The organism is Nonomuraea sp. MTCD27, assembly GCF_041950495.1.
In the GTDB taxonomy this organism is placed as follows: Bacteria; Actinomycetota; Actinomycetes; order Streptosporangiales; family Streptosporangiaceae; genus Nonomuraea.
The window spans coordinates 617,016-729,440 of record NZ_JBGNUW010000002.1 but is presented as its reverse complement, the minus strand read 5'-3'; the positions used below and the strand labels follow the sequence as shown (position 1 = coordinate 729,440).

Annotated in this window: 104 protein-coding genes and 1 tRNA gene (2 of these 105 running past the window's edge); 58 read left to right on the top strand and 47 right to left on the bottom strand. The window is 72.4% G+C overall.

From position 1 onward, the window contains the following. From ACBJ59_RS07875 to ACBJ59_RS07860, 4 genes are all read right to left on the bottom strand, one after another. On the bottom strand, positions 1 to 1,519 hold the 5' portion of the coding sequence (locus tag ACBJ59_RS07875) for a methylmalonyl-CoA mutase family protein (protein WP_375109469.1). It extends 350 nt beyond the left edge of the window; 1,519 of the gene's 1,869 nt are visible here — the first part of the coding sequence; its start codon is at positions 1,517 to 1,519; its stop codon lies off the left edge, out of view. A gap of 51 nt (positions 1,520 to 1,570) precedes the next feature. Beyond that, positions 1,571 to 2,341: an N-acetylmuramoyl-L-alanine amidase gene (locus ACBJ59_RS07870; protein ID WP_375109468.1), complete on the bottom strand. Its 771-nt coding sequence runs from the start codon at positions 2,339 to 2,341 to the stop codon at positions 1,571 to 1,573. 81 nt (positions 2,342 to 2,422) lie between these two features. Then, positions 2,423 to 3,361, bottom strand: coding sequence for an S-methyl-5-thioribose-1-phosphate isomerase (mtnA, locus tag ACBJ59_RS07865; RefSeq protein WP_375109467.1), 939 nt, complete (start codon positions 3,359 to 3,361; stop codon positions 2,423 to 2,425). A gap of 118 nt (positions 3,362 to 3,479) precedes the next feature. Next, a complete protein-coding gene (locus ACBJ59_RS07860; RefSeq protein ID WP_375109466.1) occupies positions 3,480 to 5,345 on the bottom strand; it encodes a TrkA C-terminal domain-containing protein in 1,866 nt (621 codons plus the stop codon). Positions 5,346 to 5,440: 95 nt separating this feature from the next. Here ACBJ59_RS07860 and ACBJ59_RS07855 point away from each other — a divergent pair, with 95 nt between their 5' ends. Then, positions 5,441 to 6,916: a serine/threonine-protein kinase gene (locus ACBJ59_RS07855; protein ID WP_375109465.1), complete on the top strand. Its 1,476-nt coding sequence runs from the start codon at positions 5,441 to 5,443 to the stop codon at positions 6,914 to 6,916. Positions 6,917 to 6,974: 58 nt separating this feature from the next. Beyond that, positions 6,975 to 8,084, top strand: coding sequence for a DUF5925 domain-containing protein (locus tag ACBJ59_RS07850; protein ID WP_375109464.1), 1,110 nt, complete (start codon positions 6,975 to 6,977; stop codon positions 8,082 to 8,084). A 332-nt stretch (positions 8,085 to 8,416) separates the two neighbouring features. Here the strand turns inward: ACBJ59_RS07850 and ACBJ59_RS07845 are convergent, their stop codons facing one another. Together ACBJ59_RS07845 and ACBJ59_RS07840 are read right to left on the bottom strand one after the other, a co-directional pair. Then, positions 8,417 to 11,353: a DUF6493 family protein gene (locus ACBJ59_RS07845; RefSeq protein ID WP_375109463.1), complete on the bottom strand. Its 2,937-nt coding sequence runs from the start codon at positions 11,351 to 11,353 to the stop codon at positions 8,417 to 8,419. An 89-nt stretch (positions 11,354 to 11,442) separates the two neighbouring features. Beyond that, entirely contained in the window at positions 11,443 to 12,774 is a 1,332-nt protein-coding gene (locus ACBJ59_RS07840) for an SWIM zinc finger family protein (RefSeq protein ID WP_375109462.1), read from the bottom strand. A gap of 83 nt (positions 12,775 to 12,857) precedes the next feature. Between ACBJ59_RS07840 and ACBJ59_RS07835 the strand changes: the two genes are divergently transcribed. The 3 genes from ACBJ59_RS07835 to ACBJ59_RS07825 are packed head-to-tail and all read left to right on the top strand — an operon-like array spanning position 12,858 to position 17,045. Further along, positions 12,858 to 13,925: a C39 family peptidase gene (locus tag ACBJ59_RS07835; protein ID WP_375109533.1), complete on the top strand. Its 1,068-nt coding sequence runs from the start codon at positions 12,858 to 12,860 to the stop codon at positions 13,923 to 13,925. Positions 13,926 to 13,929: 4 nt separating this feature from the next. Next, entirely contained in the window at positions 13,930 to 15,786 is a 1,857-nt protein-coding gene (locus tag ACBJ59_RS07830) for a prolyl oligopeptidase family serine peptidase (RefSeq protein WP_375109461.1), read from the top strand. Beyond that, positions 15,783 to 17,045, top strand: coding sequence for a M20/M25/M40 family metallo-hydrolase (locus ACBJ59_RS07825; RefSeq protein WP_375109460.1), 1,263 nt, complete (start codon positions 15,783 to 15,785; stop codon positions 17,043 to 17,045). Before ACBJ59_RS07830 ends, ACBJ59_RS07825 begins: the two co-directional genes overlap by 4 nt. Before the next feature lie 51 nt (positions 17,046 to 17,096). On the opposite strand, the gene ACBJ59_RS07820 is transcribed toward ACBJ59_RS07825, so the two are convergent. Beyond that, positions 17,097 to 18,611 (bottom strand): FAD-dependent monooxygenase, encoded by a 1,515-nt coding sequence (locus ACBJ59_RS07820; RefSeq protein ID WP_375109459.1) that lies wholly within the window; start codon positions 18,609 to 18,611, stop codon positions 17,097 to 17,099. Positions 18,612 to 18,709: 98 nt separating this feature from the next. Here ACBJ59_RS07820 and ACBJ59_RS07815 point away from each other — a divergent pair, with 98 nt between their 5' ends. Together ACBJ59_RS07815 and ACBJ59_RS07810 are read left to right on the top strand one after the other, a co-directional pair. Continuing rightward, positions 18,710 to 19,363 (top strand): TetR/AcrR family transcriptional regulator C-terminal domain-containing protein, encoded by a 654-nt coding sequence (locus tag ACBJ59_RS07815; RefSeq protein ID WP_375109458.1) that lies wholly within the window; start codon positions 18,710 to 18,712, stop codon positions 19,361 to 19,363. Positions 19,364 to 19,422: 59 nt separating this feature from the next. Continuing rightward, positions 19,423 to 20,025 carry a TIGR03086 family metal-binding protein gene (locus ACBJ59_RS07810; RefSeq protein WP_375109457.1) on the top strand — a complete coding sequence of 201 codons (603 nt, stop codon included), beginning with the start codon at positions 19,423 to 19,425 and terminating at the stop codon, positions 20,023 to 20,025. A gap of 62 nt (positions 20,026 to 20,087) precedes the next feature. Here ACBJ59_RS07810 and ACBJ59_RS07805 read toward each other — a convergent pair whose 3' ends face one another. The 3 genes from ACBJ59_RS07805 to ACBJ59_RS07795 form a co-directional block, all read right to left on the bottom strand. After that, a complete protein-coding gene (locus tag ACBJ59_RS07805) occupies positions 20,088 to 20,831 on the bottom strand; it encodes a DUF427 domain-containing protein (RefSeq protein WP_375109456.1) in 744 nt (247 codons plus the stop codon). A gap of 56 nt (positions 20,832 to 20,887) precedes the next feature. Further along, on the bottom strand, positions 20,888 to 21,475 hold the full coding sequence (locus tag ACBJ59_RS07800) for a hypothetical protein (protein ID WP_375109455.1): 588 nt from the start codon (positions 21,473 to 21,475) through the stop codon (positions 20,888 to 20,890). A gap of 114 nt (positions 21,476 to 21,589) precedes the next feature. Next, positions 21,590 to 22,057, bottom strand: coding sequence for an adenylyltransferase/cytidyltransferase family protein (locus ACBJ59_RS07795; RefSeq protein ID WP_375109454.1), 468 nt, complete (start codon positions 22,055 to 22,057; stop codon positions 21,590 to 21,592). Between the two features lie 171 nt (positions 22,058 to 22,228). On the opposite strand from ACBJ59_RS07795, the gene ACBJ59_RS07790 reads away from it, so the two are divergent. Together ACBJ59_RS07790 and ACBJ59_RS07785 are read left to right on the top strand one after the other, a co-directional pair. Further along, positions 22,229 to 22,681: an ATP-binding protein gene (locus tag ACBJ59_RS07790; RefSeq protein WP_375109453.1), complete on the top strand. Its 453-nt coding sequence runs from the start codon at positions 22,229 to 22,231 to the stop codon at positions 22,679 to 22,681. Between the two features lie 83 nt (positions 22,682 to 22,764). Next, entirely contained in the window at positions 22,765 to 23,997 is a 1,233-nt protein-coding gene (locus tag ACBJ59_RS07785) for a cytochrome P450 (RefSeq protein ID WP_375109452.1), read from the top strand. A gap of 26 nt (positions 23,998 to 24,023) precedes the next feature. On the opposite strand, the gene ACBJ59_RS07780 is transcribed toward ACBJ59_RS07785, so the two are convergent. From ACBJ59_RS07780 to ACBJ59_RS07770, 3 genes are all read right to left on the bottom strand, one after another. Then, on the bottom strand, positions 24,024 to 25,334 hold the full coding sequence (locus tag ACBJ59_RS07780) for an RNA polymerase sigma factor (protein ID WP_375109451.1): 1,311 nt from the start codon (positions 25,332 to 25,334) through the stop codon (positions 24,024 to 24,026). Between the two features lie 132 nt (positions 25,335 to 25,466). Continuing rightward, positions 25,467 to 25,832: a YciI family protein gene (locus tag ACBJ59_RS07775; RefSeq protein ID WP_375109450.1), complete on the bottom strand. Its 366-nt coding sequence runs from the start codon at positions 25,830 to 25,832 to the stop codon at positions 25,467 to 25,469. Positions 25,833 to 25,954: 122 nt separating this feature from the next. Further along, on the bottom strand, positions 25,955 to 27,034 hold the full coding sequence (locus ACBJ59_RS07770; protein ID WP_375109449.1) for a hypothetical protein: 1,080 nt from the start codon (positions 27,032 to 27,034) through the stop codon (positions 25,955 to 25,957). A gap of 138 nt (positions 27,035 to 27,172) precedes the next feature. Here ACBJ59_RS07770 and ACBJ59_RS07765 point away from each other — a divergent pair, with 138 nt between their 5' ends. Together ACBJ59_RS07765 and ACBJ59_RS07760 are read left to right on the top strand one after the other, a co-directional pair. Beyond that, positions 27,173 to 29,728, top strand: a complete 2,556-nt coding sequence (locus ACBJ59_RS07765; protein ID WP_375109448.1) for a LuxR C-terminal-related transcriptional regulator — start codon at positions 27,173 to 27,175, stop codon at positions 29,726 to 29,728. Between the two features lie 123 nt (positions 29,729 to 29,851). Then, positions 29,852 to 30,526, top strand: a complete 675-nt coding sequence (locus ACBJ59_RS07760; protein WP_375109447.1) for a DUF4142 domain-containing protein — start codon at positions 29,852 to 29,854, stop codon at positions 30,524 to 30,526. On the opposite strand, the gene ACBJ59_RS07755 is transcribed toward ACBJ59_RS07760, so the two are convergent. The 3 genes from ACBJ59_RS07755 to ACBJ59_RS07745 form a co-directional block, all read right to left on the bottom strand. Continuing rightward, positions 30,456 to 30,923, bottom strand: coding sequence for an STAS domain-containing protein (locus ACBJ59_RS07755; RefSeq protein ID WP_375109446.1), 468 nt, complete (start codon positions 30,921 to 30,923; stop codon positions 30,456 to 30,458). The two genes, ACBJ59_RS07760 and ACBJ59_RS07755, sit on opposite strands and share 71 nt — an antisense overlap. Before the next feature lie 152 nt (positions 30,924 to 31,075). Next, on the bottom strand, positions 31,076 to 31,564 hold the full coding sequence (locus ACBJ59_RS07750) for a MarR family transcriptional regulator (RefSeq protein ID WP_375109445.1): 489 nt from the start codon (positions 31,562 to 31,564) through the stop codon (positions 31,076 to 31,078). Positions 31,565 to 31,684: 120 nt separating this feature from the next. Then, on the bottom strand, positions 31,685 to 32,656 hold the full coding sequence (locus ACBJ59_RS07745; RefSeq protein WP_375109444.1) for a response regulator transcription factor: 972 nt from the start codon (positions 32,654 to 32,656) through the stop codon (positions 31,685 to 31,687). A gap of 70 nt (positions 32,657 to 32,726) precedes the next feature. Here ACBJ59_RS07745 and thrS point away from each other — a divergent pair, with 70 nt between their 5' ends. The 4 genes from thrS (at position 32,727) to ACBJ59_RS07725 (ending at position 37,612) form a co-directional block, all read left to right on the top strand. Continuing rightward, positions 32,727 to 34,028, top strand: coding sequence for a threonine--tRNA ligase (thrS, locus tag ACBJ59_RS07740; RefSeq protein ID WP_375109443.1), 1,302 nt, complete (start codon positions 32,727 to 32,729; stop codon positions 34,026 to 34,028). A gap of 97 nt (positions 34,029 to 34,125) precedes the next feature. Then, complete coding sequence (locus ACBJ59_RS07735; RefSeq protein ID WP_375109442.1) at positions 34,126 to 36,108, top strand: TRAP transporter permease; 1,983 nt, start codon at positions 34,126 to 34,128, stop codon at positions 36,106 to 36,108. Beyond that, a complete protein-coding gene (locus tag ACBJ59_RS07730) occupies positions 36,105 to 37,055 on the top strand; it encodes a TAXI family TRAP transporter solute-binding subunit (RefSeq protein ID WP_375109441.1) in 951 nt (316 codons plus the stop codon). Before ACBJ59_RS07735 ends, ACBJ59_RS07730 begins: the two co-directional genes overlap by 4 nt. A gap of 20 nt (positions 37,056 to 37,075) precedes the next feature. After that, positions 37,076 to 37,612, top strand: coding sequence for a hypothetical protein (locus ACBJ59_RS07725; RefSeq protein ID WP_375109440.1), 537 nt, complete (start codon positions 37,076 to 37,078; stop codon positions 37,610 to 37,612). Here ACBJ59_RS07725 and ACBJ59_RS07720 read toward each other — a convergent pair. Both ACBJ59_RS07720 and ACBJ59_RS07715 read right to left on the bottom strand, forming a co-directional pair. Beyond that, complete coding sequence (locus ACBJ59_RS07720; protein ID WP_375109439.1) at positions 37,507 to 38,475, bottom strand: magnesium transporter CorA family protein; 969 nt, start codon at positions 38,473 to 38,475, stop codon at positions 37,507 to 37,509. The two genes, ACBJ59_RS07725 and ACBJ59_RS07720, sit on opposite strands and share 106 nt — an antisense overlap. Next, the gene (locus tag ACBJ59_RS07715) at positions 38,475 to 39,182 is read right to left on the bottom strand and encodes a DUF72 domain-containing protein (RefSeq protein ID WP_375109438.1); all 708 of its coding nucleotides are present in this window, start codon (positions 39,180 to 39,182) and stop codon (positions 38,475 to 38,477) included. The genes ACBJ59_RS07720 and ACBJ59_RS07715 overlap by 1 nt, the downstream gene beginning before the upstream one ends. A gap of 74 nt (positions 39,183 to 39,256) precedes the next feature. On the opposite strand from ACBJ59_RS07715, the gene ACBJ59_RS07710 reads away from it, so the two are divergent. Continuing rightward, complete coding sequence (locus ACBJ59_RS07710; RefSeq protein ID WP_375109437.1) at positions 39,257 to 40,756, top strand: YibE/F family protein; 1,500 nt, start codon at positions 39,257 to 39,259, stop codon at positions 40,754 to 40,756. A gap of 241 nt (positions 40,757 to 40,997) precedes the next feature. Here ACBJ59_RS07710 and ACBJ59_RS07705 read toward each other — a convergent pair whose 3' ends face one another. Further along, complete coding sequence (locus ACBJ59_RS07705; RefSeq protein WP_375109436.1) at positions 40,998 to 41,855, bottom strand: NAD(+)/NADH kinase; 858 nt, start codon at positions 41,853 to 41,855, stop codon at positions 40,998 to 41,000. A gap of 189 nt (positions 41,856 to 42,044) precedes the next feature. Here ACBJ59_RS07705 and ACBJ59_RS07700 point away from each other — a divergent pair, with 189 nt between their 5' ends. Together ACBJ59_RS07700 and ACBJ59_RS07695 are read left to right on the top strand one after the other, a co-directional pair. Beyond that, positions 42,045 to 45,557, top strand: coding sequence for a S8 family serine peptidase (locus tag ACBJ59_RS07700; RefSeq protein ID WP_375109435.1), 3,513 nt, complete (start codon positions 42,045 to 42,047; stop codon positions 45,555 to 45,557). A 67-nt stretch (positions 45,558 to 45,624) separates the two neighbouring features. Beyond that, entirely contained in the window at positions 45,625 to 46,476 is an 852-nt protein-coding gene (locus ACBJ59_RS07695; RefSeq protein ID WP_375109434.1) for a DUF72 domain-containing protein, read from the top strand. A gap of 25 nt (positions 46,477 to 46,501) precedes the next feature. Here ACBJ59_RS07695 and ACBJ59_RS07690 read toward each other — a convergent pair whose 3' ends face one another. The 3 genes from ACBJ59_RS07690 to ACBJ59_RS07680 form a co-directional block, all read right to left on the bottom strand. Further along, a complete protein-coding gene (locus tag ACBJ59_RS07690; RefSeq protein ID WP_375109433.1) occupies positions 46,502 to 47,824 on the bottom strand; it encodes an enolase C-terminal domain-like protein in 1,323 nt (440 codons plus the stop codon). A gap of 8 nt (positions 47,825 to 47,832) precedes the next feature. After that, complete coding sequence (gene kdgD, locus ACBJ59_RS07685; protein ID WP_375109432.1) at positions 47,833 to 48,747, bottom strand: 5-dehydro-4-deoxyglucarate dehydratase; 915 nt, start codon at positions 48,745 to 48,747, stop codon at positions 47,833 to 47,835. 147 nt (positions 48,748 to 48,894) lie between these two features. After that, the gene (locus ACBJ59_RS07680) at positions 48,895 to 49,809 is read right to left on the bottom strand and encodes a LysR substrate-binding domain-containing protein (RefSeq protein WP_375109431.1); all 915 of its coding nucleotides are present in this window, start codon (positions 49,807 to 49,809) and stop codon (positions 48,895 to 48,897) included. 169 nt (positions 49,810 to 49,978) lie between these two features. Here ACBJ59_RS07680 and ACBJ59_RS07675 point away from each other — a divergent pair, with 169 nt between their 5' ends. From ACBJ59_RS07675 to ACBJ59_RS07655, 5 genes are read left to right on the top strand one after another with little or no spacing between them, the layout of a single operon-like run. After that, on the top strand, positions 49,979 to 50,986 hold the full coding sequence (locus ACBJ59_RS07675) for a Bug family tripartite tricarboxylate transporter substrate binding protein (protein WP_375109430.1): 1,008 nt from the start codon (positions 49,979 to 49,981) through the stop codon (positions 50,984 to 50,986). Between the two features lie 57 nt (positions 50,987 to 51,043). After that, positions 51,044 to 51,592, top strand: a complete 549-nt coding sequence (locus ACBJ59_RS07670) for a tripartite tricarboxylate transporter TctB family protein (RefSeq protein ID WP_375109429.1) — start codon at positions 51,044 to 51,046, stop codon at positions 51,590 to 51,592. Positions 51,593 to 51,601: 9 nt separating this feature from the next. Beyond that, entirely contained in the window at positions 51,602 to 53,110 is a 1,509-nt protein-coding gene (locus tag ACBJ59_RS07665) for a tripartite tricarboxylate transporter permease (protein WP_375109428.1), read from the top strand. Next, a complete protein-coding gene (locus tag ACBJ59_RS07660; RefSeq protein WP_375109427.1) occupies positions 53,107 to 53,502 on the top strand; it encodes a universal stress protein in 396 nt (131 codons plus the stop codon). Before ACBJ59_RS07665 ends, ACBJ59_RS07660 begins: the two co-directional genes overlap by 4 nt. Further along, positions 53,499 to 54,761, top strand: coding sequence for a glucarate dehydratase family protein (locus ACBJ59_RS07655; protein WP_375109426.1), 1,263 nt, complete (start codon positions 53,499 to 53,501; stop codon positions 54,759 to 54,761). The genes ACBJ59_RS07660 and ACBJ59_RS07655 overlap by 4 nt, the downstream gene beginning before the upstream one ends. Positions 54,762 to 54,812: 51 nt before the next feature. Here ACBJ59_RS07655 and ACBJ59_RS07650 read toward each other — a convergent pair whose 3' ends face one another. From ACBJ59_RS07650 to ACBJ59_RS07615, 8 genes are all read right to left on the bottom strand, one after another. Continuing rightward, a complete protein-coding gene (locus ACBJ59_RS07650) occupies positions 54,813 to 55,529 on the bottom strand; it encodes a FadR/GntR family transcriptional regulator (protein WP_375109425.1) in 717 nt (238 codons plus the stop codon). A gap of 10 nt (positions 55,530 to 55,539) precedes the next feature. Continuing rightward, positions 55,540 to 56,661, bottom strand: coding sequence for a mandelate racemase/muconate lactonizing enzyme family protein (locus tag ACBJ59_RS07645; RefSeq protein WP_375109424.1), 1,122 nt, complete (start codon positions 56,659 to 56,661; stop codon positions 55,540 to 55,542). A gap of 3 nt (positions 56,662 to 56,664) precedes the next feature. Then, positions 56,665 to 57,792 (bottom strand): mandelate racemase/muconate lactonizing enzyme family protein, encoded by a 1,128-nt coding sequence (locus ACBJ59_RS07640; RefSeq protein ID WP_375109423.1) that lies wholly within the window; start codon positions 57,790 to 57,792, stop codon positions 56,665 to 56,667. Positions 57,793 to 57,886: 94 nt separating this feature from the next. Continuing rightward, a complete protein-coding gene (locus ACBJ59_RS07635) occupies positions 57,887 to 58,657 on the bottom strand; it encodes an alpha/beta fold hydrolase (protein WP_375109422.1) in 771 nt (256 codons plus the stop codon). A 432-nt stretch (positions 58,658 to 59,089) separates the two neighbouring features. Next, the gene (locus ACBJ59_RS07630; protein ID WP_375109421.1) at positions 59,090 to 59,809 is read right to left on the bottom strand and encodes a glycoside hydrolase family 16 protein; all 720 of its coding nucleotides are present in this window, start codon (positions 59,807 to 59,809) and stop codon (positions 59,090 to 59,092) included. A 22-nt stretch (positions 59,810 to 59,831) separates the two neighbouring features. Beyond that, a complete protein-coding gene (locus ACBJ59_RS07625) occupies positions 59,832 to 61,265 on the bottom strand; it encodes an AAA family ATPase (RefSeq protein ID WP_375109420.1) in 1,434 nt (477 codons plus the stop codon). 85 nt (positions 61,266 to 61,350) lie between these two features. Continuing rightward, complete coding sequence (locus tag ACBJ59_RS07620) at positions 61,351 to 62,454, bottom strand: glycosyltransferase (protein WP_375109419.1); 1,104 nt, start codon at positions 62,452 to 62,454, stop codon at positions 61,351 to 61,353. A 106-nt stretch (positions 62,455 to 62,560) separates the two neighbouring features. Beyond that, positions 62,561 to 64,393, bottom strand: coding sequence for a SpoIIE family protein phosphatase (locus ACBJ59_RS07615; RefSeq protein ID WP_375109418.1), 1,833 nt, complete (start codon positions 64,391 to 64,393; stop codon positions 62,561 to 62,563). A gap of 59 nt (positions 64,394 to 64,452) precedes the next feature. Here ACBJ59_RS07615 and ACBJ59_RS07610 point away from each other — a divergent pair, with 59 nt between their 5' ends. After that, positions 64,453 to 65,169 carry a GAF and ANTAR domain-containing protein gene (locus ACBJ59_RS07610; RefSeq protein WP_364111909.1) on the top strand — a complete coding sequence of 239 codons (717 nt, stop codon included), beginning with the start codon at positions 64,453 to 64,455 and terminating at the stop codon, positions 65,167 to 65,169. 82 nt (positions 65,170 to 65,251) lie between these two features. On the opposite strand, the gene ACBJ59_RS07605 is transcribed toward ACBJ59_RS07610, so the two are convergent. Beyond that, positions 65,252 to 65,608, bottom strand: a complete 357-nt coding sequence (locus ACBJ59_RS07605) for an STAS domain-containing protein (protein ID WP_364112428.1) — start codon at positions 65,606 to 65,608, stop codon at positions 65,252 to 65,254. 173 nt (positions 65,609 to 65,781) lie between these two features. Here ACBJ59_RS07605 and ACBJ59_RS07600 point away from each other — a divergent pair, with 173 nt between their 5' ends. Further along, a complete protein-coding gene (locus ACBJ59_RS07600; protein ID WP_364111907.1) occupies positions 65,782 to 66,552 on the top strand; it encodes a SigB/SigF/SigG family RNA polymerase sigma factor in 771 nt (256 codons plus the stop codon). A gap of 16 nt (positions 66,553 to 66,568) precedes the next feature. After that, positions 66,569 to 66,982: an ATP-binding protein gene (locus ACBJ59_RS07595; protein WP_375109417.1), complete on the top strand. Its 414-nt coding sequence runs from the start codon at positions 66,569 to 66,571 to the stop codon at positions 66,980 to 66,982. Positions 66,983 to 67,080: 98 nt separating this feature from the next. Here the strand turns inward: ACBJ59_RS07595 and ACBJ59_RS07590 are convergent, their stop codons facing one another. The 4 genes from ACBJ59_RS07590 to ACBJ59_RS07575 form a co-directional block, all read right to left on the bottom strand. Next, positions 67,081 to 67,281 (bottom strand): hypothetical protein, encoded by a 201-nt coding sequence (locus ACBJ59_RS07590; RefSeq protein ID WP_357866276.1) that lies wholly within the window; start codon positions 67,279 to 67,281, stop codon positions 67,081 to 67,083. Positions 67,282 to 67,287: 6 nt separating this feature from the next. Next, complete coding sequence (locus ACBJ59_RS07585; protein WP_375109416.1) at positions 67,288 to 68,166, bottom strand: hypothetical protein; 879 nt, start codon at positions 68,164 to 68,166, stop codon at positions 67,288 to 67,290. Between the two features lie 5 nt (positions 68,167 to 68,171). After that, positions 68,172 to 68,723, bottom strand: a complete 552-nt coding sequence (locus ACBJ59_RS07580; RefSeq protein WP_375109415.1) for a hypothetical protein — start codon at positions 68,721 to 68,723, stop codon at positions 68,172 to 68,174. A 70-nt stretch (positions 68,724 to 68,793) separates the two neighbouring features. Then, the gene (locus tag ACBJ59_RS07575; protein ID WP_375109414.1) at positions 68,794 to 69,186 is read right to left on the bottom strand and encodes a hypothetical protein; all 393 of its coding nucleotides are present in this window, start codon (positions 69,184 to 69,186) and stop codon (positions 68,794 to 68,796) included. A 127-nt stretch (positions 69,187 to 69,313) separates the two neighbouring features. On the opposite strand from ACBJ59_RS07575, the gene ACBJ59_RS07570 reads away from it, so the two are divergent. Beyond that, positions 69,314 to 69,390 (top strand) — tRNA-Pro (locus tag ACBJ59_RS07570). Positions 69,391 to 69,729: 339 nt separating this feature from the next. Here ACBJ59_RS07570 and ACBJ59_RS07565 read toward each other — a convergent pair. After that, positions 69,730 to 70,026, bottom strand: coding sequence for a hypothetical protein (locus ACBJ59_RS07565; protein ID WP_375109413.1), 297 nt, complete (start codon positions 70,024 to 70,026; stop codon positions 69,730 to 69,732). A 217-nt stretch (positions 70,027 to 70,243) separates the two neighbouring features. Here ACBJ59_RS07565 and ACBJ59_RS07560 point away from each other — a divergent pair, with 217 nt between their 5' ends. The 6 genes from ACBJ59_RS07560 to ACBJ59_RS07535 all read left to right on the top strand — a co-directional run bounded on the left by ACBJ59_RS07560 (position 70,244) and on the right by ACBJ59_RS07535 (position 77,527). Then, positions 70,244 to 71,308, top strand: a complete 1,065-nt coding sequence (locus ACBJ59_RS07560; protein WP_375109412.1) for a hypothetical protein — start codon at positions 70,244 to 70,246, stop codon at positions 71,306 to 71,308. A 335-nt stretch (positions 71,309 to 71,643) separates the two neighbouring features. Further along, complete coding sequence (locus ACBJ59_RS07555; protein WP_375109411.1) at positions 71,644 to 72,078, top strand: hypothetical protein; 435 nt, start codon at positions 71,644 to 71,646, stop codon at positions 72,076 to 72,078. Positions 72,079 to 72,137: 59 nt separating this feature from the next. Further along, the gene (locus tag ACBJ59_RS07550; protein WP_375109410.1) at positions 72,138 to 72,908 is read left to right on the top strand and encodes an IclR family transcriptional regulator; all 771 of its coding nucleotides are present in this window, start codon (positions 72,138 to 72,140) and stop codon (positions 72,906 to 72,908) included. Further along, on the top strand, positions 72,902 to 73,762 hold the full coding sequence (locus tag ACBJ59_RS07545) for an SMP-30/gluconolactonase/LRE family protein (protein WP_375109409.1): 861 nt from the start codon (positions 72,902 to 72,904) through the stop codon (positions 73,760 to 73,762). The genes ACBJ59_RS07550 and ACBJ59_RS07545 overlap by 7 nt, the downstream gene beginning before the upstream one ends. Positions 73,763 to 73,775: 13 nt before the next feature. Then, positions 73,776 to 74,624: a fumarylacetoacetate hydrolase family protein gene (locus tag ACBJ59_RS07540; RefSeq protein WP_375109408.1), complete on the top strand. Its 849-nt coding sequence runs from the start codon at positions 73,776 to 73,778 to the stop codon at positions 74,622 to 74,624. 35 nt (positions 74,625 to 74,659) lie between these two features. Further along, positions 74,660 to 77,527 (top strand): FAD-binding and (Fe-S)-binding domain-containing protein, encoded by a 2,868-nt coding sequence (locus ACBJ59_RS07535; RefSeq protein ID WP_375109407.1) that lies wholly within the window; start codon positions 74,660 to 74,662, stop codon positions 77,525 to 77,527. A 77-nt stretch (positions 77,528 to 77,604) separates the two neighbouring features. Here the strand turns inward: ACBJ59_RS07535 and ACBJ59_RS07530 are convergent, their stop codons facing one another. Next, on the bottom strand, positions 77,605 to 78,669 hold the full coding sequence (locus ACBJ59_RS07530) for a PucR family transcriptional regulator (protein WP_375109406.1): 1,065 nt from the start codon (positions 78,667 to 78,669) through the stop codon (positions 77,605 to 77,607). A 76-nt stretch (positions 78,670 to 78,745) separates the two neighbouring features. On the opposite strand from ACBJ59_RS07530, the gene ACBJ59_RS07525 reads away from it, so the two are divergent. From ACBJ59_RS07525 to ACBJ59_RS07510, 4 genes are all read left to right on the top strand, one after another. Beyond that, positions 78,746 to 79,663: a proline dehydrogenase family protein gene (locus ACBJ59_RS07525; RefSeq protein WP_364137852.1), complete on the top strand. Its 918-nt coding sequence runs from the start codon at positions 78,746 to 78,748 to the stop codon at positions 79,661 to 79,663. Next, on the top strand, positions 79,664 to 81,289 hold the full coding sequence (gene pruA / locus ACBJ59_RS07520; protein WP_375109405.1) for an L-glutamate gamma-semialdehyde dehydrogenase: 1,626 nt from the start codon (positions 79,664 to 79,666) through the stop codon (positions 81,287 to 81,289). It begins immediately after the preceding gene. Positions 81,290 to 81,552: 263 nt separating this feature from the next. Beyond that, entirely contained in the window at positions 81,553 to 82,515 is a 963-nt protein-coding gene (locus ACBJ59_RS07515) for a GlxA family transcriptional regulator (RefSeq protein WP_375109404.1), read from the top strand. Between the two features lie 4 nt (positions 82,516 to 82,519). Continuing rightward, complete coding sequence (locus ACBJ59_RS07510; protein ID WP_375109403.1) at positions 82,520 to 83,143, top strand: DJ-1/PfpI family protein; 624 nt, start codon at positions 82,520 to 82,522, stop codon at positions 83,141 to 83,143. A gap of 413 nt (positions 83,144 to 83,556) precedes the next feature. Here ACBJ59_RS07510 and ACBJ59_RS07505 read toward each other — a convergent pair whose 3' ends face one another. Further along, positions 83,557 to 84,144: an ArsR/SmtB family transcription factor gene (locus tag ACBJ59_RS07505; protein WP_375109402.1), complete on the bottom strand. Its 588-nt coding sequence runs from the start codon at positions 84,142 to 84,144 to the stop codon at positions 83,557 to 83,559. 68 nt (positions 84,145 to 84,212) lie between these two features. Here ACBJ59_RS07505 and ACBJ59_RS07500 point away from each other — a divergent pair, with 68 nt between their 5' ends. From ACBJ59_RS07500 to ACBJ59_RS07490, 3 genes are all read left to right on the top strand, one after another. Further along, complete coding sequence (locus ACBJ59_RS07500; RefSeq protein WP_375109401.1) at positions 84,213 to 85,460, top strand: MFS transporter; 1,248 nt, start codon at positions 84,213 to 84,215, stop codon at positions 85,458 to 85,460. 58 nt (positions 85,461 to 85,518) lie between these two features. Further along, entirely contained in the window at positions 85,519 to 86,325 is an 807-nt protein-coding gene (locus tag ACBJ59_RS07495; RefSeq protein ID WP_364137865.1) for a serine/threonine-protein kinase, read from the top strand. A 500-nt stretch (positions 86,326 to 86,825) separates the two neighbouring features. Beyond that, positions 86,826 to 87,713 carry a hypothetical protein gene (locus ACBJ59_RS07490; protein WP_375109400.1) on the top strand — a complete coding sequence of 296 codons (888 nt, stop codon included), beginning with the start codon at positions 86,826 to 86,828 and terminating at the stop codon, positions 87,711 to 87,713. Between the two features lie 881 nt (positions 87,714 to 88,594). Here the strand turns inward: ACBJ59_RS07490 and ACBJ59_RS07485 are convergent. Further along, the gene (locus ACBJ59_RS07485; protein ID WP_375109399.1) at positions 88,595 to 89,521 is read right to left on the bottom strand and encodes a hypothetical protein; all 927 of its coding nucleotides are present in this window, start codon (positions 89,519 to 89,521) and stop codon (positions 88,595 to 88,597) included. A gap of 6 nt (positions 89,522 to 89,527) precedes the next feature. Beyond that, positions 89,528 to 89,977: a hypothetical protein gene (locus ACBJ59_RS07480; RefSeq protein WP_364134797.1), complete on the bottom strand. Its 450-nt coding sequence runs from the start codon at positions 89,975 to 89,977 to the stop codon at positions 89,528 to 89,530. Positions 89,978 to 90,154: 177 nt separating this feature from the next. Between ACBJ59_RS07480 and ACBJ59_RS07475 the strand changes: the two genes are divergently transcribed. Beyond that, positions 90,155 to 90,895 (top strand): thiamine pyrophosphate-binding protein, encoded by a 741-nt coding sequence (locus ACBJ59_RS07475; RefSeq protein WP_375109398.1) that lies wholly within the window; start codon positions 90,155 to 90,157, stop codon positions 90,893 to 90,895. A gap of 134 nt (positions 90,896 to 91,029) precedes the next feature. Here the strand turns inward: ACBJ59_RS07475 and ACBJ59_RS07470 are convergent, their stop codons facing one another. Both ACBJ59_RS07470 and ACBJ59_RS07465 read right to left on the bottom strand, forming a co-directional pair. Further along, entirely contained in the window at positions 91,030 to 91,779 is a 750-nt protein-coding gene (locus ACBJ59_RS07470; protein ID WP_375109397.1) for a lysophospholipid acyltransferase family protein, read from the bottom strand. A gap of 18 nt (positions 91,780 to 91,797) precedes the next feature. Beyond that, the gene (locus ACBJ59_RS07465; RefSeq protein ID WP_375109396.1) at positions 91,798 to 92,964 is read right to left on the bottom strand and encodes a cytochrome P450; all 1,167 of its coding nucleotides are present in this window, start codon (positions 92,962 to 92,964) and stop codon (positions 91,798 to 91,800) included. 54 nt (positions 92,965 to 93,018) lie between these two features. Here ACBJ59_RS07465 and dhaK point away from each other — a divergent pair, with 54 nt between their 5' ends. From dhaK to ACBJ59_RS07450, 3 genes are read left to right on the top strand one after another with little or no spacing between them, the layout of a single operon-like run. Next, positions 93,019 to 93,999 carry a dihydroxyacetone kinase subunit DhaK gene (gene dhaK, locus ACBJ59_RS07460; RefSeq protein WP_375109395.1) on the top strand — a complete coding sequence of 327 codons (981 nt, stop codon included), beginning with the start codon at positions 93,019 to 93,021 and terminating at the stop codon, positions 93,997 to 93,999. Next, entirely contained in the window at positions 93,999 to 94,616 is a 618-nt protein-coding gene (gene dhaL / locus ACBJ59_RS07455) for a dihydroxyacetone kinase subunit DhaL (RefSeq protein WP_375109394.1), read from the top strand. The genes dhaK and dhaL overlap by 1 nt, the downstream gene beginning before the upstream one ends. A gap of 2 nt (positions 94,617 to 94,618) precedes the next feature. Further along, a complete protein-coding gene (locus ACBJ59_RS07450) occupies positions 94,619 to 94,993 on the top strand; it encodes a PTS-dependent dihydroxyacetone kinase phosphotransferase subunit DhaM (RefSeq protein ID WP_375109393.1) in 375 nt (124 codons plus the stop codon). A gap of 58 nt (positions 94,994 to 95,051) precedes the next feature. Here the strand turns inward: ACBJ59_RS07450 and ACBJ59_RS07445 are convergent, their stop codons facing one another. The 4 genes from ACBJ59_RS07445 to ACBJ59_RS07430 form a co-directional block, all read right to left on the bottom strand. Then, positions 95,052 to 96,725: a thiamine pyrophosphate-binding protein gene (locus ACBJ59_RS07445; protein WP_375109392.1), complete on the bottom strand. Its 1,674-nt coding sequence runs from the start codon at positions 96,723 to 96,725 to the stop codon at positions 95,052 to 95,054. Then, positions 96,722 to 97,495 (bottom strand): cyclase family protein, encoded by a 774-nt coding sequence (locus ACBJ59_RS07440; RefSeq protein ID WP_375109391.1) that lies wholly within the window; start codon positions 97,493 to 97,495, stop codon positions 96,722 to 96,724. The genes ACBJ59_RS07445 and ACBJ59_RS07440 overlap by 4 nt, the downstream gene beginning before the upstream one ends. Positions 97,496 to 97,662: 167 nt before the next feature. Next, positions 97,663 to 98,313: a hypothetical protein gene (locus ACBJ59_RS07435; RefSeq protein ID WP_375109390.1), complete on the bottom strand. Its 651-nt coding sequence runs from the start codon at positions 98,311 to 98,313 to the stop codon at positions 97,663 to 97,665. A 22-nt stretch (positions 98,314 to 98,335) separates the two neighbouring features. Beyond that, positions 98,336 to 98,764: a CBS domain-containing protein gene (locus tag ACBJ59_RS07430; protein ID WP_364134832.1), complete on the bottom strand. Its 429-nt coding sequence runs from the start codon at positions 98,762 to 98,764 to the stop codon at positions 98,336 to 98,338. A 138-nt stretch (positions 98,765 to 98,902) separates the two neighbouring features. Between ACBJ59_RS07430 and ACBJ59_RS07425 the strand changes: the two genes are divergently transcribed. The 11 genes from ACBJ59_RS07425 to ACBJ59_RS07375 all read left to right on the top strand — a co-directional run bounded on the left by ACBJ59_RS07425 (position 98,903) and on the right by ACBJ59_RS07375 (position 110,241). Continuing rightward, positions 98,903 to 100,294 carry an aminopeptidase P family protein gene (locus ACBJ59_RS07425; RefSeq protein ID WP_375109389.1) on the top strand — a complete coding sequence of 464 codons (1,392 nt, stop codon included), beginning with the start codon at positions 98,903 to 98,905 and terminating at the stop codon, positions 100,292 to 100,294. 136 nt (positions 100,295 to 100,430) lie between these two features. Next, positions 100,431 to 101,222, top strand: a complete 792-nt coding sequence (locus ACBJ59_RS07420; protein ID WP_375109388.1) for an MlaE family ABC transporter permease — start codon at positions 100,431 to 100,433, stop codon at positions 101,220 to 101,222. Next, entirely contained in the window at positions 101,222 to 102,076 is an 855-nt protein-coding gene (locus ACBJ59_RS07415; protein ID WP_375109387.1) for an MlaE family ABC transporter permease, read from the top strand. The genes ACBJ59_RS07420 and ACBJ59_RS07415 overlap by 1 nt, the downstream gene beginning before the upstream one ends. 4 nt (positions 102,077 to 102,080) lie before the next feature. Further along, complete coding sequence (locus ACBJ59_RS07410; protein ID WP_375109386.1) at positions 102,081 to 103,100, top strand: MCE family protein; 1,020 nt, start codon at positions 102,081 to 102,083, stop codon at positions 103,098 to 103,100. A 1-nt stretch (position 103,101) separates the two neighbouring features. Beyond that, the gene (locus tag ACBJ59_RS07405; protein WP_375109385.1) at positions 103,102 to 104,145 is read left to right on the top strand and encodes an MCE family protein; all 1,044 of its coding nucleotides are present in this window, start codon (positions 103,102 to 103,104) and stop codon (positions 104,143 to 104,145) included. Then, positions 104,145 to 105,170: an MlaD family protein gene (locus ACBJ59_RS07400; protein WP_375109384.1), complete on the top strand. Its 1,026-nt coding sequence runs from the start codon at positions 104,145 to 104,147 to the stop codon at positions 105,168 to 105,170. Before ACBJ59_RS07405 ends, ACBJ59_RS07400 begins: the two co-directional genes overlap by 1 nt. Then, complete coding sequence (locus tag ACBJ59_RS07395; protein ID WP_375109383.1) at positions 105,167 to 106,192, top strand: MCE family protein; 1,026 nt, start codon at positions 105,167 to 105,169, stop codon at positions 106,190 to 106,192. Before ACBJ59_RS07400 ends, ACBJ59_RS07395 begins: the two co-directional genes overlap by 4 nt. Next, the gene (locus ACBJ59_RS07390; protein WP_375109382.1) at positions 106,189 to 107,187 is read left to right on the top strand and encodes an MCE family protein; all 999 of its coding nucleotides are present in this window, start codon (positions 106,189 to 106,191) and stop codon (positions 107,185 to 107,187) included. The genes ACBJ59_RS07395 and ACBJ59_RS07390 overlap by 4 nt, the downstream gene beginning before the upstream one ends. Next, positions 107,184 to 108,572, top strand: coding sequence for an MCE family protein (locus ACBJ59_RS07385; RefSeq protein ID WP_375109381.1), 1,389 nt, complete (start codon positions 107,184 to 107,186; stop codon positions 108,570 to 108,572). The genes ACBJ59_RS07390 and ACBJ59_RS07385 overlap by 4 nt, the downstream gene beginning before the upstream one ends. Further along, positions 108,569 to 109,594 (top strand): hypothetical protein, encoded by a 1,026-nt coding sequence (locus tag ACBJ59_RS07380; protein ID WP_375109380.1) that lies wholly within the window; start codon positions 108,569 to 108,571, stop codon positions 109,592 to 109,594. The genes ACBJ59_RS07385 and ACBJ59_RS07380 overlap by 4 nt, the downstream gene beginning before the upstream one ends. Before the next feature lie 17 nt (positions 109,595 to 109,611). Next, positions 109,612 to 110,241: a 4'-phosphopantetheinyl transferase family protein gene (locus ACBJ59_RS07375; protein ID WP_375109379.1), complete on the top strand. Its 630-nt coding sequence runs from the start codon at positions 109,612 to 109,614 to the stop codon at positions 110,239 to 110,241. Here ACBJ59_RS07375 and ACBJ59_RS07370 read toward each other — a convergent pair. Next, a complete protein-coding gene (locus ACBJ59_RS07370) occupies positions 110,198 to 111,124 on the bottom strand; it encodes a cation diffusion facilitator family transporter (RefSeq protein ID WP_375109378.1) in 927 nt (308 codons plus the stop codon). The genes ACBJ59_RS07375 and ACBJ59_RS07370 overlap by 44 nt on opposite strands. Before the next feature lie 34 nt (positions 111,125 to 111,158). Between ACBJ59_RS07370 and ACBJ59_RS07365 the strand changes: the two genes are divergently transcribed. The 3 genes in view from ACBJ59_RS07365 to ACBJ59_RS07355 are tightly spaced (at most 59 nt apart) and all read left to right on the top strand, a layout consistent with a single transcriptional unit that may run on beyond the window. After that, on the top strand, positions 111,159 to 111,617 hold the full coding sequence (locus ACBJ59_RS07365) for a MarR family winged helix-turn-helix transcriptional regulator (RefSeq protein ID WP_375109377.1): 459 nt from the start codon (positions 111,159 to 111,161) through the stop codon (positions 111,615 to 111,617). A 59-nt stretch (positions 111,618 to 111,676) separates the two neighbouring features. Continuing rightward, entirely contained in the window at positions 111,677 to 112,327 is a 651-nt protein-coding gene (locus ACBJ59_RS07360; RefSeq protein WP_375109376.1) for an LppX_LprAFG lipoprotein, read from the top strand. Positions 112,328 to 112,337: 10 nt separating this feature from the next. Further along, positions 112,338 to 112,425, top strand: partial view of an MFS transporter gene (locus tag ACBJ59_RS07355; protein ID WP_375109375.1) — the 5' portion only. The gene runs 1,634 nt beyond the window's last position; the window shows 88 of its 1,722 coding nt (coding positions 1–88); the start codon lies at positions 112,338 to 112,340; its stop codon lies beyond the right edge, outside the window.

Sequence of the window (112,425 nt, the reverse complement as noted above, 5' to 3'; positions counted from 1 at the left end):
GGAACACCTTGGGCCGCTCGGGCCGCGCGTCGGCCAGATCGCGCAACCGCTCGTACGGCTCGGCGTACCGCACCTTCGGCAACCCACCGGGCCCTTCGGCGTCGCCGTGCGCGGCGGGCCGGGAGGAGCCGTGCTCGCCTGTCTCCGCTGAGTCCTCCGCCGGGTGGCGGGCGGACCCGGGGGCGGGGGCCGCCTCCGGGGAGGGGCGGCGGAGCGGTTTCTCGTCGAGGTCCGGGTATTCGCTCACGCCCGTGATCGGGAAGCGGCGGTGGGCGATGTCGTCGTCGCGGCGGGCACGGGTGGCGGCGATGCGGGCGGACACCAGCTCCCCGGCCTCGGCGATCCCCCCGGCGGCCTCGATCTCCTGGAAGAAGGCCCAGGCAGCCTCGGCGAGGTCGGCGGTGCGGCGTTCGACGTACCAGGAGCCGCCGGCCGGGTCGATCACGCGCCCGAGCCCCGACTCCTCCAGCAGCAGCGACTGCGTGTTGCGGGCGATGCGGCGGGAGAAGGCGTCCGGCAGGCCGAGGCAGGCGTCGAACGGCTGCACGGTGACCGCCTCCGCACCGCCCACCCCGGCGGCGAAGCAGGCCAGGGTGGTGCGCAGCATGTTCACCCACGGGTCGCGGGCGGTCATCATGGCCGAGCTGGTGACGGCGTGCTGCCGCTGCCCGCCGGCCTCGGGCGCGCCGCAGACCTCGGCGACCCTGGCCCACAGGCGGCGCGCGGCCCGCAGCTTGGCGATGGTGGCGAACTGGTCGGCGGTGGCGGCGTACCGGAACTCGATCTGCCCCAGCGCCTGCGCGGCGGTGAGGCCGCCGGCGGTGAGGGCCCGCAGCTCGGCGACGCCCCGGGCGATCGAGCAGCCCAGCTCCTCGGCGTCGCTGCCGCCCGCGTCGTGGTACGGCGTCGCGTCCACGGTGACGGCCCGCAGCCCCGGGAACTCGGCGGCGCAGCACAGCGCCAGCTCGACCCCGCCCGGCCCGCGCGCCCCGGAGGCCCCCAGGTTGCCGCTCAGCGTGGTGCCCCGGGCCGCGGCCAGGCCGAACAGGGCCTCGGCGGCCTCCCGCGCCAGGTCCCCGGCCTCCAGGACGACCGGCGCCAGGTCGAGGTAGACGTCCTTGAGCACCGCGCCGAGCGAGCCCACCGGGATCGCGCCGTCGCCGACGACCAGCCACAGCGAGGTGACGCCGTTCTCCAGGTCGGCCAGCACGGCCTCGGGGTCGGATACGGCGTGCCGCTGCCGCACGTCCCACCCGGCGGCCCGATCGGCGCCCCGATCGGCGGCCCGGTCAGCGAGGGCCCGGGAGCCGCGCAGGTAAGGGGCCGCGCCGGGCAGCCCCGGGTCGCCCGGCAGGTCGTCCGCGTCGTAGAGCGGCGCGACCGTCACCCCGTCGTACGTCGTCCGGGACAGCGCCTCCTCCGGCGACCCGGTCTCGACCCCGGCCTTGCGCAGGACCTCGACCGCCAGCGCGCGCCAGCCGTCGCGGGAGATGGACGCGAACCCCGCTGCCAGTTCCATGGTTCGGATAGTAGGCGGAAGCCCGCGACCCCGGTAACCCAGGGGCGGCCCCTATGAGCTCTGGGAGAGCGGCGCCTCCCACGCCAGCCGCCACGTGATCGGCCCGACGATCCCGTCGTCGTCCACGCCCTGCTGGCGCTGGAACCGGCGGCACACGTCGCGCGACTCGTCGCCGTACGAGCCGTCCACGGCCAGCTCCCAGCCGCGCTCGCTCATCCGCCCCTGCCAGGTGCGCACGTCCTGCCCGCGCAGCACCGGCGGGTACTTCAGCAGCCGGCCCGGGAACGGCGGCGCCGTGGACCCGTCGGCCGGCGACGGCCTGGGGGCGCCGCGCCTGACCCAGGCGTAGAGCGGCTCGCCGGGGCAGTCGGTGGCGTAGCCGTCGCGGTGTCCCTTGATCTCCTTGCCGGCGTGGCCGCGGTCGCGTACGTACTGGACCGCGTCGAGGATCGCGTGCAGGATCCCGTCGGGCGGCTGGACCAGGCCGGAGTTGCCGACCAGGCCGAGCACGGCGTAGTGGCCGGCGTTGAGCCCCGGGCCGTTCGCGGCGGGCAGATGATGCAGCCCGCGCCCCTCGAACACCTTCTTGTGCGGACAGGCCACGTAGGAGTATCCGATGTCGATCCAGCCGTTGCCGTCCATGTGGTAGCCCTGGATCGACCGCACCAGGGCCACGCAGCCGGCGTGGTCGGACACGATGCCCGGCTCCACCCTGCCGCCGGTGTAGTGGACTTTGACTCCCTTGGCGGAGTCTAGCTGTGTGTAGTCGCCGCGCGGCGCGCGGGCGTTCCAATCGCGCCGTAACACCAGGTCGATGGCCACCGTGAGCTCCGAGGGTCGCTGTCGGGACGACCGAGCGTAACGCGGGGAACGCGGACTGGTCCTGGAGATCGGGGATTTGGTCTACGGTCTGATCACCCGCTGCTCGGTCACGATCGCGCTGATCAGATCGTGCGGCGTCACGTCGAACGCCGGGTTCGCCACCCGCGTCCCCTCCGGCGCCAGCCGGACACCCCGGACGGTCACGACCTCGTCCCCGTCACGGTCCTCGATCTCGATCTGGTCGCCCGAGGCGGTGTTCTGGTCGATCGTGGACTCGGGGGCGACGACGACGAACGGCACGCCGGCCCGTTCGGCGCCGAGCGCGAGCGCGTACGAGCCGATCTTGTTGGCGGTGTCGCCGTTGGCGGCGATGCGGTCGGCGCCGATGAGCACCGCGTCCACCTCGCCCTTGGCCAGCAGGTACGGCCCCGCCGAGTCGGCGATGAGCCGGTGCGGCGCGCCCATCCTGGCCAGCTCCCACGTCGTGAGCCGGGCACCCTGCAGCAGCGGCCGGGTCTCCAGCACCAGCACCTCGGCCAGCCGCCCGCGCTCGTGCAGCGTCTGGACGACGCCGAGCGCGGTGCCGCGTTCGACGGCGGCCAGCCCGCCGGTGTTGCACACGGTCATGATCCGCAACCGCTCGCCTTCGAGCAGGTCGGCCCCGCGCTCCCCCATGGCCCGGCAGGCGGCGATGTCGTCGTCGCGCACGCGCAGCGCGGCGGTCAGCACGGCCTCGCGGCCGGCGGGCAGGTGGGCGGCGACCCGGTCGACACCCCACGCGAGGTTGACGGCGGTGGGCCGGGCGGCGCGCAGCTCGGCGATCTGGTCGGGGTCGCCGTCGGCCAGCGCGACGCCGAGCGCCCCCGCCACGCCGAGCGCGGGCGCGCCGCGCACGGCCAGCCGCCGGATGGCGTCCACGAGCTCGCCCACGGTGTGGATGCGCAGCATCACGCACTTGTCGGGCAGCAGGGTCTGGTCCACGAGCTCGACGGCGCCGTCGACCCAGTCAATCGTCCTCACAGGGCAAACGCTAGCTCAGCGGCGGCCGGCGGTCGGCGTTGAGCCAGCGTTGAGCGGCGCTGAGCCAGCGTTGAGCGGTGTTGGGCGGCGCTGGGCGGTGTTGGGCGGTGCTGGGCGGTCAGCGTTCGGCGAGGACGATCACCGAGTCCCGCTGCCCCAGGACGATGGGGACGTTCTTGTCGGGGTTCAGGACGATGCCGTAGTGGGGCGGGTCGTTGCGCGCCGTGGCGTTGCGGTAGCCGATGGCGGTCTCGCCCCTGCGCCGCGCCGACTCCACGACCGTGGAGAACGACACCCGCGTGCCCGTCTTCACGTAGTCGCCCGCCGGGCGCGGGTAGATCTCCGAGCCCTGCGAGTCGAAGAGGTAGCCGAACACGTCCGCCAGGTGCCGGTTCTCGGCGAGCTGGGCCAGGAGCAGGCCGATGACGGTGTCGCTGATCACGATGTCGTCGGCCTCGGTGACCTCGGCCAGGGCGCGGTTGTTCTCGTCGTGCATCTCGCTGACGATCGAGTAGTGCTCGCCGAGCGTGCTCTGCATGTCGCGCAGCTGCAGCAGCGTCATGAGCGTGCGCGTGTCGGAGTGGTGGGCGTCGAAGCGGTCGTCGGAGAGCACGATGACGTGCTGGAACAGGCCCACGCCGAGCGACTCCAGGGCGAACCTGTCGGTGGTGTCGCAGTCCTTGACGTTCACGGTGAGGTTGCGCAGGCCCGCGAGGTTCGTACCGGCCTTGGGGTGGTCGGCGGCGACCTCCAGGACCGAGCCGGGGGCGACGTAGCCGTCGAGGTAGCGGACGATCTGCTCGGCCCGGCCGTTCCAGTTGAGCAGGAGCGTGCGCTCGGGCTCGGTGGCCGCCTTCCCCGCCACGACGATGGCCGCCTCGTCGAGCGACGGCTTGCCGGCGGCCAGGCGTACGTGGGAGTCGTCGTGCGCGATGACGATGACCTGGTCGTCGGCGGCGATGACGGTGTCCGCGGACGGGTTCAGCACCACGCCGGAGGGGCGGCGCAGGCCGATCACGGAGGCCGTCTGGTAGGCGTGCAGCGCCTCCCCGTACGTGACGCCCACCAGCTTCTTCGGGGTGCGCAGGTAGATCTCGCCGCCGTCGAAGTTCAGCAGGTCCATGCAGACCACGGACATGCCGGACTGGCGGGAGGACTGCACGATGAGCCGGGAGGCGGTGTCGTCGGAGTCGACCAGGTGCACGTCCTTGCCGCCGGCCAGGCGGGCGGCGGCGATGTTGCGGCTGGAGGTGAGCCCGGCGACCACCGGCGGGTGGACCCCCTGCCGCTTGGCCAGGGCGAGCAGGATCTTGATGACGTGGGCGTCCGGGTCCTCGCCCTCGGGGGACAGCACGACGACGGAGCGGGCCGCGGCCAGGTTCATCAGCGCGAGGTCGCGCGGCTCGGTGGGCCGCCCGGTGCGGCAGACCAGCCGGGTCCTGCCGAGGCCCCCGACGTGCTCGCGGATGGCCTCCTCCATCTCCAGCTTGTCACGGTCCGCCAGTACGGCGATCACCGAGCCCTTCTGGCTGGCGTGCGCCTTGACCAGCTCGGCCACGATCGTGAACACCTGGTCCGACCAGCCGAGCACCACCGTGTGCCCCGACTCCACGATCCGCGAACGGCCCCTGCGCAGGCGGTCCACCTTCTGCTTGAGACCGTTCGACAGCAGGCCGACGAGCATGCTGACGATGAACAGGCCGCCGAGCGAGCAGACGAACATCACGGCCATGTACGCGAGGGAGCCCTTGTCGCTGGCCACCTTGCCCGGGGTCAGGGCGTGCATGAGAGCGATCCAGAGCACTTCCCCGGCATGCCCCACGCCCTCGGGCTCGTTGGGCGCCAGCCACATCGTGAGCCCGGCCACGATCACGATCAGCCCGACCGACGCCACGGCCAGCCAGCCGATCAGCGACACCGTGCCCCTGGACATGGTGTTGTCGAACCAGTACCGCGCCCGTTCGCGGAACGTGACCTTCGACACTTCCCCGATACCTCCGCATAAGGAGTGATTTATCCCAACGACACAAGGTACCGGTGGATCTTCGCGTCCGCAGGGCGACAGGTAACGTATCGGCCATGGTGAACCCCCTCACCCCCGACGATCCGGCGTCGCTGGGCGGGTTCCGCCTGGCCGGGCGGCTCGGCGAAGGCGGGCAGGGCGTGGTCTACCTCGCCCACTCCCCGGCCGGCGAACCGGTCGCGATCAAGCTGCTCAGCGCCGGTGACCAGCAGACGCGGGCCCGGCTGGCGCGCGAGCTCGACGCGCTGGAAAGCATCGCCTCCTTCTGCACCGCCCGCGTGATCGAGGTCTCGACCGGCGGGCCGAGGCCGTACGTGGTGAGCGAATTCGTGGACGGCCCCTCCCTGGCCGACCGGGTGCGCCTGCGCGGCCCCCTGCGCGGCGGCGACCTCGAGCGCCTCGTCGTCGGCACGGCCACCGCGCTGGCGGCCATCCACGCGGCCGGGGTCGTGCACCGCGACTTCAAGCCGTCCAACGTGCTGCTCGGTCCCGACGGGCCGCGCGTGGTCGACTTCGGCATCGCCCGGGCCGAGGGGGCGGCGACCATGACCTCTGGGCTGATCGGCACGCCCGCCTACCTGTCGCCGGAGCAGATCGGCGGCTCGCCCGCCGCGCCGCCGTCCGACGTGTTCGCGTGGGCGGCGTCCATGGTGTACGCGGCCACCGCGTCGAGCCCGTTCGGGGCCGACACCGTGCCCGCCGTACTGAACCGGGTGCTGCACGCCCAGCCGGACCTGTCGCCGCTGCCGCCACGGCTGCGCGAGGTGCTCGCGTCCTGCCTGGCCAAGGATCCGGCGCGGCGGCCCACGGCGCAGCAGCTGATGGTCTCCCTGCTCAACCCCAACCGGCCACCACCCGCCACCCCGTACGCCACGGGCCCCCACGGCCCGCCTCCCGCCCCCGGTCTCCGCCCCGACGGGCAGCCCACGGGGCCCCAGGCTCCGGCGGGAACGACGGCGGGGACGACTGCGCGGGCGGTCCGCTCGCGGGGCCTGCTCATCGGCGCCGTGGCGGTGGCGGTGGCCCTGACCGCCGTCGCCACCACGGCCGTACTGCTGAACTTCTCCCCCGCCACGAGCACCGAGCGCCCGCAGTCGACCACCGAACCCTCGCCCACGGAACCCGTGACGCGGCAGCATGAGTCACCGTCGGAGTCGAGCCCCGACGAGCAGGGGGAGTCATCGGCCGGCCCGGCCCTGAAGATCCCGGCCGCCTTCGAGGGGGACTGGTCGGGATACACCACCAGCACGAACGTGATGGACACCGACGGCGCCGAGAACAGGGTGAAGCTGGAGGAAGGCGCATCCACGGCGGCGTGGACGGAGAAGGACCAGGACGACGACTGCAAGGGCACCATCGCCCTGACCAAGGTCGAGGAGCGCCGGCTCACCTTCCACCTGGGCCAGAACGAGGGCGGCTGCATCGCCGGCACGATCACCCTGGACATGACGGGCGACGGCCTCACCTATACCTGGCGGGACGTGCCGGGCCCCGGCATCGTCACGCAGACCGGTACCCTCAAGAAAAACTAAGCGTATTCCCAGCCAAAACCCTTCGACATCCGGCGCCGAGACGGAGATCATTAACAATATGTCTGTTATCAGGGAGGTGCCGTTCCCCAGTCCGGACTCCGCCGAGCTCCCGATGAACATCTGGATCGACGACGCCGATTCCGCCATCGACGTCATCGACGCGCTGGCACTGTCGCCGTTCGCGACGGGCGCGCAGCCGTGGTCACGCCTGGCCAATCTGGAGCGCGTACGCCCTGACGCCACGCTCGCCCCCGCCGGCGGGCGCGTGATGCGTACCGCGCGGGTCGAGGACGGCTCGGAGTCGCGGCTGATCTGCGGCGACGGGTGGACCCTGCGGGTCGTACGCCACCGCAACCGCACCGCGACCGTCAGCGTGACGGCGGTGGACGAGGACCTGGCGAAGTCCGTGCTCGCGGAGAGCATCGAGGGCGCCGAGGAGGCCGCCCCGGACGTCGACCACGTCGAGATGGGCTTCTGGTGGCGGGGCATGCACGGCGGCACCCGCTCGGAGAAGCCGATCACGGCGCAGCCCTGGGACGAGATCAGCCCGAACTACTCGGCCAAGGTCCGCCCGGCGCTCGAACGGCTCATGTCGATCACCCCGGCCGACGTCAACGGCCGCCTCATCCTCCTGCACGGGGAGCCGGGCACCGGCAAGACCACGCTGCTGCGCACGCTGGCCAAGCAGTGGCACGGCTGGTGCCAGGTGGACTGCGTGCTCGACCCCGAGCGCCTGTTCAACGAGCCCGGCTACCTGATGGAGGTGGCCGTCGGCTACGACACCGACGAGGAGGCACAGCGCTGGCGGCTGCTGGTGCTGGAGGACTGCGACGAGCTGATCAGCTCGGGGGCGAAGGCCCAGGCGGGGCAGGGGCTGTCGCGCCTGCTCAACCTGACGGACGGCCTGCTCGGGCAGGGCCGGGACGTCCTGGTGGCGATCACCACGAACGAGGACCTGGCCCGCCTCCACCCCGCCGTCGTCCGGCCGGGCCGCTGCCTGGCGCAGGTCGAGGTGGGGCCGCTGAGCAAGGAGGAGGCGGTCACGTGGCTGGGGTCGCCGGAGGGGGTGGGGCCGTCGGGGGCGACGCTGGCGCAACTGTACGCGCTGCGCGCCGGCCGCGAGATCACCCCGACCCCCGGCGACGAGTCCACGGGCCTCTACCTCTGACCACCCGCCCCGGGCCGGAGGGCTGAACGGCAGCCCACCCCGGCCCCCTCACCCCGGCCCCCTCACCCCGGCCCCCTCACCCCGGCCCGCTGACCCGCTCACCCCGGCCCGCCCGCCGCGGCCGCGACCTTGCGGCCCGGGACCCGCACGCCACGGCCCTGAGCGACCGGGCAGGGCCGGGCCGGGGCCGGAAGGTGCCCTGCGCCCCACCACCGGCAGACCGGGATCGAGCGGGGCCACCACCGGCGAACCGGGATGGCGAACCGGGATGGCGAACCGGGATGGCGAACCGGGATGGCGAACCGGGACGGCGGACCGGGACCGGACGGGTCTTACGTGAGGTAGGTGTGGAGTCGCCGGGCCTCGCGGACGAAGTTGTTCGACGCCCGGCGTTCCGCGACCTCCGCCACGCAGGCCGGCACCCCTCGCGCCTCCGCCCACCGAGCCGCCCGCAAGGCGAACACGAGCCCCTGCGTGTGCCGGGTGTGCGGCCGCTCCCCCGGCCCAGGCAGGAACACGGCCAGGAACCCCGTCATGACCCGCCACACCTCCCGGTGCGCCCCGAGCGCGGCCGCGCTCTCCAGGGTCTCGAACACCGGCCCCGGCTTGAGCTCCGTCCGGCGGACCAGCAGCGCGAGCTGCCGCCCCACCTGCTCGGCGTCGAGACCCCCTCGAGCGGCCAGCTCCACCAGGGGCCGTGCCCGCTCCTCCGGATCGGCCGACCAGGACCGGTCGGCCGCGAAGTACGCCAGCACGAGCGCGACCGCCTCCCCCGCCGGCCCGTCGGCCAGCGCGAGTGCCCATGCCAGGGGCGGCTGGACCCGGGCCCGCTGCCACCGCTCGATCAGGTGCGGCACGAGATGGGCCGCGACGGCCTCCCGGTGCGACGGCATCAGGTACGGCCACCAGTGCATGTACCCGCCGTGTTCCTTCAGCCGATGCTCGGCGGACCCACCCAGCAACTCCCGGACCAGCGGCAACCCCCCGCCCGCGACCCCACCGCCCGACACCTCGCAGCCCGTCAGGCCAACATCCGTCAGGCCGGTATCCGTCAGGCCAGCATCCGTCAGGCCAGCATCCGGCAGGCCAGCATCCGGCAGGCCAGCATCCGTCAGGCCAGCATCCGGCAGGCCGCCGTCCAACGAGCCACCGGCTACCGGGGGCGTGATCCGGAGGCGTGGCACCAGTTCATAGACCAGCGTCCCGCCGGTTTCGCGGTCGTCGCCGTACACGTGCCTGTCGCCGTACCCCGGTGCCCCCGCCGGCGGGTAGTACCACCAGGCGATCTCCGTGGCGGACTCGGGCCGCCCGCCGCCCATCCAGCGCGCCGCCGCCCGGCCCGCCTCCGAGGTGAGCCCCGCCGCCCGCGCCACCACCTCGGGTGCGATCTCGCGCGGCAGCCGTAGCAGCGCCTGCTGCAGGTCGGCGGGCAGGGCCTCGACCCCCGCCCGCTCGTAGCCCGCCAGCCGCTCCACCAGCTCCCCGGCATCCAGGTGGCCGGTCGCCCCGGTGGGCTCGGCCAGCAGGTACGGCGGGAGCGCTCCAGCCGGGATGGCGTCGTACACCTCGGCCCAGCGCCGCAGCAGGAACAGGTGCGGCCCCGGCACGTCCCCGGCCTGCGGCAGCCACGACGACCCCCGCGGCCCCACCGCCTCACCGGCAACGGCCCCGGCGCCCGGCACCACCAGCCGCGCGATCTCCTGGCACCACTGCCAGACCTCCACCCACGGGCGCGCGGGCGGATCCGGGAGCGGCCGTCCCTCTGCCAGCCGGGCCGCGAGCCCCTCCCGGTCGCGACCGTGGAGCCGCACCACCCCGGCCAGCCACAGCTCCGCGGCCTCCCACCGGGCCGCGGCGGGGCGTGGGTCCAGGTCGGCCGCCATCCGGAGCGGCGGTGGGAAGGGCTCGGGGCGGAGGGGTTCGGGCAGCGGCGACGGCGTGAACCCGTCGGCGTCCCGCTGGTCAGCGCCCGCCTCCCCGCCGAACACCGCCGCCAGCGTCTCCCCGAGCTCCTGCGGCAGGACGCCGATCGTGTCCCTGATCGCCTGTGCCCCGACCGGCGTGAACCGCTTGGCGTGCTTGACCGCCATCCGCACCGCCCGGCCCTGCACGTCGGCGGACTCGCAAGCGAACGCGTACCCCAGCGCCGGGGCCAGCTCGTCGAGGTCGGCCCCGGGGTCCCGGGCGACCGCGTCGAGCCAGGTGAGCCCGGCCGTCAGCAGCTTGCGCTCGCCCCTGGACAGCAGCGCCCGCACCGCCTCGGTCACCTCATCGGGGTCGAGGGTCTCGAGCCGGCGCAGGTGCCTGAGCGCCGCCTCCGCGACGACCCCGGGCGCGGCGGGCAGCAGCCGCAGGTAGTCGTGGCGTCGCTTGATCACCTCGTCGTACATGGGCGAGAGCAGCTCGTGCAGCCGTACGAAGAAGCGCAGGTCGGTCGCCTGCCCGCCGCGCAGGAAGCGCCGCAGGCACCCGTCGAGCAGCAGGTCGCGCCCGATCCGGCCCTCGCTCTCCAGCTTCCCGAGCGCCGCCAGCCAGCTCCGCGGCGGGGGCGGGTCGGCGCGCTCGTCGCGCAGGACCAGGCCGACGCCCTCCGCCTCGAACAGCCGGGGCAGGAGGTGGTCGAGCAGCCGGTCCTCGCGCAGGGTGGCCGCGATGGGCGGGTGCCCGGCCCAGGCCACCACCAGCGGGTCGTGCTCGGGCGGGGTGGCGCCGGTGCGGCGCAGCATGGCCAGCACCAGGCCGGCCATCGGGTCCCGGCCCCCGCGCCGTCGCGGGGCGGGGCGGAGCTTGAGCGCGGCGCGGGTGGCGAAGTCGGCCTGCCATTCGGCCGGGCGGGCCGCCAGGACGCGTTCGAGGACGGCCGGGACGGCGGCGTCGTTCCAGCCGTCCTGGAGGTCGCGGCGGTAGAGCCAGGAGACGACGGCGGCGGCGCCGCCGATGGCCGCCGCCCCGGCCACCCGCAGCGGGCCGGCCCAGCTCTCGCCGGGGACGGGGACGGACGGGGAGTTCCACGGGGCGTCCCACCGCCAGCGTTCGTGCTCGTAGACGGTGCGGCCGGCGCGCTGCGCGGCGCGTACGTACTCCCGCCACGCGGCCTCGCTCTCGCGGGCACGCCGGCTCTCGCGGGCACGCCGCCGCGCGTCCGCGCGCTCCTCCGCCACGGGGATGTGCCCGGGCAGCGCGGCGGCCACCTCGCGGCGGGCCCGCTCGTCGAGCGCGAGCACACGGTCGGCCACCAGGTCGAGGTCACCGGTGTCGATGGCCGCCACCACCGACTCCCACGGCGTCCCCCCACCGGACCCGATCGGCCCAGCTGCCCCGGTCTCCCCGCCACCCGCGCCCAAGACGCCGGCCGGCGTCACAGTGTCGCCTCCACCGCCACCCGGGCGGCGATCCGGGCCGCCAGCACGTGCTTGCACGGTCCGCGCGACCCCCGGTGGTCGAACCACCACGGGCACGTGCACTCGCCCTCGGCCACCCGCACCCGGCGCACCCCGCCGTCGGTCGTCACCTCGGCCTCGTCGCCGGACAGCAGCCGCACGGCCCCCGAGTCCGCCAGGGCCCTGGCCGCCGTGAGGCGCGGGTTGAGCTGGGCCACCTGGTCCTTGTCGTAGGGGAGCTCGCGGTGGAAGTGGGCGGCCTCGTGCAGGTCGTAGCCGACCCGGCCGGCGGTGCCGAGCTGGGTGAGCGCCGCGCGTACGCGCTCGATGGGCAGCCCCGAGCGGTCGGCGAGCAGGCCGAGCTCGACGGTGGGCTCGAAGTTGAGCAGCATGCCCACCACGTCGGCGTCGCCCGCGGCCTCGTCGGTGGCCAGGTCCTCCAGGACCTGGCCCTCGCCGGAGAAGCCGCGCGACGGCTGGGGCGAGACGGCCAGCGTGTAGCGCATGCCGGGCAGCTCCAGCTCCCACGCGCCGGCGGTGGAGGAGCCGTCGGCGCGACCGTAGACCCGCAGCGCCTTGGCGAACCTGAGCAGCGGCATCAGCGTGGCCACCCGTCCGGTGCCCGCCAGGCACACGCCGCCGCGCGCCGCACCGGAGGACAGGCGCAGGTCGCGGCCGGCCGGCACGGCCCAGACGGTGGAGCGGGCGCCCCGGGGCAGGGAGCGCAGGAAGCGTACGGCCTGCGGCCCCGCCAGCTCGGCCCGCAGGTCCCACCCGGAGGCCATCACCTGCACCTCGGCGAACCCGCGCAGCCACCGCGTCGGCAGCGGCACCTTCTTCTCCACCACCGCGCCGTCGAGCGTGGTGACCGTCAGCTCGTCGGGCCCGACGCCCAGGTGGAGCGGGTCCCTGCCGCCCACCCTGGCCAGCGCCTCGCGCAGCGGGCCGTTGACGTCGACGTTGGTCGTGCCCCGGTCGAGCACGTCGCCGTCGAGCTCCAGCACGTCGAGCCGGGCGTAGACGCCGCCGCACGCCGAGAACGACTCGAACCTGAGCCGCCCGCCGTCGCACGTCACCACCGGGTCGCGGGTCCAGCCGGGCCGGGGCTGGTGGTAGCGGGCGAGCGCCACGTCGGCCACGGCCAGCAGTCCCGCGGCGGCCGGGGCGGCCTGGGAGACCAGCCCGCTGAAGAACCTGGGGTGGGTCTGGGGGCCGGATAACGCGGTGCCACCGGAGGTCGAGAGCCCGAGCTTGCCGTCGGCCAGCACGGAGGGCCCGGCGTAGGAGTATGCCTGCACTGCTGAAGTCATGCCCCGAACCATAGAGATGATCACTGACACAATCGGGCCGGTACGTAAACCATCCGATGTGCGACATGGAGTGCGAAACCACAATGTGCCTGGTGCTCACCGTCGATCTGGCCCGCGTCGCCTTCGCCCGCTTCGCCGTACCCGAAGGGTCCGCGGGCGGCGAGGCTGGCGAGTGGACCGGCGAGGAGCAGGTGATCGGCTTTCCGGCCACCCAGATCGTGCCGTCCTGGACCGCGCGCACCCCGCCCGGCTCGTGGATCGAGGTCGCGCTGCGCGCCAGGACCGCCTCCGGCGGCCTCACCAAGTGGTACGTCATGGGCCGCTGGTCCGAGCACGGCGATCCGCGCACCTCGGTGCCCGGCCAGGGCGACGAGGACGGGGACGTGGCGGTGGACACGTTCGTGGCCAGGCGGCCGGTGGTGGCCTACCAGGTGCGGGTGACCCGGCACGGCGACGGCGCCCGGGTGACCGGGCTGGGGGTGATGGCCTCGGCGCTGCCGCCGCGGGCGCCCGCCCCGAGCGTCCCCGGCACGGGCGGGGCCGTGGAGCTGGCGGTGCCCCGGCACTCGCAGCACGCGCACGCCGGGCACCACCCGCGCTACGACGGTGGGGGCGCCAACTGGTGCGGCCCCGCCTCGGTGGCGATGGTGCTGGGCTTCTGGGGACGCGGCCCGGAGCCCGGCGAGCTGGGCTGGGTGGGCGACGACGATCCGGCGCCGGCGGTCGACCACGCGGCGGCGGGCACGTACGACGAGAGCTACCAGGGTACCGGCAACTGGCCGTTCAACGTGGCCTACGCGGGGCGGTACGGGCTGTCCGGGTTCGTCACGCGGCTGCGGTCGGCGGCGGAGCTGGAGCAGTTCGTACGGGCGGGGATCCCGGTGATCACGTCCCAGTCGTTCAAGGCGCACGAGCTGCCCGGCTCCTGCTACTCCACCAACGGCCACATCCTGGTCGTCACCGGTTTCACGGCCGGGGGCGACGTCATCGTGAACGACCCCGCCGCGCCCGGCGACGCCGAGGTCCGCCGGGTCTACCCGCGGGCGGCGTTCGAGCACGTGTGGCTCAGGAGCTCGGGCAGCGGCGGCATCGCGTACGTCGTTCACCCGCCCGAACTCCCTCTTCCTCCTTGTACCAACGGCAATTGGTGAACTGATGAGCATTCGACCGATCGACGTGGCCCGTACCGACGGCGGCCCCCAGTGGGTGGAGGCGGTGGCCACGCCCTCCGGTGTCGAGGTCTGGTGGGACGAGCCGCGCCCGCACGAGGGCGGCCGGCGCTGCGTGGTGCGCCGCCTGCCGGACGGCTCCCGCGTCGACGCGCTCCCCGAGGGCTGGAACGCCCGCAACCGCGTCGTCGAGTACGGCGGCCGCTCCTGGCGCCCGCTGCCCGGGGGCGGCCTGGTCTTCACGAACTGGGCCGACCAGCGCCTGTACCGCCTGGACGAGCACGAGCCGGTGCCGCTGACCCCGGCGGGCCCGTCGCGGTACGCCGACCTCTACCTCCCGCCGGGCCGGGATGAGGTGTGGGCGGTCAGGGAGACCGGCGACGTGCGGGACCTGGTGGCGGTGCCGCTGGACGGCGGCCCGCTCAGAGTCATCACCAAAGCCCAACATTTCCTGATGAACCCCCGCATTTCCCCTGACGGCCGATATGTCTCCTGGATCGGCTGGGACCACCCGAACATGCCGTGGGACGGCACCGAGCTGTGCGTGGCCCCGCTGCGCGAGGACGGCACGGCGGGGCCGTACGAGGTGGTCGCGGGCGGCCCGAGCGAGTCGGTGGCCCAGGCCGAGTGGCGTGACGCCACCAGCCTGTACGCGGTCACGGACCCCACCGGCTGGTGGAACGTGCACCTCGTCCCGCTCGACGGCTCCCCCGCCCGCAACCTCGCCCCGATGGAGCTGGAGTTCGGGGCGGCGGCCTGGAAACCGGGCCTGACCTGCTTCGCCGTCGCCGAGGACGGCCGCCTGGTCGTCGTCTACGGCACCGCCGACCACCGCCGCCTGGGCGTGCTCGACCCGGAGACCGGCGACCTCCGCGAGATCGGCGGGGCGGCCACCCACTGGTCCTCGACGGTCTCGGTCGCGGGAGGGCGGGCGGCGGCCGTGGGGGCGACGCCGTACACGCCGCTGGAGGTCACGCTCGTCGGCCTGGCCGACGGCGCGCACGAGGTGGTGTCGGCGCGCAAGCCGCTGCCGGACCGCGCCCTGCTCCCCACGCCGGAGACCGTGACGATCGAGGGCGTGCACGCCCACCTCTACCCGCCGGCCGGGGCGCAGGGCCCCGGCCCGTACGTGATCTTCGTGCACGGCGGGCCGACCGGGAACCTGCCGATCGTGCTGGACCTGGAGATCGCCTACTTCACCAGCAGGGGCATCGGCGTGGCCGTGGTGAACTACGGCGGGTCGACCGGCTACGGCCGCGCCTACCGGGAGCGGCTGCGCCACCAGTGGGGCGTGGTGGACGTGCAGGACTGCGCCAGGGTGGCGCGCGGCCTGGTCGAGCTGGGCCGGGCCGACGCCGCCAAGCTCGCCATCCGGGGCGGCAGCGCGGGCGGCTGGACCACGGTGGCGGCGCTCGTGCACAGCGACGTGTTCGCGGGCGGGGTCGCGCACTACGCGATCACCGACCCGGAGAGCTGGGCGGCCGAGACGCACGACTTCGAGTCGCGCTATCTGGACGGCCTGGTGGGCCCGCTGCCCGAGACGCGGGAGCGCTACACCGAGCGCTCCCCGCTCCTGAACGCCTTCCGGGCATCGGGCCCGTGCCTCATGCTGCACGGCCTGGAGGACGCGATCGTGGATGTGGGCCAGGCCGAGCGATTCACCGCCGAACTGGACAAGCATGGCAAAGAGTGGGCCTTGCTCACCTTTCCCGGCGAGCAGCACGGCTGGCGCAGGGAGGAGACTATCGTCGCGGTGCTGGAGGCCGAGCTGGCCTTCTACGGGCTGATCTTCGACATGGAGACGCCCGGTGTGCCGCCTTTGACACTTAAGGGGAGAGCATGAAGAGCGTTGCCGAGATCTGCTCGGACCTGATCAGGTTCGACACCACGAACCCCGGCTCCGGGGAGCGCCCGGCCGCCGAATACGTCGCCACGCTGCTGGCCGACGCGGGGCTGGAGCCGGTGGTGTTCGAGTCGGCGCCGAAGCGGACCACCGTCGTGGCCAGGATCGACGGCGACTCCCCCGACGCGCTGCTCGTGCACGGCCACCTCGACGTGGTGCCCGCCGACCCGGCCGAGTGGCTGATGCACCCGTTCTCCGGGGAGATCGTGGACGGCTGCGTGTACGGCCGGGGCGCGGTCGACATGAAGGGGTCGTGCTCGATGACCCTGGCCACCGTGCTCGGCATGCTGGCGCGGGGCGAGCGGCCCCGGCGCGACCTGGTGCTGGCGTTCCTGGCGGACGAGGAGGCCACCGGCGACTACGGCTCGCGGCACGCGGTGACCGAGCACCGGGAGCTGTTCGACGGCGTGACCGAGGCGATCAGCGAGTCGGGCGGCTTCAGCGTCGCCTCCGAAGGGCACCGGGTGTACCCGATCGCGGTGGGCGAGCGCGGGACCGCCTGGATGAGGCTGACCGCGGACGGCGTGGCCGGCCACGGCTCCCGGCCGCCCGTGGACAACCCGGTCGCGACGCTGGTGCACGCGCTGTCGCGGGTGGCCTCGTACCAGTGGCCGGTACGCCTGACGCCGTCGGTCGCGGCGCTCGTCCGGAGCCTGTCGGAGATCACCGGGCAGCCGATCGACCTGGACCGGCTGGACGCGGAGGCGGCCCGGCTCGGGCCGCTGGGCAGCCTGTTCAAGAGCCAGATCCGCAACTCGGCGAACCCGACGATGCTCGACGCCGGGTACAAGGTCAACGTCGTGCCCTCGACCGCCTCGGCGCACGTGGACGGGCGTTACCTGCCGGGGTTGCAGGAGGAGTTCCTGGAGACGATCGACGAGCTGCTCGGGCCGAAGGTCACCCGCGAGTTCGTCAACCTGGAGGAGGCGCCCGACGCGCCGTACCCGTCGGCGTTCTTCGACGAGCTGGCCGGCTCGCTCGTGGCCGAGGACCCGCTGGCCAGGCCGGTCCCGTACGTGATGGCGGGCGGGACCGACGCCAAGTCCTTCGCCCGGATCGGCATCAAGGGGTACGGCTTCGCGCCGCTCATGCTCCGGCCCGACCTGGACTACTTCGGGATGTTCCACGGCAAGGACGAGCGGGTGCCGGTCGAGGGCCTGGAGTTCGGCACCCGGGTCCTCACCCGCCTCCTCACCTGACAGCCCCACCCGACCGTGGGGGCGGGCGTCACGCGGTCGTGGGGGCGGGCGTCACGCGGTCGTGGGCGGGCCGAACCACGTCGTGAGCGCGTCGCCCGCCGCGCCCGCGTCCCCCGCCCACGCGACGTACCCGTCGGGCCGCACCAGCACGGCGCTCGCCCCGCCGAGGCCGGCGTCGGCCGGGAGCCGGACCGACCCGACCCGGTCCGCGTACCCGGCCACGGCGGCTCCGACGTCCCCGGTCCCGATGAGGAGACCGCGCCCCTCCCCCAACGGGCCGTGCCCCTCCCGGAGCGCGACCTCCCCTGGCGCCCCGGCCCGCTCCAGGGGCGGGGCGAAGCGGCCGACCAGGGGGTGCGCCGAGCCGGGCGCGTAGTCCACCTCCGTCCCGTCGGCCATGCCCGTGAAGTGCCGTCGCGCCTCCCCCAGCTCCAGCACCTCCGACAGCACTTCCCGCAACGCGTCCACCTGCGCCCCCGGCCGCATCAGGGCCACCTGCGCCCGCGTGTTGCGCAGCACCCGGGCCGCCACCGGGTGCCGCTCGGCCGTGTAGCTGTCGAGCAGGCTCCCAGGCGCCGCCCCGCGTACCACCAGCCCCAGCTTCCAGCCGAGGTTGACCGCGTCCTGCAGCCCGAGGTTGAGCCCCTGGCCGCCGATGGGCGAGTGCACGTGCGCCGCGTCCCCGGCCAGCAGCATCCGCCCCTCCCGGTACGAGCGCGCGTGCCGGGTGTTGTCGCTGTAGCGGATCCCGGTCTCCAGCCGCTCGACGACGACCTCCAGCCCCGTCACCCGCCGCAGGCTGGCCTGCAACTCGGCCGCCGTCATCGGCGCGTCCCGGTCGTCCGGCCCGCCGTCGAACTCGATGGTGGCGATCTCCCCCGGCACGAGTGACAGGTTCACCAGCCCGCCGGGGCTGCGCAGCGACGAGGTCACCATGCCGGGATCGGCCAGCTCGGCCACGGCGGTGCGCCCGGTCATGGTCGCCGGCGTGCCCTCGAACGCGATCCCCGACCGCTTGCGCACCAGGCTGCGCCCGCCGTCGCAGCCCACGAGGTACGCCCCGCGCACCACCTCCCCGCCGGCCAGGGTGGCCGTGACCCCGGCGGTGTCCTGCGCGACGTCCGCCACCGCGCACCCCTGCCGGATCCGCACTCCCATCGCGGCCGCCCGCTCGGCGAGGACGCCCTCCAGCCGGTCCTGCCTGAGCATGAGGTATTCGGCCTCCCCGCCCTCGTCCAGCAGCGGCAGCCCGGCGAAGTGCCCCCTGATCTGGCCTTTCCGCAGCAGCTCCACCATCAGGGCGACCAGGTCCGCCCCGGCCGGCCCACGGCGGTCGGCCAGCTCGTCGAGCATCTCCCATTGGGCCCGCTCCACCGGCTCCTTCAGGCCGCGCAGGGCCAGCGACTGCACGGTGCGCGCGTTGAGCGAGCGCAGCCCGAGGCTGCGCGTCCTGCGCTCCTCGCCGGTGGCCGCCTCCAGGACCAGCGGGTCCGCCCCGGCGAGCTTGAGCTCGCACGCCAGCAGCAGCCCCACGGGCCCGCCGCCGACGACGATCACGTCGTTCATGAACCGATCTCCTCTACTTACAGCGTATGCTTACGCTGTAAGTAGAGCACATACACCGTAAGCTTTGTCAATCGGGAACGGGGTGAGAGGAGCACTGGATGGCCCGGCGCGAGCCGCTGAACAGGGAGAAGGTCCTCGACGCGGCCCTGGGACTGGCCGACGAGGAGGGCCTGGACGGGCTTTCCATGCGGCGGCTGGCGAAGGCGCTCGGCGTGGAGGCGATGTCGCTCTACAACCACGTCGCGAACAAGGCCGACCTCCTCGACGGCATCGCCGAGCGGGTGTTCGCCCAGGTCGAGCGGCCGGACCCGGAGCTGCCCTGGCAGGAGCAGGTCCGGGCGGTGGCGCTGAGCACGTACCGGGCGTTCAGCCGGCATCCGGTCGTGCCGCTGGCGCTGGTCACCGACCGGTCCAACCCGACCTCCGTACGCGCGCTGGCGCCGCTCGACGCCCTGGTGGGCGCCCTGTTCGGGGCCGGGTTCGACGACGTGGCCGCCTGGCGGGCCCTGGGGGCGGTGAACGGGCTGGTGTTCGGGTCGCTGCTCATGTCCACCGGCGGGTTCACCGGCGACTCCGGGGAGCACGCGGGAGCCCGGAACGTCGGCGCGTACATCCGCGAGATGGACCCCGTGGCGCTGCCGCACTTCAGCCGGCTGCTGCGCGGGACGCGGCACGGCGTGAACCCGGAGGCCGACTTCGAGTACTCCCTCGACCTGCTGATCCGGGGACTGGCGAGCGAGGCCCCGAAATAGTGGAACAAAATGTTCCGTTCTGCTAGAGTGGAGGCATCGACTTCGAAAGGGGCTCCCCCATGAACGGCGACTTCATCCCCAGCGGCTGGGACGTTCTCGACGCCTCGCACCGGGCCTTGCGCGAGGCCGTCGCGGCCGTCCCGCAGGGCGGCTGGGACCTGCCGACGCCCTGCGACGGCTGGAGCGTGACCAAGGTGTTCCAGCACGCCGTGGGCGACCAGATCGGCTTCGCCGCCGCGCTGACCGGCGAGCCCGGCCCCTCGTTCAACCCGTTCGACCCCTCGGGCGTGCTGGAGGGCGACCCGCGGGCGTTCCTGGAGGACGCGCTGTCCCGCTCGGCGAAGGCGTGGGCGGGGGTGGACCGGGAGGCCGCCGAGGTGCCGACGCCGGTGCCGCCGAACAAGATGTCGCCCTGGTCGGGCTCGACGGCGTGCGCCCTGGACGCGGCCGTGCACGCCTGGGACATCGCGATGGCGACCGGCGGCCCCTCGCCCCTCACGCCGGAGATGGCCCGGCCGCTGCTGACGGTGGCCAGGGAGATCGTCGAGCCGCTGCGGGCCTGGGGCGCGTACGCCGCCGCGCTGGAGCCGCAGGAGGGCGACGACGACGTGGCCGCCCTGCTGCGCTACCTCGGCCGCGACCCCCACTGGACCGCCTCCTGACCGAGCCACCTCCCACCGTCTCCTGACCGGGCCGGCCCGGTCAGGAGGCGGCGCGCGGGACGTCAGGAGAACTTCGTCTTGGGCCGCTCCTGGAGCTCACCGTCCACGTACACGTCGAGCTTCTCGTCGTAGAACGCGACCAGCCCGGCGACCTTCTCGCTCTCCGGCAGCGGCGTCCGGTAGGACCAGGCCAGGTCCTTCTTGCCGTTGACCGACCAGTATTCGGCCGTGCCCTTGTAGGGGCAGTGCGTGGCGGTGTCGGTGCGTTCGAGCAGGTCGAGCCGAACGTCCGTCTTCGGCAGGTAGTAGCGGGTGGGCAGGCCGGTCTCGAAGAGGATCCGCGGGCTGTGCGAGTCGGCGACGGTGACGCCGTCCACCTCGATCCGCACGTGCCGCGAGCTCGTCAGGATGTCCACCCTGGTGTACGGGTCGCGCGGATGGAAGAACACCTCCTCGTCCTCCTCGAACCACGCGTCCATGGCGTCCCACTCGAACCGGACGTGGCCGCGGATCTGCTCCAGCGGCGAGTCGGGGTAGGCCAGCGCCGCGTCGGCGGCCTCCGCCGTGCCCGAGGTGACCGTGTAGACGACGGCCTCACCCCTGCTCGGGGAGTGCTTGGTGGCCCCGGTGGCCTTCAGCGCGGACTCGTCCACGTCGGACAGCGGGAAGTAGTAGGCGGGGTAGTACGGGACCTCCCACACCAGGAGGGCGGAGGTGGTGTCGGCCACCACCCGGCCGCCGAGATACGTCCTCACACGCTTGGCCGTGCGCTCCACGCGCACCCGGCCGCGGTTCGTGGCATCCATGTTCGCGGCAACCCCGCCGGCGCCGCCCCTATTCCGCCGCCTGGCCCCTCATCAGGTCAATTCACTCCGAAGGCGCTCAGGGTGGCCCACGTCGTCAGCGTGCCGGCCGCCGCGCCGGCGGCGACCTGCGCCCAGGTGTGGTGCGCCAGGCGTACCCTGGCCCAGCACACCAGCGCCACCACGGCGGCGCCGCCGATCGCGGCCGGCCAGACGGGCAGGACGTGCGCGAACACCACGACCGTGCCCGCGGAGACGGCGGCGTGGAAGGAGATCTTCCAGCGCAGCGTGATCGGCACGGTCACCGCCAGGGCGGCCAGCATCGCCGTCACGGTCGCCACGAGCAGCGTCGGCGCACCCATCACGACCAGCAGCGCCAGCGCCACCAGCACGGCCGCCACGGCGGCGAGCAGCGGGCCGGTGCGGCGGGCGCGGTCCACGATGTGGTGGGAGTCGAGGCGGCCGGAGCGCACGCCGAGCGCGATCACCGCCGCCGGCACGCCACCGCAGAACGCCGAGGCCACCAGCCCCCAGGCCGCACCGCGCCACCCTTGCGCGAGCAGGCCGACGACCGGCGGCATGACGATCACCAGCACCTGCGGTGCCAGCAGGTTCGTCACCCGTTTCGCGACGAGGTCTGGCGTCATGTCATGAAAGATTACGCGATCATGGCACGCGCCCCGGCAGGCACCCCGCCACCGGGCGCGGCACCCACGTTCCCGCAGCCCATCACCGGTCCGCCACGGCGGTGGCGGGGGCGGTCAGCCCTTGCCCGCCGCGTTCACGATGCGGGTCGTCGAGCGGTCCGGGATGGCCTCCAGCTCCCAGCACTCGGCGCCCAGGATCGCCGCCGCGGCGGCCCGGGCCCCGGCGTGCGGGTCGCCCACCGTGTGGGCGAGCGCGGCCGGCCGCATCGGCGCCAGCAGGTCGATGTAGTCCTCGGGGCCGTGCGCGTCCGGCGGGCCAGTCACGATGAAGACCCCGGTCACGAAGCGGAGCGCGGCCAGCACCTCGGCCCGCTCCGCCGATGGGTTGAACGGGCGGCTCGGCCCCTTCCACGCGCGCACGCGCGGATCGTCCTCGACGCCGACGACCAGCGGCAGCCCGCGGGCGGCCACCTCGCCGAGATAGCGCACGTGGCCGACGTGCAGGATGTCGAAGACGCCGGTCACGACCGCCGCCCCCGGCCGCTCGTACGGCCGCGTCCAGACGGCCTCCAGGCTGCTCACGCGACCTCCTGCTCCCCCACGGGCCTAGACGACTCGTCGATCGCAGCGTACTCGGTCGGGGTCGGAGGTCGTACAAGCGACCTTGGGAAAGGCCATTCCTACCTTTTCGCAATAATCTCCGCCCCACCTCTGGCGCGTCTCATAACGTCACCGGATTTGGGGGAGGTCGCCGTGGCAGCGCCGGACTCGCACCACGCGGATGAGGAAGACCAGCCCGGCCCAGGCGATCTCGTGGTCCGGCTGCCGGGGGTGCCCTCCCAGGTGTCCAGGGCCCGGGGTCTCGTGACGGCCGCGCTGGGCCGCGACCATCCGCTGTACGACGACGTGGTCCTGCTCACCAGCGAGCTGGCCACGAACGCGATCCTGCACACCAGGTCCGGTTCCGGGGGTTCGTTCACGGTGACCGTGGCCAGCTCGCCGGCCATGGTGCGGGTGTTCGTGTCGGACGGCGGGTCGGACGGGCCGCCGTGCGTGTGCCGTACGAGCACGCAGTCCACCAGCGGCCGCGGCCTGCCGCTGATCGAGGCGCTCAGCCACCGCTGGGGCTTCACCCGCGAGGCCGGCTCCACGACGGTCTGGTTCGAGCTGCTCCAGGCCCGCGTACCCGCGGGGGTGGCCGTCTAGAAGCACTGACCGCGCTCCCCTTGATCCGCCGCCACGCGCGCACCAGCATGGTCATCGGCACCCGATGACGGGAGGCGTGTGGCGTGAACGACCACAGCGGCGGCGCTCGCAAGATCGAGCGCCCCGGCGTGCGGGAGACGTGCCCGGTCGGCCGGGGCGACGACGGCACCTGGCAGGTCCGCGGCTACGCGCAGGCCCGCGCGGTGCTGCGCAGCGACACCACCGTGCAGGCCGGGCTGGGCATCGAAACAGTGGAGAAGCTGCCGGCCAGGATCCGGCGGCCCGTCCTCTACCGGGACGGGCCCGAGCACCGGGAGCACCGGCGGCAGACGGCGAAATACTTCACGCCGCGCCGCGTGGACGAGCGCTACCGCGGCCTGATGGAGGAGATGGCCGACGCCCAGCTGGCGAAGCTGCGGGCGGCGGGCGAGGCGCAGCTCTCCGAGCTCAGCTTCGGCATGGCGATCGGGGTGGTGAGCTCGATCGTCGGTCTCACCTCCGGCAAGCCGGGGCTGCGGGGCCGGCTGGAACGCTTCTTCCCGGAGGAGTACGGGCGGCCCGGGCTGACCAGCGCGAGCGGGATCTACTGGTTGTTCCGGCAGAACGCCAACTGGCTGCGCATCTACCTGGCCGACGTACGCCCGGCGATCCGCGACCACCGCCGCGAGCCGCGCGACGACCTCATCTCGCACCTGATCGCCGAAGGGTGCACGGGTGCCGAGATCCTCGGCGAGTGTCTGACCTTCGCCGCGGCGGGGATGGTGACGACGCGCGAGTTCATCTGCGTCGCGGCCTGGCACCTGTTCAGCGACGACGCGCTGCTGGAGCGCTATCGGGCGGAGGACGAGCCGGGGCGGCTCGCCGTGCTGCACGAGATCGTGCGGCTGGAGCCCGTCGTGGGCCGCCTGCTCCGGCGCACGACGGGCGCGATCGAGCTGGACGGCGCCGACGGGCCGGTCACGGTGCCCGCCGGCGCGCTGGTCGAGGTGTTCGTCGACGCGGCGAACACCGACGCGCGGGCCGTGGGGGCGGACCCGCTGTCGGTGTGCCCCGGCCGCGCGATCGACGGGGGCACCGGCACGGGCGCCGGCACGGGCAGCGCGGCTCTCGCCTTCGGCGACGGCGCGCACCGGTGTCCGGGGGCGGGGATCGCGATCCTCGAGACCGACATCTTCCTCAGCCGCCTCTTCGCCATGGAGGGAATCCGGATGGCGTCGGCGCCGCGGGTGACGTTCGACAACGACATCGGCGGCTACGAGATCCGCGGCCTGACCGTCAGCACGGGGCCCGGAGGTGCGGCGGGGGCTCCGGACTGACGTGCCGGGGCCCGCCCGGCGAACCGTCAGGGCCGGTGCGCGGGCCCCTCCAGACCGGCGGGCGGGGCGTCGGGGTCGCACTCTCGTAGCCGGCGTCGCAGGTGTGCGCGCTCGGGCTCGGTGCCGGCCGTGGTGAGTGCCTCGCGGTAGGCGGCCGCGGCCTCCCGGTGGCGGCCCAGCCGCTGCAGCAGGTCCGCCCGGGCCGTCGCGTACGGGTGGTAGCCGTGCAGCCGCTGCTCCCCGGCCAGCTCGTCGAGCAGCGCCAAGCCCGCCTCCGGGCCGTCCCGCATCGCCACCGCCACGGCCCGGTTGAGCGCGATCACCGGCGACGGCGCGAGCGCGAGCAGCACGTCGTACAGCGCCACGATCTGCGGCCAGTCGGTGGTCGCGACGGTGGCGGCCTCGTCGTGCAGGGCGGCGATGGCGGCCTGCACGCCGTACAGGCCGGGCGGGCCGCCGGTGAGCGCGACGATCACCAGGCCCTGGCCCTCCTCGATCATCGAGCGGTCCCAGCGCCCCCGGTCCTGGTCGTCGAGCAGCACCAGCTCGCCGTCCCGGCCGATCCGCGCCTCGCGCCGGGCGTGGACCAGCAGCATCAGCCCGAGCAGGCCGGCGACCTCCCGCTCACCGGGCAGGAGCCGGCGCAGGATCCGGGCCAGCCGGATGGCCTCCTCGGCCAGCTCCAGCCGCTGCAGGTCCGGGCCGGAGCTGGCCGCGTACCCCTCCGTGAAGATCGAGTAGATCACCTGGAGGACGCCGGGGAGCCGCTCGGGCAGCTCGTCCGCACCCGGTACGCGGAACGGGATGCGGGCCTCGCGGATCTTCTTCTTGGCCCGCACGATCCGCTTGGCCATGGTCGCCGTCGGGAGCAGGAACGCCCGCGCCACCTCCGGCGTCGTCAGCCCGGCCAGGCAGCGCAGCGTCAGCGCGACCCGGTCCTCGGCGGGGAGGGCGGGGTGGGCGCAGGTGAAGAACAGCTGCAGCCGCTCGTCGGGCAGCTCGCTGTCGGTGTCGGCGGCCGGTGCGGGCCCGGCGCGGTCCGCCTCCACCTGGAGGACGGCCAGGCGGGCGGCGTACGTGCGGTCGCGCCGCAGCCGATCGACGGCCCTGCGGCGGGCCGTGGTCATCAGCCAGGCGCCCGGTTTCGGCGGGACGCCGGTGGCGGGCCAGTGCACCAGTGCCGCCTCGATCGCCTCCGAGGCGACCTCCTCGGCCAGGTCCAGGTCGCCGAAGCGGCGCACCAGGGCGGCGAGCAGCCGGCCCCGCTCCTCCCGGAAGATCGCCTCAACGGAAGGCCCCACCGCCCCGGCCCCGGCGTCTTGCCCGTCCATCGTCATCAGAGCCTCCCATCGCCATCTCCGGCCACCCCGGCGCCGTCAGGGTCCGGCCGGGTTCGGAAGCCGCCTGCCGGAACCCGACCGCCAGGACCCCGGCCGCCTGGACCCCGGCCGCCTGGACCCCGGCCGCCGTCAGAACTCGGCGACCGGGCGGACCACGACGGAGCCGCCGCCGCGCGCCCCCGGGCAGCGGGCCGCCCAGTCGAGTGCCACGTCGAGGTCGGGCACGTCGATGACGTAGTAGCCGCCGAGTATCTCCCGCGTCTCGGCGAACGGCCCGTCGGTGACGGTCCGCTCGCCCGACGGGCTGACGCGGACGGTGGTGGCGGTGGTCAGGTCGGCGAGCGAGTGGCCGGAGACCCACACCCCCGACTCCCTGACGCTCTTGTCGTACGCCATCCACTCCTCCATCGAGGCCCCCTCGGCGGCCCCCTCGGCGGCCCCCTCGGCGGCGGCGTCGTCGGTGGCGGGGCTGTTGATGAGGAACATGTACTTCATGACCGTCTCCCGTGTCGTCGTCGTGCGGCGGTGTCGCCGCGTCCCTATCTCTACGAACGGGACGGACATGGAAGGACAGGCCGCCGGAAAAACTTTCTACCGGCACTTTCTACCGCCACTTCTCACCCGGCGAGGCCGAGGTCGGCCAGGAAGCGGGCCAGGCCGACGCGCTTGCGGAACAGCTCGGCCAGCTCGGGCGTGACCGGCTCCCCCAGCCGTTCCACGGGGATCGCGGTGAACGCGCTGCGCAGCACCAGGGAGGTGACGTACCCGGTCGCCAGCCCGTCGTCCGGCATGCCCTGGTCGGCCAGGCCCAGCGCGTACGCCTCCTGGATCGTCCGGTGCACGGCGGGCAGCTCGCCCGGTTCCGTACGGCCCTCGTGGGCCAGGCCGACCAGGAGCTGCCCGAGGTCGAACCCGACGGGCGCCGGCTCCTGCCAGCCCCAGTCGATGGCGACGAACTCGTTCGGGCAGGAGGCGGGGACGAGCAGGTTCTGCGGGCTGGCGTCGCCGTGGGCCATGGTGTGCGGCAGGCCGTCGAGCGTCTCCAGCAGGTCCGGTATGCGGTGCCCGAGCGTGTCCAGGTCCATCCGCAGCAGCGGGTCGGCGTGCGCCGCGATCAGGGGATGGCGCCAGACGGCCGGGTCGCGCAGGGCGGGCAGCGCGCCTCCCCTGACGCGGTTGGTGACGTACACCCGCAATCCGGGCCCGGTGCCCGGTCCGGGAGCCGGGTGCAGGCCCGCCAGCCGGCCCAGGGCCCGGGCCGCCGCCGCGTACCGGGTCAGGTCCCACTCGGCCGCGACGGTGCGTACGTCCTCCAGCCACAGGTCGAGCCGGTCGTCGCCGAGGTCGTCGAGGAGGAACAGGCGCGGCATGCGCAGACCGGCCGGGAGCGCCATGCCGGAGGTGTACACGTCGGCCTCGATCCGCCACGGGAAGACGGCGACGAAGCCGGCGCGGGCCTCCTCGGGGATCAGGTGCAGGTTCGGCCAGTGACGTACCGAATGGATGGACTTCACGAACAGGGACCATGAGCGGCCGCAGGTCGTCGTCCCGGAGACGCGGCGCAGGGCGCCGGTGGAGGGGGTGCCCGGCACGTGCGCGAGCGGCTCCACCCGGGACGAGGCGACCTCGGCGTCGGGCTGGTCAAGGGCCTGGCGTACCAGGGAGGTGAGATCGACGTGCGAGGGGATCGCGGACATGTCCACACCGTGCCCGGCCCGGCGGCCTCCGGCATAGAGCATGGCTTACTCAAACGAGGGCCGGGCCGCGGGCTCCGCATCGGCGAAACGGGCGCTTATCATCCCCTTGTGCGCGCCCAGTGGCCTTTCGCGGGACGGATGACTCAGCTGGCGTCGGTCGCGGCGGCCCTGGAGGCGGGGGGTGCCGTGCTGGCCGGTCCCGCGGGCGTGGGCAAGAGCCGCCTGGCCGCCGAGGCCGTCCGCGATGACGGCCAGGTGGCGCGGGTCCGGGCGACGGTCGCGGCCTCCGGCATCCCCCTGGGCGCGATGGCGCACCTGCTGCCGCCCCGGCCGCCGGAGAGCAACCTGCTGCGCTGGGCCGCCGACGCCATCGCGCGCGAGCACCGGGCGCTGCTGGCCGACGACGCCCACCTGCTCGACCCGGTCTCGGCCGCGCTGGTGCACCACCTGGCGAGCGGCGGCCGGACGCGGGTGCTGGCCACCGTACGGGCCGGGGAGCGTGCCCCCGACGCGGTGACCGCGCTGTGGAAGGACGAGCTGCTGCCCCGCCTGGAGCTGGCCCCGCTGACGCTCGGCGAGACCGCCGAGATCCTGGCCGGCGCGCTGGACGGGCAGGTGGAGCCGACGACCGTCAGGCGGCTGTGGCGGGTCAGCGCCGGCAACGCGCTGTTCTTGCGCGAGCTCGTCCTGGCCGGCGAGTCCGGCGGCACGCTCACCGAGCAGCGCGGCGTCTGGCGCTGGCACGGCGAGATCCCCGTGACGACGCGGCTGCGCGAGCTGATCGAGGGCCGCCTCGGCGACATCGCCGGCGGCGAGCGGGCGGCGCTGGAGCTCATCGCGTACGGCGAGCCGCTCCCCGTCGCCGCCCTGACCGCGCTCGCCCCGCAGGAGACCCTGCGCGGCCTGGAGGACCGCCAGCTCGCCACCGTCTCGGACCCCGGCCCGGGGTCCGGCCTGTCGGTACGGCTGGCGCACCCGCTCTACGGCGAGGTGATCCGCGCCGGCTGCGGCACCCTGCGCACCCGGGAGGTGCTGCGCCACCTGGCCGAAGCCGTCGAGGCCGCCGGCCCGCGCACCCCCGAGGACCTGCTGCGCATCGCGGTCTGGCGGCTGGACAGCGGCACCGCCGACGACCCCGCCCCGCTCGTCAGGGCCTGCCACGTCGCCAGGAACGTACGCGACCTGGAGCTGGCCGCCAGGCTGGGCCGGGCCGCGCTGGCCGCGGGCGGCGGGGCCGCGGCGGGCATCCCGCTGGCCACCGTGCTCAACTACGCCGACCGCTACGACGAGGCCAAGGAGGTGCTGGACCGGCTGGCCGGCGAGCCGATGGACGACGGGACGCGCGGCGAGTACCACGCGGTGCGGGCACTCAACCTCTTCTGGGGCTTCGGCCGGGACGAGGAGGCGCGCGCCGCGCTGACCCGGGCGCGGGAGACGATGACCGAGACGGAGCCGAGCCAGGGCGTCCTGACCGTCAGGGGCTCCATCGAGCACTCAACCGGCCACTTCGCCGCGGCCCGCGCCACGCTCGGGGAGGTCCGCGCCATCGCCCACCCGCCGGGCCCCCGCGTGGCGGCCGGGACGGCGATGATCGAGGCGGCCCTGCTGCTCGGCGCGGGGCGCGGCCGGCAGGCCATGGAGTCGGCGGGCGAGGCCCTCGACATGATCGCCCGGATGCCCGAGGGCCTCCCGTCGATCACGGCGGCGGTGGCCATCGTGGGCGCCGGGGCGTCCGTGCTGGCCGGGGACCTGGCGGCGGCCGAACGGTTCTCCGAGATCGGGTACCGCATCGGCGAGGACTACGCGGGGTGGGATCGGGCGCTGGTCACGTTCGGGGCGCAGCGGGCCCAGGTGTGGCGGCTGCGCGGGGATCCGGCGGAGGCGATCCGGCTGTGCCGGCAGGCGGCCGTGCGGCTGCGGGGCCGTACGTTGCAGGCCGGGCCGTGCCTGGCCGAGCTGGCGCACGCGTACGCGCTGATCGGCGACGTACCGGCCATGCGGGGCGCGCTGCGCCTCGCCGACGAGCTCGTCCTGCCGGGCACGCACCAGACGGAGTACGCCTTCCGCCTGGCCCGCCCGTGGACGCTGGCGGCCGAGGGCGACGTCAAAGGCGCGATCGGGGCGGCGCTGGAGACCGCGCGGGCGGCGCGCGGCGAGCCCGCCCACCCCGGATACGAGCTGTTCGCGCTGCACGACGCCGTCAGGCTGGGCGCCGGTGACCGGGTCGCCGACCGGCTGGCCCGGCTCGCCGAGGTCGTGGACGGCGACCTGGCCCCCGTCTTCGCCCGGCACGCCCGCGCGACGGACCCCCGGGAGCTCGACGAGGTGTCGGCCGCGCTGGAGGGGCTCGGCCTGGTGCTGCACGCGGCCGAGGCCGCCGCGCAGGCCGCGGCCGGCTACCGGCGCGACGGGCTGCGCAGGGGGTTGCGCGCCGCCGAGACGCGCGCCTGGACGCTGGCCCACCGGTGCGCGGGAGCGCGTACGCCGGCGCTGGTGGGGCTGGCCGTGCCGCAGCTGACGGCCCGGCAGCGGCAGATCGCCCAGCTCGCGGCGTCGGGGCTGAGCAACCCGGACATCGCCGACCGGCTCGTGCTCTCCAGGCGGACGGTGGCGAACACCCTGGTCCAGGTCTACGAGCGGACGGGGGTCAGCAGCCGCGCGGGCCTCGCCAAGATCTTGGGCTTCCTCGGCTGACCGTGGGTGCACACTGCAAATCTTGCGCACTGCCATGAACGGCTTCCCGTCCCGCGGCGTATCCCTGAGTAGCGGCACCACGCATGAGGACCACGTCCCGGAACCCGGAAGGGGTGAGGGTGTATGCGATTCCGCCAGAGCCGTCGCATTCTCATCGGTTGCGGCCTTGGCCTGCTCTGCTCGACGACCGCCTGCGCCGGCTACACGCCCACGCCCGGCTCCGACATGGCCGCGCTCAGCACCGTACCGGCAGCCGTCGGCACGGAGACGATCGAGCCACCCCCCACCCCGGCCGAGGAGGAACCCGGCAGCGGGATCAGGGAGACCGACTGGGGTCCCCTGTCAGAGGTCGACCGGGACCTCATCCGCAAGGTCCGCCTGGCGAGCCTGTGGGAGATGCCCATGGCCCAGGACGCGGTGCAGCGGGCCAGCACTCCCCGCGTCCGCGAGATCAGCGAGGAGATAGCGAGCCAGCACCACACCCTGGACCGGCAGGTGCGCGACGTGGCCGCGAAGCTGGAGATCAAGCTGCCGGTGAAACCCACCACGCAGCAGCAGGCCTGGATGACCGACATCTCCGGCCGGTCCGGCGCGGCCTACGACACCACGTACGTCAAATGGCTGCGCCTGGCCCACGGGCAGATCTTCCCCCTGATCGGCACGGTGCGCGGCAGCACGCAGAACACGCTGGTCCGCCGCTTCTCCGAGCAGGCCAACGCCGCGGTGCTCAACCACCAGCGCCTGCTGGAGAGCACCGGCCTGACCACTCCGGCGAGCTTCCCCACACCGCCCGCCTGACGGCCGGCACCCCCACCACGCCGCTACGACCGGGGCCGCCGAGTTCGCTGAGAGCGGCCCCGACGGACGCGGACACCTCGATGTCGCCCTCCACGTGAGCGGGCAGCAGGCCGCCGCCGACCACGATCAGCCGCCCGCCGGCGACCCTGGCGTGCCGCGCGGCCGACACCAGGATCTCGCCGGCGCACCGGTCGATCGCCGCCAGGCCCCCGAGGTCCACCACGAACAACGGCGGAACCCTTCTCACCAGCGCATTGACCACGTACTGCTTCAGGATCAAGCACGCCACCGAGTCGAGCCGCCCCGTCAGCGACAGCAGATCGACGTCCCCATGCCGGTCGAGCCGGAGGTCGAAGTCGGGATCGTCGGGGTGGACGTCTGATTCCGCGCGATTCATGGTGTGAGTCCCCGGTCGGATGGCACGCCTTCACAGCGCCGACCAGTCTTCCCGGCTCTCCGTAAAAAGACGATAGCAGTCACTTGCCCTGTGCAACGATTGCGAAGGGCACATGAGCCGGAGGAACGGCCGCGAAGACGGACCCTCCTCCCTCACAGCTCCGGGATGTCGGCGTGTGCGGCGACCTCCCTTTCGTCGGCGGCCTCCGAGAACGCCGACAGCGCCGCCACGACGGCGGCCTGCTGCTCCTGCGTGAGCTGGGCGAGGATCCGTGCCAGGTCGGTCCTGCGCTTCTGCGTCACGCCGTCCACCAGGGCGCGCCCCTCACCGGTCAGGGCGATCCGCACCGTCCGCCTGTCGCTGGGCAGGCGGCTGCGCCGCACCAGCCGCTTGGCCACCAGACGATCGCACATGCGGGTGGCCGTCGACCTGTTCACATCGAGGGCCTCGGCCAGGTCCATGAGCCGCTGCGGGCCCCGCGCCGCGATGAGAACGAGCGCGCGGTACTGGGGCAACGTCACGTCGCCGCCCGCCGCGGCGATCGACCGAGCCGCGACTCCCACGAGCGCCCGGCTGGCCGTGAGGACCGCCTCCACCACGGGGTCGTCCTCGGAAAGCGCTCCAACGAGCCTGTCCGTCACGCCGTGCTCCTCATCACTCGGCCCATCGTCATCGGGAGAACCGGACGTGCGAACGATCACCCCCCGGAGTCACCCGCGAAGCCACCTGATGACATGCATGATGGCATCGGATGACGAAGGTCAGCCGTCCAGGCGGCACAGGCCCTCGGCGAGGGCCTTGGTGGTCAGGCGGGTGCGGCTGTCGCAGCCGAGCTTGGCGAAGATGTGCTCCAGGTGGGTCGTCACCGTGCGGACGCTGAGCACGAGCGCGGCGGCGATCTGCGGGTTGGAGTCGCCGGCCGCCACCCGGGTGAGCACGTCCACCTCCCGCCCCGTGAGCTCGTACGGCAGCGGGCACGGCCGTTCGGCCGCCACGGCGCCCTGGAGCGTGCCCTGGAACCCGACGCCCGCCCTGAGCAGCCGCACCTCGCGCCAGCGGCCGTCGCCGCCGAGCCAGAGCCCGTGCCGGCTCAGCTCGCGCGAGTCGATGAACGCCCGCGCGTACGCCGCCATCGACGGGTCGTCCCACAGCGCGGCCGACGTCTCGCGTCCCGGCACCTCGCGGCGCGTGCCGAGCCGGTCGAAGGCGACCGCGCGGAAGTCCGGCGGCAGCCCCACCGGGTCGATCACGCACCTGGTCAGGTCGGTCACGTGCGCCAGCAACGGGCTGACCGCCGCCACCAGGGCCCCGGTGCGGCGCGGGAAGGCGTCTCTGGAGGCCAGGTGCAGCAGGCCCGTGTAGCGGCCCTCGCTCAGGAACAGCGGCGTCGTCAGCCCGGCCCGCCAGCCGTAGGGGGCCAGGTGGCGGCGGAAGTAACGCTCGGTGCCCGGCTCGGGCATGCCGACCGGCGCGCGGGTGGCCATGGCCCTGCGGTACGCGTCCAGCCCCGTGTACTCCTCGGCCGCGTCGCGGTCGATGCGCGGGTGGCCGTCGGAGACGACGCTGTGGTGCCGCCCGGTGGCGGGGTCGTACGCGACGAACTCGTAGGCGTCGAGCGGGACCACGCGGCGCAGCGCCGCCATCGCGCCGTGCGCGCCCCCACCGCCCGCGACCTGGTAGCCGACCTCGGCGAACGTCTGGAGCTGGCGCACGTCCACGGTGATCTGGGCCACGCTGCTTTTATATCATTTGCCAAATTCCGCCCGAGGTTTTACCGAAGGCGTACCCGCGGCGCCGGATGCTATGGTCGCCTCATGCAGCGCGCTTCCGTCACGACGACGCCGGACACCGTCCCGGCGCGCTGACTCCATGCTTCCCGGGCGAACGCCCGGGAGCTGGTCGTTCGCCCTTTCCCAGGAAAGGATGATCATGAACGACCACCGCAGGCTCGGCCGCGAGCTGGGCATCTTCGACACCGACCCGCTGATCGGCGCCGGCCTCCCCTACTGGCTGCCCGCGGGCGCGGCCGTGCGCAAGGCCGTGGAGGACTACGTCCACGAGCTCGAACGCCGCAACGGCTACCAGCACGTCAACTCGCCGGTGCTGGGCAAACGGGAGCTGTACGAGCGCTCGGGCCACTGGGACCACTACGCCGACGACATGTTCCCGCCCATGGAGGTGGGCGGCGAGGAGTTCGTGCTGCGGCCGAGCCTGTGCCCGCACCACGCGCTCATCTACCGCGCGCGCCAGCGCAGCCACCGTGACCTGCCGCTGCGCGTGGCCGAGCTGGGCGGGATGTACCGCTCGGAGCTGTCCGGCGTGCTGGGCGGGCTGACCAGGGTACGCGGCATCCAGCTCAACGACGGTCACGTGTTCTGCGCCCCCGACCAGGCCGCCGCCGAGGTGTCGGCCGCGCTCGACCTGATCGAGGCCGCGCACGCCCAGCTCGGGATCCGGACCGCCCGTTACCGGCTGTCACTGCGCGGCGAGGGCGCGAAGTTCGTGGACGACCCCGCGATGTGGGCCCGCTCCGAGGCGATCCTGCGCGAGGTGCTGAAGGAGCGCGGCCGCGACCACGACGAGGAGCCCGGCGAGGGCGCCTTCTACGGGCCGAAGATCGACATCCAGATCGCCGACCCGGCCGGGCGCGAGTCCACCCTGTCCACCGTCCAGGTGGACTACTTCCAACCTGAGCGCTTCGACCTGGGCTACGCCGGCGGCGGGCGGCCCGTCATGGTGCACCGCAGCGTCGTCGGCGGCATCGAGCGGCTGGTCGCCCATCTCATCGAGGTGCACGGCGGCGCCTTCCCCGCCTGGCTGGCGCCCGTGCAGGCCGTGGTGCTGCCGCTGTCGGACTCCGAGCGGCCGGCCGCCGAGGACCTGCTGCGGCGCTGCCTGGCCGCCGGGTTGCGGGCGGAGCTGGCGCCCGCCGACCGGGGCAGCCTCGGGGCCAGGATCAGGGCGCACCGGCTGGTGCCGTACCAGCTCGTGGTGGGGCCGCGCGAGGTGGCGAGCGGGCTGGCGTCGGTGCGGCTGCGGGACGGCGGGCAGGCGGGCGAGGTGCCCGTCGAGCAGCTGGCCGCACGATCCCGACCGTTCGTCTGACGGTGGAGCGCAAGTGGAGATCAATCGGATAACGGAGGGTTCCCTGATCGCGTAGACGGCTCATAAAGTCCCTGCAAAGCCGTGTCGGGAGGATGCCTTGACCGAGCTGAACGATCGTGAGGCCGAGCTGGTCTCCGCTCACGAGCAGGAACGCCCGGCCCGGGAGCTGGGCGGGCCCCTGCGGCTCGGCGTGTGGATCCTGGGCGGGCTGCTGTCGGCGTACTCGCTGGCGGTGGTGTTCCGGCCGGTCGAGGCGATCCAGCACCGGCTGACGTTCCTGGCGGTGGCGTTGCCGCTGGTCTTCCTCTGCTACCGCTCGGGGCTGGCGCCGCTGGTCCGCCGGCTGCTCGGGCGGCCCGAGCCGGTCCGTGCGGGCGAGGGCCCGGGCCGCCGCGTGGAGTGGCCCAGCGTGGGCGACTGGGCGCTGGCCGCCGCGTCGCTGGCCGTGCTGGTCTACCCGCTGGCCGACATCGACGGCTTCCGCGAGCGCGGCTCGGGCGCGGCGCTCACGGACCTGGACGTCGCGGCGGGGCTGGTGCTGACGGTGCTGCTGCTGGAGGCGGTACGCCGCACCGTCGGCTGGTCCTTCGCCGTCATCTGCGTCGCCTTCCTGCTGTACGCCTATTACGGGGCCTACCTGCCGATCGACTGGACCATCGGGCACCCCGGGTTCGACTTCGCCCAGATCGTGTCGCAGCTCTACACCGGCACCGAGGGCTTCTTCGGCGTCCCGATGCAGGTGGCCGCGAGCTACATCATCCTGTTCACCGTCTACGGCGCGGTGCTCGACTACTCGGGCGCGAGCAAGTTCTTCATCGACCTGAGCTTCGCCGCCTTCCGCCGGTCCCGCGCCGCCCCCGGCCGTACGGTGACCACGGCCGGCTTCCTGCTCGGCACCGTGTCGGGCTCGGGCGTGGCAACCACGGTCAGCCTGGGCAGCGTCGCCTGGCCCGTGCTGCGGCGGGCCGGCTACCCGAAGGAGGCGGCGGGCGGCATCCTCGCGGCCGGCGGCATCGGCGCCATCCTGTCGCCGCCGACGCTGGGCGCGGCGGCGTTCATCATCGCCGAGTATCTCGGGAAGAGCTATCTCGAGGTGCTGCTGTACGCGACGATCCCCACGATCCTGTACTACCTCGGAATCTTCCTGGCCATCGAGATCGACTCGCGCCGCTTCGGCACCCACGCCGTGGTGGTGGACGCCCCCCGGGCCGGCCGGCTGCTGCTGCGCTTCGGCTACCACTTCAGCTCGCTGATCCTCATCGTCGTGCTGATGGCGCTGAACCGGTCGGCGTTCCAGTCCGTGGTGATCGCCACCGCCGTCGCGTTCCTGCTGTCGTTCCTCGACCCGCGGCACCGGATGGGGCCCAGGCGCATCGGGCGGGCGCTGGCCAAGGGCGCGCTGGAGGTGCTGCCGGTGACCGCGGTCTGCGCGGCGGCCGGGATCATCGTGGGCTCCATCACGCTCACCGGGCTCGGGCAGAACCTCGCCGACATCATCGTGGACATCGGCGCGGGCAGCCTCGTCATCACCACGGTCATGGCGGCCGTCGCGGTGCTGGTGCTGGGCCTGGCGGTGCCGGTGACGGCCAGCTTCATCATCGCGGCCGTGATCATCGGGCCGGCGCTGTTCGACCTCGGGGTCACGGCGCCGGAGGCGTACATGTTCGTCTTCTACTACGCGGTGCTGTCGGAGGTGAGCCCGCCCACGGCGCTGTCCGCGGTGGCGGCGGCGGCGATCACCGGCGGCAACACGTACCGGACGATGATGATGACCTGGCGTTACACGTTGCCGGCGTTCCTCGTGCCGTTCGCCTTCGTGCTGACGCCGAACGGGCAGGCGCTGCTCGGGCAGGGCCCGATCGGCACCGTGCTGCTGATGACCGCGGTCTCGGCGGTCGCCGTGGCCGCCCTCGCGATGGCCACGGGCGGGCTGGCCGCCTGGCCGGAGCGGGTGCTCGCGGCGGTGGCCGCGGTGCTGCTGCTGTTCCTCGAACCCGTTCCCATCGTCGCCGGCCTGGCCCTCCTGGCCGTGGCCGCCGCCATGCACCTCGTCAGAAGAAGGAGAAGGGACCCAGCGTGAAGCGGATTCTTGCGATAGTCGCCGCCGCAGTCCTGGCCGCGGCGGGCTGTGGCGGCGGCGGTGCCGGCGGGGGCTCGGGCAACCGGCTCTCGATCGCCACCGGCGGCACGACGGGCGTCTACTACGTCTACGGCGGCGGCCTGGCCAAGCAGCTGTCGGAGAACATCGCCAACACCCAGGCCACCGCGTCGGTCACCTCGGCCTCCGTCGAGAACATCAAGCTGCTGGCCTCGGGCAAGGCCCACATCGGCTTCTCCCAGGCCGACACGGCCGCCGACGCCGTCAACGGCAAGGACACCTTCACCGCCAAGCAGCCGATCAAGGCCATCGCCCGCATCTACGACAACTACACCCACCTCGTCATCGCCCCCGGCGTCGCCGTGACCAAGGTGGCCGACCTGAGGGGCAAGCGCGTCTCGCTCGGCCCGGCCAACTCCGGCACCCAGGTCGTGGCCAGGCGCGTCCTGGAGGCGGCCGGGCTCAACCCCGACACCGACATCACCAAGCAGCAACTGTCGATCAACGAGTCGGTGCAGGCGGCCAAGGACGACACCATCGACGCGTTCTTCTGGGTCGGCGGCCTGCCCACGGCCGGCATCACCGACCTGGCGTCGAGCAAGCCCGGCATGAAGCTGCTCGACACCGGCGACGTCCTGCAGAAGATGCAGGCCACCTACGGCCAGCAGTACGTCCCGCTCGACGTGGACATGTCCACCTACAAGCTGTCCGGCACGATCAGGACCGTGGGCATCGCGAACGTGCTGCTGGTGCCCGACTCGATGAACGAGCAGCTCGCGTACGACATCACCAAGACGCTCTTCGAGAAGAAGGCCGAGCTGTCGGCGGTGCACCCGGAGGCGAAGAAGCTGGACGTGACGCTCGGCCAGCAGGTGGCCCCGGTCGAGCTGCACCCGGGGGCCGCCCGCTACTACCGGGAGAAGGGCTGACCAGGCCGCTCCTGGCGCTCGTGACCGTGTTGGCGTCGGCGGCGGCGCTCGGCTCCGGCTCGGGCGCCGGGCGCCTGACCGTGAACGGCCTGCCCGTGGTCGGGAGCCGCTTCCTGATCGCGTACGTGCACTCGGTCTACCGCGCGCCCTCCGCGGAGGTGTTCACCGTGGAGGGCCGCCGCTTCACCATGCGGGCGGTGCTCTCGCTCGACGAGAGCGTCCTCGACTACTACGCGCTTGACGGCGAGCGCGCCCGCGCCCCGGGCGGCGGGTGGGTGCTGCGGCTGGCCGAGCCCGCCACGTACGCCGAGCTGTCGCTGCTCAGCACCTCGATCGGGCGCCGGACGCTCGTCTCCGGCGGCCGCTGCCTGCCCCTCTATCCCGCCACGGGCGCCGCCGAGGTGCGCCTGGCCCTGCGCCTCACCCCGGACGTCCGGGGCGGGGCCTGCGGCTACAGCCAGTCCTTCTTCTTGAACACCGAGTACAGCGCCACCGAGGCCAGCGCCACCAGGATCGAGGACGCCCAGAACCCCCAGGGCTGCCCCGACCCGGGATAGGGCACGTTCTGCCCGTAGAAGCCGGTGATCATGGTGGGCACGGCGATGATCGCGGCCCAGCTGGTGACCCGCTTCATGATCTCGTTGAGCCGGAAGCCCTGCTGGGCCAGGCGGGTCTCGCGGACGTTCGCGAGCAGGTCGCGGATGGACTCCACCCATTCGGTCACGCGCAGCACGTGGTCGTAGACGTCCTCGTAGTAGGGCGCCATCACGGGGTCGGCGATGAGGTCCTGGTCGCGGCGGAGCAGGGTGCCGACCACCTCGCGCATCGGGATGGTGATCTTGCGCAGCCTGGTGGTGTTCTTGCGCAGGACGTACATGGCGCGCTGCAACTCCCTGCCGTCGCGCACCTCGTCCTCGAACAGCGACTCCTCCAGCGCCTCCGCCTGCCCGTCGAGGTCCTGCACCAGGTCGAAGTGGCTGTCCACCACGTGGTCGAGCAGGCCGTGCAGCAGGTACGTCACGCCGTGGCCGGCCATGCGGGAGCCGGCGTCCCAGCGCCTGACCACGTCGTCGATGTCGAAGTGGTCGTTCTCGCGGATGGTGACCAGGGCGTTCCTGGTGACGAAGATGTTCACCTCGACCGGGTCGAGCCGTCCCTCGTCGAAGTGCACCCCGTAGACGGTGATGAACAGGTGGTTATCGTAAATATCCACCTTCGGCCGCTGATGGTCGGAAACGACGTCCTCGACCGCCAGCTCGTGCAGGCCGAGCTCCTCACCGATCATCCCGAGGTCGGCGGGCGACGGGGAGCACAGATCGAACCAGACCGTGTTGTCCGGGTCCGCCACATAGTCGGAGACCTCCTCGATAGGGAACCCTTCCTTCTCGAGGACACCGTTCCGGTAGAGACGCGTGTGCACTACAGGAGTCTGGCAAATTGTCTGGCGTTACGCACGGCCGCGCCTCCCGGATCGTTGTTGAAGTAGACGTAGGCGTCGCCCCAGCCGGCCTCGCGCACCCGCCGGGCCCACGTCCCGAGCGCGCTTTTACCGTACGCGAAGCCCGACCGCCCCTGGTGCAGGCGTACGTAACCCCAGTCGGCCGTACGCCAGAACGGGGCCTGCGGCCGGCCCAGCCGATCCGCCCAGCACAGCGCGGCGGCCCGGGCGATCAGGATCCGGCGCACCTCGTCGGTCCACCACGACTCGTGGCGGGGCTCGACGGCCACCCGGACGTCGCCGGGGAAGCAGCCCAGGCACCGGTCGAGCCGGCCGGGATCGGCCTTGAGCGTCGGCGGGAGCTGCAGCAGGATCGGGCCGAGCTTGTCCTTCAGCTCCGCGGCTGCGCCCATCAGGCGCGCGACCGGCTCCTCCGGCTCGGCCAGCCGCTTGATGTGGGTGAGGAACCGGCTGGCCTTGACGGCCATCACGAACCCGGGCGGGGTACGGTCCCGCCAGGCGGCGAACGACTCCGCGCTCGGCAGGCGGTAGAAGGCGTTGTTGCTCTCGACGGTGGCGAACTCGGCCGCGTACGTCTCCAGCCAGAGCCGCATCGGCACGCCCTCCGGATACAGGACCCCGCGCCAGTCCTTGTACTGCCACCCGGAGGTGCCCACCAGCCATGTCATGCCGTTGGGACTACCCCAGGGGGCGGCGTGCAGTACTGTCCTTGTTCGTCAGCCCAAGGAGGACCTTTCACACGATGGGCGCCAATCACGTCCACGGCACCGCCGTACCCACCTCCCGGCGCGCGGTGGTGGCCGGCCTGGCCGTCCTGGTGCCGCTGGCGATCATCACGCTCGCCGGTCTGCTGTGGCTCTGGCCGGACGGCGGGCAGAGCGCCGCCGCACCCCAGTCGGGCGTCGAGCGGCTCACCGGCACGGTCGTCAGCGTCACGCTCAAGCGCTGCCCCGCCGCCCCGGAGGGCTCGCCCCAGCCGGACCCGGCCACCTGCGGCAACGCCGTCGTCAAGGTCGGGGACGGCCCGGACCTGGGCAAGGACGTGGAGCTGCGCCTGCCCGGCGGGCCGGGGGCGCAGCACTTCGGCGTGGACGACGAGGTGATCCTGCTGCGCGGCGCGGACGGGGCGTACCAGATCTCCGATCATGACCGGGCCATGCCGCTGTGGCTGTTCGGGGCGGCGTTCGCGCTGGCGGTGATCGCGTTCGGGCGCTGGCGCGGGGTGACGGCGCTGGTGGGGCTGGCGGTGACGTTCGTGCTGCTGCTGACGTTCGTCATCCCCGGCATCCTGGAGGGCCGGCCGCCCATGCTGGTGGCCATCGTGGGAGCGGCGGCGATCATGCTCGCGGTGCTCTACCTCACGCACGGCTTCTCGCTGTCCACCTCCGTGGCCGTGCTGGGCACGCTGGCCAGCCTCACGCTCACGGGGCTGCTGTCGTACGGGGCGCTGGGGTTCGCCCGGCTCAACGGCATCACCGACGACAGCGCGCTCGCCCTGGACATGAGCCTGTCCATCGACACGCAGGGGCTGCTGCTGGCCAGCATCATCATCGGCGCGCTGGGCGTGCTCGACGACGTCACGGTCACGCAGGCGGTGACGGTGGCCGAGCTGGCCCACGCCAACCCGTCCTACGGCTTCGCCCGCCTCTACCGGGCGGCGGGCCGGATCGGGCGCGCGCACATCGCCTCGGTGATCAACACGATCATCCTGGCGTACGCGGGGGCGTCGCTGCCGCTGCTGCTGCTGTTCAGCATCGGGAACCAGCCGCTCGGGGACGTGATGACGACTCCGGTGATCGCGCAGGAGATCGTGCGCAGCATCGTCGGCACGCTCGGCCTCATCGCCGCCGTCCCGATCACCACGGCCCTCGCCGCCCTCACCGCCTCCCGCCACCGCTCCGAACCGGCCGTCGAGGACGACAACGAACCCGCCCCTCGTCGTGCGCGGGGAGCAGCACTTGTCCCCCGGCGCGCCCGGGGAGAGTCGCTCGTCCCCCGGCGCGGGCGACGCGACGAGCTCGCCTCGGGGCAGGACGACGACTTCTTCGCCCCGCACACCGACCACGACGACGACTTCTTCGCCCCCGCGCCACCCGGCCCTCGCGACGGCGTGACAGCACCGCACGTCCCGCCGGGGGGCGGCACCGACTTCTTCACGCCGCAGCCCCGCCCGGAGGACCCGCCGCACCGGGAGCCGCCGCCCGAGCGCCCAGCCCGCCACCGCCGCCGCACCGGCGCCTGAACGCCCAGCGGCCCAGCACACCCAGCGACGCAGCACGCCCCCGGTGGACAGCACGCCCGGCGCCGGGGCGGGTCACCTGGGAGCGAGCGGGGTCCGGGCAGTCGAGCGAGGACGGCGCTGGTCCGGGCGGAGGTTGCACGCGTCCAGGGGTTCGAGCGAGGCGAGGGTCGACGCGGGCCGAACGCCACACGGGCCGAACGCCACACGAGCAGAAGGCGACGCGGGCAGAACCCGACGTGGGTCAGTCGATCTCGGCGCTGCCGTCGACCCGAAGCTTGCGGCGGGCGCGTTCGTAGAAGGTGGTCCCCACTCGCACCACCTTCGCCGCCCCCGGCCAGGCGGTCACCGTGACGCTGTCGCCCGGGCACAGGTGCCCGACCACCGCACCGTCCACCTCGACCGCCAGCCGCCCGCTGCTCGGCAGCACCTGCAGCGTGACCTCCTCGTCGGCGGGCAGCACGAGCGCCCGGTTGAACGCCGAGTGCGCGGCGGCGGCCACGACGAGCACCGCCTCCACCCGGGGCGAGACGATCGGCCCGCCGGCGGAGAAGCTGTAGGCCGTGGACCCCGTGGTGGTGGCCACGATGACGGCGTCGGCGGAGTAGCGCACGAAGGGGCTGCCGGACGGGGTGACGGACACGCCGGCCAGCCCGTCGCCGGGGATCCGGACGAGCGCGATGTCGTTGAACGCCGTCACGTCCGCCCCGGCCACCTTGCTGCGGATCGCCATGCGCGGCTCGATCGTGTATTCGTGCGCGTCGATCGCCGACAGCGTCTGCGGCAGCTCGTCCACGTCGATCTCGGCCAGGAAGCCGAGCCGCCCGAGGTTCACCCCCAGGATGGGCGTGGGCCGCCCGGCCAGCAGCCGCATCGTACGCAGCATCGTCCCGTCACCGCCCAGCCCCACCAGCAGGTCGGCCCGCTCCACCAGCGTGGTCGCGTCGACCTCGACGGCGCTGCAGTCGATGCGGCCCACCTCGTCGGGCAGGCCCAGCACGGTCGCGCCCTTGTCCGCGGCCCACCGCAGGATGGTGTCTATCGCCTTCTTGGAGTCGCGCCGCGGATGCAACACCAGCCCGACCGTCCCGACCATGCCCATGGGGTCAGCCTACGACGGCCGGCGCGGTGCGCGGCCCCCGGTCCGGCGGGGGGTGGCGTGTTCGGTCCATGGCGTGGACACGCCACCCCCGCGGGCTTGCCACCGCGTACAAGATCCACTGACGATGCTCCCCGGCGGGCTCACCGGATCCCGCCCGCAATCCCGAGGGCACCCCCGCAAGGAGTTCGTTTGTCCATTCCCCGTGCCCGGCGGGCGTTCCTGATCGGAACGGCCGCCTTGGCCCTGCTCGTCCCCCAGAACACGGCGCTCGCCGCCGGCCCGCCGGACCCCAAGATCGACCGGCTGGTGCAGGCCGATCTGACGGCGGACGGCAAGGCCACCTTCTGGGTACGCCTCAAGGAGCAGGCGAACCTGAGCTCCGCCCGCGCCGCGCGGACGAAGGCCGACAAGGGCCGGCAGGTCTACCGGTCGAAGACGCGCACCGCCGAGACGTCCCAGGCCGGCTTACGCAAGCTGTTCAAGGCCGAGCACGCCGACTTCACCCCGTACTGGATCGTCAACACGATCAAGGTGACCGGCGACGCCGATCTGGCGGCCGAGATCGCGAAGCTGCCGGAGGTGGCGAGCGTCGAGCCCGACATCGTGGCCGACCTGCCCGAGCCGGCGCCGGGCGTGGCGCGGGCGGCGGTCGGCTCCGTCGAGTGGAACGTCGACCGGATCAACGCCCCCAAGGTGTGGGACGAGCTGGGCGACCGCGGCGAGGGCATCGTCGTGGCCAGCCTCGACAGCGGCGTGCAGTGGGACCACCCGGCGCTGGTCGCCCACTACCGCGGCACCCTGCCGGACGGCACCGCCGACCACGACTACAACTGGTTCGACCCGGCCGGCGCCTGCCCCGGCCGCACGCCCTGCGACGACCGCACGCACGGCACCCACGTCATGGGGACCATGGTCGGCGGCGACGGCGGGGCCAACAACATCGGCGTCGCCCCCGGCGCCGAGTGGATCACGGTGAAGGCGTGCGGCATCGGCGGCTGCCCGGCGTACGCGCTGCTGGCCGCCGGCGAGTGGATCCTCGCCCCGACGGACCTCGACCGGCAGAACCCGCGCCCCGACCTCGCGCCCGACATCGTCAACAACTCGTGGGGCGGCAAGGGCCTCGACCTCTGGTACAAGGAGATCGTCGAGGCGTGGGTGGCCGCGGGCATCTTCCCGGCCTTCTCCAACGGCAACGAGGGCCCGGAGTGCGGCACGACCGGCTCGCCCGGCGGCTACACCGCCGCCTACAGCGCCGGCTCGTTCGACGCGAACGGCGTCATCATGCCGCAGTCGTCGCGCGGCCCCGGCGAGAACGGCGAGATCAAGCCGAACATCGCGGCCCCCGGCGTGGACGTCCGCTCGGCCGTCCCCGGCGACGAGTACGGCCTCAAGACCGGCACCTCGATGGCCAGCCCGCACGTCGCCGCCACGGTGGCGCTGATGTGGTCGGCCTCCCCCTACCTGCGCAACGACGTCGAGGCCACGCGGGCGCTGCTCGACGGGACCGCGGCGGACGTGGACGAGGGCCGCTGCGGCGGCACGGCGGCGGACAACTTCACCTGGGGCGAGGGCAGGCTCGACGCGTACGCCGCGGTCAAGGCCGCGCCCACCGGCGAGATGGGCACGCTGGCCGGCACCGTCACCTCGGGCGGCGCCCCGGTGGCCGGCGCGGCCGTCAGCGTCTCCGGCCCGCTGAGCCGCACGGTCTCGACCGGCCAGGACGGCACGTACACGCTGCCCCGCCTGCTGAGCGGCGACTACGAGATCAAGGTGGCCAAGTTCGGCTACGACGACGCGACCGCCACCGCGACGATCGCGACCGACCGTACGGCGACCGCGGACGTGGCGCTGACGGCGCAGGTCATGAGCACGGTGTCGGGCACGGTCAGCACGATCGGCGTGCCGGAGGCGGGCGCCACGGTGAGCGTCGCCGGCACCCCGGTCACCACGGTCACCGACGCCCGGGGCCGCTACGAGATCGAGCTGCCGCACCGGGGCTTCGAGCTCGACGTCACGGCGTCCTCGCGGTGCACCGAGGACACGACGGTGACCGTCACGGTGGACGGCGACCTGACCAGGGACATCGAGCTGGCCAGCCGGGCCGACGCCTTCGGCCACACCTGCCGGAGCGGCACGGAGGCGTACGTGGAGGGCACCACGAAGGTGGACCTCACCGGCGACGACGAGCACCGCGCGATCACGCTGCCGTTCGCCTTCCCCTTCTACGGCCGGACGTACACGACGGGCACGGTGAGCACCAACGGGTTCCTCACCTTTGGCCGCGCGTGGTCCTTCCCGAGCAACGTGCCGCTGCCCGCGGCCGGCGACCCCAACGCGGGCATCTACCCGTACTGGGACGACCTGGCCCTGGACGAGGGGGAGGGCGGCCTCTACACCGCCACGCTCGGGACCGCCCCGAACCGCACGTTCGTCCTCGAATGGCGCGGCGCCCGCTTCTACGCCGGGCCCGAGCGCCTGTCGTTCGAGGCGCTGCTCGGCGAGGACGGCTCGATCGGCTTCCGCTACCGCGACATCGGCAGCTCCCACGCGGCGGGTGAGGAGGCCACGATCGGCATCGAGAGCGCGGACGGCACGGACGCGCTGGAGTACGCCGCCAACCGCGCCGCCGTCGCCACCGGCCAGAGCCTGACCTTCGCCGCCCGGGGCCACGGGCTGGTGGCGGGCACGATCACCGACGCCAACGACGGCCGGCCGCTGGCGGGCGCGACGGTCAAGGTGGGCGACGGGGCGACGTTCACCACCGGGGCGGACGGGGCCTTCCTCGGCCAGGTCCCGGCCGGCGACCACCGGCTGGAGGTGTCGGCGGACGACTACGGCCCGCTCGCCGAGGACGTCACCGTGCGGCCCGGTGAGCGCAACGTGTTCGACAAGGCGCTGGCCACGGGCCGGGTGACGGCCTCGACCGGCGAGCTGACCATCGTGCTGCCCGCCGGGTCCACCAGGAAGGGCAGGTTCGAGCTGGCCAACCCGGGCGCGGACGCGGCGTACACGATCGAGCTCGATCCCGCGCTGACCTGGCTCGGCGTCAGCCCGGCCGGCGGGGAGCTGAAGGCGGGCGCGTCGGTGCCGGTGGAGGTCACCGCCTCCAGCGCGGGCCTGCCGCCCGGCACCGTCCGCACGGGCGTCCTGGTGGTGCGCTCGGCCAGCGGCCGCAACCCGGCCTTCCCCGTGATCGTGCACGTCGTGGTGCCCAGGCACCAGGTCGCCGTCGAGGTCGGCGGGACGGAGGACGTGACCGACGCCGCCGGGGACACCTGGACGGCCGACCGGAGGTACGCGCCCGGCGGCCACGGCTACGTGGGCCCGCTCACCAAGGCGAGCACTTCGGACCGGCCGGTCGCGGGCACCGCCGAGCAGGCGCTCTACCGCAGCGCCCGCGAGGGCATGCGCGCGTACCGGTTCGACGGGGTGCCCGACGGCGTCTACACGGTCGAGCTGGGCTTCGCCGAGACCCGGAACAAGAAGCCGGGCAAGCGGGTGTTCGACGTGGCCGTAGAGGGCGAGGTCGCCGTCCAGGCCCTCGACCTGGCCAAGGAGGCGGGGGCGAACGCCGCCGTCGCCCGGCGGTTCACGGTGGAGGTCACCGACGGGCAGCTCGACGTGCGGTTCTTCGCCCGCGCCGGCGCCCCGATCCTCAACGCCGTGCGCATCACCGAGCGGCCCGACAAGGCCGTCCGCTAGAGCGCCGCTGGACCGTGGGGCCCGCCCGGGGCGGGCCCCACGCCCATCTGGCGATAACGTCGGGTCCATGCGGCTTCATGTGGGGTGCGCGATGTGGACGCACGCGCGCTGGCAAGGACGTTTCCTGCCCGATCGCCTCCCGCCCGGTGACCGCCTGCGCGCCTACGCGAGCTGGTGCGACGCGGTGGAGGGCAACACGACGTTCTACGCCACCCCGTCGCGCGCCACGGTCGAGTCCTGGGCGGCCCAGACCTCGCCCGATTTCCGGTTCGTGGTCAAGCTGCCCAAGCCGATCACCCACGAGCGCCGCCTGGCGGGCGCCCAGGAGGAGCTGAGCGCGTTCCTGGCGGCGATGGAGCCGCTGGGCCCGCGGGTGCACGCCTTCTGGGTGCAGCTCCCGGGCTCCTTCTCCCCCGCCGACCTGGGCACCCTGGCGACGTTCCTGCGCGGGCTGCCCCGCGGGCACCGCTACGCGGTCGAGGTCCGCCACCGGGCCTTCTTCGAGGACGAGCGCTCCGAGCGCCTCCTCGAACGGGTCCTGGCCACCGCGGGGGCCGAATGGGTCCCGTTCGACACGACCGTCATGTTCGCGAGCCCGCCCACCAGCGACGCCGAGCGCGACGCGTGGACGAAGAAGCCGCGCGTGCCCCGGCGCACCCGCGCCCTCACCGGCCACCCGATCGTGCGCTACCTCGGCCGCGACGCCGAGGAGCGCACGGTCGAGGGCTGGCGGCCGTGGGTGGACACGGTGACGGAGTGGCTGAGGGAGGGGCGCTCGCCGACGGTGTTCGTCCACACGCCGGACAACGCCGAGGCGCTGCGGCTGGCCCGCCGCTTCCACGACGACGTCCGCGCCCGCCTCCCCGAGCTGGCCCCGCTCCCCGACCCGATGCCCGACGAGCCGCTGACCCTCTTCTGAGGCGCCCCTTCCGGCAGGGCAGACCTCAGCGCACGAGGCAGGGCCGCTTCGGGTCGAACACCCAGCCCTCCACCAGGAACCGCATGGCGACGGCGTCGTCGCGGGCGCCCAGCGCCCGGCTGAGGTACAGCTCGTGCGCCTCCGCCAGGGCCTCCCGGTCGAGCTCGACGCCGAGCCCGGGCGCGGTCGGCACGTCGATCGCGCCGTCCCTGATCTGGAACGGCTTCGTGGTGAGCGCCTGGCCGTCCTGCCAGATCCAGTGCGTGTCCAGCGCCGTGATCTCGCCCGGGGCGGCCGCCCCGACGTGGGTGAACATGGCCAGCGAGATGTCGAAGTGGTTGTTGGAGTGCGACCCCCACGTCAGCCCGAAGTCGTGGCAGAGCTGGGCGACGCGAACGGAGCCGGCCATGGTCCAGAAGTGCGGGTCGGCCAGCGGGATGTCCACGGCGTCCGACCGTACGGCGTGCGCCAGCTCCCGCCAGTCGGTGGCGATCATGTTCGTCGCGGTCGGCAGCCCGGTGGCCCGCTTGAACTCGGCCATCGTCTCGCGCCCCGAGAAGCGGCCCTCGGCGCCGCACGGGTCCTCGGCGTAGGCCAGGACGTCGCCGAGCCCGCGGCACAGCCGGACGGCGTCGGCCAGCAGCCAGCCGCCGTTGGGGTCGAGGGTGACGCGCGCCTCCGGGAACCTGCGGGCCAGCGCGGTGACCGCGGCGATCTCCTCCTCGCCGGCCAGCACGCCGCCCTTGAGCTTGAAGTCGGTGAAGCCGTACCGCTCCTGGGCGGCCTCGGCCAGGGCGACCACCGCGTCGGGCGTGAGCGCCTCGCGGCGGCGCAGCCGGGACCAGCGGTCGTCGCCGCCGTCGTTCACGAGGTAGGGCAGGTCGGTACGGCCGGGGTCGCCGACGTAGAACAGGTAGCCCAGCATCGGCACCCGGTCGCGCTGCCGGCCCTCGCCGAGCAGGTCGGCCACGGGCACGCCGAGGTACTGGCCGTGCAGGTCGAGCAGGCCGGACTCCAGGCCGGTGACCGCGTGCACGGTCGTGCGCAGGTCGAAGGTCTGCAGGCCGCGCCCGCCGGCGTCCCGGGCGGCGAACCGCTCGGCCACCGAGCGCAGCAGGCCGCGGTAGCGGGCCACCGGCTGCCCGGCGAGCAGGGCGCCCGCCTCCTCGACGGTCTGCCGGATCGCCTCGCCGCCGGGCACCTCGCCCAGGCCGGTACGCCCGTCGGAGTCGGTGACGATGACGACGTTGCGGGTGAAGAACGGCCCGTGCGCGCCGCTGAGGTTGAGCAGCATGCTGTCGTACCCGGCGACCGGGACGACCTCGACGCGTTCGATGGTGGGAGACAAGACGGCCCCTAGCTGATCTTGTTGATGAGGGCGGTCAGCTCGGCGAGCTCGCCGTCCGTGAGGTTCTGCAGCGGCGGCCGCACCGGGCCGGCCGGGCGGCCGACGGCGGTCAGGCCCGCCTTGATGATCGACACGGCGTACCCCTTCATGCGGTCGCGGATGTCCAGGTAGGGCAGCACGAACTCCCTGATGCGACGGTAGACCGCGTCCCGGTCCTGGGCACGGACGTCGGCGTAGAAGTCGAGCGCGTACTGCGGGACGAAGTTGAAGATCGCCGAGGAGTACGTGCTCATGCCGAGCTGCAGCAGCGGCAGGGCGAAGGTCTCGGCCGTGGGCAGGCCGCCGATGTAGGCCAGGCGGTCGCCGACGGTGGCGTAGATGCGGGTGAGGCTCTCGATATTGCCGACGCCGTCCTTGAACCCGACGAGCGTCTCGTTCCGCTCGGCCAGGGCCGCGACGGACCGGTCGTTCAGCACCGCGTTGGCCCGGCTGTAGACGATCACTCCCAGGCCGGTGGCGCGGCAGACCGCGGAGACGTGCTCGACCAGGCCCTCCTGGCCGGCCTCTGTGAGGTAGGGGGGCATCAGGAGCAGGCCGTCCGCACCGGCGGCCTCGGCGGCCTTCGCCTGCGCAACGGCGTTCGCGGTGCCGCCGGTGGCCGGGGCCACGACGGGAACCCTGCCGTTCACCTCGTCCACCGCCACGCGGACCACCCGGTCGATCTCCTCGGCGGTCAGCGAGAAGCCCTCGCCCGTGCCTCCCGCGGCGAACAGGCCGGCCACCGGGTAGCCGCTCAGCCAGGCCAGATGGTCGCGGTAACCCGCCTCGTCGAACTCCAGATCCGCGGTGAAATGGGTGACCGGGAAGGACAGCAGGCCGCTCTTGAGCCGGGTGGCGAGCTCCTGCGGGGAGTAACTGGGCATGGCGGATGCTCCTCGGGTTTTACATGCGGCCGTGGGATCCCCCCCGCACCGCCGGTAAGGTCTGACGCCCGCCAGGGTAAGAAGCGGGGACGATTCCTGTCCAAGTGCGATTCTGAATCCGGCGATACCGATGGAGCATCGCCGGCTTCAGGCTCCGAGATCGGGCAGCAGTTCGAGCACGCGCCCGAGCGCGGGGTTGGTCGAGTTGCGGTCCCAGATCACGTGCAGTTCGACCGGCTCTCCCGTGGCGCCCGCGTCGTCCAGCGGGTCGCCGCCGCCGCGTACCAGGTCGCAGATGGCGATGCCGTCCACGCCCAGCGAGCGCGCGCTGGCGGGCGCCAGCGCGACGCCGCGCCCGGCCGCCACGAGCAGCACGGCGGTGAGGATCTGGTGCACCTGCTGCTCGATCCGGGGGTGGGCGTTGGTGAGGAACCGGACGGTCAGCTCGTGGAAGTAGCGCGACTGCACCGGGTTGTAGCTGATCACCGGCAGACCGTCGAAGTCGTCCGGCGCGAGCGGCCGGCCCAGGTCGGCCAGCGGGTGGCCGAGGGGCACCACGGCGCACAGCGGCTCGCGGAAGACGACGCGCGAGTCGAGGGTGGCGATGTCGAAGGGCGGGCGGGCCAGACCGAGGTCGAGCTCGCCGCGCAGCAGGCCGTCCACCTGCCCGGCGGTCACCCGCTCGTGGAGGATGACGTCGATCTCGGGGAGCTGCTCCGACAGCCGGCGCAGCAGCGCGCCGAGCATGCTGATGGCCGAGACGGCGGTGAACCCGAGGCGTACGGTGCCCGCCGCGCCGCTGGCGATCCGGCGCGCCCGGTCCCCCGCGGTGTCGACGAGCGAGAGCATGCGCCGCGCGTCGTCCAGGAAGGCGCGCCCGGCGTCGGTGAGGACCACGCGCCGGTTGTCGCGTTCCAGAAGGGTCACGCCGATGACACGTTCCAGTTTCTGGATGTGGCGGCTGAGCGGAGGCTGGGTCATGCGCAGCCGATCAGCCGCACGGCCGAAGTGCAGCTCCTCGGCGACAGCCACGAATGCCCGGATCTGATCGAGTGTTAGCATGATGCGTGAAGAGTATCACTCGATACCGAAATGAGCCTGGACAGGCATCGAGGCTGGTCCTAGTCTCCGGAGACTAACGAGCGGAAACCTTGCCGTAACCTTACGCAACTCCCCTCTCCGCTCCAGAGCAGATAACGGGCGGCCTTCCGCCCGCACGAAGGAGAAGTCCATGCCGACATCTCGGACGGCCCCCCGCCGCATCCTCCTGGGCGTCGTCGGCGCCGCCGCCGCGATCGCGCTGACCGCGTGCGGTGGCGTCAAGACGACCTCCTCCGGTGGCGGCGACGGAGAATATCCGACAGGCAACATCGAGTTCAGCGTCGGCGCCTCGGCGGGCGGCTCCACCGACCTCATCACCCGGGCGCTGGCCCAGGGCATGGGCAAGGAGCTCGGCGTCTCCACTCCCGTGCTGAACAAGCCGGGCGCCAACGGCGCGCTCAACGCCAAGGAGCTCCAGTCCGCCAAGGCCGACGGCTACAAGATCGCCGTCCAGAACGCCTCGCTCTTCACCATCACGCCGCTCACGGTGTCGGCCGCCGAGGCCACGAAGATCGACTCGTTCGACGTCATCACCGGCATCTCGCGCGACGACTACGTCATGGCCACCAACCCCAAGTCCGGCTTCACCTCCATCGAGGACATGAAGAAGGCGGGCAAGACCATCCGGTACGGCACCACCGGCGTCGGCACCGGCGCGCAGCTCGCCTCCGCGCTGACCTTCAAGACCGCCGGCGTCGAGGCCACGGCCGTGCCGTTCGACGGCGGCGCCCCCAACCTGACCGCCCTGCTCGGCAACCAGGTGGACGTCTCGACCATGCAGATCGGCGAGGCCATCGAGAACATCAAGGCCGGCAAGCTCGTCCCGCTCGCCGTCTTCTCCGAGCAGCGCATCCCCTTCCTGCCCGACGTGAAGACGGCCAAGGAGCAGGGCTTCGACGTCCAGGTGACGCAGTACCGCTTCCTGACCGCCCCCAAGGGCACGCCGGAGAACGTCAAGACCAAGCTGCTCGACGCGGCCAAGAAGACGTTCGCCACGCCGGAGTACAAGAAGTTCAACGAGGACAACTCGCTCACCCCGATGGAGACCACCCCGCAGGAGGTCCTCGCCTCGCTGCAGAGCGACTCCACCAAGTACAAGGCACAGCTGGACGAGTTCGGCATCAGCCTGGCCGGCTGACCGGGGCCGACTGATCGAGGCCGGCGCCTCGCCACGAACCGCCACGAAGGAGTGTGCATGTCCATGACCGACCCCACCCGGCCGCCGGGCCCCGAGCCCGCCGAGGCCGACCTGTTGCAGGCCGAGGCCGACCGGCTCCAGGCCGAGCTGGAAGAGGCCCGGCCGCCGCACGCGGGCCCGATCGCGCAGGTCGGGGCGGCCGTGGTGGCGCTCGTCGTCGGCGTGCTGGGTGCGGTCGGGTCCTACGCGCTGGGGCTCGGGCAGCTCACGCAGCCCGGGCCCGGCCTGTGGCCGTTCGCCATCAGCGTCGTCATCGTCGTGCTGTCGGCGACGCTCGTCGTCACGGGCCGCGGCCTGCGGGACACCGAGCGGTTCTCCCGCTCCAGCCTGCTCACCCTGGTCGGCCTGGTGACGCTCGTGCTGCTCGCCGCGCTGCTGCCGGTGATCGGCTTCGAGATCCCCTCGCTGCTGCTCATGTTCGTCTGGCTGCGCTGGCTGGGCAGGGAGTCGTGGCGCTCCTCCATCGTGATCAGCGTCGGCGCCGTGGTCGCGTTCTACGTGCTCTTCGTGGTGCTGCTGCAGATCCCGCTCCCCAGGCTCATCTGAGAAAGTCACATGGACATCTCCCCGATCCTCAACGGTTTCGGCGTCGTACTGGAGCCGGCCAACCTGCTCTACTGCCTCATCGGCGTCATCATCGGCATGCTCATCGGCGTGCTGCCCGGCCTCGGCCCCGGCGCGACGATCGCCATCCTGCTGCCGATCACGTACGGCATCGAGCCCGTGTCGGCGATCATCATGCTGGCGGGCATCTTCTACGGAGCCCAGTACGGCGGCACGATCACCTCGGTCCTGCTCCGCCTGCCGGGCGAGGCGTCCTCGGTGGTGACCGTCTTCGACGGCTTCGCCCTGGCCAAGCAGGGCAGAGCGGGCACGGCACTCGGCATCGCGGCCATCGGCTCCTTCATCGGCGGCACGGTCTCGATCCTCGGCCTGACGCTCGTCGCGCCGATCGTGGCCGGGTTCGCGCTCGACTTCGGGCCCCCGGAGTACGCGGCCCTGGGCATCCTGGGCGTCCTGCTGATCTCGTCGGTGGGCAACGGCAACAAGCTCAAGGCCATCATCGCGGCCTGCGTCGGCCTGCTGATCGCGACCGTGGGCCGCGACACCTTCACGGGCGCCGAGCGCTTCACCTTCGACAGCCTGAACCTCGCCGAGGGCATCGACTTCATCCCGATCGCCATGGGCCTGTTCGGGCTCAGCGAGATCCTCTACAACCTGGAGGAGCGGCACAACCAGGTGCACTCCCCCGCCAAGGTCGGCAACGTGTGGCCGTCGCGCAAGGACCTCGGCCAGGCCAAGGGCGCGATCGGGCGCGGCTCGCTCATCGGGTTCGTCCTGGGCGTGCTACCCGGCGGTGGCGCGGTGCTGTCCTCGCTGGCCGCGTACGCGCTGGAGAAGCGGCGCTCCAAGCATCCGGAGCGCTTCGGCCAGGGCGCCGTCGAGGGCGTCGCCGCGCCGGAGACGGCCAACAACGCCGCCGCCACGTCGTCGTTCATCCCGCTGCTGACGCTCGGCATCCCCGCGAACGCGACGATGGCCCTGATGTTCGGCGCGCTGCTCATCCAGGGCATCCAGCCGGGGCCGCAGCTCGTCACCGAGCATCCCGACGTGTTCTGGGGCGTCATCAACTCGATGTACATCGGCAACATCCTGCTGCTGATCATGAGCATCCCGATGGTCGGCGTGTTCGTGAAGATCCTGCGGGTCCGCCCGGCCATCCTGGCCCCGATCACGGTGCTCATCACGCTGCTGGGCGCGTACACCGTGAACAACCAGGTCTACGACATCTTCCTGGTCATCGTGTTCGGCCTGCTGGGCTACCTGATGAAGAAGTTCGGCTTCGAGCCGGGGCCGCTGGTGCTGGCGTTCGTGCTCGGGTCGATGATCGAGAACTCCTCGCGGCAGTCGCTGCTCATCTTCGGCGGCGACCCGAGTGGCTTCCTCACCCGCCCCATCTCGGGCACGGTGCTCACCCTGGTCGTGCTCGTCGCCGCCTGGCCGCTGATCCGCAAGTTCCTGCGCCGCAAGACCTCCGATCGTGTTGAGGAGAAGATCTCATGACCATCCTCGTCGGTTACCTGCCCACGCCCGAGGGCGAGGCCGCCGTCGACGCGGGCCTGCGCGAGGGCAGGCTGCGCGGGGAACGCGTGATCATCGTGAACTCCCCGCGCCGCGGCGCCCCGGTCGACGAGCACATGATCGACGACGCCGCCGGCGCCGAGCTGCTGCGGCGGGCGCGGGAGGCCGGGGTGGACGCGGAGGTACGCCAGCCGCTCCACGACGACGACCTGCCCGAGACCTTCGAGCAGCTCGTCAAGGAGACCGGCGGCACGCTCATCGTCATCGGGCTGCGGCACCGCTCGCTGGTCGGCAAGTTCATCCTGGGCAGCGAGGCGCAGCGGATCCTCATGGAGGCCAGCGTGCCCGTGCTCAGCGTGAAGGCGGCCCGATGAGCGCCCGCGTCAGCCGCGTCACCGTCACCCCGGTCGCCTTCCGCGACCCGCCCCTGCTCAACGTCGTGGGCGTGCACCAGCCGTACGTGCTGCGCGCGATCGTCCAGGTGCACACCGACGACGGCCTGGTGGGCCTCGGGGAGACCTATGCCGACCAGGGTCACCTGGAACGGCTCGGCGCGGTGGCCGCCGCCCTGCCCGGCGCGGACGTCTTCGACGTCAACGGCCTGCGCCGCGTCGTGACCGAGGCGCTCGGGGCGTCCACCGGCGGGGCGGGCGCGAGCTTCGGCGGGATGCTGGAGGTCTCCAGCGCCGTGGACACCGTGGTGGCGCCGTTCGAGGTGGCGCTGCTCGACCTGCAGGGCAGGACGCTCGGCCGCCCGGTGAGCGACCTGCTGGGCGGGGCCGTACGCGACCGCGTGCCGTACTCGGGATACCTGTTCTACAAGTGGGCCGGCCACCCCGGCCACGACGACGACACGTGGGGCGAGGGCCGCACGCCCGAGCAGATGGTCGCCCAGGCCCGGCGGATGGTCTCCGAGTACGGCTTCACCGCCCTCAAGCTCAAGGGCGGCGTGTACGAGCCCCGCCACGAGATCGAGACCGTCGAGGCCCTGGCCGCCGCCTTCCCCGGCCACGCCCTGCGCATCGACCCGAACGGCGCCTGGACCGTCGAGACCTCGATCAAGGTGGCCGACCGGCTCGCGGGCGTCCTGGAGTACCTGGAGGACCCGACCCCCGGCATCGAGGGCATGGCCGAGGTCTCCCGGCACACCGACCTCCCGCTGGCCACGAACATGTGCGTCATCGCCTTCGAGCACCTCAAGCCGGCGGTCGCCGCCGACGCCGTACAGGTCGTCCTGTCGGACCACCACCTGTGGGGCGGGCTGCGCCGCTCGGCGCTGCTGGGCGGCATCTGCGAGACGTTCGGGATGGGCCTGTCGATGCACTCGAACTCCCACCTGGGCGTCAGCCTGGCCGCCATGACCCACCTCGCGGCCGCGACCCCGAACCTCACCTACGCCTGCGACACGCACTACCCCTGGAAGACGGAGGAGGTCGTCAAGCCGGGCGCCCTGGAGTTCCGCGACGGTGGCGTCACCGTGCCGACCGGCCCCGGCCTGGGCGTGGAACTGGACGAGGACGCGCTCGCCGCCCTCCACGAGCAGTACGTCAGGTGCGGCCAGCGCGGCCGCGAGGACACCGCCTACATGCGCACCATCGTCCCCGGCTTCACCCCGAACACCAGCCGCTGGTAGCGGCGGGGCCCGGCCCCCACAGCCGCCCCGCCCCCGGCCTCGCCGGACAGGTCAAGGCGCCTGCAGGCGGGCCCGGGAGTTGGACAGGTGCAGCCGCATCGCGGCCCGGGCCGCCGCCGAGTCCTGCCCTGCGATGGCCCGGTAGATGTTCTCGTGCTCCAGCGTCACCCGCGTGAAGTGGGTGGCGTTCGAGACCGTGTACACATGCTCCAGCCGGGTCCGCGGCAACATGATCATCATCGGCCCGATCGAGCCCAGCAGGTCGGAGTAGAACCGGTTCCCCGAGGCCAGCGCGATCTTCAGATGGAACTCGAAGTCCGCCTCCACGGCGTTCCCGGGCTGCTCGCCGGACCGCCCGAGGTCGATCAGCGCCCGCTCGATCGCCTTGAGCTGCAGATCCGTCCGGCGATCCGCGGCCAGCCCCGCCGCCTCCGACTCGACCCCGATCCGGAAGTCGATCATGTCGAGGACATCCCGATGGGTGCGGATCTCCGACGCCTCCACGGAGAAGGCCGTGGCGGCGGGCAGCGCCAGCACGAACGACCCGCGCCCCTGGAACGTCTCGACGAGCCCGGCGGCCTGCAGCCGGGAGACGGCCTCGCGCACCACCGTACGGCTGACGCCGAACTCCTGGATGAGCGAGGACTCGGTCGGGAGCTTCTGCCCGGGCTGGATCTCCCCGGCGAGGATGCGGGCCTTGAGCCGCTCGACGAGCTCGTGCGCGAGCCCCCGGCCGGTGTCGCGGTCGAGCCTCTGATCTGGCGGCACGGAGGACAATTTACCGGCCCTTGGAGGTGCGGAAGTCGTCGAGCCGCCAGGCCCGCGCCTCCTCGGCGAGGCTGAGGCCGAGCCCCGGCCGGTCCGGCACGATCATGCGCCCGCCCTCGATGTCGAGGCGCTCCCGGAACAGCGGCGAGAGCCACTCGATGTGCTCGACCCAGGAGTCACGCGGGTAGGCCGCGGCCAGGTGCACGTGGATCTCCATCACGAAGTGCGGCGCGACCTGGAGGCCGGCGTGGTCGGCGAGCGCGGCGACCTTGAGGTAGGGGGTGATGCCGCCGACGCGGGGCACGTCGGGCTGGAGGTAGCCGACGGCGCGCAGGTCGATGAGGCGTACGAGGTCGGGGACGCTGGAGAGCATCTCGCCCGTGGCGATCGGCGTGTCCAGCGCCGCGGCCAGCTGCGCGTGCCCCTCGGCGTCGTACGCGTCCAGCGGCTCCTCGATCCACACCAGCCCGAGCTCCTCCACCGCCCGCCCGAACCGCAACGCCGTGACCCGATCCCACTGCTGATTGGCATCCACCATCAACGGCACACCCTCCCCGATGTGCTCCCGCACCGCAGCCAGCCGCCGCAGATCCTCCCGCGTGTCCGGCTGACCCACCTTGACCTTGATCCCGCCGATGCCGCTGCCGAGCGACTGCCCGGCCTTCTCCTTCACCTCCTCAAGGGGAGCCTGGAGATAGCCACCGGAGGTGTTGTAGACCCGCACCGAGTCGCGGTAGGCCCCCAGGAGCTTGGCCAGCGGCAACCCCGCCCGCTTCGCCTTCAGATCCCACAGCGCGACGTCGACGGCCGCCAGCGCCTGCGTGGCCACCCCCGACCGGCCGACCGAGGCTCCCGCCCAGAGCAGCCGGTCATAGATCCGCCCGATGTCGGAGGGATCCTCCCCCAGCAGGTTGCCGGCGACCTCCCTGGCGTGCGCGAACTGCGCCCGGCACCCGGCCCGCGTCGTGTAGGAGAACCCCAGCCCGCCCAGCCCGTCGTCCGTGGTGATCTCGCAGGTCAGGACGTCGATCTGGGACAGCGGCCGCTGCCGTCCGGTGGCCACCTTGGCGTCGCTCACCGGGTTCGCGAGCGGCACGGCGTAGTGCCCGAGGCGCACCGAATCGATGCGCACGGCTCACGCCTTCCCGAACTCGACCGCGTCCACGACCCACTTGCGGCACTGCTCGCTGAGCGTGAACCCGAGCCCCGGCCGGTCCGGCACGATCATGCGCCCGTCGCGGGTCTCCAGCCGCTCGTTGAACAGCGGGTTGAGCCACTCGAAGTGCTCGACCCAGGGCTCGCGCGGGTAGGCCGCGGCCAGGTGGAGGTGGATCTCCATGGCGAAGTGCGGCGCGAGCTGCAGCCCCGCGTGGTCGGCGAGCGTGGCCAGGCGCAGGAAGGGCGTGATGCCGCCGACGCGCGGGGCGTCCGGCTGGATGATGTCGGCGGCGCGGGCCTCGATGAGGCGTACGTGCTCGGCCACGCTGGAGAGCATCTCGCCCGTGGCGATCGGCGTGTCCAGCGCCGCGGCCAGCTGCGCATGCCCCTCCGCGTCGTACGCGTCCAGCGGCTCCTCGATCCACACCAGCCCGAGCTCCTCCACCGCCCGCCCGAACCGCAACGCCGTGACCCGATCCCACTGCTGATTGGCATCCACCATCAACGGCACACCATCCCCGATGTGCCCCCGCACCGCAGCCAGCCGCCGCAGATCCTCCCGCGTGTCCGGCTGACCCACCTTGATCTTGATCCCGCCGATGCCGTCGGCCAGGGACTGGGAGGCGCGGGCCTTGACCTCCTCGATCGGCGCGTGCAGGAACCCGCCCGAGGTGTTGTACGTCCGGACCGAGTTCCGGTAGGCCCCCAGGAGCTTCGCCAGCGGCAACCCCGCCCGCTTCGCCTTCAGGTCCCACAGGGCGACGTCGACAGCGGCCAGCGCCTGCGTGGCCACCCCCGACCGGCCGACCGAGGCCCCGGCCCACAGCAGCGTCTCGTAGACCTTGCCGATGTCGGAGGGGTCCTGGCCGATCAGGTTCTCCCCGACCTCCTTGGCGTGCGCGTACTGCGCCGGGCCGCCGGCCCGCTTGGAGTAGCTGAAGCCGATGCCGCTGTGGCCGTCCTCGGTGGCGATCTCGGCGAAGAGGAAGGCGATCTCGGTCATCGGCTTCTGCCGCCCGGTGAGCACCTTGGCGTCGCTGACGGGGACGTCGAGCGGGAGCGTGACGGAGGAGAGGGAGACGTGGCGGATGCGGTCGGAGGCCAAGGGAGGTCCTTCAGGAGGTCGGCGGCGAAGTCGTACGTCATCGTACAAATCCATAAGTCATATGACAACTACCACCGACCTCGGTCGGACCATGTCACGCCGCCCGCTTTACGACGTCCTCGATCGCGCCGGCCACCAGGCCGGCGTCCTTGGCGATGACCTGGACGTGGTTGCAGGGCGCGGTCGCGTAGACCGTCACGAGCTCGTTGGCCGCGGTGGCCCTGGCGACGGCGGCGCGCATCCGCGCGTTCTCCTCCTCCGTGGAGCCGGAGTGCGCGCCGCTGGCGACCGCGAAGGCGACCGGGCACCGCATGGCGGCGAAGTCGGCCTCGAACTCGCCGTTGAGCGCGTCCATCTCGATGACGACCCGGGCCGTCTCGGCCGGGCTCATCCTGGCCGACCGGCCCAGTAAGGCCGCGATGCGCATCAGCCAGGCCAGCCGCTTGAACTGGGTGCGCACGCGCTCCTTGCCCGCCTCGTCGAACATCCTGATCGGGTAGGCGCCGTCGACGAGCACGAGCCCGCCGACCCGGTCGGGGTTCTCGGTGGCGTAGCGCACGCCCATCGTCGCGCCGTGGGACCAGCCGACCAGGATCGGCCGCGTCAACCCGGCGGCGTCGATCACGCGGCCGATGTCGTCGATGGCGCCCCGGGTCGAGTAGTCCGACGACCTGCCCGACTTCCCGCGCGCCCGCGCGTCGAAGGTGACCGTGCGGCGCCTGCCGCCGAGCCGCCGGATGACGGGCTTCCAGTGCCGTTGCGTGGCGAAGCCGCCGTTCAGGAAGAGCAGCGCGGGCTCGCCGCCGGGGGTGTCGAGGCCGTGCAGCCGGGTGTCCGCTGCGGGGATGGTGAGTTCGCGCGACATGGGGGGATCCCTTCGATGGGTGATGACGCCGCTCAGGGGCGGTGGCCGAGGGCGGCACGCTTCTCGTGCCACTCGGCGAGCAGAGCGGGCATCCGCTCCGCGAGGAAGTCGTAGAACGCGGCACCCTCCTCGAGCATGGCCCGGCGTTCGGAGGAGCCGTCCTTCAGCAGGCCGAGCGCCGTTCGCGCGAGCTCCGCCTGCTCCCGGTAGACCGCGCCGGCGAAACCGGTCGGGTCGAGCGCCCGGGGGTCGAGCGTGACAGGCCATGAGGGCCTCGCCGATCTCCGCGATCGTCTGCTGGGGCGGCTCGCAGATGAACAGGTAACCCAGCACCCGCCCGGCCACCGGCGGGAAGCCATATTCCCGGGCGTAGAAGGCGGCGACGCGGCCGGCGAGCCTCTCACGAAGGATCCCGCTGCTGGTGAGCGGCCCTCAGCGGGCCTTGTAGACCTTCACCCAGTCCACGTACATCGAGACGGTGGCGGGCGTGGCGGAGTCGCGGCAGCGGGGCTCGCACACCACGTCGTTCTGCAGCGCCAGCCCCATCCGGCCGCCGTCGGGCACGTGCGCGCCCCGGTAGTCCCAGACCTTCTTCCCGTCCAGCCAGAACGTCAGCCGCCCCGGCAGCCGGTCCACCGCCACCGTGTGCCACCTGGTGAAGTCCGCCCGGAGCTGACGCTGGGCGCGGCCGTGGCCACTGTGGACGAAGATGCCGCCGCCCTGCCGCTTCGGGTCCACGATCTCGGCGAAGTCGATCTCGGCGTAGCCCGCGCCCTCGCCCTGGGAGACCGGCCACAGCAGCGCCCCCGGCGTGTAACCGGCGCCCGCCTCCGCCCTGAACCTGACCTCCCAGCGGCCGTACTGCTGGGCGAGCCGGGTGGCCACGCCGCCCGACAGGTCCTTGCCGCCGTACATGCCGCCCTTGAGGCGCAGGGCGCCGTTCGCCACCGTGGCCGCCCGGCCGGTGCGGGGGTTGCGCTCCGCCTGGGGCGAGTGGTAGATCATCCACCGCTTCGTGTTGATCGAGGAGCCGTTGAAGTTCTCCACGAGGACGGGTTCGCCCCAGCTCGGAGTCTGCGCGTGCGCGGTCTGCGGAAGGGCGGCGACGCCCGCGAGCGCCACCGCCGCCAAGATCGGACTGCGTGTAGGCATGCGGACCATCGAAGCAAAGATTTCACTCTGATAACAGCCCATCCGGCCCATAAGCCACTCTGGGCCCATCGCCACCCCGGGCGCCGAGCAGCGTCCGGGTGAGGGACTCGTGGGCGCGCAGCATCTCCTCCAGCGCCGCCGTCAGGTGGGCGGCGGCGGGGGCCTCGGGAGCGGGATCCGCCTCCAGGGACTCCAGCACCGCCCGGCGCAGCAACTCCTTGAAGAACGAGGCGGTCATCCCCTCCGTCCGGGCGACCAGGGGCTCCAGGTCCTCCTCCGCGAGCCCCGCGGCGCCGTAGAGGCGCAGCAGCGCGGCCCGGCTGGCCGCGTCCGGCTTGGGCACCTCCACGGCCAGGTCCACCCGTCCCGGCCGGTTGGCCAGGGCGTCCTCCAGCAGGTCGGCCCGGTTCGTGGTGAGCACGAACGTGACGTCGGCGTCGGCGCCGATCCCGTCCATCGCGTCGAACAGCGTGAACAGCAGCGGGCTGCCCTCGTCGGAGAAGCGGCGCTCGTGGGCGACCAGGTCCACGTCCTCCACGACCACGATGGCCGGTTGCAGCCGCCTGGCCATGGTGGCCGCCTCGGAGATGAAGCGCAGCGCCGTACCGGCCATGACCACCACCGTCACGCCCGGCATGCGGCCCATCAGGTAGCGCACCGTGTGGGTCTTGCCGGTCCCGGGCGGGCCGTGCAGCAGTAGGCCCCGCTTCAGGTGCTGGCCGCGGGCCAGCAGCGCCTCCGCGTGCCGGCCGATGCCGGCCACGTGCCGCTCGATCGTCTCCAGCACCCCGTCGGGCAGGATCACCTGCTCGGGGCCGAGCGCCGGGCGCGGCAGGAACGTCACCAGGCTGTTGCCCCGGTGCTCCGAGACGCCGAACGTGAGGATCTGGCCGCGCAGGACGTCGTGGCGGCGCATCTGCCGCTCGATCTCCTCCCTGGCGGCCGTGGCGCTCGCCCGCGTGGCGGCGATCACCTCGACCCTGCAGCCCTCCCTGCCGAACATCTCGGCCGGCCCGCGCAGGCACACCACGATCGGGGCGCCGTCCGGCGCGGTCGTCTCGACCAGGCCGAACGTCACGACCTCGATCGTCTCGTCCGAGCCGATCGCCGTGGTGGCGTAGTCGACGGCGCCGGGCTCGAAGCGCTCGAACCCGCGGTTGGCCGCGGTCAGGATGTCGATCGTGTCGTTGTGCTCGCGGCCCTGGCCCGACACGCCGTACCAGGCGGGCTCGCCGCGTTCCGCCAGGTACGCGTCCACGCCGCGCTGGAGGCTGGCGTGCTCCCAGTTCCGGAAGCTCTGCGTGACGCAGACCAGGTCCTTCAGCGCGCAGGAAAGGTGCCCGGTCACCCTGGCCACCAGCTCGGGCACCGGCCGGGACTCGTCGATCAGGCCGTGGGCCTCGTGGACGAGCCGCTGCAGCGCGCGTGCCAGCGATCGTGCCTCATCGATCTCCATGCGCGCCACACTGGCACAGCGGGGGCGGTCTGGAAATGGTGCCGGCAGGTGGCGGGTGCCACCTGCCGGAGTATGGTTCGCGACGTCAGGCGCAGGCCGCCTCGTAGACCCGTACGAGCTCCTGGCTCACCCGCTCCCAGGAGTAGCGCGAGCGCGCCCGGTCGGCGCCCGCGTAGCCCAGGGCGGTCCGCAGGGTGGGGTCGTAGAGCAGTTCGCGGGCCAGCCGCGCGGTGCGCGCGGGCCGGTCCGGCGGCACCAGCAGCCCGGTGACGCCGTCGATGATGGAGTCGAGGTGCGCGCCGACGGACGAGGCGATCACCGGCACGCCGCAGGCCATCGCCTCCAGCGCGACGATCCCCGTCACGGCCTCGCGCGGAACCGACACCACGGCGTCCGCGCTGCGCATCAGTTTGGGCACCGCGGCCCGCTTCACCTGGCCGAGCAGCGTCACCCGGTCGCCCACGCCGAGCTGGTCGGCCAGCGCGCGCAGGCGGCGCACGTCCCTGTCCTCGTCGAGGTCCTCGGGCTCGGGACCACCGGCGATGACGAGCTCGACGTCGCCGAGCCCCTGCAGCGCCCGCACGATGGTGTGCGCGCCGCGGTCGATCGAGAGCGGCCCCACGTGCAGGAGGCGCTTGCGCGTGCCGCGCGTGGCGACCGCGCCGCGGCGCTGGAAGCGCTCGGTGTCCACGCCGTACGGCACGATGGCGATGTTGCCTCGCGGCACGCCCAGCCGGATCAGCGCCGACTCCTCGTCGCCGGAGCCGGCGATGACCGCGTCGGCCCGGCGGCCCAGCGCCCGCTCCAGCTCCATGTGCGTGGCGTCGACCGTGTGGAACGTCTGCGTGACCGGAACCCCCAGCCCCTCGGCGCCGGCCACGGCGGCCAATCCGCCGGTCCACGAGTGGGCGTGGATCACGTCGGGCCGGTCCTGGCTCCACCGGCGCATCAGATGACTGCCGACCTCGTTGAGATAGGGCACGAGCGCGTCGGCGGCAAGCTCCTGGGCGGGGCCCACGTCAATGTGCTCCAGCGTGACTCCCGGGGCCACCCGCGTCTTGGGCTTGCCCTCGGCGTTGTCACGGCGGGAGTAGACGGTGACGTGATGCTCGCGTCCCAGTTCGCGTGCGACAGACAGGATGCGGTGATTCTGATTGCCGTTGGCGGAAGCGACGATCGCGATATTCATGGCACACCTCAGCGTGGAAAGCCTTCAAGGTGTGCCTGCGTCTTAGGCACGTCGGTCTATGACTTTGACCTTACCCAGGTTTCTGCCAATCGCAAACCCCCGCAGATCAGACACCTCGGAGCGCGAAAACCACGATCTCGTCCCAGACCTGGCCGCCCGAGAACGCGTGCCGGTCCGCCTCCACCGCTTTGACCACGGTGGACGGCGCCTGGCCCGTGCACCGGCTGAGCACGTCGGCCAGCCGGTCCTCGCCGTACGGCTCGCCCAGCTCGTTCCTGGAGGAGATCAGCCCCTCCGAATAGAGCACCAGCGTCTCCCCCGCGGCGACCGTCAGCACCTCCACCCCGGTCTCCGCCTCGGGCGAGATGCCCAGCGGCACGCCGCCGCCGGCGGCGAAGCGCACGCCGCCGTCGGACTGCAACATCGCGGCGGGATGGTGCCCGGCCGACGACAGCCGGATCTCGCGCCCCTTCACGAACCCCGCCACGGCCATCACGAACATGCCGCTGCCCTGCGCGACCAGCGCCTCGTTGACCTTGCGCATGACCAGGTCGGGGTCGTCCTCCCAGACGCTGAGCACCCGCAGCCCGCCGCGCACCATGGCGCTGACCGAGGCCGCCTCCTCGCCCTTGCCGGCCGCCCCGCCCAGCGCGAAGCCCCACCCGCCCAGGACGGGGAACACGTCGTAGAACTCGGCGCCCACCGACGACCCGGGATGGTAGACGGCCGCCGCCTCGTAGCCGGGCACGTCGGGCAGGTTGCGCGGGGCGACGCTGGCCGACAGCGCGTCCGCGGCCCGCGAGCGGCTCTGGAAGCTGCTCTGGGCGCGTACCGCCAGGCCGATCTGCAGCCCCACCTCCTGCATGACCGCGAGGTCGGCCAGCGCGAAGGGGGGCCTGTCGTGCGTACGCACCAGCGTCAGCACGCCGTCGGAGCGGCCGATCGGCACGCTCAGCATCGACCCCGCGGCCATCGCGGTCAGCAGCGGCCCGTCGGCGCAGAACCCGAGCAGCGTCTCGTCGTCCACCATCTCCAGCACCACGCCGGAGCCGCGCTCCAGCACCTGCAGCACGACCTGGCTGCTCGCCGGGTCGGCCGACTCCGCCTGGCGCACGAGGTCGCCCAGCGGATGGTTCTTCGGCGCCATGACCACCGAGCGCCGCGGCGCCCCGTCACGCACCATGTCGGCGACCACCCAGTCGGCCCAGTCGGCCGCCAGCAGCCGCGTCGCCCGCTGCAGCGCGACGGGGCGCAGCAGCGCCTCCTCGTCGAGCAGCAGCCTGGCCATCTTGACCAGCAGGTCCTGCCGCTTGGCCGTGGCCAGCAGCAGCGCACCGTCGGACTGCTCGGGCCGGCGCGTGCCCGGCTCGGGGAGCTGCACCTCGGTCGGCAGCGCCACCGCCGCCACCATCTGCTGCGGCTCGCCCGGCATCGTCAGCCTGGTCATCGCGAGCTGCACGGTGTGCGTGCGGCCCTGGTGCGCCAGCCGCGTCTCGAACGCCGACGGCTGCCCGGTCTGCAGCACCGACGTCAGGTGCGACCGGAACGCCGCCCGCCGCGACACGTCCACGAGCAGCGGGAACGACCGGCCCACCAGGTAGCCGTCGGGGCTGCCCAGCACCCGGGAGGTCTCGGGGTTGATCCGCCTGACCACGCCACCGCCGTCGAGCACGATGACCGGCACGGGGAAGGACCTGAACACCTGGCGCAGCAGCTTCAGCTCCCGCTGCGCGCCGTCCTTCTTGCCCCCCGCCCGCTTGGGCGCCTTGCGCAGCTCCTCGCGGGCCTCCGCGAGCAGCTCTGCGGCGGTGTCCAGCTCGGCGAGGGCGGCGTCGAGCGTGGGCGCCAGGTCGGCGGGGTACGCGGCCCTCGCCTCGCGCAACGAGGAGACGCGCCCGGCAAGAGCGTCAAGCGCGTGTTCGAGGTCCGGCATGGTCATGGTCTGAACGCTACGCCACCCGGGATAATGCTAGCCATAAGGGGTAGAGGCTTGTTGCTATGGAATCAACCGCGATGATCACCCCTGGTCTCGCCCGTGACCTCGCCGCACTGGGGCGGCTCGGCGAGGACACCTCAACCGAAAGCGTGCTGCGTGGCCTGACCACGGCGCTGACGGCGGGCGTCCCCGGCTGCTCCGGAGCCTCCGCCGAGCACTGGCGCGACCATCGGGTCCTGGTCTCCGGCTCGCACAGCGAGCTCATCATGCTCGTCGAGGGCGAGCGCGAGCTCGGTGAGGGCCCCTCCATCGAGGCCCGGCAGAGCGGCGGCCGCGCCATCGTGACCGACGTGCTCAAGGAGACCCGCTGGCCCCGCTACGACGCGCTGGCCACCCGCTGGGGCGTGCGCTCGGTGCTCGTCGTCCCCATCGAGGTGTCGCCCGCGCTGCTGATCGTCGGGCTCTATTCGGTACGCCCGGGGGCGTTCTCCCCGCAGGGGACCAGCTCGCTCACCGACATGCTGGCCGAGCAGGTCGGCGTGGCCATGTCCAACATGTGGGAGTTCGAGGAGGTGCGCACCGACGCGGCGCAGCTCCAGGAGGCCCTGGCCGGCCGGTCGGTGATCGACCAGGCCAAGGGCATCATCATGCAGACCAGCGGATGCACCTCCGAGGCCGCCTTCGAGGAGCTGCGCAGGATCTCCCAGCACCACCAGGTCAAGGTCGCCGACCTGGCCAGGCTCCTGGTCGAGGAGCACCAGCGCAAGTCGCGACGCTGAGCCTGTTTCGCTGAGCTGTAGTCGCTGAGCTGTAGTCGCTGAGCTGCGGTCGCCGGGTTGTCGTCGCCGGGCTGTTCCCCGGCTATTTCATGGCCGCCAGCGCGTCGTCCAGCGTGTCGTAGAGGGGCAGGCGCTGCGCCAGCCCGGTGATCCACATCACCTTGGACTTGGAGTATTCGACGCCGATCAGCGCGAACTTGGCCCCCGCCGCCAGGCTGGTCTGCCAGTGATGGACGATGAGCCCGAGCGCGCGCGAATCCATGAACGTCACCCCAGCCAGGTCCAGGATCAGGTCCGAGCCGGCCATCGACAGATAGTCGGCGAACTGCTCGCGTGTCGTGGCGTCGAGCACGCCATCGACTCTGACCACGGTGATCTCGTCCACGGTCGACGACGTGAGGCTGAGGGCCGCCACTGGCCCCTCGCCGTTCTCGGGCATTGTCACGGGGCAACCCTACTGTCACCACGCGATCGAGGAATACTTCCCGCCAGATGGGGGAGACTGGATCCGAAGTCCAGCAGAGGGCTTCGGTCTCGAGAGTAGAGCGAGGCGTGCCTCTGCATGGGCTTTTTCCTGTGTGAGGCCGCCTGCGATCCATATGAGGAGCAGCGATGGCTGTGCAGGAATACGTCCTCGAGGAGATGACCGCGGAAGAACTCCTGGCCGAGATGGTCAGGGAAGAGACGCCCGACAGCCACAGGGAGCGCCTGCGCGAACGCATCGTCGAGATGCACCGGCCGCTCGCCATGGAGATAGCCCGGCGATACCGCTATCGCGGCGAACCTTTGGAGGATCTCCTCCAGGCCGCGTATGTTGGCCTGATGAAGGCCGTCAACGGCTTCGACCCGAGCCTCGGGCACGCATTCAGGGGCTACGCGGTCGTGACGATGACCGGCGAGGTCAAGCGCCACTTCCGCGACCGCACCTGGGCCATCCGGGTGCCCCGCCTCTACCAGGAGCGCCGCTCCGAGCTCAACCGGCTCGTCGCCGACCTCAGCCAGGACCTGGGCAGGTCCCCGACCGTCGCGGAGCTGGCCGCCAAGATGAACATCACCGAGGAGGACGTCCTGCTCACGCTCGACGCCTCCGCCGCGTACAGCACCCTGTCGCTCGACGCGCCCCTCGGCACCGACGACGACGCGGCCTCCCTGGGCGACGTCATCCCCGAGGACGACGACACGCTGAGCAACATGGTCGACCGGGAGGCCGTCAAGCCCCTGATCGACGCCCTCCCCGCCCGCGAGAAGCACATCCTGCTGCTGCGCTTCTTCGGCAACATGACGCAGGCCGAGATCGCGGCCGAGTTCGGAATCTCCCAGATGCATGTTTCGCGCATCCTGCGCAAGGTTCTCGACCAGCTACGCACAGAGCTGGTCGGCTGACGAAGGCGGTCGCCGGGTGAACGAGGACGTCGAGCCTCAGTCGGGCTACACGAGCCCGCCACCCGGCGCGCCCGTGAAGAAGCTCCGCTTCCGGCTGCCGGACCTTCCCCAGGTCCGGCAGTTCGCCGAGGAGGAGGCCCGTACCGTCGGCATGCCGGAAGAGGCCATCGGCGACTTCGTCATCGCTGTGAACGAGGTGGCGACCAACGCCGTCACCCACGGGGCCGGCCATGCCAGCCTGCGTACCTGGGCGGTCAGCGGCGATCTGATCGTCGAGGTGCACGACGAGGGCGTCTGGAAGCCGGGCCCCATGCCGGGCTCGGTGGGCGGGATGGGGCTGTGGGTGGCCCGCCTGCTCTCCTCGGACCTGACCCTGCGCGTCGGCAGCGGCGGCAGCACGGTCATCATGCGCTTCCCCGGCAAGAGCTGAAACGCCAGAGCTGGAACGCCAGAGCTGAAACGAGCTGAGACGCGAGCGGCGCGGGGGGCCTGCCGGCCCCTCGCGCCGCTCCTGTTCCGTGCGAACTCCTAGCGGCGAGCCCTGCCGCCGCGCCAGTTGCTGTACCCGGTGCGGATGCTGGCCGTGCCGACGCCTGCCTGGTGCAGGGCCAGCAGGGTCAGCCCCAGCAGGACGAACGTCATGCCGGAGAACCCGCCGGGAATCGTCGCGCCTACCAGGTCGAGCAGGAAGCCCAGCCCGAAGATGATCGCTGCGATGACCGCGAGCATGTCATGTCACCTCATTCCCTGACTCTGGAACTGCCCCGGGGATTTGCTGGAGAGGGCGAGCAGGCGCTCCAGGACGGTCCTGTAGTCGCGCAGCGCCAGGCGCAGCTGCTCGGTGTCGGTGCTCTCGGCGTCCTTCCAGCGGTCCCGCAGGGCGCTCGTGCGGCTGGTCAAGGTACTGGTGAGAGACTCCACCACCTCGCCGACCAGCCCGTCGGCACGCTGTACGGCCTGGCCCGGGTCGTCCACGAAGGAGGCCTGCAGGTCGCGCCAGCGGGCCTGCACCTGGGTGGGGTCCTGGTCGAACAGGACGATGTCGTCGGGGGCGGCGTGGGCCGGCGTCTCACCGGTCGCGGCCGGGGTGGCGTGGGCGGGGTCGACGTCGTCGTCCACCGTCCGGGCGCCGGGCTCGGTCAGCATGTCGCCGCCGGTCCTGGCGTACGGGTCGCGGTAGGAGGGGTCGTCGTCGTACGCGCCGCCGGGGGCGGGGGCGGGGACGGCACCGGGGACGGCGGCGGCGTACTCGTCGGCGGCGCGGGGACTGCCGGTGGCCGGCACGTCGTCGAAGCGGGTAGCACCCGCCACCGGCTCGTCGTCCACGCGGGACCCACTTGCCACCGGCTCGTCGTCGGTCCGGGGCAGCTGCTCGGTGCGGGCCTCGCTACGGGCCAGCTCCTCGTCGTCGGCGAGGTCGTTCCTGCCGGCCGGGTCCCTGTCGTTGCCAGTGGGGTTGCCGGTGTCGTCGGCGATGTGTTCGCGGGCGTCGTTACCGGGGTCGTGGTCGTTGTCGGGGTCGTGGTCCTTGTCGGGGTCGTGGTCCTTGTCGGTGTGATCGTCCTCGGTCACATCGTGGCGTTGCGACGGCACTTTCAGCTCGTCGCTGCTCATATCGTTCACCGTCCTCGGCTGGTCTCGTGCAGCAGCTCCTCGAACAGCGCGCGGTAGTGCACCATGGCCTGCCGGAGGTCCTCGGTGGAGGCCTCCTTCCTGGCCGCGCGCCCGCTGATCTCGTGAGCCGTCCTGTAGTGATCGAGTGTCGCCGCGTGCCCCACCGACAGGTCGGACAGGCGCTGCTCGAAGTTCTCCGTCGGGTAGCCCCGCTCCGCCATGACCGCCGTGACAAGCTGGTCGGCCTCCGTCACCGCGAATCCGGGGGCGTCCACGAAGCGTTCCTGTACCTCGGTCCACCGGTTGGCGTAGGTTTCGCGCGATTCCTCCGTCAGGGGGCGGATGTCGAGCTCAGAATGCCGCTGCTCGCGGCTGAGCAACTCCTGCTCCGCCTCCCGGCGGTTGTTGTCGTGCTCGGCGACTATGCGTTCGTACTCCGGGCCGAAGCGTTCGCGGAGATGAGTGCGGCGCTTCTGCTGCTGCAGCACGAAGTAACCCACTGCGGCGAGCGCCACCACCGCGACCACGACGACGGCCACCCATGCCCAGGTGGTCATGATGTTCGCCTCCGGTCTCTGTGTTGAGACCAGCGACTGCCCTCGAACAGGCAGGTCGAAACTCCCCGCCTCAGCGGGCTTCCAGCCCCTCCCTGGCCGCGGCCAGCACGGTTGCGACATGTGAGCCCGCTGGTGGCGCAGGGACCTCGCTGAACCCTTCCGTGGCGTCGTACCGCACGTCGAGCCCCGAATCCACGAGCCGCTGAGCCCACCGAAGAGCGGTGTTCAACCGCTCGGCGGCCGGCGGCTTCCCCTGCGCCGCCGCCGACAGGTTACGCAGATTGGTGGCGGGCCCGGACTGGGTGTGCGCGCGGGCGATCTTCCACGGGAGCGCGGCGCTGTGGTCGAGCATCGGCTTGGCCAGCCCGGCGGCCCGCTTGGCCTGCAGCACCCCTGACTCGCTGACCCCGAAGTGAACGGCCAGCTCCTGCACGCTCATGCCCTCGGCGACGAGCCTGGCCAACTCCCTCCGATCAATGGTCGCCCTGCGCCCCACTGGCCGCCTCCGCTCCCGCTCTCCGTGTACGCGTACACCTCCGATGTGCGCTAAGGTTATGACGTCCCGCCCCGCAGGGGGCGGCCGACACAACCGGGACGTAGCGCAGCTTGGTAGCGCACTTGACTGGGGGTCAAGGGGTCGCAGGTTCAAATCCTGTCGTCCCGACCAGGGTTTCGCTGGTCGAGCAGGGTGTCACTCAACAGGGTGGCACCCTTTCGCATTGCTGAGTGGCTATCGGGCGAAGAGATCGTCCATCGCCGCAGCTCCTTGCAGGAGTACGGGGCGGATCCGCTTGCGGTAGACGGCTTCGGTGACCGCCGTGCCGCTGTGGCCGACGAGGCGAATTGACAGCGCCGTGACCTTCTCTGCCTCGACCGCCGGGCTCCGGCTCGATCCCCTACCGTGCCACCGTCGGACCGCTCGTGCGTGTCGGCCTTGGTCTGCGGCTCGGGCGGGCGGCCGACCAGCCTGGAGCGTGTCGCGGCGGGGCCGCGTCCCGCCGCGTCCTCAGTTGCGCGTGCGGATCAGCATGACCAGGCCGGCGATGAACGACCCGAGCAGGACCGGCGACATGACCGCGAGGCCGCCCCACACGACGAGGCCGAGATAGCCGAGCGCCGACGAGCTGTACGTCGGGTCGGCGTCGGCGGCCGCGAACAGCCCCAGGCCGAGGACGACACCGACAACCGTGAGCGCGATCGGCGTCCACAGGAGCACGTGGGCCCACACACGGTACCTCCGGCTGTGAACGCGCCGGGCCGACGGCACGTTCGGCTGCGGGGGATACCCGGCGGATTCACGCATGCCCCATTTGTACCAGCCGTTGTACCAGCCGTGCGCACCCCGCACCGCAGGGCCGACCGTGGCGGTGCGGGGACGGTCAGCGGGTGCCTCGCGCCGTGCCTGCACCACGCCGCAGCCCGACAGCGGAATGGCTTGTCGAACTTGCCTTTCCGCTGTGCCAGCTGAGCTGAGTACGCATACTCATGTGCCGCTCCGGGGGCCTTCATACACTCCGATCATGTTGTGGAAGCCGGTGACCATCATCGGTCCGTGGCTCTGGTGGGCTGCGGTGGGTGTGGCCGTCGTCGGGCTGTGGATCTGGCTGACCGCTCCCTGGGACGACGGCAACGACCGGTGGAAGCTGGTGGCCGGTCAGTCGTCGGTCACGTACGGGCAGGTCATCGCCACCGGCGAGCACGAGGCCTGGGCCTTCGGCTGGGACATTCTCGGCATCGCCGCGTGGATCCCGGTAGCCGACGGCCCGCACCGCCCCACGGCCTTCCACTGGGACGGCAATCGCTGGACGAGAAGCGACTTCCCGGTGAAGCTCGGCGATGTCGGCTCGGTCGCCGCGTCCGGTCCCTCCAACGTGTGGGTGACGGCCGGCGGCTCTGTTCTGCGCTGGGACGGCCGCGTCTGGGCGGTCGTCCAGGCGCCGCCTGGCGCGGGCGGGAGTCTCGCCGTCACCGCGGACAACGACGTACGGATCTTCGGCGATCACAAGATGTGGCATTACAACGGCACCACCTGGTCGGAGCGGAGCCTCTCCTTCCACGCCTTCCGGGTCAGCGCCCGCTCCGCCTCCGACGTCTGGGCCCTCGACGGCGCCGGGCCCTGGGTGCACCATTTCGACGGCGAGGTCTGGACGCGGGTCGACCTGACCCCGGCACTGCCGAAGGCCCCGCCCCCGTCCGACGACTTCCCGCCTCACCTGGGCGGCCCCCAGCTGACCGCCATCACCGCCGACCCGTCCGGCGTCTGGATCACCGGGGAGATCGGGGCGTCGTCGTTCCTGCTCTTCCAGGCCGGTTCCGACTGGCGCAGCGAGGACACCTCCGCGAAGGCCGGTCGCATGGTCCGAGGCCTCCCGCCCGTCCCCGACGGCAGGGGCGGCCACTGGTTCGTCGGCTCCACCGACATCAACGGGTACGACTCCGCCCTCGCCCACCGCGACCCCGCCGGCCGCTGGAGCAGGGTTCCGTCCGGCGGCGAACTGACCTCGCTGACGGCCGTCCCGGGCGGCCCGCTCCTGGCCACCGGGCTGATCGGCAGGGCATCAGGCGTCTTCCGCAACCTGCCTTGAACGGGTGCGCTCCGCTCAGGCTTCGGCTACCGCTTCGCGCACTGACGCACCCGGAGCCCGCCCCATCCGGCTCGCCCGGAGCCCGCCCGAGTACGGCAGCGCGCCGCCGGAGGCCGGCGGCCTGCTCCGGCACCGGGTCCCGGGTCCCGGCGTCCCGGGTCCCGGCGTCCCGGCGTCCCGGCGTCCCGGCGTCCACCGCGGTGCTGGCCGCACATCAAAGGACGCTGGGCGACCCTCCCGGGCGAGCGGCTGCCGGTATGTCGCCGGTATGTCACCAGTTTCAGGCGGTTCGAAGGGAGATCATGTGCGTTCGGGGTGCCACTAGCATGTGCGCCATGCATCCCCCCAGGCCGCACGCACCATGGAGCCCGCCACCCCATCAGGCGCATCTCGTCCTCGACGTGAAGCGGCACGCGCTCGGGTTCCTGCTGGCCATGTTCACGCCCAACATCGTCCTCAACGGCCACCTGATGCCGGGCCGATGGGGCCGCAACACGATCCCGCTTCCCCCCGGCCGGCACCATCTTCACGTCCACCTGCCCTACTTCCTCCCCTCGCAGATCGGCCCCGCGGACCTGACGGTCTGGCTCCAGCCGGGCACGGCGCTCGAGGTCGAATACCGAGCCCCCATGTGGGCATACTCGCGAGGCGCCCTCGGCCCCGCGCCGCAGCCGTGGAACGGGAAGGGCTGCGTCATCGCCCTGCTGACGATCCCGGCCGGCGCGCTGGTGCTGCTGCTGATCCTGATCGTCGCCACCGCACTCGGCTGACAGGTCCGCCGCACAGCCAGAACTTTCGTCTGGCGGAACGATGGTCTAATGTTCGGAACATGTCCGATTTGATGGACGAGCCGAAGCTGGTCGGGTCCGATCGCGTGCTGGCGGTGCTGGCCGAGCTGGCGCGGCACCCCGACGGGATCGGGCTGGAGGAGATGGCGCGGGCGGTGGACAGCCCGAAGCCGACGGTGCACCGTGCGCTGGCCGCGCTGCGGCGGGCCGGGTTCGCGGCGCAGCACGGTCACGGCCGGTACGTGCTGGGCGACGAGTTCCTGCGGATGGCCTTCGCGCACCACGAGGCGCGCCCCGACCACGTCCGCGTGATGCCGATTCTCAAGGCGTTGTGCGATCGCCACGGCGAGACGGTGCACTACGCGGTGCTGGACGGCCCCTCCGTCGTCTACCGGTCCAAGCTGGACCCGGACTCGGGGGCGGTGCGGCTGACGTCGGTGGTGGGCGGCCGTAATCCGGCGCACTGCACGGCCGTCGGCAAGGTGCTGCTGGCCCACGCGCTCCCCGACGAGCAGGCGGTCCGCGCCTGGGTGGGCGAGCGCCGGCTGGAGCGGCCGACCGAGCGGTCGATCGGCACGGTGGAGGAGCTGCACGCCGAGCTGGTACGCATCCGCGAGCAGGGCTACGCCGCCGACGACCAGGAGAACGAGCCGGGCGTGAACTGCGTGGCCGTGCCGGCGTACCTGAACTCGCCCACGACACCCAGCGGCGCGATCAGCGTCAGCGGCCTGGCGTACCGGACCCCGCTCGGCAAGCTCGTCGCCGACCTGCCGGCCATCCGCGCCCTCGTCTCCGGAGAGGATCCATGGTGAAGTTCACCGCCGGCCCGGCATCGGCGGAGGTCTACAGCCTCGGCGAAGGCCCGATCTGGGACGCCGCCCGGCAGCGCCTGCTGTGGGTGGACATCGTCGCCGGGGCCGTGTCCGAGGGCGTGCTCGACGACGGCATGGTCACCGCCACGCGTCGGCACACCTTCGGCTCCACGGTGGGAGCGGTCGCCGTCTCCGAGGACGGCGAGCTGATCGTCGCCGGGAAGGAGACGCTGACCCGCGTGGACCCCGGCGGCCGGCGCACCGAGCTGGCCCGGGTGCTGCCCGAGGGCGCGCGCAGCCGGCTCAACGACGGTGCCGTGGACCCGGCCGGGCGGTTCCTCGTCGGCAGCCTGGCCCAGGACGATCGGCACGGCGAGGAGGTGCTGGCCCGCCTCGACGGGACCGGCCTGACGTACCTCGACACCGACCTGGTGCTGTCCAACGGCCTGGCCTGGGTCGGCGACCGGTTCTACAGCGTGGACACCATCCCTGGCACGGTGTGGGTACGCGACTACGACGCGGACAGCGGGAAGACCGGGCCGCGGCGGGAGGCGTTCACCATCACCGACGGCAAACCCGACGGCATGTGCGCCGACGCCGACGGCAACCTGTGGATCGCCAACTGGGGGCTCGACCGCGTCGAATGCCGCACGCCCGCCGGCGAGCTCCTGGCCACCGTCGAGACCGGCGCCCCGCACACCTCCAGCGCCGCGTTCGCCGGACCCGACCTCGACACCCTCGTCATCACCACCTCCATCCAGGGCCTGACCGGCCCCGGCCCCGGCGACGGCCGCCTGTTCACCGCGAAGGTGGGCGTCCGCGGGCTGCCCACGCCCTACTGGATTTCCAAGTAACGGAGAAACGACCGTGTATCTCATGCGCATCGGCGCACCCGGCGCCGAGAAGCCCGTCGTCCGCGTGGACGACACCCACTACATCGACGTCTCCGACGTCACCCCCGACTTCGACGAGAAGTTCTTCGCGGCGGGCGGCGTCGCCCTGCTCGCCGACCGGGTCGCCACCGGCCGGCGCCGGGAGTTCGCCGGTGAGCGGATCGGCGCCCCGATCGCCCGGCCGCACCAGATCCTGTGCATCGGCCTCAACTACAGCGACCACGCCGCCGAGACCGGCCAGGCCGTCCCGGACGAGCCGATCCTGTTCACCAAGTCGCCCAACACCCTCGTCGGCCCGTACGACGACGTGCGCATCCCGCGCGGCGCGACCAAGACCGACTGGGAGGTGGAGCTGGGCATCGTGATCGGCCGCCGCACCTCCTACCTGGACACGGTGGAGGAGGCCAAGGACGCGATCGCCGGCTACTGCGTGGTCAATGACGTCAGCGAGCGCGCCTTCCAGATGGAACGCGGCGGCCAGTGGAGCAAGGGCAAGTCCGCCGAGACCTTCAACCCGGCCGGCCCCTGGCTGGTCACCCCGGACGAGATCGCCGACGTCACCAACCTCGGCATGTGGCTGGACGTCAACGGCGAGCGCCGCCAGACCGGCACCACCAAGACGATGATCTTCGACCCGTACGTCATCGTGCACCACCTGAGCCAGTTCATGGTCCTGGAACCCGGCGACCTCATCAACACCGGCACCCCGCCCGGCGTCGGCATGGGCCACGACCCGCAGATCTGGCTCCAGCCCGGCGACGTCATGGAGCTCGGCATCGACGGGCTCGGCACCCAGCGCCAGCAGGTCATCGGCCCCCGATGACGCGTGCGGCCGCGACGAACGAAGAGAGCACGAGCGTGAACCACCCTGAACCGCGGCGGCTGACCGCTCCGGCTCCCGACGTTCTGGCCGCCGTGGAGGCGGCCGTGCCGGGGATCACCCGATCGCGGGTGAGCGACCGGCTCGGCATGGCCCACGACGCCTCGCACTACCTGCTCACCCCGCAGGCCGTGCTGGTGCCCGAGAGCGCCGGACAGGTCGCGGCGCTGCTGCGGACCGGCCTGGCGCTGACGTTCCGCTCGGGCGGCACCAGCCTGAGCGGGCAGGGGGTGAGCGAGCACCTGCTGGTGGACACGCGCCGGCACTTCCGCGAGATCGAGGTGCTGGACGACGGGCAGCGGGTACGGGTGCAGCCGGGCGCGGTGCTCCGGCAGGTCAACGCCCGCCTGGCCCCCTACGGCCGCAAGCTCGGGCCCGACCCGGCCAGCGAGTCGGCGTGCACGATCGGCGGCGTGGTGGCCAACAACTCCAGCGGCATGACCTGCGGCACGCACGCCAACACGTACCGGACGCTGGAGTCGATGACGGTGGTGCTGCCCAGCGGCACCCTCATCGACACCGGCGCCCCCGACGCCGACGAGCGGTTGCGCGCGCTCGAACCCGAGCTGGCCGAGGGCCTGGTCAGGCTGCGCGACCGGGTACGCGGCAACCCCGACTCGGTGCGCCGGGTCCAGGCGCAGTTCTCGCTGAAGAACACCATGGGCTACGGCCTCAACAGCTTCCTCGACCACGACTCGCCCGCGCAGATCCTCGCCCACCTGGTCATCGGCAGCGAAGGCACGCTCGGCTTCGTCGCCGAGGCCGTGCTGCGCACGGTGCCCGCCCACCGGCTGGCCGCCACCGGCCTGCTCGTCTTCCCCACCCTGCGGGAGGCGATGGCCGCCATGCCCGATCTGGTCGCGGCCGGGCCCGCCGCGATCGAGCTGCTGGACGCCGAGTCGCTGCGGGTGGCCCAGACCGACCCCAAGGCCGACGACCTGCTGCGTACGCTCACCGTCGCCGAGCACGCCGCACTGCTGATCGAATGGCAGGAGTCCGACCCCGACCTGCTGACCGCGCGCGAGCGGGCCGCCGAGGGCGTGTTCGCCCAGCTCAAGACGGCCGCGCCGGCCCGGCTGAGCAGGGACGCGGGCGGCCGGGCCGGGCTGTGGCACATCCGCAAGGGCCTGTACGCCTCCGTCGCCGGCGCCCGCCCCAGCGGCACGACGGCCCTGCTGGAGGACGTCGCCGTCCCCGTCCCCGCGCTGGCCGACCTGTGTGACGACCTGACCGCGCTGTTCGCCGAGCACCGCTACGAGCGCAGCGTGATCTTCGGCCACGCCAAGGACGGCAACCTGCACTTCATGCTCAACGAGCGCTTCGCCACCGACCTCGACCGCTACGCCGCCTTCACCGAGGACATGGTGACCGCCGTCCTGGAGCGGGGCGGCACGCTCAAGGCCGAGCACGGCACCGGCCGCGTCATGGCCCCCTTCGTCCGCCGCCAGTACGGCGACGAGCTGTACGAGGTGATGCGCGAGGTCAAACGCCTGTGCGATCCGGCGGGCACCCTCAACCCGGGCGTCGTCCTCACCGACCACGACGACGCCCACCTGCGCGACCTCAAGTCCGTCGGCACCGTCGAGCCCGAGGTCGACCGGTGCGTCGAGTGCGGCTACTGCGAGCCCGTCTGCCCCAGCCGCGACCTGACCACCACTCCCCGCCAGCGCATCGTGCTGCGCCGCGAGCTCGCCGCCGCCGAGGAGGCGGGTGACCACGAGCTGGCCCGCCGGCTGCGGGAGGAGTACGGCTACGACGCGGTGGACACCTGCGCCGTGGACGGCATGTGCGCCACCGCCTGCCCCGTCGGCATCAACACCGGCGACCTGACCAAGCGCCTGCGCGCGGAACGGCACGGCCGCGCCGCGCAGCGGGGCTGGAAGACGGCCGCCAAGCACTGGGACGGCGTCACCAGGGCGATGAACCTCGGCCTGGACACCGCCGCCGCCACCCCGCCCGCTCTCCCCGAAGCCGCCAGCCGTGCCGCCCGCGCGATCGTCGGCTCCGAGACCGTCCCTCAGTGGACCCGCGACCTGCCGCGCGGCGGGACCCGCCGCCGCCCGGCCCCGGACCCCGGAGCCGAGGCGGTCTACGTCCCGTCCTGCCTGAACACCCTCTTCGCCCCGGCCGACGGCGGCCCCGGCGTGATGGCCGCGTTCGCCCGGCTGGCCGAGCGGGCGGGCGTGCGGCTGCACGTGCCCGAGGGGATCGGCGGCCTGTGCTGCGGCACGCCCTGGTCGTCCAAGGGGTACGCCGACGGTTTCGAGGAGATGAGCGACCGCGTCCGCGACGCGCTCCTCGGGGCCACGGACGGTGGCCGCATCCCGGTCGTCAGCGACGCCGCCTCCTGCACCGAGGGCTTCCACCGCCTCGTCGCCGTCGCCTCCGCCGAAACAGGCGCCGGAGCAGGCACCGACACAGGAGCCGGAGCAGCCACCGGAGCAGGCGCCGGGCCCGTCCTCCAGGTGCTGGACGCGGTCGCCTTCACCGCCGAGCACCTCCTGCCCCGCCTCCGGGTGGAACGCCGACTGCCCTCCCTGGCCCTGCACCCCACCTGCTCCTCCACCCGCCTGGGCCTGGACGCCGCGATCACGCGGATCGCCCAGGCGGTCGCGGACGAGGTGGTGGTCCCCGACGGCTGGCAGTGCTGCGCCTTCGCCGGCGACCGCGGCCTGCTCCATCCCGAGCTGACCGCCTCGGCCACCCGGGCGGAGGCCGCCGCCGTACGGGCCGGGGAGTTCGCCGCGCACGCCTCGGTCAACCGCACCTGCGAGCTCGGCCTGACCCGCGCCACCGGCAAGCCGTACCACCACCTGCTCGAACTCCTCGACCGCGCCACCGGCTGAGCGAGGACGGCGGCCGAGCGGCCGCGCCCGCGCCGCACGGTCGGCCGGGAAGGTTAAGGAGACTTCGCAGGGGCCGCTCAGGCGTCCAGGTTGCGCAGGTGGGCCGCCTTCAGTGCCAGGTGCACGGCCAGGCGGTCGTCGCCGTCGGACAGGTCGCGGTGCGTGAGGCGCTCGGCCTTGCCCAGCCGGTAGTAGAGCGTCTGGCGGTGGATGCCCAGCTCGGCGGCCGTCTTCTGGACGTGGCCGCCGAGGTCGAGGTAGACCTCCACGGTGTGCGCCAGCTCGGCGTCCAGCGCCGTGGTCTCGGCGGCGAGCTCGCGCAGGTCCGCCTGGCCGAGCCGGGCCAGCAGGCGGTGCACGCCCAGGTCCTCCCAGCGCGCGATGGGGGCGTGGCGGGGGAAGTGCTCGGCGATGCGCAGGGCCTGGCGGGCCTCGCGCCAGCTCAGCCAGGCGTCGGCCGGGTCGGCCCTGGGCGCGCCGATGCCGGCGGCGGTGCCGTACGCGCTCTGGACGGTCTGCGCCACCTCGCCCGCCAGGTGGGCGGGGGCCAGCAGGGCGACCGGCGAGCCCGGGCGGGCCACGACGCCGCGCGGGAGCGTCCAGAGGGCCGCGACGCGCTCCTGCGACTCGCGTACGGCGATGGCCGCGACCGGGCCCGGCACCTCGATGGAGGCGCCGGCGCGCTCCTCGGGATCGGCGGAGAGCAGGGCGCGCAGGCCGCGCCCGAGGTCCTGCCTGCTCCTGGCCTCCTGGGCGAGCGCCGCGGCGGCCCTGGCCACGAGCGGCGCGGCGGCCCGCAGGGTCTCGTCGGTCAGCTCGCCCGAGTCGAGCAGCCACAGGTAGCCGTAGGTGACGTCCGCGTGGCGCAGCGGCCAGCACACTCTGGCCAGGACCTTGAGCTCGGCGTCCGCGGGGATCCGGACCGGGCCGCTCGCCCGGGCGATGCCGTAGCGCTCGAAGTATTCGCGCACCTCCCCCGTGGCGCGGCGGCGCAGGATCGACTCCTGGCGGACCGTGTCGATGTCACCGTGCTGCGCTCCGTAGGCCAGCAGCCGGAACGAGCGGTCCTCCAGCGTCGCGGACGCGCCCAGCCGGGCGGCGATCTCGTCGACGATCTCTTGTAGGTCGGTCGAGTTGTGCATTTGTACGACAGCCTGCCACAACCGGCGTTACGCCCGTCGATGGCCCCCTCTGAGCTGCGTTTTTAGACTTGGCACCATGCTGGGTCAACTGCTGCTCACCGCTTCGAGGAGCGGTGTCGTACGCCGCTCCGTGTCAGGCTTCCCGCTCACCAAGAAGGTCGTGCAGCGGTTCGTCGCGGGCGAGAGCGTCCAGGAGGCCCGCGCCGCCATCGAACGGCTGAGCGACGCCAAGCTCGCCGTGACCGTCGACCACCTCGGCGAGGAGACGCTGGACGCGCGGGCCGCCGAGGACACCGCCAACGCCTACATCACCCTGCTCCAAGCGGTCAGGCCGCTCGATCTCGGGACCCGGGGCGAGGTGTCGGTGAAGCTGTCGGCGGTCGGGCAGCGGCTCGACGACGCCATGGCGCTCGAGCACGCCCGCGAGATCTGCGCCGCCGCCGCGGCGAACGGCTCCACCGTCACGCTCGACATGGAGGACCACACCACCGTCGACTCGACGCTGTCCATCCTGCGCAAGCTGCGCGAGGACTACCCGGCGACGGGCGTGGCGATCCAGGCGTACCTGTTCCGCAGCGAGCAGGACTGCCGCGACCTGTCGGACGAGGGCTCCCGCGTACGCCTGGTCAAGGGCGCCTACCGCGAGCCCGCCTCCGTGGCCCACCAGGGCAAGTCCGACGTGGACAAGGCGTACGTGCGATGCCTGCGGATCCTCATGGCGGGGAAGGGGTACCCCATGGTGGCGACGCACGACGACCGCATGATCGCGATCACGGAGCTGCTCGCCGACCGGTTCGGGCGGACGATCGGCGACCACGAGTTCCAGATGCTCTACGGAATCAGGACCGACCGGCAGGAGGCCCTGGCCGGGGCCGGCCACACGGTCCGCGTCTACGTCCCCTACGGCGACGACTGGTACGGCTACTTCATGCGCCGCCTCGCTGAGCGCCCCGCCAACGTCGCCTTCTTCCTTCGTGCCCTTGGGGGTAAGTAAATGGACGCCATCAGCAACGTGCCCGTGCCCGCTAACGAGCGTGTGTACGGCTATGCGCCCGGCAGCGCCGAGCGGGGCGCGCTGGAGGACCGCATCAAGGAACTGGCCGGGTCGTCGCTCGACCTGACCATGACCATCGGGGGCGAGCAGCGCCTCGGCGGCGGCGCGACCATCGACGTGGTGCAGCCGCACAACCATGCCTCCGTCCTGGGCCGTACCAACGACGCTACGGCCCGGGACGTGCAGGACGCCATCGCCGGCGCGCTCCAGGCGGCGCCCGCCTGGCGGGCGCTGTCGTTCGACGAGCGGGCGGCGATCTTCCTGAAGGCCGCCGACCTGCTGTCGGGGCCGTGGCGGGCGACGCTGAACGCGGCGACCGTGCTGGGCCAGTCCAAGTCGGCGCAGCAGGCGGAGATCGACTCGGCCTGCGAGCTGATCGACTTCCTGCGGTTCAACGTGGCCTACGCCCGCCAGCTCTACGCCGACCAGCCGGTCTCGTCGCCGGGCGTGTGGAACCGGATGGAATACCGGCCGCTCGAGGGCTTCGTGCTCGCGATCACGCCGTTCAACTTCACCGCCATCGCCGGAAACCTGCCGACGTCGGCCGCCCTGATGGGCAACGTCGTCGTCTGGAAGCCGTCGCCGACCCAGCAGTTCGCCGCGCACTTCACGATGCGGCTGCTGGAGGAGGCCGGGCTGCCGCCGGGTGTGATCAACATGGTCACCGGCAACGGGCAGGCCGTCTCCGAGGTGGCGCTCGGCCACCCGGCGCTGGCCGGCATCCACTTCACCGGCTCGACCGCGACGTTCCAGCACCTGTGGAGCACGGTCGGCGCGAACATCGCCTCCTACCACGGCTACCCGCGCCTCGTCGGGGAGACCGGCGGCAAGGACTTCGTGCTCGCCCACCCGTCGGCCGACCCGGCGGTGCTCTCGACGGCGCTGGTCAGGGGCGCGTTCGAGTACCAGGGCCAGAAGTGCTCGGCCGCGTCGCGGGCGTACGTGCCGCGCTCGGTCTGGAACCGCATGCGTGACGACTTCGTCTCCGTGGCCGAGTCGCTGACCGTGGGCGACGTGTCGGGCGACCTGTCCACGTTCATGGGCGCGGTCATCGACGGGCGGGCCTTCGCCAAGCACAAGGAGGCGATCGACCGGGCGCGGGCGGCGTCGAACATCGACGTGCTCACCGGCTCGTACGACGACTCCACCGGCTACTTCGTCAAGCCGACCATCCTGGAGTGCGCGGACCCGACCGACGAGATCTTCGTCAAGGAGTACTTCGGGCCGATCCTCGGCGTGCACGTCTTCGAGGACCGCGACTACGACACGGTGCTCGACCAGATGGAGGGCATCGCCCCGTACGCGCTGACCGGGTCGATCATCGCCCAGGACCGGTACGCGATCGCCGCCGCCTCCGAGCGGCTGCGCTTCGCGGCGGGCAACTTCTACGTCAACGACAAGCCGACCGGCGCGGTCGTGGGCCAGCAGCCGTTCGGCGGCGCCCGCGCCTCCGGCACCAACGACAAGGCCGGCTCGATCTTCAACCTGATCCGCTGGGTGAACGCCCGCACGATCAAGGAGACGTTCGTGCCGCCGACCGACCACCGTTACCCGCACATGGGCTGATCACCTGCGCCCATCGTCGGCGAGAGCCCCCGGTCCTGCCCCCGGGGGCTCTCGGCGTTCTCGCGGCACTTCACCGGGCACCGGTACGAGCACGGGCGCTCGCCTTCGTCGAGGCGGCCACCGGCCTGCCGCTCGCATGCGACCGGCTGGACGCGGACGAGGAGCCCGCGGTCGTGCTCGACGACGCCGGGACCTGACCGTGGCGTAATGTGCAATGTTCGCGTCGTTGACGCCATGACCGGCCCGCGACCAGCATGGACAGCATGCAGCGACGTGTCCTGATCGTCGTCTTCCCCGGCTTCCAGCTCCTGGACATGGCCGGTCCGGCCGACGTCTTCGCCACCGCCGCCCTGTTCCGGCCCCGCGACGGCTACCGGGTCGAGCTGGTCGCCGTGCGCGCCGGCGCGGTGCCCGCCGGGAACGGCGTCACGGTCACGGCGGCGGCGCTGTCCGAGGTCACCGGGCCGATCGACACGCTGCTGGTGGCCGGCGGGCTGTCCGTGCCCGAGCAGCTGGCCGATCGGGAGCTGGTGGCGGGCATCGCCGCGCTCGCCGCGGCCGCGCGCCGGGTGGCGTCGGTCTGCAACGGCGCGTTCCTGCTGGCCGAGGCCGGGCTGCTGGACCACCGGCGGGCCACCACGCACTGGCTGGTCGCGGGCGAGCTCCAGAGCCACTACGAACGCGTCGAGGTCGACGCCGATCCGCTCTACATCGAGGACGGCGACGTCTGGACCTCCGCGGGCGTGCTGTCGGGCGTGGACCTGGCGCTGGCGCTGGTGGCCAGGGACCACGGGCACGCGCTGGCCAGGGACGTCGCCCGGGGCCTCGTGGTCTACCTGCACAGGCCGGGCGGGCAGAGCCAGTTCAGCACCCCGATGCGGGCCATGACGCCGCGCAGCGAGCCGCTCAGGGAGCTGCAGGCCCACATCGACGCGAACCCGGCCGCCGACCTCAGCGTGCCCGCCCTCGCCGCGCGCGCCGGGATGAGTGAGCGGCACTTCTCACGCGTCTTCACCGAGCAGACCGGCCTGTCCCCCGGCCGGTACGTCGAACGCAGCCGGGCCGACACCGCCAGGCGGCTCCTGGAGGTGACCGGCCTGCCCCTGGAGTCGGTCGCCAGGGAGTCGGGGCTCGGCACGCCGGAGACGCTCTACCGCGTCTTCCGGCGGCACTGGCGGATCTCGCCGGGCGACCACCGGCGCCGTTTCCAGTCCAAGGAGAGGTAAGCCCATGCACGTCGCCATCCCGCTCTATCCCCGGTTCACCGCGCTCGACGCGGTGGGGCCGTACACGGTGCTGGCCTTCGCGCCCGGCTGGACGGTCACGTTCGTCGCCGCCGACCCGGGGCCGGTCGGCGACGACCGCGGCACGCTCACGCTGACCGCCACGGCCTCGTACGCCGACCTGCCCGCGCCGGACGTGATCGTGGTCCCGGGCGGCCCGGGCACCCTGGACGCCCTGTCCGACGAGGCCCTGGTGGGCTGGATCAGGCAGGCGCACGAGCGCACCCGGTGGACGACCTCGGTGTGCAGTGGCTCGCTCCTGCTCGGTGCCGCCGGGCTGCTGTCGGGCGCGCGGGCTACGTCCCACTGGGCCATCCTCGACCTGCTGAGGACGTACGGGGCCGAGCCGGTGACCGAGCGGGTGGTCACGGAGGGCAGGATCGTGACCGCGGCGGGGGTGTCGGCGGGCATCGACATGGCGCTGACGCTGCTGGCGCGGGCGACCGACCCCGAGACGGCGCAGAGCGTGCAGCTCGCCATCGAGTACGACCCGCAGCCGCCGTTCTCCTGCGGCTCGCCGAAGACGGCCCCGGAGGGCATGGCCGAGCGCGCCCTCAGCCTGATCACCTGACCGCTCGCGCGAGGAGGGGCAGGCGCCCCCGTCCCTCCAGCCCGGGACGGGGGCGCCGCCCGTCCGAGCCCTGTGTCCGGCGGGCCCGGAGGCGTGTCAGCGATTGAATGCCGTGCGGGTGAACGGCGCGCGGCTGATGTCCGTGCGGGTGCGGCCCGGCCCCTCCTGCCGCGCCCGCTCCCCGGGCGAGCCCCCGCCTGCCGCCCGGTGAGCCTGCCCGTGACGTCGTGGAGCGTTCCAGCGGGCCGGTAACGGCATCTTGCCGCGCGCCATGGTCGACTCCTTGGCCGTCGCCCGGAAAGGGCCGGGTTCCGATCGAGGACACTATGGGCTCGGGTCAAGCCCTGGCCTCAGGGCGGGGCCTAGGGAAATCCCTAGGATGTGATCGCGGCGGGCCACCCTGAGCCGGGCCCTCAGCGCTCGGGCGTGGCGCCCACCGGCAGGACGTCGAAGTGCACGACCACGTGCCCGGCCGGCTCCGGCGGCTCCGCCCGGCCGTCCGACAGCGCCCGGTAACGCTCCAGCACCTCGAAGACCTGGTCCCGCATGGCGGCGGTCTCCTCCGGCGTGAGCCGCAGCGACCGGCGCCCGAACGCGGCGGCCTCCACCCACTCCTCCGGCGCCCCGGTCATCTCCTCGCGCCACCGGGCCAGCTCGGCGCCGCGCCGGCGGACCAGGTCGTCGAGGAGGTATTCCATCGCGCTCGCCGCCTCCGGGTCGGCGGGCGGCTCGCCGTAGGAGAAGCCGCCGGGCGTGATGCGCCAGAACTTCTCCTTCCCGCGACCCATCCCGGCCGCGACCTCGATCATGCCGTGCTTGGCCAGCTCCCTCAGGTGGTAGCTGGTCGCCCCGGTGTTCTGCCCGAGCAGGCCGGCGAGCCCGGTGGCCGTGGCGGGGCCGCGCTCGTCCAGCAGCTCGTAGATCCGCAGTCGCAGGGGGTGAGCGAACGACTTCAGCGCGTTCGCGTCGAGCGTCCGGGCGGAGAAGCTCTTGATCTGCATCGTTGTGCAAGCCTATCTTTGCAAAGAAACCTGTGCACACTTTCCCTTACACACTATCGGAGTCAGCCATGGCCGGTCTTGGGCGTTCATTCGGATTCCTATGGGCCTCCACCGGGATGTCCAACCTGGCGGACGGCGTGCTGAAGATCGGCGCGCCGCTGCTCGCCGTGTCGATGACCCGCTCCCCCACCCTCGTGTCCCTGGTGGGGGCCGCCGCCACGCTGCCGTGGCTGGTGCTGGCGCTGCACGCGGGCGCGGTGGCCGACCGGGCCGACCGCCGCCGCGTCATGGTGCGGGCCAACCTCGCCCGCGCCGCGATCCTGGCCGCCGCCACGCTCCTGGCCGCGCTCGGCCTGCTCGACCTGTGGCTCCTGCTGGCCGCCGTGCTGCTGGCCGGCGTGTGCGAGGTCTTCGCCGACCTCTCCGCGCAGTCCATCCTGCCCATGACCGTCCCCCAGGAGCGCCTGACCAGGGCGAACGGCCGCATTTCCACCGCCCAGATGATCGGCAACGACTTCGTCGGCGCGCCGGCGGCCGGCCTGCTCGTCGTGGCCCTGCCCGCCGCCGTCATCGGCGCCCCGGCCCTCCTGTACGGCGCCGCGGGGCTGCTCCTGGTGGGCATGCGCGGCACGTACCGCCTGGCCGCGCCCGCGCGGCGCCGCCCCATGCGCGTGGACATCGCCGAGGCGCTGCGCTACCTGTGGTCGCACCGGGTCCTGCGGAGCCTGGCGATCACGGCCGGCCTGCTCAACCTGGCCAACTCCGCCTACTTCGCCGTCTTCGTGCTGTGGGCGGTCGGCGACGGGTCGCGGATGGGGCTGGAGCCGGCCGGGTACGGCCTGATGACCACGGCCTTCGCGATCGGGGCGGTGCTCGGCTCGCTGCTGTCGGGCCGGGCCGCGGCGATGTTCGGGGAGTTCCGGACGCTCGTGGGCAACTGGCTGATCAGCAGCCTGCTGCTCCTGGTGCCGGTGATCGTGCCGTCCGCCTGGGCGCTCTACCCGACGGCCGTGCTGTGGGGGCTGGTCGGGGCCGCGGGGAACGTGCTGGTGATCTCGCTCAGGCAGCGGCTGATCCCGGCGGAACTGCTCGGCAGGGTGAATTCGGCATACCGGCTCGTCGGGATGGGCGGAATGCCCCTCGGAGCGGCCCTGGGCGGCGTCGTGGCCGAGTTCGTGGGCATCGGAGCCGTCCTCGTCGGCGCGACGGGAGTATGTTTGGCGGGAGTCGGACTGGTGTGGCGCGCTTTGTCGGATCGAATTTCTGGGCCTCTGACCAGCGAACCTACACTTTCCGACATATCCAGATCACGTTAGGCACCCTACAGCTGGTGCTGAGGTGACATGATTATCCCCCGGAGCTTGAGGGGATGGTATGCGGGAGATCGGCGGACGGTACCTCCTGAATGAGGAGGCCGGTCGTGGGGGTATGGGAGTCGTCTGGCGGGCGTTCGATCAGCTCCTCCACCGTACGGTGGCGCTCAAGGAGCTGACCTTGGCCGGTGAGGCCGAGATGGTGCGCCGCCGGGTGCTGCGTGAGGCGCGGATGGCCGCGGGGCTGACGCATCCCAACATCGTCACGGTGCATGACCTGATCGAAGAGGGCGGCAAGCTCTGGATCGTGATGGAATATCTCGACGGGCTCTCGTTGCACCAGCTGCTCTCTCAGGTGGGCACCTTACCGGCCCAGTCGGTGGCGGCCATCGGGCAGCACCTGCTCGCCTCGCTGCGCACCGCCCACCAGGCGGGTGTGCTGCACCGCGACGTCAAGCCCGCCAACGTCATGCTGACCGGTGACCGGGTGGTGCTGACCGACTTCGGGATAGCGACCGCCGAGGGCGATATCCGCATGACGAACTCGCGCCGGCTGCGCGGCACCCCCGCCTTCATGGCCCCCGAGCGGCTGCACGGGGGGCCGGCCAGCAAGGAGGCCGACATGTGGTCCTTCGGGGCCACCCTCTACAGCGCCATCGAGGGCCAGCCGCCCTATCCCGGGCAGGACGCCGCGACGGTGCTGGGCATGGCGCGCAGCGGCCCCTACCCGCCGCCGCGGCGGGCCGGGGTGATGCGGCCGCTCATCGAGGGGCTGCTGCACCACGATCCCGTGCGCCGCTACACGCCGGAGCAGACGGCGGGGCTGCTGGCGGGAATGCGCGCCAGCGCCTACCAGGCCGCCATCTGACCTGACCGCCCGGGCCCGCCGGCCGCCGCCCCTGAACTCCGCCTCGGCCCCCGCCCGGGCCCGACGGACCGCTGCCCCCGGACCCGTGAGGTCGCCGCCCGGACCTGCCACCCTGGTTTCGAGCGCGACCTGGTGAACTGCCCGGACCAGCGCGGGGATGTCCTTGCGAATCCGGGCGAGGCCGAGGGGAAGAGGCATGGTCGGCGCACGCCGCCTGTCCCGCCGTGGCGGCAGACCTGGGTGCGTTGATCCCGCAGGCGCGGTCTTGGCCGGTCGGGTTGCCGGTAGGGCGTGGCTACCCCGCCTGACCTGACGGGGCAGCCGTACCGGAGAGTGGCCGATCCGCGGCCTGGCACGTAGAGCGACTGCCCGGGGATGGCGGACATAACCGCTGGCGGATGAACATAATTGCCAGGATGCGAACATCCCGCCCGCTGCGTACCTCCAATGTCAGCCGCACCCGCCGACCCGGAGGTGTCCCCCCTTGTGACCTCGAGCGCATGCTGCTGAACCTCTGCGGAGCGTTCGCACGTCTGAAGGTCATGCGCTCACTCGCCTTCCTCGCCCTCATGGTGCTGACCGCCTGCGGCAGCGAAGTGGCGGCCAGCAAGCCGGTCACGTACACGGCCGACGCCGTCTCCGTCCTGGAGAACCCCGGCCACGGGCCGCAGCTGTGCGCCGCGATGGCCGCGTCGCTGCCACCCCAGTGCAGTGGGCCGGACATCGTCGGCTGGGACTGGTCCAAGGTTGAGCACGAGAGCGTCCAGGGTACGAAGTGGGGTCAGTATCGGGTGGTCGGCACCTGGGACGGCTCCCGGCTGACCCTGACCGAACCACCAGGGGCGGCGGCCCAGGGCAGGCCGGAGGAGCACAGGTTCGACAGCCCGTGCCCCGTCCCGGAGGGCGGCCGGCGGCCGGCTGATCCCGCCAAGGCCACCCAGGAAGCGCTCCAGGCGACTCAGCAGCGGCTGCAGAATGAGGAAGCCGTGGGCGGGGTGTGGCTGGACCAGAGCTATCTGGACTCGATCCCCGGCTACGACGGCAGCAAGCGGGAGTGGTCGGAGAAGTACGCCAACGACCCGACCAAGCTGGTGCTGAACGTGAAGTTCACGGGCGACCTGGCCGGCAGGGAGGCGTGGATCCGGGAGAGCTGGGGTGGCGCGCTCTGCGTCAGCCAGGCCCGGCGCAGCCAGGAAACGCTGTGGCAGATCCAGGAGTTCATCGGCGACGATCTGGGCCAGCCCTTCACCTCGACTTCCGTCGACGTCATGAAGGAGCAGGTGGTCGTGGGCGTCTGGGTGGCCAGTGAGGAGCTCCAGCAACGGCTGAAGGACAAGTACGGCGAGGGCGTCGTGCTCCTGCAGGCGGTACTGAAGCCGGTGCAATAGGGAAGCCGTGACCGCTCTGACGCGCTGCCAGAGAGTCGACTCGTTGCCGGCGCCCCAGCCCGGCACGAAGTGTATGCGCCGCCACCACGACCCTTTGACGGCTTTGCCGCGCGCACGACGTCCACCCTGGCGATCGGGGGTTCGCTGATTTCCCGCATATGCGCATGATCATATGTCGGAGATCCGGTGGGGCAGACCAAGTAAGCGTCAAAGTGGTGCGGCCTTTGCCGCGTGCCCCGGTCGGCCTGGCCTGATTGGTCTGTCGTAGGTGCTCGGGATCGCGGGCTGTAGCTGGGCAAGGTCCAGGCCGGCGATCTGGGCGCGGCGCAGATTCCAGGCGGTCCAGCACGTTGTTGACGGTGCGGACCTGGGCGCCGGACAGGGCGCGGACCTCGGGGGCGGGCAGGCGCAGCGGCTCGGCGCGCTTGGTAGGGTCCCCGCTGGGCAGCAGGGCGGCCGGGGCGTGGGCGCTGATCCAGGAGAACAGCGCCGAGGCGTGGGCAAGGTGATTGTTGACCGTCGCCGGTGCCATGGCGGCCGTGCTGCCGCTCTTTCGCGTGCCGCCCGGCGGCGGCCAGGTGATCGTGCCAGGCGGTCATCTCGCGGGCGGTGATCGCCGAGACGCGCTCGTGTCCGAGCCCGGTGGTGATCCAGGCGCGCAGCCGCAGCGCGAGGTCTTCCTTGTTGCGGAAGTAGTTGAACAGGGATCTGGAGGAGTTCGTGAGTTCGTTGATCCAGAGGAGCTTGGCCAGTGGACGGGTCAGGTCCGCGCTGAGGTGACGGCCCTGAGCCGCACAGCGATGAGGCTTGTGCGCCGGCCGAACCGGCCAGCGCACGTTCGCACAGGCGTACACGCCGTCTGACACGCGGATGAGTGAGCTTTATGCGGCCCAGGTGACCTCGCCGTCGGCGTTCACCGTCACCAGGCGGCCCGTCTCAGTGAAGCTGGCCGCGACGACGTCCTCGCGCCGCTCGCGGACCTCCCCCTTGACGTCGAGCAATTCCAGCTCACCATCGTGGACCAGGCCGACCGCCGTACCGGACGGATCGGCGATCACACCGGCCCGAGCGGCGACATCGCGCGACCACGTCTGCCGCCCGCTCGGGTCGATGCCGCGCACCTCGGTGTGATGGGTTCCGCGCTGGTCGACGTAGCGGGACACCACCGCGCCCCCTCGCGTACCGGCCACGCATTCCCCGGCCTGGTCGAGATCGACCTGAAGGGGAACGACGGTCCCGTCCTTGAGTATCCCTCCGCGCTCGCCGGTCAGGACCGCCCAGTCTCCGCCGACGCAGCCACCCCAGAACCCCCCGGCGGGCACGCGCTCCCCTGTAGCCCGCCATCCGTGAGCGTCGCGCTGGAAGCGCAGGATCTCACCGCCGGGCAGCGTGGGGTCGGCGTAGAGCAGCAGAGCCGTCGTCCGGTCGGGGCTCTCCCGCCAGAGGACGTTCTCCACGCCGGCGACCTGATGGCTCTCCTTCTTGCCGTCCGAACGCTGGATCTGGAGCGTCCCTCCCTCGGCGACGACCGTGTCCGCATCGCCCCGCCGGCTCAGCACCTTCCGGGTAGCGGTGGAGAAGGCCGCTTCAGGGCATCGGGCCGCGCAGACGGCAGCCTGCTTGTCCGTCCACACGTGCCGCCCGTCCGAGGCGTACCCGAGGTGCGATTCGGTCTGCGGGTCGTACACGATCGCCCCCGTCGAGGAGGCTGCGACGAAGACCGGCGGAATTTCCTGCTCACCGCCGGTGGAACACGACGTGACCGCCACCAGCGCCAGCAGGGACGCGACAAGTGCGCGGTGGTTCATCGGCCGCTAGATCCGCTTGGTCTGGAAGCTGCACGTGGGGTCGAGGCCCGGAAGGTCCCAGCGCACCCAGAATTTCACGTAGACCTTGTCCTTCGCCGGGCTGATGATGTGGACGGTCGCGCTCTTCGTGCCCACCTTGGCGCTGTCGGTGCCCCAACCGCCGTGCCACTTGTCGACCGCGTTGTTCTTGTCCGAATAGACATCGATGGCCACGTCGGTCTTCGATCCGGCGCGACCGCCAATCGTGTACGTGAACTTGGTGAAGACGTCACTCCCTGCGCTGTTGTAGTAGTAGCGCGCCGAGCCGCTGTAACCCTTGGGGTCCGACGAGCAACTGCCGCTGAGAGTCTTGTCAGCCGACGCAGAGGCGGAAGCGCCGCCGGCGCCGACGATCGACAACGTCAGTCCCGCGGTCCCGACGATCGCCGCATGCCGAAGTATGGTGCTCAGTCGCATGATGCCCTTTCCGTTACCTTGACTTGCATCCGTCGAAGGGAGCGTAGGGAGCGCCGGTATATCGGCGGTATGCCCGGCCGTAGATGATCATGTCTGTACGGATTTCGGGAATGCCCCAACCGTTCATCGCCTCCCGGGCGTCTTGTCCATATGAGGCCTTGCCTGGAAGTCGCGGGCGTGACCAGCACCCCGACCTGGCCGATTACCCGGCGAGCGGCGAGCGGCGCGCGGGGCTGGGACAACCAGCTCTGGCGGCTCGGCGACGACCTCGCCGTCCGGGCGTTCGCGGCAGGCGCGGAGGCGCAGCTCACCGGGCGTCTGGGCGCGTGTGCGGGCAGTTGCGGCCCAGGCCATCTGCACCTGATCAACGGGTTGTTCGACGCGCAGCGCAGCATGGCGCCGGTGCTGGCGCTGGCCGCCCACATCCCCAGCGCCGAGATCGGCACCTCGTTCTTCCAGGAGACCCACCCGGACCGGTTGTTCGCCGAATCCAGCCACTACTCCGAGCTGATCTCACATCCGGCGCAGATGCCGCGCATCCTGCAGACCGCCATCCAGCACGCGATCGGCCGCTCGGGCGTCGCGGTCGTCAGCATGTCGGGAGACATCGCCGGCCAGGACGCGCCACAGCGGACCGTCGAACCTGCCCTGCTCACCCGGCGGCCGGTCGTACGGCCCGGCGAGGCCGAGATCGCCGAGCTGGCCCGGCTGGTCGACGAGGCCGAGAAGATCACACGGTTCTGCGGCAGCGGCACGGCCGGCTCCCACGAGGAGGTCATGGCCTTCGCCGAACGCGTCAAGGCACCGGTCGGGCACGCGCTGCGCGGCAAGGAATGGATCCAGTACGGCAACCGCAACTGGCCGGCTTCGCCACCACCACCAGCAAGCTCGTGCTCAGCGGCGGCGTCGGCTGCATGATCCAGCTTCGCCCGCTCGAACCTGCGCAACATCCCACGCCCATGACCTTGACGAGCACGCGTATGCGTCATGTACGTGATAATGGCCGGTTATCCCGAACGCGGCAGACCGCCGCCTCGCAGACAGCGGCCGGTCTACTCCACCTTCTTCGACCTGGCCTCGGCCTCGGCGGCGTCCATGGCGGCCGCCTCCTCCGGGGTCGGCGCCGTCCCCCCGAGGTGGGCCGGCTGCCACCACACGCCCGGCGGGATCTCCGGGTAGGTGCGCTGCGCCCGGTCCACCAGCTCCGACATCCGCCGGTGCAGGTCGGCGGTGTGGTCGTTGACGTTCTCCCCGCGCTTGGGGTGCATCGGCTCGCCCACCAGGATGGTGACCGGCACGTGCCGCTGCAGCAGCCTGCGCGGCCGGCCCTTCGTCCACAGCCGGTGGTCGCCCCACAGCGCCACCGGGATCACCGGCGTGTTCGTCGCCTGGGCCATCCGGATCGCGCCGTTCTTGATCTCCTTGACGGTGAACGACCTGCTGATCGTCGCCTCGGCGAACACGCCCACCACCTCGCCGGCCTTCAACATCCGCAGCGCCGTGGCGTACGAGCCCGCCCCCGCCCCCCGGTCCACCGAGATGTGGTGCATCCCGCGCATCAGCGGCCCCGAGATCCGGTTGTCGAACACGTCCTGCTTGGCCATGAACCGCACCAGCCGCTTGGACGGCAGCGCGGCGAACCCGGCGAAGATGAAGTCGAGGTAGCTGATGTGATTGCTCACCAGCACCGCTCCCCCGGTCCGCGGCACGTGCTCGGTCCCCTCCAGGTGGAAGCGGATGTCGAGCACGCGAAAGAGGGTCCGCGCGGCGGCGATCACCGGCGGGTACACGATCTCAGCCATGAGCAGAAGGTAACGTACTCAGGCACGTTTCACGGTAGTCGGGAGGTTGACCATCCCCCGGACATTGCCGTGGGCGGTCCTCCTGATGCCCGTCTCGTCGATGTCGTAGTCGGGTGAGACGGCCTTCGTGAGCTCCTCCAGCGCCACCCGGCCCTCCAGGCGGGCCAGGGGGCCGCCGAGGCAGTAGTGGCGGCCGGCGCCGAAGCTGATGGCCCGGCCGGTGTCGCGGGTCAGGTCGTAGACGTCCGGGTCGGCGAAGACGTCCTCGTCGCGGTTGGCCGAGCCGATCAGCAGCCAGACCTTGGCGCCCTCGGGGACGCGGGTGCCGTACCACTCGGTGTCCCGTGTGAGGCGGCGGGCGACGCCGTGCGCGGGGGTGTCGTAGCGCAGCGACTCCTCCATCCACCCGGTGATCGCCCCGCCGAAGGCGGCGGCGCGCTGGGCGGGGTTGCGCCACGCCCAGTACCAGGCGGCGCTGAGCAGGTGGGTGGTCGTCTCCGCGCCGGCGCCGATGAGCAGGAACAGGAACGCCACGATGTCCTCGTCGGTCAGCTCGTCGTCGGCGACGAGCGCGGAGACGAGGTCGTCGCCCGGCGCGGCCCGGCGCTCGGCGATGATCGAGCGGTAGTAGTCGCCGAGGGAGACGATGCCCTTGAGGCCGTCCTCGGCCATCTTGCCCTCGGGGTCGTAGGCGAGCACGGAGCTGAAGTCGCGGCGCACGCCCGCCCGGTACGACGGCGGCACGCCCACCAGCTCGGAGATCACGTCGAGCGGCAGCTTGGCCGCGATGTCGCGGGCGAAGTCGAACGTCTCCCGCTCGACGGCCTCCTCGATGTGCTCGCGCGCGATCTCCCTGATCATGGGCTCCAGCGCGGCGACCCGGCGCGGGGTGAAGCCCCGGGAGATGGCGGCGCGCATGCGGGTGTGCTCGGGTGGGTCCATCGCCACGAACGACAGGAACCTGCGGGCGTGCGTGCCCCAGGCGCCCGGGTCGAGCATGGGACCGTGGTCGCTGGACAGCAGCGCGCTGTCGGTGAGCGCGGCCGAGACGTCGGCGTGCCGGGACAGCGCCCAGAAGTCCAGGCCGGCGTTGTGGTAGAGCGGCGCCTGCGCGCGCAGCCGCGCGTAGACGGAGTAGGGCTCGTCGTTGGTCGCGGGATCGTACGGGCTGTAGAAGACCTCCACGCCGCACACGCTACGACGCTTGCGCGGTCGTGAAAACGGGCAGATGTTTTGACCATGAAGAAGCTCATCAACACGGCAGACTCCGTCGTTGAGGACGCGCTGAACGGCCTGGCGGCGGCCCACCCGTCGCTGCGGGTCCGCGACCAGGTGGTCTACCGGGCCGAGGGGCCGCGGCCGGGGAAGGTCGGGCTGGTCTCGGGCGGCGGGTCCGGGCACGAGCCGCTGCACTCCGGTTTCGTCGGCCACGGCATGCTCGACGCCGCCTGCCCCGGCGAGATCTTCACCTCGCCGGTCCCCGACCCGATCATCGAGGCGACGAGGGGCGTGGACGGCGGGGCCGGGGTGGTCCACATCGTCAAGAACTACACCGGCGACGTGCTCAACTTCGAGATGGCCGCCGAGCTGGTCGAGGACGTCGAGGTGGCCACCGTGCTGGTGGACGACGACGTGGCCGTACGGGACTCCCTCTACACGGCGGGCCGCCGCGGCACGGGGGCGACGGTGTTCGTGGAGAAGATCGCCGGGGCGCTGGCCGAGGAGGGCGCGGCGCTGGCCGAGGTCGCGGCGGTGGCGGCCGAGGTGGATGAGCGCAGCAGGTCGTTCGGCATCGCGCTGACCTCCTGCACGGCCCCGGCCGCCGGGAAGCCGACCTTCGACCTGCCCGAGACGGAGGTGGAGCTGGGCATCGGCATCCACGGAGAGCCCGGCCGGGCCAGGGTGCCGCTGGTGTCGGCGCGCGAGCTGGCGGGCGTGGCGATGGAGGCCATCCACGGCGACCTGCCGCTCCAGGGCGACCTGCTGGTGATGGTGAACGGCATGGGCGGCACCCCGCTCATCGAGCTGTACGTGGTGTTCGCGGAGGTGGCGGCGTTCGTCAAGGGCAAGGGGGCGCGGATCTCGCGCTCGCTGGTGGGCAACTACGTGACGAGCCTGGACATGCAGGGCTTCTCCGTGTCCGTCTGCCGGGTCGACGACGCGCTGACCCGGTTGTGGGACGCGCCGGTGGAGACGCCCGCGCTGCGGTGGGGGCGCTGATGGACACCGACCTGTTCCTGGCCTGGTTCGAGGAGACGGCCAGGCTCGTGCGCGAGAACCGCGACCGGCTGAACCGGCTCGACGCCGCGATCGGCGACGCCGACCACGGCACGAACCTCGACCGCGGGCTCACCGAGGTGCTCAAGGCGCTGGACGGCTCGCCGCCGGGCTCCCCGGCGGAGGTGCTGACGGCGGCCGGCACGACGCTGATCCGCCGCGTCGGGGGCGCCTCCGGGCCGCTGTACGGGTCGGTGTTCCGGCAGATGGGCAAGGCGCTGGAGACGCCGGTGACGCTGGCCGGGTTCACGACGGCGTTCGAGGAGGGGGTCGTGGCGGTCGAGCGGCTGGGCAAGGCCGCGCTGGGCGACAAGACCATGGTGGACGCCCTGGCCCCTGCCTCCCGCGCGCTGGCCCTGGCCGTACGCGACGGGGTGGGCGTGCGCAAGGCGCTCGACCAGGCGGCGCGGGCGGCCGCCGAGGGCGCCAAGGCCACGATCCCGATGCAGGCCAGGAAGGGCCGGGCCAGCTACCTCGGGGAGCGCAGCATCGGGCACGAGGACCCGGGGGCGGCGTCGGCGGCGCTGTTCCTGGAGGCGCTGGCCACCGTGGCGGCATAGCGATGGTGGGCGTGGTCCTGGTCTCCCACAGCGCCGCTTTCGCGACCGAGGCGGTGGCGCTGGTCCGCGGCATCGCGGGCGAGGACGCTCCCGTGGTCGCCGCCGGAGGGATGGAGCACGGCGGGCTGGGCACGAGCGTGGACGTCATCGAGGCGGCGGTGCGCAGCGTCGACCGGGGTGACGGGGTGGTGCTCATCCCCGACCTCGGCAGCTCGGTGCTGACCGCCCGGCTGCTGATGGAGGACGGGCGGGTCGTGGTGGCGGACGTGCCGTTCGTGGAGGGGGCGATCGCGGCGGCGGTGGCGGCGGGCGCGGGCCAGCCGCTGGCCGACGTGCTGGCCGCGGCCGAGGAGGCCCGCACCTTCCGCAAGCTCTGACCTCCGCCGCGTGCTCAGTGGCCCCTGAACTCCGCAAGCTCTGACCTCCGCCGCGTGCTCAGTGGCCCCTGAACGCCTCCTCCAGCCACCAGGAGCCGTGCTCCCTCGTCACCTTGGCGTGCACCAGCAGCGGCCGCTCACGCGCTCCCTCCAGCCATTCGGCCACGCCCGCCAGGTCGTCCGGCCCGGTGACGGTCACGGCGGCCAGGCCCTGGCCCCGGGCGATGGCGGCCAGGTCGGCCGAGGGGAACGTGACGGTGCCCAGAGGGTGCCCGTGCGGGCCGAAGTGGTGGACCTCGGCGCCGTAAGCCTCGTCGTCGTACACGACGATCACCATCGGCAGGCCCAGGCGGACCACGGTCTCCAGCTCCGCCAGGCCCATCAGGGCGCCGCCGTCGCCGAGCGCGGCCACCGGGAGCCGGTCCGGGCGGGCCACGGCGGCGCCGATCGCCGTCGCCAGGCCCAGCCCGACCGACTGGAACGCCTGGGTGAAGCAGAACCCGCCCTCGTCCGGGACATCGAGGAACATCGACGGATATCCCATGAAGTTTCCGGAGTCGATGGCGACGATCCGCTCGCGGGGCAGGAGGTCGTCCAGGCCGATGGTGAGGGTCCTGGGGTCGATCCTGCCGTCGCCGCTCTCGTCGTCGTACGGGACCGCCCGCCAGCGGCCCTCCGCCTGGATCCGCCGCGCCAGCTCCGGCGAGCGGCAGCCCTCCACGGGCCCCGCGGCGAGCCGGTCGGCCAGCGCGCGGGCCACGGCCGCCACGTCGCCCACCACGCCCAGATCGGCGGGCACGTGCGTCTTGAGCGCCGCCGGGTCGAGGTCCACCTTCACCACCTTCGTGCCCGGCGAGATCAGGGAGCCGTGGCGGGTGGTCCACATGTTCAGGGCGCAGCCCCAGCCGATGACGAGGTCGGCGCCCCGGATCAGCTCGGCGGTCAGCGGCGTGGCGAAGCCGCCGGACACGTCCAGGTCCCACGGGCTGCCGCGGAAGAGCCCCTTGGCCACCGCGGACGTCGCCAGCAGCGCACCCGTCAGGTCGGCCAGCTCCACCAGCTCCCGGCGCGCGTGCCGGGCGCCGCGCCCGGCGATGAACACCGGCCGCCGGGCCGCCGCCAGCACCCGCGCCAGCTCCGCCACCTCACCTGACGCCACCGCACCCGACGCCACCGCACCCGACGGCACCTCGCCCGACGCGGGCTCGCCCGCGTTCATGGGTGCGACCTGCGACGGCGGCGGGCCGTCGTAGGGGGCGGCCTGGACGTCGAGGGGCAGGTTCAGCAGCACCGTACGCCGCTCCGCCACCGCCACCCGGTACGCCTCCACCGCCTCGGCCACGGCGGTGCCCGGCCCCGTGACCCGCATCGGCACCGCCCCCACCGCCGTGGCCAGCGCGGCCTGGTCGATGTGGAAGTTGGACCGGACCTCGGTGGCCTCACCGGCCAGGACGATCAGCGGCGTCCGGCTCTTGGCCGCCTCCGTGATGCCGGTCATCGCGTTGGTGAGCCCGGGCCCCTGGTGGACCGACACGATCCCGGCCTGGCCGCTCATCCGGGCGTAGGCGTCGGCCATCGTGGCGGCCCCGCCCTCGTGGCGGGCGGCGACGAACCGCGCGCCGCCCGCCACGAGGGCGTTCGTGACGTGGAAGTTGCCGCTGCCGATCACCCCGAAGGCGGTCCGGGCCCCGCAGGCGGCCAGGGCCCGGCCGACGGCCTGCGCGACGATCAACGTTCCACCAGGGCCAGCACGCGCACGGGGCTGCCCGAGCCGCCCACGATGGGCAGCGGCGGGGCGACCACGACGGCGCCGGTCACCGGCAGGCGGTCGATGTTGCGCAGCTGGGTGAGGCCGTACTTGCCGGCGCCCAGCAGGAAGGAGTGGCAGGGGAAGGGCGGGTCGAAGGAATGGGCGGCGCCGGCGTCGGTGCCGACGGTCTCGACGCCGAGGCCGAGGATGGGGGTCTCGGACGCCAGCCACTCGGCGCACTCCACCGACACGCCGGGCGTGTGCGGCCCGGTCTCGTTGGCGTTCAGGAAGGCGGCCTGGTCGGCGGAGCGGGCGTCCCAGCCGGTGCGGTAGAGGAGCCAGCCGCCCTCGGGGAGCGGGCCGTTGACCCGCTCCCACTCCTTGACGTGGTCGATCCGCAGGAGGAAGTCGGGGTCCTTCGACGCCTCCGCCGCGAAGTCGAGCACCACGGCGGGCGCGATGAGGCTGCGCGCGGGCACCTGGGAGACGTCCTGGCCGTCGCGGGCGGTCACCCAGTGGACGGGGGCGTCGAAGTGGGTGCCGGTGTGCTCACCGGTGTGGATGTCGTTCCAGTACCAGGCCGGGCCTCGGTCGTCGTAGCGGCTGATCTCCTCCAGCCGGAACGGGATCGTGTTGCCGAACGGCTCGGGCAGCTGGAGGATCGGCGTCTCCGACGTCAGCGGAGCGGTGAGGTCGATCACCTCGATCGCCCCGCTGCGCACGCTGTCCACGAAGTTCTTCAACACCGACATGTCTTCCTCCTTGGTGGGCTGAGCGCATCCTCCTACGCTGGCCCTACCAGTGCCAACACCGGCATACACGAGGATTTACGCGCCGATCCACCTGCTCGGCGGCCCTGAGCCGGAAGCCGCTGTCGTCGCCGTAGCCGTCGACGTCGCCGGGCTCCACGGGAAAGGCGTCACGCCCTGGTCCACTCCGCGCATCCGCCGGTCTGGAACGCCTTGTCCGTCGCCTGGATGGTGACGGTGGCGGCGCCGGTCGGCATGCCGGTCGCGATCACGTCGCCGGTCGTGCTCCTCAGCCTGGCCCAGTAGCAGAGGGGGAACCCGGAGGTGGGCCCGGCCGTGCGGTAGGTGCCGGGCTGGATGTCGGTGCCGACGACGAGGGTGCGCAGGGACGCGGGGTTGATGGCGGGCCCAGTAGCGGGCCCAGTAGCGGGCCCGGTGGCGGTACCGCCACCGGGCTGGGTCGTCTGACCGGGCGGCGTCTGACCAGGCTGGGTCTGGCTGGGCACCGTCTGGCTGGGCTGGGTCTGGCCCGGCGCGGTCTGGCTGGGGACCGTCTGGCTGGGAACCGTCTGCGGCGGGGTGGTCTCCGCGGGGATGGAGAGCTCGGGCTCGGCCGTCGGGCTCTCCTCGACCGTCACCGTGACCCTGGGCTCGGACTCACCCGACGACGCCGTCTGCGCGCCGAACCCGACGAAGACGCCCAGCAGGAAGCCCAGCAGGGCGGCCAGCCCGGAGACGAGCACGATGATCGGCGGACTGCTCGTCGCCCGCGGGTACTCGGGGACCCGGGGGTAGTCAGGGGGTGGGGGCCCGTACATCACGGACCCAAGCGTGCCATCCCTGTCAACGGTGGAGGTAGTCGACGAGCGACGCCTTCTCCGTCTCCAGCTCCTCGATGGCGCTCTTGACCACGTCACCGATGCTCACGATGCCTACGAGCCGGCCGTTCTCCACGACGGGCATGTGCCGGAACCGCTGCGTGGTCATCGTCCGGCGCAGCGAGTCGACGTTCTCGCCCGGTCCGACCGTGGTGACCTCGGTGGTCATGATCGCCGAGACCGGCGAGTCGAGGATCGCGGCGCCGCGGTCGTGCAGGCGCCGCACGACGTCACGCTCCGAGACGATCCCCTCGATCGTGACCCCGTCGGAGGACACGACGACGGCCCCGATGTTGTGCTCGGCGAGCTGGGTGAGCAGCTCCCGTACGGTCGCTCCAGGCGCCACGGTCGTCACGCCACTGCCCTTGCCACGAAGGATCGTCCCGATGAGCATGTGCACCACCTCTGCCCTGAGTGTTCCAAGCCCTGCGTCAAGGCAAACAACCCTGTGGGGACCGCGTCAAGCGGTCACGTAGGCTGCTCCCGTACTTAATCCCATACAAAAACCGAAAATTCACTCAAGGACCGCCAAATGACCGAGCCGCTCAACACCGGAAGCCACGATCTGCCCGTCACGGACGAGCTCGCCGCGTTCATGCGCACCGGGTGGGCGGGGACCCGGACGGCTCAGGTGAGCGCGAAGCCGATCGCGCCGTGGGCGGCCAAGCGGCGGGCCGCGCTGGCGCAGCGTTTCCCCGGCGAGCGGCTGGTGATCCCGGCGGGCACGCTGAAGGTGCGCAGCAACGACAGTGACTACCGGTTCCGGCCGCACAGCGCGTACTCGTACCTGACGGGCGCGAGCGAATCGGACGACGTGCTGGTGATCGAGCCGTCCGGCGAGGCGGTCCTGTACGTCAGGCCGCGCGCCCCGCGCGAGGAGGGCCAGGAGTTCTACCGCGACCGCCGCTACGGCGAGTTCTGGGCCGGCCCCCGGCCGGACCTGGCGGAGGCGGCGGAGCTGTACCAGGTGGAGTGCGCGCACATCCGCGAGCTGGAGCTGGGCGGCCCGGCACGGGTGCTGCGCGGGGTCGACGCCACCGTGGACGCGCGGGTCCCCAGGGGCGCGGGCGACGCGGAGCTGGAGTCGTTCCTGGCGGAGATGCGGCTGGTCAAGGACGAGTGGGAGGTCGGCGAGCTGCAGTCGGCCGTGGACGCCACCGTGCGCGGCTTCGAGGACGTCGTGCGGGCGCTGCCGCAGGCGTTCGGGCACCCGCGGGGCGAGCGGTATCTGGAGGGCGTGTTCGGGCTGCGGTCGCGGCTGGAGGGCAACGCCTCCGGTTACGACAGCATCGTGGCCTCGGGGGCGCACGCCTGCGTGCTGCACTGGATCCGCAACGACGGCGCGCTCGACCCCGCCGACCTGCTGCTCCTGGACGCGGGGGTGGAGGCGGACACGCTGTACACGGCCGACGTCACCCGCACGTTCCCCCTGTCGGGCCGGTTCAGCGCCGTGCAGCGGCAGGCGTACGAGCTGGTGTACGAGGCCCAGACGGCGGCCATCGCCACGCTCGGGCCGGGCGCCCGCTTCCGCGACTTCCACCTGGCGGCCATGCGCGTCATCTGCGACGGCCTGCGCGACTGGGGCCTGCTGAAGGACTCCACGGACACGCTCATGGAGACCGGCCTCTACCGGCGCTACACGCTGTGCAGCAGCGGCCACATGCTCGGCCTGGACGTGCACGACTGCGCGAAGTCGCGGGCGGAGGTCTACCTGGACGGCGTCCTGGAGGAGGGCAACGTGCTGACCGTGGAGCCGGGCCTGTACTTCCAGCCCGACGACCTGACGCTGCCGCGGGAGCTGCGCGGCATCGGCATCCGCATCGAGGACGACCTGGTGATCACCGCCGACGGGGCGACCCTGATGTCGTCCGGGCTCCCCCGCCACCCGGACGAGATCGAGTCCTGGATGGGCGCCCTGTCGTAACGGACCGGTCACGTTTCGTGCCGGGCTGACAAGGTGCGAGCCGGCTCTCATACCTTTTCCGCAAATTCCCACGGAAGCATGGCCTACTGGACAGCCCGTCAGTAGGGTTGCCAATCCGTAGGCGGCGGAGGTGGTGATGGCCTGGTCCGGGTACGTCGGGCGCCGGGCCGGCTCGCCGCTCGGCCAGGTCGGTGACCTGTTCGTCATCGTGCTGGAGGGCCTGCGCCGGAGCTGGGACGTCCGGCACTGGTGGTGGGAGTTCGTCGACCAGTGCTGGTTCCTCGCCCGCGTCACCAGCGTCCCGGTGCTGCTGGTCTCCCTGCCGCTGGGCGCCACCGTGGCCTTACAGGTGGGCGAGCTGGCCCGCCAGCTCGGCGCCGGCTCGGCGACCGGCAGCGCGGTCTTCGTCGGCCTGATCCGCGAGGTGGCGCCGCTGGCCAGCGCGCTGCTGATCGCCGGGGCCGGGGGCAGCGCGATGACCTCCGACATCGGCGCTCGCCACATCCGCGACGAGCTGAGCGCGATGGAGGTCATGTCGGTCAACCCGATCCATCGCCTGGTCACCCCGCGCATGTGGGCGGCCAGCACGATCGCGGTGTGCCTGTGCCCGCTGGTCATCCTGGCGGGCGCGACCGGCGGCTACTTCTTCAACGTGATCGTCCAGGGCGTCACCCCCGGCGCGTACTTCGAGGGGGCGCTGTCGCTCGTGGTGGCCTCCGACCTCTACGTCACGCTGTTCAAGGCGTGGATCTTCGGGTTCATCGCGGCGGGGGTGGCCTGCTACAAGGGCATGACGTGCGCGTCCAGCCCGGTCGGGGTGGGGCGGGCGGTCAACCAGGCGACCGTGGTGACGTTCATGCTGGTGTTCACGTTCAACTACGTCATCTCGGCCGTGTACTTCCTCGCCTACCCGCCGAGGTCGCTCTGATGGTGACGCGGACGGCCGGCCTCAGACTCGCCCTCAGGGGGCGGGACGTCGCCGAGCGGTTCGCCACGCTGGCCGACTGGCCGCTGTTCGTGTGGAAGGTGCTGTTCTACTCCGTACGCGACATCGTGCTCAGGCTCAAGTACTTCAAGGTCGTCATCCGGCAGGTCAGCGACGTCGTGGTGGGCGTCGGCGCGACCGTCATCGGCGGCGGGATGATCTTCGTGGTGTTCACGATGGCGTTCGTCGTGGGCGCGACCGTGGGCCTGCAGGGCTACCAGGGGCTGCAGGCCATCGGCGCGGAGTCGTTCATGGGCCTGGTCGGCAGCTTCGCCAACGTCCGCGAGATCACCCCGATCATCGCGGCCACGGCGCTGGCGGCGCAGGTCGGCTCGTCGTTCACGGCGGAGCTGGGCGCGATGCGGATCTCGGAGGAGATCGACGCGCTGGAGGTGATGGGCATCAACGCCTTCACCTACCTGATCTGCACCCGGGTGGTGGCGGCGCTGCTGGCCCTGGTGCCGATCTATCTGATCGCGCTGTTCGCCAGCTTCTTCGCCACCCGGCTGATGTGCACCGTGCTGTTCGGGCTGGCGCCCGGGGTCTACGACTACTACTTCTACCTGTACCTACCGGTCAGCGACATCGCCTTCAGCGTCGCCAAGGTCGCCGTGTTCGCCTTCGCCGTCATCGTCATCCACTGCTTCCACGGCTTCCACGCCACGGGCGGGCCGGTGGGCGTGGGGGTGGCGGCGGGCCGGGCCATCCGCCAGTCGATCGTCACGATCGTGCTGCTCAACCTGTTGCTGTCGTACCTGTTCTGGGGCGCCGGCGGCAACATACCGCTGACGGGGTGAGCCGGTGGCCAGAGCAGATCTCTCCCTCGCCGCCCGCCTGGGCATCGCGCTCGCGTTGCTGGCGGTGCTCGCCGCGACCGTCCTGTACGTCGTCCGCACCGCCACCGAGACCAGCGGCACCCGGATCGACGCCGTGTTCGGCCGCGCCGGGCAGGGCCTGGACACCAGTTCCCCGGTCAAGATCCGCGGCATCACGGTCGGCGGCGTGACCTCCCTCGCGCTCGACGCCCGGGGCCGCGCCGTGGTCACCATGCACCTCGACCCCGGCGTACGGGTGCCCCGGACGGCGGTCGCGTCCGTGGAGCCGGCCTCGGTGTTCGGCCCCAAGTTCCTCGCCCTCGACCTCGGCTCCGGCGAGACCACCGGCCCCTACCTGACCTCCGGCGCCGTCATCACCGACACCCGCGACCCGCTCGACCTGTCCGACACGCTCGGCGACGCCTACCGCGGCCTGGACGCCGTCGATCCGCGCGAGGTCGCGGTCATCGTGCACACCGTGGCCAAGGGGCTCGACGGCCAGGGGGAGGACCTGCGCGAGCTGATCGGCGACGCCGGCACGGTCGTCGGCGTCGCGCACCGGCAGCGGGAGCGGGCCAGGCAGTTCCTGCGCGACGCCGCCCTGCTGGGCACGGCCCTGTCGGACAAGGGGGACGAGCTGGTCGCCATCTCCTCCGACGTCAACGTCATCACCCCCGACCTGCTCAAGCGGGCCGACAAGGTACGCGCCCTGCTCCAGGAGATCACCTCGATCTCCGGCCAGGTGGCGCACGGCCTGGACAAGCACCGGGGGAACCTGCGGGCCGGCGTGCACTCCGGGGAGCGGGTGGCCGCGCTCATCTACGCCCAGCTCGGCCTGGCCGGCGACGGCGTACGCGGCCTGAACGAGCTGGTCGACCTGCTGAACGAGCTGATCGAGGCGCCCGGCCCCGGCAACAGCCGCCAGCTCCAGGTGGAGGCGTTCGTGGCCACCGACGTCTGCGAGCTGATCGTCGGCGCCTGCGGCCCGACCGACGGGAGGCGCTGACATGGAACGCGTCCGGCGCCGCTGGACCTTCGTCCGCTTCGCGTTGTTCGTCGGTCTGTGCGTGGCGCTGATCGTGGCGATCAGCGTGCAGATCGCCCGGGTCGGCACGGGCGGCGGGTACCGGCTGGTCGCGATGTTCGACGACGTGTCGGGGCTGGTCGAGGGCGACCAGGTCAAGATCGCCGGCGCGCCGGTCGGCCAGGTGGACACGATCAGGGTCGTGGACGGCCGGGCCGAGGTGACCATGGAGGTGCAGGACGCGGTCCGGGTCCCCACCGACACCGAGGCCGCCGTACGCTGGCGCAACGCCGTGGGCCAGCGGGTGATCTACCTGCTGCCCGGCACCGCCCCCGGCCGGCTGCCCCCGGGCTCGCGCATCACCCGCACCTCCTCCGTCGTGGACATCGGCGAGCTCGTCAGCGACCTCGGCCCGCTGACCCGCAGCCTGGACCCCGAGCAGATCAACCAGCTCCTCACCGCCGCCGCCAAGTCGCTCAAGGGCAACGACCGCAACATCCCCAGGCTGCTCGACAACGTCAACGCCATCACCACCACGGTCAACGACCGCAGGAAGACCATCGAGCAGCTCCTGGAGGACTACGCCACCGTCACCGGCGTGGTCGCCAAGCGGGACAAGCAGATCGAGCAGCTCGTCGACAACCTCGTCACGCTGACGGAGGCGTTCGCCGACAACCGGAAGCTGGTGGACGAGGCGCTGGTGGAGCTGTCGGCGACCTTCCACACCTCCAACGAGGTGCTCGGCAAGAACGCCGACGAGCTCGGCGCGCTGGTGGACAACCTGTCGGGGCTGACCGGCGGCATCCGGCGCAACGTGGGCTCGATCGACCGGACCGTCAGCACGTTCCAGCCGCTGTTCGCGCGGGCGTACTCCAGCGTCAACCGCGGCCACTACTTCATCACCGCGGTCCCCTGCGTGGCGCTGAGCGCCGCGCCCTGCCCCTACGGGATGCAGACGCCGCCGCCGCTGCGCAACACCAGGGTGCAGAGCGAGAAAGACCTGCGGAAGCTGCTGGTGGGCCGGTGATGGCGCTCAAGTCGTTTCGCGACCGCAACAAGCACGCCGTCGGCCTGGTGTCGCTGGCCACGCTCGCGGTGATCCTCGTCGCCACGTTCCTGGTGGGCAACCTGGGGCTGCTGGAGGGCGGCTACACCATGTCGGGCGTGTTCGTGGACTCCGGCGGGCTGCGCACCGGCAACGACGTACGGGTCGCCGGGGTGCGGGTGGGCAAGGTCACCGAGGTACGCGCCGACTACGGCCAGGGCCACGTGGTCGTCACCTGGAAGGTGGACGACGGCGTGCGGCTCGGCCGCGGCACCCGCGCCGACATCGCCCTGTCCAACCTGCTCGGCGGCCGGTACGTCCGGCTCACCGGCCCGGTCTCGCCCCCGTACGTCGACCAGCTCCCCGAGGCCCAGCGGCGCGTCCCGGTGCAGCGGACCGGCGTGCCCACGCTGATCAACGACGCCGTCAAGGACGCGACCCGGCTGGTCGAGCGGCTGGACACCGAAGCGGTGGACGACCTGCTCGCGGAGCTCGGCAAGATGGACACCTTCAAGCGCGGCCGCGTCACCCGGCTGCTGGACAACATCGGCGACCTCTCCGACACCATCAGCAAGAGCGAGCCGCAACTTCAGCGGCTGCTGGACAACGGCACCCGGGTCATGGACGTCCTGGAGAAGAAGGACCGGCAGCTCGGGCGGCTGATCGACGCCCTCGAGGTCATGCTGAACGAGCTGCGCAGGCGCCGCACCGAGCTGCGCACGCTGCTCGGCGACGGCAGCGACCTCGTGCAGAGCACGACCCGGCTGATCGCCGAGCACGAGCGGACGCTCGTCCAGGTGCTCGACGACAACGCCGCCATCACCACGCGGCTCAGCGGCAGCAACGAGCGGCTCAACTCGCTGCTGGCCTGGGCGGGCCCGACGTTCGCCGGCCTGTCCACGATGGGCGGTCAGGGGCCGTGGCTGGAGGCCATCGCCACCGGCCTGGGGCCCATCAACCCGGAGGTGCTGGCCGCCATCGCCAAGGACAGGAAGAGCGACAGATGAGACGGCTCGTGGCGGTGTTGCTGGCAGGCGTCCTCCTGGCGTCCGGGTGCTCGGCGGTGGGGACGGAGCCGTACCGGCTGGTGGCGATCTTCGGCAAGGCGCCCTCCCTGTACGAGGAGGCGCGGGTGAAGGTGATGGGGCTCGACGCCGGTTACGTGGAGCGGATCCGCATCATGGGCGACAAGGTACGGGTCGAGCTGCGGATCGACCGGCAGGTGCCGCTGCCGTCCGACGTCAAGGCCGTCGTCGCGCCGCAGAACACGCTCGGCGAGCGCAACGTCGTGCTTTATCCCCCGTGGAAACCGGGGCAGCAGCGGATCCGGTCGGGGGCCACCATCCCGCTGGAGCGGACCGACCTGCCGGTGGAGATCGACGACGCGCTCGACGCCTTCACCAAGCTGACCGACGCGCTCGACGACGACAAGCTGGGCGACGTGGCGGGCGACCTGGCCGACGGGGTCAGGGGACGGGGCAGGACGATCAACAACGCGATCGCCGACACCTCCGAGCTCACCGGCACCCTGGCCGAGCAGGACCAGCGGCTCATCGACCTGGCCAAGGGCCTGAACAAGCTGGCCACCAGCCTCAACGAGCGCGAGAGCCAGGTGACGGGCGCCATCGACGCCTTCTCCGAGGCCAGCGCCATCCTGGCGGAGGAGCGGCGGCGGCTGCGCGGCTTCGTCACCTCCATGGCGGGTTTCGTGCGGCGTGGCGACGTGCTCATCGAGCAGTACGCGCAGCGGCTCCCGCAGGCCGCCGGGACGCTGGCCGAGCTGGTGCTGACGGTCAGGGCCAACAGCGCGTCCGCGGCGCGGGCCGTGAAGGGCGCGGCCGACTTCGCCGACATCCTGATCGACTCCTGGGACCGTAAGCAGCACGTGCTCAAGATCCGCGTCGTGCTCAACGCCATGACCAGGGCGTGGCTGACCCCGCTGTTCGACGCGCTGAACCTGGGCGAGGTGCCGTGCCTGCCCGGCGGGCTCAGCAACTGCCCCTTCGCGCAGCGGGGAGGCCGGCGATGAGCGTACGGCTGCTGGCCGGGCTGGCGGCGCTGGCCGTGACGGCGTCGTGCTCGCTGCAGACGCTCGGCGCGACCACCGGCGACCTCACCCTGCACGCGGTCTTCGACGACGTGCAGAGCCTGGTGACCGGGCACAGCGTGCAGATCTCCGACGTACGCGTGGGCACCGTCACCGGCATCCGGCTGCAGGGCTACCGGGCCAGGGTGACGATGTCGATCCAGTCCGCGCACCGGGTGCCCGAGGGCAGCACGGCCACCGTGGCCAAGACGTCCGTGCTGGGCGAGAACTACGTCCAGCTCGCCCCGCCGGCGGGGCGGGACCTGGCCACGGGGCCGTACCTGAAGGACGGCGCCACGATCGCCGAGACGTCGGTCGAGCCGGACATCGAGCAGGTCACGGCGAAGGCCGGGCCGCTCATCGAGGCGCTCGGGGCGCAGGACGTGAACGCGATCCTGGACGCCGCCTCGACCGCGTTCGCCGGGCAGGGCGACGAGGTCAACCGGCTGATCAAGCAGACGGCGGAGGTCACCGACGCCTACGCGGCCGCCCGCCGCGACCTCGGCACCAGCATCGACGCCCTGGCCCGGCTCGGGGACGACCTGGCCGAGGGCAGCGCCGAGCTGGACCGGCTGCCGGGCACGCTGGCCTCGGCCACCGCGCGGCTCGCGCACGGGCGCAGGCACGTCAAGAAGGCCATCGTCGCGCTGACGAGGCTGGCCGAGGAGGCCAACCTCACCGTCTACCCACGCCACGCCGCCCGCCTGCGGACGCTGCTGCGCGAGCTGGAGGCGATCTCGTCGTCCATGCAGCGGGGCAAGGAGGACCTGAAGGCGCTGGTGGCCAAGCTGCAGAAGTTCATCGACGCGCCGCCGATCACGGTGAACGGGCAGGTGCTGATCTACGTCTGGCTGAAGGGCGTGCTGCTGCCCGCCCGGGAGGATCCCGTACGCGACCGGGTGGAGGACTTCCGCCTGCTGCTGGAGCCGCCGCGATGAGACACCGGATCTACCTGAACCTGGGGTTCTTCGTGGTGCTGGGGATCGTCATGACCGTCTGGGCGTTCAGCACGATCATCCGGCTGGACGCCATCGAGCGGCCGTACCGCGTGTCGGCGGAGTTCGTCTCCTCGCCCGGGCTGATCCGGGGGTTCGACGTGGCGTACCTGGGGGTCCGGGTCGGCAAGATCGGCGACGTGCGGCTGGCGCCGGGCAAGATCGTCGTGGGCCTGGACATCGACCGGGAGATCCGGCTGCCGAAGGGCGTCACGGCCGAGGTGCGGCGCAGGTCGGCCATCGGGGAGCCGTACGTGGAGCTCTCGCCGCCCGCCACCGGCGCCACCGGCGCCACGCTGACGGCCGGCGACACGATCCCGCTGGCCAGGACGACCGTTCCGCTGGACTACAAGAAGCTGTTCGAAGGGGTCGGCAAGCTGCTGAACGCGGTGCCGCCCGAGGACGCCAAGACCATCGTGCACGAGCTGGCCGTGGCGCTGGACGGGCGGGCGCCCGCGATCAGGCGCATCGTCGACGACGCGCACACCCTGACCGGCACCCTCGCGGACAACGCCGAGGTGCTCGACGACCTGTCGGTGCAGCTCACCCGGCTCACGCACACGCTGGCCGGCAAGCGGGGGGAGCTGGCCTCGGGGATCACGGACCTGAGCACGGTGACGGCGGCGCTGCGGGAGTCCCGTACGGACCTGAACGCCTTCCTCGACCAGGGACCCGGCGTGTTCGCGCAGCTCGACGCGGCCGTCCGGGCGTCCAGGCCGGGGTTCTCGTGCCTGCTGACGGCGGCCGGGCTGCCGCACCAGCCGGTGTTCTCGGCGACGACCGAGCGGAACGTGCACCACCTGCTGGGCATCGTGCCGACCGCGCTGAGCCTGGCCGACGACATCAGCGACCGGCGCGGGGGCACGGTGTACGGCAAGGCGGCGTTCGTCTTCAGCGTGCCCGGGGGGCCGACGCCCGCCGAGGAGTACGCCGGACCGGTCGGCCCGCCCTCGGTCCCCGCCCTCCGCACCTGCCCGGACCGCCCCGCTGACCGCCCTGCCGACCGCCCTGCCGACCGCCCTGCTGACCGCGGTACTGACCGCACTGCCGACCGCCCCGCCGATCGTCCCGACGACCGCCGGACCGACGCGGCCCATCCCGGCGGCTCGCCCCGTCCGGCGGCGAAGGACACCCGCAGCCCCTCGGAGGAGACCCCGCAGGAAACCGCGTCACCCACGGGCGTGGCCGCCACGCGCGCCGCGTCCGGTACCCCGCTGAACATCGCCCCGCTGATTGTCGCGATATTCCTCGCCGTGGTGGCGAGTGGTGGCATCGTGGGCTGGATCGCGGCGGGCCGGGCCGCCCGCCGCCGTGAGGAGTCGACATGACCACCAGGCAGCACCTCGCCACGCAGGCCCACCCCGCAACGCCACCCTCGGACAACCCACCCTCGGACACCGCGCCGTCGTCCTCGGACGCCGCACCACCCGACACCGCGCCTTCCGCCGACGGCACGCCCACCGTGGCGCCCGACGCCGGCTCCGCGTCGACGAGCGTGGAGCCGCCCACCGACGCGGAGAAGAGCGCACGTCCAGCGGCGAGCGCCGCCGTCGAGAGCGCCGAAACGGCCGCCTCGACCGACGCCGGTGACGCGGCGAGCACCGAGACGGGCACCCAGGCGGGCACCCAGGCGGGCACCCAGGCGGGCACCCAGGCGGGCACCCAGGCGGGCACCCAGGCGGGCACCCAGGCGGGCACCCAGGCGGGCACCCAGGCGGGCACCGAGGCTGACGGCTCCGACGCCCCCACGGACACCGGCTCCTCTGCAGGCCCCAGGGGCGAGCGGCCCCGGCGGGTCACCCGGGCCAAGGTTCTGGGGGCGCTGGCCGCGATGGTGGTGGCCGCCGTCGCCGCCACCGCCGTGCTCCAGTGGGTGACCGCCGCCCAGGCCCAGGACGCCCGCGCCCGGCTGGAGTCCGAGCGCGCCCTGCGCATGGAGGTGTCCGGCGCGGCCGCCGCCTTCAGCCGGGCCCTGCTCAGCTACGACTACCAGGACCTCCAGACCACCCGCTCGGCCCTGGCCGCCCAGGCCACGGGCGACTTCCTGGCCACCTACGACGCCGCGTTCGGCGGCACCATGGCGCAGGTCATCGTCAAGCTCGAGGCCACCTCCCAGGCCACCGTGCGCGAGGTGTACCTGGCCGACGTGGACGAGGCCACGGCCCACGCCATCGTCGTCGTGGACCAGCAGGTGAACACTTCCGAGGCGATCCGCTCGGTCAAGGATTCCCACCTTAAGATCAGTCTTGTGAAGGAGAAGGGGAGCTGGAAGATCCATGACGTGACCGTGCTCGGCGCGGCCTCGGAGGATCAATACTCCCTCGACGGCGACGACAAGAAGAAGGACTGACGATCGGCTGCTTAGCGATGGGCGGACACCCGGACGAGGTGCGCGCCCCGTACGAATGGCTGACCGAGGTGGAGCAGGAGCGGGCCGCCCGCTTCCGGTTCGAGGAGGACCGGGTCTGCTTCATCGCCGCCCACCTCCTCGTACGCCTCTGCGCCGCCGCCGCCCTCGACGCGGACCCGGGGGAGCTGACGCTGCTGCAACACTGCGACGTGCACGGCCCCGGGCACGGCAGGCCGTACGTCGAGCAGGCCCCGAAGCTGGGCGTCAGCTTCAGCCACACGCGAGGCTACGTGTGCGCGGTGGCCGGGCCGGGCAAGGTGGGCGTGGACGCCGAGCACGTACGCCCGGGCCCGCTGGACACGATGCTGGCCGACCGGGTGCTCACCCCGCACGAGCGCGCGCTGGTCACCGGCAACGACGAGCTGATGCGCCACTGGACCCGCAAGGAGGCGCTGATCAAGCGCGGCGAGCTGACGCTCGACAAGCTCGGTCAGGGCGGCGACGACCTGACGGGACGGCATCTGCTGGAGTGGAGCGCCGGGCCGGACATCAGGGTGGCGGTCGTCACCGACGTCCCCGCCGAGAGGGTGCCCATCCCGGAGGTCAGCGGCGGCGGGTCGGAGTCGGGTCGAGGAAGACCTGCCTGACCCCGGTGAAGCGCTCCCGCAGCCGCCGGTCCACCTCCTCGCAGGCGATCTCCACCCCGGCCGCGCTGGCCTGGTCCCTGAAGTCGATCTTCGCGGCGACCAGGATCGCGCCCGGCCCGATCATCATGGTGAGGAGCTCGACCACCTCCTCCACCTCGGGCTGGGCCATCAGCACGGCGCGGATGCCGGTCTCGATCGACTGGGGCGCGGCCTGGCCGATGAGTAGCGACAGGTTCGACTGGATGAGCGTGAGCGCGACGACCAGCAGGAGCAGGCCGATCGCGACCGACGCGGCCCCGTCCCAGAGCGCCGAGCCGGTGAGCTGGGAGCCGATCAGCCCGGCGCCGGCGATCAGCAGGCCGACGAGGGCGGCGGCGTCCTCGAACAGCACGGCCTTCAGCGCGGTGTCGGAGGTGCGCCGCACCAGGCGTACGGGGTTGACGTCGTGCCGCGCGGCCTCGCGGCGAAGCTGCGACATCGCCTTCGTGAACGAGATCGCCTCGATGACGAACGAGACGGCCAGCACGACGTAGGACGGGGTGAGGTCGGACAGCTCCTCCCCATGGCTGATCTCGTGCATGCCGTGCGTGATGGAGAACCCGGCCCCGCCCACCAGGGTCGCGACCGCCGCCATCATCGCCCAGACGAAGCCCGCCTTCCCGTACCCGAACGGATGCCGCCGGTCGGCGGGCTTGCCCGAGCGGCGGACCGCCACCAGCAGGAGAAGCTCGGTGACGGTGTCGGCGGCGGAGTGGGCCGCCTCCGACAGCATGGCGGCCGAGCCGCTGATGAGGCCGGCGACGAGCTTGGCCAGGGCGATGGTCAGGTTCGCCGCTCCGGCCACGAGCACGGTGCCCAGGCTCTCCCCCGACTTTTCCTCCATGGCGCACAACTGTATGTGCGCTAGATTGGGGATCATGAGCGCGCCTCGCTGGCTTTCTCCCGCCGAACAGCGTGCCTGGCGTACGCACCTGGCGCTGCACAAGCTGCTCATGCACCGGCTCGACCGCGAGCTGCAGGAGCACTCACTCTCGTTGAACGACTACGAGATCCTCGTCAACCTCTCCGAGAGCCAGGGACGGCGCATGCGGATGAGCGACCTGGCGGACGCGACGATCCAGTCGCGCAGCCGGCTGTCGCACCAGATCTCCCGCATGGAGGCCAAGGGCCTGGTGACCAGGGAAGACTGCCGTGACGACCGGCGGGGCACGTTCGCGGTGCTGACCGACGAGGGCTGGGACACGATCCAGCGGGTGGCGCCGTTCCACGTCGGGAGCGTGCGCGAGCACTTCGTCGACCGGCTCACCGACGACCAACTCCAGGCGATCGAGGAGGCGTACGCGCCGCTCGTGGAGCACCTGAAGAAGCTGCGCTGACATCCAACCGATATCCGTGACGGCGCGCGGCGTTCACGGTCGATCGATACGATCCGGTCATGCTGAGAAAGCTCCTCGTCGTGGCTGTCCTCGCGCTGGCGTCGGCGTGCTCGTCCGGCGGTGGCGGGGCCGAGCTGCCCGCCGGGCCCGACCTGATGAAGAAGTCCTCCGAGGCCATGAAGGGCGTCAAGTCGGCCGGCTTCTCGATCACGACCGAGGGCAAGCCGAAGGTGCCGGTCAAGAAGGCCGACGGCCGGCTCACGGCGGAGGGGGACGCCGACGGCACGATCACGCTCGACGTGCTGGGCACCCTGCAGGAGGTCACCTTCGCCCTCATCGGTGACACCGTGCACTTCAAGGGCCCGACCGGCGGCTTCCAGCAGATGACGCGCGACCAGCTGGCGCAGTTCTACGACCCGTCGGTGATCCTGGAGCCCACCAAGGGCATCGCGCAACTGCTCGCCTCGGGCACCGATCCCAAGGTGGAGGGCGTGGAGGGCGGCTCCTACCGGGTCGCCACCACCTTCCCGGGCACCGTCGTCGGGCAGATCATCCCCGGCGTCACGCAGGGGGTGAACGGCAAGGTCTGGATCGACCAGGCCACCAGCCGGCTCACCAAGGCCAGCCTGCCGCTGCAGGACGGCACGGTGACGGTGGCGTTCAGCGACTACGACGCGCCGGTCACCGTCACGCCGCCCGCCACCAAGTGAAGGCCGTCAGGTGAGGCGCACCCGCCGGGTGGTGCTCGGCGCGGGCGGCGCGGTGGTGCTGCTGGCCGCGCTGGACGCGTACGTGGTGGTGACGGTCC

Coding starts and splice junctions, on each gene's coding strand:
- ACBJ59_RS07855 (WP_375109465.1), top strand. CDS start 5,441: ATGGTGAACCCCCTCACCCCCGACGATCCGGCGTCGCTGGGCGGGTTC.
- ACBJ59_RS07850 (WP_375109464.1), top strand. CDS start 6,975: ATGTCTGTTATCAGGGAGGTGCCGTTCCCCAGTCCGGACTCCGCCGAG.
- ACBJ59_RS07840 (WP_375109462.1), bottom strand. CDS start 12,774: ATGACTTCAGCAGTGCAGGCATACTCCTACGCCGGGCCCTCCGTGCTG.
- ACBJ59_RS07835 (WP_375109533.1), top strand. CDS start 12,858: ATGTGCCTGGTGCTCACCGTCGATCTGGCCCGCGTCGCCTTCGCCCGC.
- ACBJ59_RS07830 (WP_375109461.1), top strand. CDS start 13,930: ATGAGCATTCGACCGATCGACGTGGCCCGTACCGACGGCGGCCCCCAG.
- ACBJ59_RS07825 (WP_375109460.1), top strand. CDS start 15,783: ATGAAGAGCGTTGCCGAGATCTGCTCGGACCTGATCAGGTTCGACACC.
- ACBJ59_RS07820 (WP_375109459.1), bottom strand. CDS start 18,611: ATGAACGACGTGATCGTCGTCGGCGGCGGGCCCGTGGGGCTGCTGCTG.
- ACBJ59_RS07815 (WP_375109458.1), top strand. CDS start 18,710: ATGGCCCGGCGCGAGCCGCTGAACAGGGAGAAGGTCCTCGACGCGGCC.
- ACBJ59_RS07810 (WP_375109457.1), top strand. CDS start 19,423: ATGAACGGCGACTTCATCCCCAGCGGCTGGGACGTTCTCGACGCCTCG.
- ACBJ59_RS07805 (WP_375109456.1), bottom strand. CDS start 20,831: ATGGATGCCACGAACCGCGGCCGGGTGCGCGTGGAGCGCACGGCCAAG.
- ACBJ59_RS07800 (WP_375109455.1), bottom strand. CDS start 21,475: ATGACGCCAGACCTCGTCGCGAAACGGGTGACGAACCTGCTGGCACCG.
- ACBJ59_RS07780 (WP_375109451.1), bottom strand. CDS start 25,334: ATGACGATGGACGGGCAAGACGCCGGGGCCGGGGCGGTGGGGCCTTCC.
- ACBJ59_RS07775 (WP_375109450.1), bottom strand. CDS start 25,832: ATGAAGTACATGTTCCTCATCAACAGCCCCGCCACCGACGACGCCGCC.
- ACBJ59_RS07770 (WP_375109449.1), bottom strand. CDS start 27,034: ATGTCCGCGATCCCCTCGCACGTCGATCTCACCTCCCTGGTACGCCAG.
- ACBJ59_RS07765 (WP_375109448.1), top strand. CDS start 27,173: ATGACTCAGCTGGCGTCGGTCGCGGCGGCCCTGGAGGCGGGGGGTGCC.
- ACBJ59_RS07760 (WP_375109447.1), top strand. CDS start 29,852: ATGCGATTCCGCCAGAGCCGTCGCATTCTCATCGGTTGCGGCCTTGGC.
- ACBJ59_RS07755 (WP_375109446.1), bottom strand. CDS start 30,923: ATGAATCGCGCGGAATCAGACGTCCACCCCGACGATCCCGACTTCGAC.
- thrS (WP_375109443.1), top strand. CDS start 32,727: ATGGTCGCCTCATGCAGCGCGCTTCCGTCACGACGACGCCGGACACCG.
- ACBJ59_RS07715 (WP_375109438.1), bottom strand. CDS start 39,182: ATGACATGGCTGGTGGGCACCTCCGGGTGGCAGTACAAGGACTGGCGC.
- ACBJ59_RS07710 (WP_375109437.1), top strand. CDS start 39,257: ATGGGCGCCAATCACGTCCACGGCACCGCCGTACCCACCTCCCGGCGC.
- ACBJ59_RS07705 (WP_375109436.1), bottom strand. CDS start 41,855: ATGGGCATGGTCGGGACGGTCGGGCTGGTGTTGCATCCGCGGCGCGAC.
- ACBJ59_RS07695 (WP_375109434.1), top strand. CDS start 45,625: ATGCGGCTTCATGTGGGGTGCGCGATGTGGACGCACGCGCGCTGGCAA.
- kdgD (WP_375109432.1), bottom strand. CDS start 48,747: ATGCCCAGTTACTCCCCGCAGGAGCTCGCCACCCGGCTCAAGAGCGGC.
- ACBJ59_RS07680 (WP_375109431.1), bottom strand. CDS start 49,809: ATGCTAACACTCGATCAGATCCGGGCATTCGTGGCTGTCGCCGAGGAG.
- ACBJ59_RS07675 (WP_375109430.1), top strand. CDS start 49,979: ATGCCGACATCTCGGACGGCCCCCCGCCGCATCCTCCTGGGCGTCGTC.
- ACBJ59_RS07670 (WP_375109429.1), top strand. CDS start 51,044: ATGTCCATGACCGACCCCACCCGGCCGCCGGGCCCCGAGCCCGCCGAG.
- ACBJ59_RS07665 (WP_375109428.1), top strand. CDS start 51,602: ATGGACATCTCCCCGATCCTCAACGGTTTCGGCGTCGTACTGGAGCCG.
- ACBJ59_RS07660 (WP_375109427.1), top strand. CDS start 53,107: ATGACCATCCTCGTCGGTTACCTGCCCACGCCCGAGGGCGAGGCCGCC.
- ACBJ59_RS07655 (WP_375109426.1), top strand. CDS start 53,499: ATGAGCGCCCGCGTCAGCCGCGTCACCGTCACCCCGGTCGCCTTCCGC.
- ACBJ59_RS07635 (WP_375109422.1), bottom strand. CDS start 58,657: ATGTCGCGCGAACTCACCATCCCCGCAGCGGACACCCGGCTGCACGGC.
- ACBJ59_RS07630 (WP_375109421.1), bottom strand. CDS start 59,809: ATGCCTACACGCAGTCCGATCTTGGCGGCGGTGGCGCTCGCGGGCGTC.
- ACBJ59_RS07625 (WP_375109420.1), bottom strand. CDS start 61,265: ATGGAGATCGATGAGGCACGATCGCTGGCACGCGCGCTGCAGCGGCTC.
- ACBJ59_RS07620 (WP_375109419.1), bottom strand. CDS start 62,454: ATGAATATCGCGATCGTCGCTTCCGCCAACGGCAATCAGAATCACCGC.
- ACBJ59_RS07615 (WP_375109418.1), bottom strand. CDS start 64,393: ATGACCATGCCGGACCTCGAACACGCGCTTGACGCTCTTGCCGGGCGC.
- ACBJ59_RS07610 (WP_364111909.1), top strand. CDS start 64,453: ATGGAATCAACCGCGATGATCACCCCTGGTCTCGCCCGTGACCTCGCC.
- ACBJ59_RS07605 (WP_364112428.1), bottom strand. CDS start 65,608: ATGCCCGAGAACGGCGAGGGGCCAGTGGCGGCCCTCAGCCTCACGTCG.
- ACBJ59_RS07600 (WP_364111907.1), top strand. CDS start 65,782: ATGGCTGTGCAGGAATACGTCCTCGAGGAGATGACCGCGGAAGAACTC.
- ACBJ59_RS07590 (WP_357866276.1), bottom strand. CDS start 67,281: ATGCTCGCGGTCATCGCAGCGATCATCTTCGGGCTGGGCTTCCTGCTC.
- ACBJ59_RS07585 (WP_375109416.1), bottom strand. CDS start 68,166: ATGAGCAGCGACGAGCTGAAAGTGCCGTCGCAACGCCACGATGTGACC.
- ACBJ59_RS07580 (WP_375109415.1), bottom strand. CDS start 68,723: ATGACCACCTGGGCATGGGTGGCCGTCGTCGTGGTCGCGGTGGTGGCG.
- ACBJ59_RS07565 (WP_375109413.1), bottom strand. CDS start 70,026: ATGCGTGAATCCGCCGGGTATCCCCCGCAGCCGAACGTGCCGTCGGCC.
- ACBJ59_RS07560 (WP_375109412.1), top strand. CDS start 70,244: ATGTTGTGGAAGCCGGTGACCATCATCGGTCCGTGGCTCTGGTGGGCT.
- ACBJ59_RS07555 (WP_375109411.1), top strand. CDS start 71,644: ATGCATCCCCCCAGGCCGCACGCACCATGGAGCCCGCCACCCCATCAG.
- ACBJ59_RS07550 (WP_375109410.1), top strand. CDS start 72,138: ATGTCCGATTTGATGGACGAGCCGAAGCTGGTCGGGTCCGATCGCGTG.
- ACBJ59_RS07545 (WP_375109409.1), top strand. CDS start 72,902: ATGGTGAAGTTCACCGCCGGCCCGGCATCGGCGGAGGTCTACAGCCTC.
- ACBJ59_RS07530 (WP_375109406.1), bottom strand. CDS start 78,669: ATGCACAACTCGACCGACCTACAAGAGATCGTCGACGAGATCGCCGCC.
- ACBJ59_RS07525 (WP_364137852.1), top strand. CDS start 78,746: ATGCTGGGTCAACTGCTGCTCACCGCTTCGAGGAGCGGTGTCGTACGC.
- pruA (WP_375109405.1), top strand. CDS start 79,664: ATGGACGCCATCAGCAACGTGCCCGTGCCCGCTAACGAGCGTGTGTAC.
- ACBJ59_RS07515 (WP_375109404.1), top strand. CDS start 81,553: ATGCAGCGACGTGTCCTGATCGTCGTCTTCCCCGGCTTCCAGCTCCTG.
- ACBJ59_RS07510 (WP_375109403.1), top strand. CDS start 82,520: ATGCACGTCGCCATCCCGCTCTATCCCCGGTTCACCGCGCTCGACGCG.
- ACBJ59_RS07505 (WP_375109402.1), bottom strand. CDS start 84,144: ATGCAGATCAAGAGCTTCTCCGCCCGGACGCTCGACGCGAACGCGCTG.
- ACBJ59_RS07500 (WP_375109401.1), top strand. CDS start 84,213: ATGGCCGGTCTTGGGCGTTCATTCGGATTCCTATGGGCCTCCACCGGG.
- ACBJ59_RS07495 (WP_364137865.1), top strand. CDS start 85,519: ATGCGGGAGATCGGCGGACGGTACCTCCTGAATGAGGAGGCCGGTCGT.
- ACBJ59_RS07490 (WP_375109400.1), top strand. CDS start 86,826: ATGCTGCTGAACCTCTGCGGAGCGTTCGCACGTCTGAAGGTCATGCGC.
- ACBJ59_RS07485 (WP_375109399.1), bottom strand. CDS start 89,521: ATGAACCACCGCGCACTTGTCGCGTCCCTGCTGGCGCTGGTGGCGGTC.
- ACBJ59_RS07480 (WP_364134797.1), bottom strand. CDS start 89,977: ATGCGACTGAGCACCATACTTCGGCATGCGGCGATCGTCGGGACCGCG.
- ACBJ59_RS07470 (WP_375109397.1), bottom strand. CDS start 91,779: ATGGCTGAGATCGTGTACCCGCCGGTGATCGCCGCCGCGCGGACCCTC.
- dhaK (WP_375109395.1), top strand. CDS start 93,019: ATGAAGAAGCTCATCAACACGGCAGACTCCGTCGTTGAGGACGCGCTG.
- dhaL (WP_375109394.1), top strand. CDS start 93,999: ATGGACACCGACCTGTTCCTGGCCTGGTTCGAGGAGACGGCCAGGCTC.
- ACBJ59_RS07450 (WP_375109393.1), top strand. CDS start 94,619: ATGGTGGGCGTGGTCCTGGTCTCCCACAGCGCCGCTTTCGCGACCGAG.
- ACBJ59_RS07440 (WP_375109391.1), bottom strand. CDS start 97,495: ATGTCGGTGTTGAAGAACTTCGTGGACAGCGTGCGCAGCGGGGCGATC.
- ACBJ59_RS07430 (WP_364134832.1), bottom strand. CDS start 98,764: ATGCTCATCGGGACGATCCTTCGTGGCAAGGGCAGTGGCGTGACGACC.
- ACBJ59_RS07425 (WP_375109389.1), top strand. CDS start 98,903: ATGACCGAGCCGCTCAACACCGGAAGCCACGATCTGCCCGTCACGGAC.
- ACBJ59_RS07420 (WP_375109388.1), top strand. CDS start 100,431: ATGGCCTGGTCCGGGTACGTCGGGCGCCGGGCCGGCTCGCCGCTCGGC.
- ACBJ59_RS07415 (WP_375109387.1), top strand. CDS start 101,222: ATGGTGACGCGGACGGCCGGCCTCAGACTCGCCCTCAGGGGGCGGGAC.
- ACBJ59_RS07405 (WP_375109385.1), top strand. CDS start 103,102: ATGGAACGCGTCCGGCGCCGCTGGACCTTCGTCCGCTTCGCGTTGTTC.
- ACBJ59_RS07400 (WP_375109384.1), top strand. CDS start 104,145: ATGGCGCTCAAGTCGTTTCGCGACCGCAACAAGCACGCCGTCGGCCTG.
- ACBJ59_RS07395 (WP_375109383.1), top strand. CDS start 105,167: ATGAGACGGCTCGTGGCGGTGTTGCTGGCAGGCGTCCTCCTGGCGTCC.
- ACBJ59_RS07390 (WP_375109382.1), top strand. CDS start 106,189: ATGAGCGTACGGCTGCTGGCCGGGCTGGCGGCGCTGGCCGTGACGGCG.
- ACBJ59_RS07385 (WP_375109381.1), top strand. CDS start 107,184: ATGAGACACCGGATCTACCTGAACCTGGGGTTCTTCGTGGTGCTGGGG.
- ACBJ59_RS07380 (WP_375109380.1), top strand. CDS start 108,569: ATGACCACCAGGCAGCACCTCGCCACGCAGGCCCACCCCGCAACGCCA.
- ACBJ59_RS07375 (WP_375109379.1), top strand. CDS start 109,612: ATGGGCGGACACCCGGACGAGGTGCGCGCCCCGTACGAATGGCTGACC.
- ACBJ59_RS07370 (WP_375109378.1), bottom strand. CDS start 111,124: ATGGAGGAAAAGTCGGGGGAGAGCCTGGGCACCGTGCTCGTGGCCGGA.
- ACBJ59_RS07365 (WP_375109377.1), top strand. CDS start 111,159: ATGAGCGCGCCTCGCTGGCTTTCTCCCGCCGAACAGCGTGCCTGGCGT.
- ACBJ59_RS07360 (WP_375109376.1), top strand. CDS start 111,677: ATGCTGAGAAAGCTCCTCGTCGTGGCTGTCCTCGCGCTGGCGTCGGCG.